Annotated in this window: 77 protein-coding genes and 1 riboswitch; of the genes, 34 read left to right on the top strand and 43 right to left on the bottom strand. The window is 67.4% G+C overall.

Annotated elements, in window-relative coordinates; genetic code table 11:
* Positions 1–169: 169 nt before the first annotated feature.
* Together ACFXKN_RS28125 and ACFXKN_RS28120 are read right to left on the bottom strand one after the other, a co-directional pair.
* Positions 170–1,456, bottom strand: a complete 1,287-nt coding sequence (locus ACFXKN_RS28125; protein ID WP_378971232.1) for a thymidine phosphorylase — start codon at positions 1,454–1,456, stop codon at positions 170–172.
* 27 nt (positions 1,457–1,483) lie between these two features.
* Positions 1,484–1,885, bottom strand: a complete 402-nt coding sequence (locus ACFXKN_RS28120) for a cytidine deaminase (RefSeq protein WP_378971238.1) — start codon at positions 1,883–1,885, stop codon at positions 1,484–1,486.
* 290 nt (positions 1,886–2,175) lie between these two features.
* Between ACFXKN_RS28120 and sdhC the strand changes: the two genes are divergently transcribed.
* The 5 genes from sdhC to ACFXKN_RS28095 all read left to right on the top strand — a co-directional run bounded on the left by sdhC (position 2,176) and on the right by ACFXKN_RS28095 (position 6,224).
* The gene (gene sdhC / locus ACFXKN_RS28115; protein ID WP_378971251.1) at positions 2,176–2,580 is read left to right on the top strand and encodes a succinate dehydrogenase, cytochrome b556 subunit; all 405 of its coding nucleotides are present in this window, start codon (positions 2,176–2,178) and stop codon (positions 2,578–2,580) included.
* 1 nt (position 2,581) lies between these two features.
* Positions 2,582–3,016 carry a succinate dehydrogenase hydrophobic membrane anchor subunit gene (locus ACFXKN_RS28110; RefSeq protein ID WP_378971256.1) on the top strand — a complete coding sequence of 145 codons (435 nt, stop codon included), beginning with the start codon at positions 2,582–2,584 and terminating at the stop codon, positions 3,014–3,016.
* A gap of 34 nt (positions 3,017–3,050) precedes the next feature.
* Positions 3,051–4,802 (top strand): succinate dehydrogenase flavoprotein subunit, encoded by a 1,752-nt coding sequence (gene sdhA, locus ACFXKN_RS28105; RefSeq protein ID WP_378971801.1) that lies wholly within the window; start codon positions 3,051–3,053, stop codon positions 4,800–4,802.
* Positions 4,802–5,572, top strand: coding sequence for a succinate dehydrogenase iron-sulfur subunit (locus tag ACFXKN_RS28100; protein ID WP_378971266.1), 771 nt, complete (start codon positions 4,802–4,804; stop codon positions 5,570–5,572). Before sdhA ends, ACFXKN_RS28100 begins: the two co-directional genes overlap by 1 nt.
* A 142-nt stretch (positions 5,573–5,714) precedes the next feature.
* Positions 5,715–6,224 (top strand): hypothetical protein, encoded by a 510-nt coding sequence (locus ACFXKN_RS28095; RefSeq protein ID WP_379434147.1) that lies wholly within the window; start codon positions 5,715–5,717, stop codon positions 6,222–6,224.
* Between the two features lie 105 nt (positions 6,225–6,329).
* Here the strand turns inward: ACFXKN_RS28095 and ACFXKN_RS28090 are convergent, their stop codons facing one another.
* Entirely contained in the window at positions 6,330–7,220 is an 891-nt protein-coding gene (locus tag ACFXKN_RS28090) for a fructosamine kinase family protein (RefSeq protein ID WP_379434146.1), read from the bottom strand.
* A 191-nt stretch (positions 7,221–7,411) separates the two neighbouring features.
* On the opposite strand from ACFXKN_RS28090, the gene ACFXKN_RS28085 reads away from it, so the two are divergent.
* Together ACFXKN_RS28085 and ACFXKN_RS28080 are read left to right on the top strand one after the other, a co-directional pair.
* Positions 7,412–8,641 carry a cytochrome P450 gene (locus ACFXKN_RS28085; protein ID WP_379434145.1) on the top strand — a complete coding sequence of 410 codons (1,230 nt, stop codon included), beginning with the start codon at positions 7,412–7,414 and terminating at the stop codon, positions 8,639–8,641.
* 29 nt (positions 8,642–8,670) lie between these two features.
* Positions 8,671–9,387 carry a TetR/AcrR family transcriptional regulator gene (locus tag ACFXKN_RS28080; protein ID WP_378971322.1) on the top strand — a complete coding sequence of 239 codons (717 nt, stop codon included), beginning with the start codon at positions 8,671–8,673 and terminating at the stop codon, positions 9,385–9,387.
* Between the two features lie 39 nt (positions 9,388–9,426).
* Here the strand turns inward: ACFXKN_RS28080 and ACFXKN_RS28075 are convergent, their stop codons facing one another.
* Together ACFXKN_RS28075 and ACFXKN_RS28070 are read right to left on the bottom strand one after the other, a co-directional pair.
* A complete protein-coding gene (locus ACFXKN_RS28075) occupies positions 9,427–10,098 on the bottom strand; it encodes a RadC family protein (RefSeq protein WP_379434144.1) in 672 nt (223 codons plus the stop codon).
* A gap of 114 nt (positions 10,099–10,212) precedes the next feature.
* Entirely contained in the window at positions 10,213–10,449 is a 237-nt protein-coding gene (locus tag ACFXKN_RS28070; protein ID WP_379434143.1) for a type II toxin-antitoxin system VapB family antitoxin, read from the bottom strand.
* A gap of 247 nt (positions 10,450–10,696) precedes the next feature.
* Between ACFXKN_RS28070 and ACFXKN_RS28065 the strand changes: the two genes are divergently transcribed.
* Together ACFXKN_RS28065 and ACFXKN_RS28060 are read left to right on the top strand one after the other, a co-directional pair.
* Positions 10,697–11,593, top strand: a complete 897-nt coding sequence (locus tag ACFXKN_RS28065; protein WP_379434142.1) for a phenylalanine 4-monooxygenase — start codon at positions 10,697–10,699, stop codon at positions 11,591–11,593.
* A gap of 153 nt (positions 11,594–11,746) precedes the next feature.
* A complete protein-coding gene (locus tag ACFXKN_RS28060) occupies positions 11,747–12,430 on the top strand; it encodes an ester cyclase (RefSeq protein WP_378971349.1) in 684 nt (227 codons plus the stop codon).
* Here ACFXKN_RS28060 and ACFXKN_RS28055 read toward each other — a convergent pair whose 3' ends face one another.
* Positions 12,431–13,015 carry a TetR family transcriptional regulator gene (locus tag ACFXKN_RS28055; RefSeq protein WP_379434141.1) on the bottom strand — a complete coding sequence of 195 codons (585 nt, stop codon included), beginning with the start codon at positions 13,013–13,015 and terminating at the stop codon, positions 12,431–12,433.
* The gene (locus tag ACFXKN_RS28050; RefSeq protein WP_379434140.1) at positions 13,005–14,516 is read right to left on the bottom strand and encodes a DHA2 family efflux MFS transporter permease subunit; all 1,512 of its coding nucleotides are present in this window, start codon (positions 14,514–14,516) and stop codon (positions 13,005–13,007) included. Before ACFXKN_RS28050 ends, ACFXKN_RS28055 begins: the two co-directional genes overlap by 11 nt.
* Positions 14,517–14,669: 153 nt before the next feature.
* Between ACFXKN_RS28050 and ACFXKN_RS28045 the strand changes: the two genes are divergently transcribed.
* On the top strand, positions 14,670–16,031 hold the full coding sequence (locus tag ACFXKN_RS28045) for a D-alanyl-D-alanine carboxypeptidase family protein (protein ID WP_379434139.1): 1,362 nt from the start codon (positions 14,670–14,672) through the stop codon (positions 16,029–16,031).
* Positions 16,032–16,036: 5 nt separating this feature from the next.
* Here the strand turns inward: ACFXKN_RS28045 and yhjD are convergent, their stop codons facing one another.
* From yhjD to ACFXKN_RS28030, 3 genes are all read right to left on the bottom strand, one after another.
* Positions 16,037–17,059, bottom strand: a complete 1,023-nt coding sequence (yhjD, locus tag ACFXKN_RS28040) for an inner membrane protein YhjD (protein ID WP_379434138.1) — start codon at positions 17,057–17,059, stop codon at positions 16,037–16,039.
* A gap of 41 nt (positions 17,060–17,100) precedes the next feature.
* The gene (gene trpS, locus ACFXKN_RS28035; RefSeq protein ID WP_378971387.1) at positions 17,101–18,132 is read right to left on the bottom strand and encodes a tryptophan--tRNA ligase; all 1,032 of its coding nucleotides are present in this window, start codon (positions 18,130–18,132) and stop codon (positions 17,101–17,103) included.
* 64 nt (positions 18,133–18,196) lie between these two features.
* The gene (locus ACFXKN_RS28030) at positions 18,197–19,174 is read right to left on the bottom strand and encodes an oxygenase MpaB family protein (protein ID WP_378971392.1); all 978 of its coding nucleotides are present in this window, start codon (positions 19,172–19,174) and stop codon (positions 18,197–18,199) included.
* Between the two features lie 103 nt (positions 19,175–19,277).
* On the opposite strand from ACFXKN_RS28030, the gene ACFXKN_RS28025 reads away from it, so the two are divergent.
* Positions 19,278–19,916 carry a TetR/AcrR family transcriptional regulator gene (locus ACFXKN_RS28025; RefSeq protein ID WP_378971403.1) on the top strand — a complete coding sequence of 213 codons (639 nt, stop codon included), beginning with the start codon at positions 19,278–19,280 and terminating at the stop codon, positions 19,914–19,916.
* 82 nt (positions 19,917–19,998) lie between these two features.
* Here the strand turns inward: ACFXKN_RS28025 and ACFXKN_RS28020 are convergent, their stop codons facing one another.
* The 5 genes from ACFXKN_RS28020 to ACFXKN_RS28000 form a co-directional block, all read right to left on the bottom strand.
* Positions 19,999–21,867, bottom strand: a complete 1,869-nt coding sequence (locus ACFXKN_RS28020; protein WP_379434137.1) for a VWA domain-containing protein — start codon at positions 21,865–21,867, stop codon at positions 19,999–20,001.
* 94 nt (positions 21,868–21,961) lie between these two features.
* A complete protein-coding gene (locus ACFXKN_RS28015; protein ID WP_378971412.1) occupies positions 21,962–22,330 on the bottom strand; it encodes a hypothetical protein in 369 nt (122 codons plus the stop codon).
* A 106-nt stretch (positions 22,331–22,436) separates the two neighbouring features.
* Complete coding sequence (locus ACFXKN_RS28010) at positions 22,437–22,916, bottom strand: barstar family protein (RefSeq protein ID WP_378971415.1); 480 nt, start codon at positions 22,914–22,916, stop codon at positions 22,437–22,439.
* The gene (locus ACFXKN_RS28005; RefSeq protein WP_378971424.1) at positions 22,916–23,407 is read right to left on the bottom strand and encodes a ribonuclease domain-containing protein; all 492 of its coding nucleotides are present in this window, start codon (positions 23,405–23,407) and stop codon (positions 22,916–22,918) included. The genes ACFXKN_RS28010 and ACFXKN_RS28005 overlap by 1 nt, the downstream gene beginning before the upstream one ends.
* Positions 23,404–24,183, bottom strand: coding sequence for an exodeoxyribonuclease III (locus ACFXKN_RS28000; RefSeq protein WP_378971430.1), 780 nt, complete (start codon positions 24,181–24,183; stop codon positions 23,404–23,406). Before ACFXKN_RS28000 ends, ACFXKN_RS28005 begins: the two co-directional genes overlap by 4 nt.
* A gap of 67 nt (positions 24,184–24,250) precedes the next feature.
* Between ACFXKN_RS28000 and ACFXKN_RS27995 the strand changes: the two genes are divergently transcribed.
* On the top strand, positions 24,251–25,105 hold the full coding sequence (locus ACFXKN_RS27995) for an alpha/beta fold hydrolase (protein WP_378971441.1): 855 nt from the start codon (positions 24,251–24,253) through the stop codon (positions 25,103–25,105).
* 40 nt (positions 25,106–25,145) lie between these two features.
* On the opposite strand, the gene ACFXKN_RS27990 is transcribed toward ACFXKN_RS27995, so the two are convergent.
* Positions 25,146–26,375 carry an acyl-CoA dehydrogenase family protein gene (locus ACFXKN_RS27990; RefSeq protein WP_378971446.1) on the bottom strand — a complete coding sequence of 410 codons (1,230 nt, stop codon included), beginning with the start codon at positions 26,373–26,375 and terminating at the stop codon, positions 25,146–25,148.
* A gap of 191 nt (positions 26,376–26,566) precedes the next feature.
* On the opposite strand from ACFXKN_RS27990, the gene ACFXKN_RS27985 reads away from it, so the two are divergent.
* Positions 26,567–28,192: a purine-cytosine permease family protein gene (locus ACFXKN_RS27985; RefSeq protein WP_378971455.1), complete on the top strand. Its 1,626-nt coding sequence runs from the start codon at positions 26,567–26,569 to the stop codon at positions 28,190–28,192.
* A gap of 45 nt (positions 28,193–28,237) precedes the next feature.
* Here the strand turns inward: ACFXKN_RS27985 and ACFXKN_RS27980 are convergent, their stop codons facing one another.
* The 5 genes from ACFXKN_RS27980 to glpK (ACFXKN_RS27960) all read right to left on the bottom strand — a co-directional run bounded on the left by ACFXKN_RS27980 (position 28,238) and on the right by glpK (ACFXKN_RS27960) (position 33,177).
* Entirely contained in the window at positions 28,238–28,987 is a 750-nt protein-coding gene (locus ACFXKN_RS27980) for an SDR family oxidoreductase (RefSeq protein ID WP_378971465.1), read from the bottom strand.
* A gap of 106 nt (positions 28,988–29,093) precedes the next feature.
* Positions 29,094–29,525, bottom strand: a complete 432-nt coding sequence (locus tag ACFXKN_RS27975) for a type II toxin-antitoxin system VapC family toxin (protein WP_378971470.1) — start codon at positions 29,523–29,525, stop codon at positions 29,094–29,096.
* A complete protein-coding gene (locus ACFXKN_RS27970) occupies positions 29,522–29,839 on the bottom strand; it encodes a type II toxin-antitoxin system Phd/YefM family antitoxin (protein WP_378971473.1) in 318 nt (105 codons plus the stop codon). The genes ACFXKN_RS27975 and ACFXKN_RS27970 overlap by 4 nt, the downstream gene beginning before the upstream one ends.
* A 123-nt stretch (positions 29,840–29,962) precedes the next feature.
* A complete protein-coding gene (gene glpD / locus ACFXKN_RS27965) occupies positions 29,963–31,642 on the bottom strand; it encodes a glycerol-3-phosphate dehydrogenase (protein WP_378971481.1) in 1,680 nt (559 codons plus the stop codon).
* Between the two features lie 32 nt (positions 31,643–31,674).
* A complete protein-coding gene (gene glpK, locus ACFXKN_RS27960; protein WP_378971512.1) occupies positions 31,675–33,177 on the bottom strand; it encodes a glycerol kinase GlpK in 1,503 nt (500 codons plus the stop codon).
* Between the two features lie 133 nt (positions 33,178–33,310).
* Between glpK (ACFXKN_RS27960) and ACFXKN_RS27955 the strand changes: the two genes are divergently transcribed.
* Together ACFXKN_RS27955 and glpK (ACFXKN_RS27950) are read left to right on the top strand one after the other, a co-directional pair.
* Positions 33,311–34,063, top strand: coding sequence for an IclR family transcriptional regulator (locus ACFXKN_RS27955; protein ID WP_378971526.1), 753 nt, complete (start codon positions 33,311–33,313; stop codon positions 34,061–34,063).
* A gap of 58 nt (positions 34,064–34,121) precedes the next feature.
* Entirely contained in the window at positions 34,122–35,624 is a 1,503-nt protein-coding gene (gene glpK / locus ACFXKN_RS27950) for a glycerol kinase GlpK (protein ID WP_378971532.1), read from the top strand.
* Between the two features lie 36 nt (positions 35,625–35,660).
* Here the strand turns inward: glpK (ACFXKN_RS27950) and ACFXKN_RS27945 are convergent, their stop codons facing one another.
* From ACFXKN_RS27945 to ACFXKN_RS27935, 3 genes are all read right to left on the bottom strand, one after another.
* Entirely contained in the window at positions 35,661–36,563 is a 903-nt protein-coding gene (locus tag ACFXKN_RS27945; RefSeq protein WP_378971537.1) for a hypothetical protein, read from the bottom strand.
* 41 nt (positions 36,564–36,604) lie between these two features.
* Positions 36,605–37,753: an MFS transporter gene (locus tag ACFXKN_RS27940; protein ID WP_378971807.1), complete on the bottom strand. Its 1,149-nt coding sequence runs from the start codon at positions 37,751–37,753 to the stop codon at positions 36,605–36,607.
* 358 nt (positions 37,754–38,111) lie between these two features.
* Positions 38,112–39,329: an NADP-dependent isocitrate dehydrogenase gene (locus tag ACFXKN_RS27935; protein WP_378971544.1), complete on the bottom strand. Its 1,218-nt coding sequence runs from the start codon at positions 39,327–39,329 to the stop codon at positions 38,112–38,114.
* A 558-nt stretch (positions 39,330–39,887) separates the two neighbouring features.
* Positions 39,888–39,998, top strand: a riboswitch (SAM riboswitch).
* An 82-nt stretch (positions 39,999–40,080) separates the two neighbouring features.
* Between ACFXKN_RS27935 and ACFXKN_RS27930 the strand changes: the two genes are divergently transcribed.
* Positions 40,081–41,397 carry a bifunctional o-acetylhomoserine/o-acetylserine sulfhydrylase gene (locus tag ACFXKN_RS27930; protein ID WP_378971553.1) on the top strand — a complete coding sequence of 439 codons (1,317 nt, stop codon included), beginning with the start codon at positions 40,081–40,083 and terminating at the stop codon, positions 41,395–41,397.
* Entirely contained in the window at positions 41,394–42,539 is a 1,146-nt protein-coding gene (locus ACFXKN_RS27925; protein ID WP_378971560.1) for a homoserine O-acetyltransferase, read from the top strand. The genes ACFXKN_RS27930 and ACFXKN_RS27925 overlap by 4 nt, the downstream gene beginning before the upstream one ends.
* Before the next feature lie 3 nt (positions 42,540–42,542).
* Here the strand turns inward: ACFXKN_RS27925 and ACFXKN_RS27920 are convergent, their stop codons facing one another.
* Complete coding sequence (locus ACFXKN_RS27920; protein ID WP_378971566.1) at positions 42,543–43,178, bottom strand: TetR/AcrR family transcriptional regulator; 636 nt, start codon at positions 43,176–43,178, stop codon at positions 42,543–42,545.
* A gap of 145 nt (positions 43,179–43,323) precedes the next feature.
* Between ACFXKN_RS27920 and ACFXKN_RS27915 the strand changes: the two genes are divergently transcribed.
* Complete coding sequence (locus ACFXKN_RS27915) at positions 43,324–44,277, top strand: oxygenase MpaB family protein (RefSeq protein ID WP_379434136.1); 954 nt, start codon at positions 43,324–43,326, stop codon at positions 44,275–44,277.
* A gap of 36 nt (positions 44,278–44,313) precedes the next feature.
* On the opposite strand, the gene ACFXKN_RS27910 is transcribed toward ACFXKN_RS27915, so the two are convergent.
* Positions 44,314–44,640: a DUF3017 domain-containing protein gene (locus tag ACFXKN_RS27910; RefSeq protein WP_235569656.1), complete on the bottom strand. Its 327-nt coding sequence runs from the start codon at positions 44,638–44,640 to the stop codon at positions 44,314–44,316.
* Between the two features lie 60 nt (positions 44,641–44,700).
* Here ACFXKN_RS27910 and ACFXKN_RS27905 point away from each other — a divergent pair, with 60 nt between their 5' ends.
* From ACFXKN_RS27905 to ACFXKN_RS27895, 3 genes are read left to right on the top strand one after another with little or no spacing between them, the layout of a single operon-like run.
* The gene (locus ACFXKN_RS27905) at positions 44,701–45,165 is read left to right on the top strand and encodes a tRNA (cytidine(34)-2'-O)-methyltransferase (protein ID WP_378971581.1); all 465 of its coding nucleotides are present in this window, start codon (positions 44,701–44,703) and stop codon (positions 45,163–45,165) included.
* A gap of 35 nt (positions 45,166–45,200) precedes the next feature.
* Positions 45,201–45,440, top strand: coding sequence for an antitoxin (locus ACFXKN_RS27900; protein ID WP_378971586.1), 240 nt, complete (start codon positions 45,201–45,203; stop codon positions 45,438–45,440).
* Positions 45,430–45,837 carry a type II toxin-antitoxin system VapC family toxin gene (locus ACFXKN_RS27895; RefSeq protein WP_378971589.1) on the top strand — a complete coding sequence of 136 codons (408 nt, stop codon included), beginning with the start codon at positions 45,430–45,432 and terminating at the stop codon, positions 45,835–45,837. Before ACFXKN_RS27900 ends, ACFXKN_RS27895 begins: the two co-directional genes overlap by 11 nt.
* 40 nt (positions 45,838–45,877) lie before the next feature.
* Here the strand turns inward: ACFXKN_RS27895 and ACFXKN_RS27890 are convergent, their stop codons facing one another.
* The 4 genes from ACFXKN_RS27890 to ACFXKN_RS27875 form a co-directional block, all read right to left on the bottom strand.
* Positions 45,878–46,105, bottom strand: coding sequence for a DUF167 domain-containing protein (locus ACFXKN_RS27890; protein WP_378971594.1), 228 nt, complete (start codon positions 46,103–46,105; stop codon positions 45,878–45,880).
* Complete coding sequence (locus ACFXKN_RS27885) at positions 46,065–47,087, bottom strand: DUF4349 domain-containing protein (protein ID WP_378971599.1); 1,023 nt, start codon at positions 47,085–47,087, stop codon at positions 46,065–46,067. The genes ACFXKN_RS27890 and ACFXKN_RS27885 overlap by 41 nt, the downstream gene beginning before the upstream one ends.
* A 221-nt stretch (positions 47,088–47,308) precedes the next feature.
* The gene (locus ACFXKN_RS27880; protein WP_379434135.1) at positions 47,309–50,839 is read right to left on the bottom strand and encodes an error-prone DNA polymerase; all 3,531 of its coding nucleotides are present in this window, start codon (positions 50,837–50,839) and stop codon (positions 47,309–47,311) included.
* A 58-nt stretch (positions 50,840–50,897) separates the two neighbouring features.
* Positions 50,898–51,353, bottom strand: a complete 456-nt coding sequence (locus ACFXKN_RS27875) for a hypothetical protein (RefSeq protein WP_378971606.1) — start codon at positions 51,351–51,353, stop codon at positions 50,898–50,900.
* Between the two features lie 133 nt (positions 51,354–51,486).
* Here ACFXKN_RS27875 and ACFXKN_RS27870 point away from each other — a divergent pair, with 133 nt between their 5' ends.
* The gene (locus tag ACFXKN_RS27870) at positions 51,487–52,437 is read left to right on the top strand and encodes an SDR family NAD(P)-dependent oxidoreductase (protein ID WP_379434134.1); all 951 of its coding nucleotides are present in this window, start codon (positions 51,487–51,489) and stop codon (positions 52,435–52,437) included.
* Between the two features lie 108 nt (positions 52,438–52,545).
* Here the strand turns inward: ACFXKN_RS27870 and ACFXKN_RS27865 are convergent, their stop codons facing one another.
* From ACFXKN_RS27865 to ACFXKN_RS27850, 4 genes are all read right to left on the bottom strand, one after another.
* Positions 52,546–52,995 carry a GNAT family N-acetyltransferase gene (locus ACFXKN_RS27865; RefSeq protein ID WP_379434133.1) on the bottom strand — a complete coding sequence of 150 codons (450 nt, stop codon included), beginning with the start codon at positions 52,993–52,995 and terminating at the stop codon, positions 52,546–52,548.
* Between the two features lie 114 nt (positions 52,996–53,109).
* Positions 53,110–54,036 (bottom strand): sucrase ferredoxin, encoded by a 927-nt coding sequence (locus ACFXKN_RS27860; RefSeq protein WP_379434148.1) that lies wholly within the window; start codon positions 54,034–54,036, stop codon positions 53,110–53,112.
* A 185-nt stretch (positions 54,037–54,221) separates the two neighbouring features.
* Positions 54,222–55,793: a DNA polymerase Y family protein gene (locus ACFXKN_RS27855; RefSeq protein ID WP_379434132.1), complete on the bottom strand. Its 1,572-nt coding sequence runs from the start codon at positions 55,791–55,793 to the stop codon at positions 54,222–54,224.
* 321 nt (positions 55,794–56,114) lie between these two features.
* The gene (locus ACFXKN_RS27850; protein ID WP_378971636.1) at positions 56,115–56,855 is read right to left on the bottom strand and encodes a hypothetical protein; all 741 of its coding nucleotides are present in this window, start codon (positions 56,853–56,855) and stop codon (positions 56,115–56,117) included.
* A gap of 195 nt (positions 56,856–57,050) precedes the next feature.
* Between ACFXKN_RS27850 and ACFXKN_RS27845 the strand changes: the two genes are divergently transcribed.
* Complete coding sequence (locus ACFXKN_RS27845) at positions 57,051–57,668, top strand: TetR/AcrR family transcriptional regulator (protein ID WP_378971642.1); 618 nt, start codon at positions 57,051–57,053, stop codon at positions 57,666–57,668.
* Between the two features lie 37 nt (positions 57,669–57,705).
* On the opposite strand, the gene ACFXKN_RS27840 is transcribed toward ACFXKN_RS27845, so the two are convergent.
* Positions 57,706–59,103 carry a lipase family protein gene (locus tag ACFXKN_RS27840; protein WP_378971648.1) on the bottom strand — a complete coding sequence of 466 codons (1,398 nt, stop codon included), beginning with the start codon at positions 59,101–59,103 and terminating at the stop codon, positions 57,706–57,708.
* 176 nt (positions 59,104–59,279) lie between these two features.
* Between ACFXKN_RS27840 and ACFXKN_RS27835 the strand changes: the two genes are divergently transcribed.
* Positions 59,280–60,410, top strand: coding sequence for a serine/threonine-protein kinase (locus ACFXKN_RS27835; RefSeq protein WP_378971654.1), 1,131 nt, complete (start codon positions 59,280–59,282; stop codon positions 60,408–60,410).
* Positions 60,411–60,430: 20 nt separating this feature from the next.
* Here ACFXKN_RS27835 and ACFXKN_RS27830 read toward each other — a convergent pair whose 3' ends face one another.
* Both ACFXKN_RS27830 and ACFXKN_RS27825 read right to left on the bottom strand, forming a co-directional pair.
* Positions 60,431–61,066: a response regulator gene (locus ACFXKN_RS27830; protein ID WP_378929110.1), complete on the bottom strand. Its 636-nt coding sequence runs from the start codon at positions 61,064–61,066 to the stop codon at positions 60,431–60,433.
* Between the two features lie 102 nt (positions 61,067–61,168).
* Complete coding sequence (locus tag ACFXKN_RS27825) at positions 61,169–62,509, bottom strand: PspC domain-containing protein (protein ID WP_378971817.1); 1,341 nt, start codon at positions 62,507–62,509, stop codon at positions 61,169–61,171.
* Between the two features lie 793 nt (positions 62,510–63,302).
* Here ACFXKN_RS27825 and ACFXKN_RS27820 point away from each other — a divergent pair.
* From ACFXKN_RS27820 to ACFXKN_RS27800, 5 genes are all read left to right on the top strand, one after another.
* Entirely contained in the window at positions 63,303–63,932 is a 630-nt protein-coding gene (locus ACFXKN_RS27820) for an MspA family porin (RefSeq protein WP_378971658.1), read from the top strand.
* Positions 63,933–64,017: 85 nt separating this feature from the next.
* A complete protein-coding gene (locus ACFXKN_RS27815) occupies positions 64,018–67,839 on the top strand; it encodes a hypothetical protein (RefSeq protein ID WP_378971662.1) in 3,822 nt (1,273 codons plus the stop codon).
* A 65-nt stretch (positions 67,840–67,904) separates the two neighbouring features.
* Positions 67,905–69,599, top strand: coding sequence for a PspC domain-containing protein (locus ACFXKN_RS27810; RefSeq protein ID WP_378971669.1), 1,695 nt, complete (start codon positions 67,905–67,907; stop codon positions 69,597–69,599).
* Positions 69,592–69,804: a hypothetical protein gene (locus ACFXKN_RS27805; RefSeq protein WP_378971672.1), complete on the top strand. Its 213-nt coding sequence runs from the start codon at positions 69,592–69,594 to the stop codon at positions 69,802–69,804. The genes ACFXKN_RS27810 and ACFXKN_RS27805 overlap by 8 nt, the downstream gene beginning before the upstream one ends.
* Positions 69,805–69,890: 86 nt before the next feature.
* Positions 69,891–70,028, top strand: a complete 138-nt coding sequence (locus ACFXKN_RS27800; RefSeq protein ID WP_378971675.1) for a hypothetical protein — start codon at positions 69,891–69,893, stop codon at positions 70,026–70,028.
* A gap of 1 nt (position 70,029) precedes the next feature.
* Here ACFXKN_RS27800 and guaA read toward each other — a convergent pair whose 3' ends face one another.
* Complete coding sequence (guaA, locus tag ACFXKN_RS27795) at positions 70,030–71,604, bottom strand: glutamine-hydrolyzing GMP synthase (protein ID WP_378971682.1); 1,575 nt, start codon at positions 71,602–71,604, stop codon at positions 70,030–70,032.
* 132 nt (positions 71,605–71,736) lie between these two features.
* Here guaA and ACFXKN_RS27790 point away from each other — a divergent pair, with 132 nt between their 5' ends.
* A complete protein-coding gene (locus ACFXKN_RS27790; protein ID WP_378971688.1) occupies positions 71,737–72,537 on the top strand; it encodes an alpha/beta fold hydrolase in 801 nt (266 codons plus the stop codon).
* Here ACFXKN_RS27790 and ACFXKN_RS27785 read toward each other — a convergent pair.
* Together ACFXKN_RS27785 and guaB are read right to left on the bottom strand one after the other, a co-directional pair.
* Positions 72,534–73,688 (bottom strand): GuaB3 family IMP dehydrogenase-related protein, encoded by a 1,155-nt coding sequence (locus ACFXKN_RS27785; RefSeq protein WP_378971692.1) that lies wholly within the window; start codon positions 73,686–73,688, stop codon positions 72,534–72,536. The two genes, ACFXKN_RS27790 and ACFXKN_RS27785, sit on opposite strands and share 4 nt — an antisense overlap.
* 111 nt (positions 73,689–73,799) lie before the next feature.
* Complete coding sequence (gene guaB / locus ACFXKN_RS27780; RefSeq protein ID WP_378971700.1) at positions 73,800–75,344, bottom strand: IMP dehydrogenase; 1,545 nt, start codon at positions 75,342–75,344, stop codon at positions 73,800–73,802.
* A 222-nt stretch (positions 75,345–75,566) separates the two neighbouring features.
* Here guaB and ACFXKN_RS27775 point away from each other — a divergent pair, with 222 nt between their 5' ends.
* Positions 75,567–75,980 (top strand): DUF5319 domain-containing protein, encoded by a 414-nt coding sequence (locus ACFXKN_RS27775; RefSeq protein WP_022567296.1) that lies wholly within the window; start codon positions 75,567–75,569, stop codon positions 75,978–75,980.
* 183 nt (positions 75,981–76,163) lie between these two features.
* Here the strand turns inward: ACFXKN_RS27775 and ACFXKN_RS27770 are convergent, their stop codons facing one another.
* From ACFXKN_RS27770 to ACFXKN_RS27760, 3 genes are all read right to left on the bottom strand, one after another.
* Positions 76,164–77,282 carry an anti-sigma-D factor RsdA gene (locus ACFXKN_RS27770; protein ID WP_378971710.1) on the bottom strand — a complete coding sequence of 373 codons (1,119 nt, stop codon included), beginning with the start codon at positions 77,280–77,282 and terminating at the stop codon, positions 76,164–76,166.
* A complete protein-coding gene (locus tag ACFXKN_RS27765) occupies positions 77,275–77,853 on the bottom strand; it encodes a sigma-70 family RNA polymerase sigma factor (protein ID WP_378971718.1) in 579 nt (192 codons plus the stop codon). Before ACFXKN_RS27765 ends, ACFXKN_RS27770 begins: the two co-directional genes overlap by 8 nt.
* A gap of 156 nt (positions 77,854–78,009) precedes the next feature.
* Positions 78,010–78,843, bottom strand: a complete 834-nt coding sequence (locus ACFXKN_RS27760; RefSeq protein ID WP_378971721.1) for a hypothetical protein — start codon at positions 78,841–78,843, stop codon at positions 78,010–78,012.
* 621 nt (positions 78,844–79,464) lie between these two features.
* On the opposite strand from ACFXKN_RS27760, the gene ACFXKN_RS27755 reads away from it, so the two are divergent.
* The 3 genes from ACFXKN_RS27755 to ACFXKN_RS27745 all read left to right on the top strand — a co-directional run bounded on the left by ACFXKN_RS27755 (position 79,465) and on the right by ACFXKN_RS27745 (position 80,777).
* Complete coding sequence (locus ACFXKN_RS27755) at positions 79,465–79,758, top strand: WhiB family transcriptional regulator (protein WP_022567299.1); 294 nt, start codon at positions 79,465–79,467, stop codon at positions 79,756–79,758.
* 148 nt (positions 79,759–79,906) lie between these two features.
* Positions 79,907–80,524: a sigma-70 family RNA polymerase sigma factor gene (locus ACFXKN_RS27750; RefSeq protein WP_378971738.1), complete on the top strand. Its 618-nt coding sequence runs from the start codon at positions 79,907–79,909 to the stop codon at positions 80,522–80,524.
* Position 80,525: 1 nt separating this feature from the next.
* A complete protein-coding gene (locus ACFXKN_RS27745; protein WP_378971741.1) occupies positions 80,526–80,777 on the top strand; it encodes a hypothetical protein in 252 nt (83 codons plus the stop codon).
* Positions 80,778–81,001: the final 224 nt, after the last annotated feature.

Genomic DNA, 81,001 nt, shown 5'->3' with positions numbered 1-81,001 from the left:
CTAGTCTCGAGCGCTAACCGGCGGCCCCTCAGGGCCGCGGACACGCGCGCGCCAGCGCGCCAATAAACACAGCGTCAAACCTGCCTGGGACTACCGAACCCAGGTCATCCCTTGCCCTCCAGACCCACCAAACCCCAGGTCAACCCCTCAGGCCAACCCAAACCCCCACTCACCCAACTCGCCCGAGCACCAACCCCCCCGGCTTCCCTTCAGGTGCCAACTCAACGCTCACAGCACCATCAAGCGCCGCCAATGCCCCAGCAAAAGCGTCGGGCGTATCGGTATGCAACGTCAACAACGGCTGCCCCACCACCACCGAATCACCCGGCTTGGCATGCATTTCGATACCAGCCCCCGCCTGCACCTTCCCCCCCTGACGAGCACGCCCCGCCCCCAACCGCCAAGCAGCGACCCCCACCCCCATCGCATCGAGCCGAGTCAGCACCCCACTAGATTCCGCCCGCACGATCTCGCTATGCCGCGCGACCGGCAGCGGAGCATCCGGATCCCCACCCTGCGCCTGAATCATCGCGCGCCAGTGATCCATCGCCCGACCATCAGCGAGAACATCGGCGGGATCGATATGCAGCCCCGCCTGCGCGACCATCTCCCGCGCCAACGTCAGAGTCAGTTCGACCACATCCGCAGGACCCCCACCGGCGAGAACCTCCACCGACTCGGCGACTTCCATCGCATTACCCGCGGTCCGCCCGAGCGGGGTATCCATCGCCGTGAGCAGCGCGACGGTCTGCACACCCGCATCGCGCCCGAGTTCGACCATCGCGGTGGCGAGTTCGCGAGCACCGTCGAGGGTCTTGAGGAACGCTCCGGACCCGACCTTCACATCGAGTACCAGCGCCGCCGTTCCCTCCGCGATCTTCTTGCTCATGATCGAGCTGGCGATCAACGGGATCGACTCGACGGTGCCGGTCACATCGCGCAGCGCGTAGAGCCGCTTGTCGGCGGGGGCGAGATCGGCACCCGCGGCGCAGATCACCGCTCCGATCGCCGGGTCGGCCAGGATCTCGCGCATCCGGGGGACGGTCACGTCGGCCTGCCAGCCGGGGATCGACTCGAGTTTGTCCAGCGTCCCACCGGTATGCCCGAGCCCACGCCCCGACAACTGCGGCACGGCCGCTCCACACGCGGCCACCAGCGGAGCCAGCGGGAGGGTGATCTTGTCGCCGACCCCACCGGTCGAATGCTTGTCGACGGTCGGTCTCGGCAGGCCGGTGAAGTCCATCCGACTGCCCGACCCGATCATCGCCGCCGTCCACCGCGCCGTCTCGCGCCTGGTCATCCCCCGCCACACGATCGCCATGGCCAGCGCCGACATCTGCTCGTCCGCCACGATCCCCCGGGTGAACGCATCCACCACCCAGTCGATCTGAGCATCGGACAGCTCCCCGCCGTCGCGCTTGGTAGTAATGACCGAAACCGCATCCAGTGCCGTCATGGTGCCAAGTCTGGCACCGTGCTCCGACTACTGCTGTCCGGCGGCCAAATCATCCGGCCCGAAGGCATAGGGCAGGAGCTCCGACAGCGGCTTCGGGCCATCGGCGTGATCCACCAGCAGTTCGCCCCCGCCGTGTTCGAACAGCAGCTGCCGACACCGGCCACACGGCATCAGGATTTCGCCCCGGGAATCGGTCACCGATAGGGCGATGAGGCGCCCGCCACCGGACGCGAATAAGTTACCGACGAGTACACATTCGGCGCACAGGGTTAGCCCATATGAGACATTTTCCACATTGCATCCGCTCACAATTCGGCCATCCGCACTGAGAGCAGCGGCGCCGACCGGGAAACCCGAGTACGGGGCATACGCCGACCCCATAGCTCGAATTGCCATGTCATGCAACGTATTCCAGTCGATTTCGGACATCGGAAACCTCCAGCTGATCCCGCCGAACACCGGGAAACAGGGGCCGGAACACCAGTATCCGGCAATGGGAAAGGTAAACCTAACTCGCCTGTTTTCCGCACAACGCACGGCACGCCGAATTAGTTCCGCGAAACAGAGGGGATTAGAGTTCACCGAAGATCGGTTCAGGTTCCCGGCGGCGGGCCAGCGCTCGAGAATACAGCGCAGCCACCTGGGCATTTGCCTCTCCACGCATGCCGGCGTCGGATCTGTGACCGGGTCCATCAACGACGTTGGAGGCACCGCACTCTATGACCACGATAGAAGCTCCGGCTCCGGCCCAGCCGAAGCGGAAGACGCTGTACCGCGGCGACCCCGGCATGTGGTCCTGGGCGCTGCACCGGATCACCGGTGTCACGCTGTTCTTCTTCCTCTTCGTGCACGTGCTGGACACGGCACTGGTCCGGGTCAACCCGGACACCTACGACCACTCCATCGCGCTCTACAAGAACCCCGTCGTCGCGTTGATGGAGATGGGCCTTGTCGTCGCCGTCTTGTTCCACGCCCTCAACGGCGTCCGGGTCATTCTGGTCGACTTCTGGTCCCAGGGTCCGCGATTCCAGAAGCAGATGCTGTGGATTGTTCTCGCCATCTGGGTTCTGGTCTCCGCCGCCGGCGTCGGCCGCCAGTTCTTCTACCTGCTGACGGAGCACTGATATGTCTGCACCTGTCCTCGGCAAGTCCTACGATCGCCCGGCCAGCCTCGACTCCCCCCGCTCGCCGCGTGGCAAGTCGAACGGCAACTTCGAGAAGTACGCGTGGCTGTTCATGCGCATCTCGGGCCTGTTCCTGATCGTGCTGGTGCTCGGCCACATGTTCATCATGCTGATGATCGACGGTGGCGTGAACCGCCTGAACTTCGCGTTCGTGGCCGGTCGCTGGTCCAGCCCGTTCTGGCAGTTCTGGGACCTGTCCATGCTGTGGCTGGCTCAGCTGCACGGCGGCAACGGTCTGCGCGTCATCATCGACGACTACTCGCGCAAGGACTCCACCCGGTTCTGGCTCAAGGTCATCCTCGTGGTTTCGATGATCGTGATCGTGAGCGTCGGCACGTACGTCATCTTCACCTTCGACCCCAACATCACAGGTTAGGAACAGGCCACCTCGCATGAGTGAATCCCGTCCGATTCAGGAGCATCGCTACGACGTGGTCATCGTCGGCGCCGGTGGCGCGGGCATGCGCGCGGCGATCGAGGCCGGCCCGCGCGCTCGCACCGCGGTCCTGACCAAGCTGTACCCGACCCGCAGCCACACCGGCGCGGCCCAGGGTGGCATGTGCGCCGCGCTGGCCAACGTCGAAGAAGACAACTGGGAATGGCACACCTTCGACACCGTCAAGGGTGGTGACTACCTGGTCGACCAGGACGCCGCGGAGATCATGGCCAAAGAGGCCATCGACGCGGTCATGGACCTGGAGAAGATGGGCCTGCCGTTCAACCGCACGCCCGAGGGCAAGATCGACCAGCGCCGGTTCGGTGGCCACACCCGTGACCACGGCAAGGCGCCCGTGCGTCGCGCGTGTTATGCCGCCGACCGCACCGGTCACATGATCCTGCAGACGCTGTACCAGAACTGCGTCAAGCACGACGTCGAGTTCTACAACGAGTTCTACGTGCTCGACCTGGTGATGACCGAGTCCGATCGTGGCCCCGTCGCCACCGGCGTCGTCGCCTACGAGCTGTCGACCGGCGAGATCCACATCTTCCACGCGAAGTCGATCGTGTTCGCCACCGGCGGCTCGGGCCGGATGTACAAGACCACCTCGAACGCGCACACGCTGACCGGCGACGGCATGGCGATCGTGTTCCGCAAGGGCCTGCCGCTCGAGGACATGGAGTTCCACCAGTTCCACCCGACAGGCCTCGCGGGCCTCGGCATCCTCATCTCCGAGGCGGTCCGTGGTGAGGGTGGCATCCTGCGCAACGCCTCGGGTGAGCGCTTCATGGAGCGCTACGCCCCCACCATCAAGGACCTCGCGCCGCGTGACATCGTCGCCCGCTCGATGGTGCTCGAGGTGGCCGAAGGCCGTGGCGCAGGCCCGAACAAGGATTACGTCTACATCGACGTGACCCACCTCGGCGCCGACGTGCTCGAGGAGAAGCTGCCCGACATCACCGAGTTCGCGCGCACCTACCTCGGTGTGGACCCGGTGACCGAGCTGGTGCCGGTCATGCCGACTTGCCACTACGTCATGGGCGGTATCCCGACCAAGATCCGTGGCGAGGTGCTGCGCAACAACACCGATGTGGTCCCCGGCCTGTACGCCGCCGGTGAGTGCGCGTGCGTCTCGGTGCACGGCGCGAACCGTCTCGGCACCAACTCGCTGCTCGACATCAACGTGTTCGGCCGTCGCGCCGGCATCGCGGCCGCCGAGTACGCCAACCGCACCGAGTTCACCGAGATGCCGGAGAACCCGTCGCAGATGGTGATGGACTGGCTCGAGCTGATCCTGTCCGACCACGGCAACGAGCGCGTGGCCGACATCCGCACCGAGCTGCAGGCCACGATGGATGCCAACGCGGGCGTGTTCCGCACCGAGGAAACCCTCAAGAAGGTCCTCACCGACATCCACACGCTCAAGGAGCGCTACACCCGGATCACGGTGCAGGACAAGGGCAAGCGCTACAACAGCGACCTGCTCGAGGCCGTCGAGCTGGGCTTCCTGCTCGAGCTGGCCGAGGTCACCGTTGTCGGCGCGCTCAACCGCAAGGAATCGCGCGGCGGCCACGCCCGCGAGGACTACCCGGACCGCGACGACACGAACTTCATGCGGCACACGATGGCGTACAAGGAGGGCCCGGAGCTCATCTCCGAGATCCGCCTCGACTTCAAGCCGGTGGTGCAGACCCGCTACGAGCCGATGGAGCGTAAGTACTGATGACTGCTGTAGTCGAAATCGCCGAGCAGAAGCCGGCGCCGGTGCCCGAGGGCTCGGTCATGGTCACCGTCAAGATCGCCCGGTTCAGCACCGAGGACGACAAGGGCGCGCACTGGGATTCGTTCCAGGTGCCGGTCCTGCCGACCGACCGCTTCCTCAATGTGCTGATCTACATCAAGTCCTACCTGGACGGCACCCTCACCTTCCGGCGCTCCTGCGCCCACGGTGTGTGTGGTTCGGATGCCATGCGGATCAACGGTGTGAACCGGCTGGCCTGCAAGGTGCTGATGAAGGACATGCTGCCCAAGGGCGACAAGACCCTCACCATGACCGTCGAGCCGATCCGCGGCCTGCCCGTGGAGAAGGATCTCGTGGTCGACATGGAGCCGTTCTTCGACGCGTTCCGCGCCGTGAAGCCCTACCTGATGACCTCGGGTAACGAGCCGACCCGCGAGCAGATCCAGAGCCAGGCCGACCGCGCCCGCTTCGACGACACCACCAAGTGCATCCTGTGCGCCTGCTGCACCACGTCGTGCCCCGTCTACTGGACCGACGGCAGCTACTTCGGCCCCGCCGCGATCGTGAACGCCCACCGCTTCATCTTCGACAGCCGTGACGAAGGCGCCCGCGAGCGCCTCGACATCCTCAACGACGTCGAAGGTGTCTGGCGCTGCCGCACCACCTTCAACTGCACCGACGCATGCCCCCGCGGCATCGAGGTCACCAAAGCGATCCAGGAAGTCAAGCGAGCCCTGCTCTTCACCCGCTGATCTTTCCCGCTCGGCACAGGCCGTCTACACCGAAAGGTGTGGGCGGCCTTTGTCGTTCGTCGGCACTTGCGGGGAATGACAGAAGAGTGGATAGTGTTACTATCCATAGTAGATAGTGGCAGTATCCATTCTGGGAGGACCAATGATCACCCTTCTCGCCCTCGTCGGCTCGCTCGTCGTCTTCCGCACGCTCGGAGCACTCGGCGTGACCCGGTTCGCCTCGTGGCCCGCCAGTGCCGCCCACGCGCTGGCTGTCATGTTGGTGATGACGGGAACGGCGCATTTCATGCCCGCGAGCGTCACCGTGATGCCCAATTACGCCGACATGGTCGCCATGGTCCCGCCCTTCGTCCCGTTCCCCGGCTTCATGGTCCTTGCCAGCGGCGTCCTGGAACTGCTCGCCGCGATCGGCCTGATCCTCACCCGCACCCGCCGGGTGGCCGGCTGGGCCCTCGTCCCCCTGTTCCTGCTGCTCCTGCCCGCCAACATCTACGCCGCCCTCAACGACATCCCCTTCGCGGGAGCGCCCGCGTCGCCGCTGTGGCAGCGGATCCCGGAGCAGGTGCTGTACATCGGGTTCGCCGTGTGGGCAACCCTTTCGGCTCCCCACACCCTGCCCGCCGTGCGGCGACAGGAACCGGCGACAATCTGAAAGCCGAAGGCCATCACCACCGAATGATGCTGGTGGCCTTTGTCATTCACCAGCGCGCGCGGCTAACTAGTTTCGCTACAACAGGTCCCGTCGCCATCGTGATTACTAGCGGCAGTGTGCTGCCGCGTCCAGGACTGCGGTTCGGTAGGGGCGACCGAAGAGAACGGCGTGGGCCAGCAAGAGGTGAAGTTGATGGAGGGGGATTCGGGTGCGCCAGCCAGGGTCGAGGGGATGGATTTCGTTATAGGCGGCGATGATTCGCGCCGAGAAGGGTGCGCCACCGAAGAGGAAGAGCGTGGCCAGGTCGGTTTCGCGGTGGCCTCCATGGGCGGCAGGGTCGATCAGCCATGGGATGTCGACTGGGCCCCAGAGGATATTGCCGGGCCAGAGGTCGCCGTGGATTCGGGCTGGAGGTTCAGTGGGGGCTTCGATGTGGATTGATTCGATGTAGGTGGCGTCGGCGGGGTCGAGGGCGCCCGCGTCGACGGCGAGTTTCAGGTACGGCAGGATTCGGTGTTCGCGGTACCAGGTCGGCCAGTCGTCGCCGGGAGTGTTGTCCAGGGGCAGTCCTGCGAGGAAACCTTCGGTGGCAGCGCCGAATTCGGGGGCGCCCGCACCGTGAGTGACGGCCAATCCGGCACCGAACCGTTCGGCGGCAACGGCGGTCGGTTCGGCGTGGTCGACCCACTGCATCAACAACAGTTCGCCGGTCTGGGCGTACAACTCCGGCACCGCGACCCCACCGGCCGCCCGCAACCACCGAAGCCCGTTCGCTTCGGCGTCGAACAGCCCTGGCGGAGCGGGCGCGGGCTCGGCGGTCGGGACGGCGGATACCCCGCCCGGCCAGGTCTTCAGGAACAGATGGGTTCCGTCATCGAGCGCGATCCGCTCGGCGACACTGATCGACCCACCCGCCACAGGCGTCGTCCGCAGCCGCTGATGGGCGAGAAACGTCGGCAGCAGGTGCGGGTTCGCACGCAGAAACGGCAAGTCCACGCCGCCATCTTGCCCATGCGTGGCCGGTGACGGTCGGCGAATCGGGAGATCTCAGGCAGCACACGAGTCCGACCCTTTTATAAACGGGTATTACTAAACACTGTTCACAAACGCGCTCGGCATGGTTTCATCATTGTGAACGTGTTCCACGTCACCAACGACGTCGACGTACCGGACCGAAGGAGAAAGCTGTGACCAGCCCGAACATTCCCGCGGGGTTCGATTTCACCGATCCCGACCTGCTCGCCAGCCGCTTGCCGATCGAAGAGTTCGCCGAGTTGCGGCGGACCGCGCCGGTCTGGTGGTGCACGCAGCCCGACCGCGCCAGCGGGTTCGACGACGGCGGGTACTGGGTGGTGTCCAAGCTGGCCGACATCAAGGAGATCTCGAAGAATCCGGAGGACTTCTCCTCCCACGACAACACGGCGATCATCCGGTTCAACGAGGAAACCACGCGCGAGCAGATCGACATGCTCGGCAACATGCTGATGCTGAACCTGGATCCGCCGCAGCACACCAAGATCCGGCGGATCGTGTCGAAGGGCTTCACCCCGCGCGCGGTGGAGAACCTGCGCGCCGCGCTCACCGAGCGAGCCGAGCGGATCGTGTGGGAAGCCAAGAAGTCCGGTCGCGGCGACTTCGTCGAGCAGGTGGCCGTCGAGTTGCCGCTGCAGGCGATCGCCGAACTGCTCGGCGTCCCCCAGGCGGACCGCCGCAAGATCTTCGACTGGACCAATCAGATGATCTCCTACGACGATCCGGAATTCGAGGGCAACCACCACACCGCGACCGCCGAGGTGATGGGCTACGCCTGGAACATGGCCGAACAGCGCCGCGGCTGCCCGGCGGCCGACATCGTCACCCAGCTGGTGAACGCCGACGTCGACGGCGAGCACCTCGGCTCGGACGAATTCGCGTTCTTCGTCATCCTGCTCGCGGTCGCGGGCAACGAGACCACCCGCAATTCGATCACCCACGGCATGAAGGCCTTCGTGGACAACCCGGAACAGTGGGAGCTCTACAAACAGCAGCGCCCGCGCACCGCACCCGACGAGATCGTGCGCTGGGCAACGCCGGTGACCGCCTTCCAGCGCACCGCGACGCGCGACCTGGAACTCGGCGGGCAGCAGATCAAGAAGGGCCAGCGGATCGGATTGTTCTACAGCTCGGCCAATTTCGATGAAACGGCGTTCGCCGATCCGTTCCAGTTCGACATCATGCGCGACCCCAACCCGCATGTCGGCTTCGGCGGCACCGGCACGCACTACTGCGTCGGCGCGAATCTGGCCCGCCTGGAGATCGACCTGATGTTCAATGCCATTGCCGACGCGATGCCGAACCTGCGCCAGGTCGCCGACCCGGTGCGGCTGCGCAGCGGCTGGCTCAACGGCATCAAGCGCTGGGAGGTCGAATACGCTTGAACCGACACGTGATCGAGGGGGGTGGCCGGGTGACGGGCAAGGCGCGTGGCCGTGCGCCGGTGGTGACCGACGCCGATATCCGGCGGGTCACGCGGGCACTGCTGGCCGAGCAGGGCACGGACGCGGTCACCCTGCGCGCGATCGCGCGCGAACTCGGCGTCACCGCGCCCGCGCTGTACCGGCACTATTCGTCGCGCGATGAGTTGATCGAGCGGATGCGGGTGGAATTCTGCGCCGATCTGGCCGAGTTCCTCTCGACCGAGATCGAGCCGCTGCCCGACGACGGCGCGGTGCAGTTCCTGGCCATCTGCCGGGGTTTCCGGCACTGGGCGCTGGCGAACCCCAGGGAATTCACCCTGGTGTTCGCCTCGCCCACCTCGGCACGGTCGATGATGCGCCGCTTCGACGAACCCTTCGGCCGGATCTTCCTCGCCGCCGCGGGCAGGCTGCTGGCGAACTTCGAGATCGCCACCCCACCGGGCGAGTCCATCCCGGCAGCGCTGCGCGATGACCTCATCGGTTTCCAGACCGACCTGCTCGCCATGCTCTCGGAGTCGGGCCAGAAGTTCCCCGCCGAGAAACTGGACCTGGGTGTCACGTACCTGATGGTGCAGATCTGGGCCCGCTTGTTCGGCCATGTCACCCTCGAGGTGTTCGGCAACTATCCGATCCCCCTGGCGGACCCGGAGATCATGTTCGATGCCATGCTCTCGGACCTGGCTCGCACCACCGGTTTCGCCGACTGAGATCGCGATCAGCTGGGTTGGCACCAGCCTGATCGCGACTCAAGCGAAAACGGGGGCGGTGGACCAGGTTTCGCCCGCTATGACGATGTGGTCGAGGTAGCGCAGGCCTACTGTGCGGGCGGCTTGGTGGAGCAGGGTGCTGGCGCGGCGGTCGTCGGGGCTGGGGGTCGGGTCGCCGGAGGGGTGGTTGTGGACGACGGCGAAAGCTCGGCCGTCGTGGCGGAGAACGGTGTTGAGGATTTCCCGGACGGGGACGGCTACGTGGTCGATGGCGCCTTCGGCGACGAAGGCGCGGTGGCGTAAGCGGTTTTGGGCGTCGCAGATGAGGACGAGGAGGCGCTCCACGCGGGCGCCGGCGAACAGCGGAATCGCCACGGCCGCGATGTCTTCGGGAGTGCTGAGCTGGGGTAGCGAGTCGGTGGGGGTGCGGGAACGGGTGCCGAGGTGGAAGGCGGCGACAACAGTGGCGGCCTTGGCTGGGCCGATCCCGACGCGGGCGGCCAGTTCTTCGGGGCGAGCTGAGGCGAGTTCGGCCAAACCGCCGTAGTCGCCGATCAATTGGGCCGCGACTTCGAGTGCGGACCGGCCGCGAGTGCCCTGGCCGAGCAGCAGTGCCAGTAGTTCGCCGTCGCTGAGCGCGTGTGGGCCGAGCATGAGCAATCGCTCGCGCGGACGTTGAGCGAGCGGCAAACTCGCGATCGGAACCGACATCGTTTCCCCCTGCGGATCGGTGACTGACTCCGATAATCGCAGGGGGTACCGACAGACTCGGGCTACCCCTCGGCCACCACCTCGGTGACGCAACCCGAACCTGGACCTACCCCACTAGGTGGGCTCGGGGCTGAATACCGAATCTGGATCAAGGGCACTGCCCCGGTCGGTAGGCGGATCTGGGCTGAATACCGAATCTGCCATCAGCCGTTCCAAATTGCGTAACTGACGTTCGTGCACCACGATGCGGCGCAGCGCCTCGTTGACGGTGGCATTGCTGTCGGCGGTGCCCATGATGTCGGCGGCAGCGGCCAGCAGGCGCTGATCGAGATCTATTCGCAAGGTGCGCACACAACCTCCTCTTCTTACGAACGCAATCTTGCGTGATCCCCGCTCGGCTCGTCCGCTAATTCACCGCGTCGTTACCGAAACCACGCGTTCGCAAGTCCGCACAGCGGCGGGCGGTACCGGTCAGCAAGCACACAGAAAACACAGTTCACCGCCGGAATCCGACGGTGACCAACCCTGCAACTGTGCAGTTTGCGCAGTTGTCAGCGTGGTTGTTGTCGCGGCGGGAATGCGGTGCTTGCCTGGAGTCATGTTCACCGAGGCCCAGCTCTACTCACCGGTGACGCGCGAGCGTGACGGCGACGTGACAGTACATCTGAGCGATGACCACCCCGGCGTGCACGACGAGCACTACCGCGCGCGCCGTAACGCCATCGCCGCACTCGCACTCGACTACTCCCCCGGCGCCCCCGCACCACACATCGACTACACCGACGACGAGCAGCAGGTATGGCGGATCGCCTCGACGGAGCTGGCCCGCAAACACGAGGTCTACGCCTGCCGTGAGGTCAGGGAGGCAGCGCGAAACCTCGCCCTTCCGCACGATCACATCCCGCAACTCGACGAGGTATCGCGGCTGCTCACACCCCTCACCGGTTTCCGGTACGTGCCCGCCGCCGGCCTGGTTCCGCTGCGTGAGTTCTTCGGTTCCTTCGCCGAGCGCACCTTCCACTCCACCCAGTACATCCGCCATCACTCCGCCCCGCTCTACACCCCGGAACCCGATGCGATCCACGAGATCATCGGCCACGCCAACCAGATCGCCAGCCCACGTTTCGCGGCACTGTACGAGACGGTCGGCGCCGCGGTGGCCCGGCTGGAGACCGACAGCGCGCTGAAATTCCTCGCCGATGTCTTCTGGTTCTCGCTGGAGTTCGGCGTGGTCCGCGAGAACGCTGAAATCCGTTGCTACGGCGCTGGATTGCTGTCGTCCTATGGCGAGATCGACGAATTCCGGCACGTGCGGCTGCGTCCGCTCGACGTCGCGGAGATGGGCACCATCGCCTACGACATCACGCACTACCAGCCGGTGCTGTTCTGTGCGGAGTCGGTGGATCAGATCGTCGGCGTGCTCGGCGAATTCTTCGCGACCATGGATGACGAGACGCCGGCCAGGCTCGGCCACCCCGCCCAGCCGGTGCCATAGCTATCTCCGAAAACCTTGTTACAGAACACAGTTCGGCGTTTCGCGTTTCTCACTTGTTGAGACCCGACACGCACAACCGATGCGCGACTGTTACTTTCGACCCGTTCTTCAAGCTTTGTGAAAGGGTCGGGTAGACCGAAAATGACTGTGGACGTGACAGATACGCAGGCCGAGCAGAACCCGGAGCCGGAGGCGCCCTTGTGGCTGCAGGGCCGGGAAGCCGTGATCGCCGCCGCGGCGCCGGAGGAATGGCGCGGCAACGTTCCCGACTATGAACTGAGCCACGAGGTGATCCCGCGCGAGCGCAGCGTCGAGCACGCGCCCGGCTCACTCGAGGCGATCGTCGAGGACCTGGTGAAGGTCTTCGAAATGGAGGTCTCGCACAAGGCCGACCCCGCGACGTGGCTGTCGGTGGTGGCCGATCAGTACCGCGGCCGGGTCAACGGTGGGACATGGCAGGACGCCGAGGAGTTCGCTCGCATCGGCAGCTACAACATTCTGATCGGCGACAACCCGTACTACGACGCCGAGAACGAGACCTTCGATTCCTCGCACCACATCTTCCACACCGCCTTCCCCGGCGGCTTCTTCTGGGAGGTACTGGAAGTGCTGTCGGGTCCGCCGACCGTGAGCGTGCGGTGGCGGCACTGGGGCAAGTTCGAGGGCGAGTACAAGGGCCACCAGCCCACCGGTGAGCAGATCGAGATGTTCGGTGTGACCATCGCGCGGGTGAGCGAGGATCTGCGCATCCTCGAGCTGGAGCACTTCTACGACAACAACAAGCTGCTCGGCCCGCTCGCGCACGGCTGCCCGGTGCAGCACGGCAAGTCGCAGTAATCAGGCCTGATCGTCGAACGGCAGGCCTGCCTGCAGGAATGCCAGGGCGTCACCGACATTGGTGACATTCATCGGGGTGGCGGGCGCGATGGCGAGCATGGAGCCGACCATCGCGCCCGCGGCCACCCGCACATCGAAATCCTCGGCGGACCGGCCGGTGTAGTCGGCCAGCATCTGAGCGGCCAGTTCGATGCTGCGCAGGAATTCCAAACCGATCGCCGAGCGTAGTTCCGGCACGTGGAACAGCAGCGCTTGCCGTTCCTGCTCGAAGGCGAGATCAGCGGGCGACATCCGCGCGAACACCGCCACGTTCGCGGTGCGGATGGCGGCGAGCGGATTCAGGCCGCGCGGGAGCGAAGCCAGCTCCTCGATCATCACCGCGTCCTGGTCGTCGGCGATGACCAGCTGTTCCTTGGTCGGGAAGTAGCGGAAGAAGGTGCTCGGGGACACCTCCGCCGCCGCCGCGATCTGCTCCACCGTCGTCTCGGTATAGCCCTGTTCCCGGAACAACCGAAACGCCTCGACCCTGATGGTTCGGCGGGTCCGCTCCTTCTTCCGCTCGCGCAGCGACATCTCAACCGACATGTATCGATTCTGCCGCATCCGTGCCGGTAACCGGCGCCGTCGGTGGCCGCAGCCACAGCGCGGTCACGAGTCCGGCGACCAGACACAGCGCCGCGCACAGCCCGAGCATGGTGTTCATGCCCGCGACGAAGGCCTGCTGCACCTGTGCCAGCATCGCCGGATCACCGGTCTCGCGGGCGAGGGCGACGCCCGCGTTGACACCGTCGGAGACCGGCGCACGGTCGAGCGCGCCGAGGTCGGCCCGGTACCGGGTGGACAGCACGGTGCCGAGCACTGCGACGCCGATGGTGCCGCCCGCCTGCCGAAGTGCTTGCAGCAGAGCCGAACCCGAGCCCGAACGTTGCGCAGTCAGCTCACCCATCGCCAGGCCGACCGCGGCGGGCATCACCATGCCCATCCCGGCGCCGAGCACCGTCGTCCACAGCGCGGTCAGCCCGTAACCGCTCTCGACCGTGGTGAACGCGCCGAGCCCGAGGCCACCTCCGAGCACGAGCAGTCCGGCGGTGATCACCACCCGCACGCCGAGCCGGGGCAGCAGCACGTCGACCAGTCTGCTGCCGATGACGAGTCCACCGATCAACGGCAGCAGTCGCAGCCCGCTGCCGAGTGCGTCGACGCCGAGCACGGCCTGGAAGTACTGCGGGACGGTGAAGAACATGCCGAACATGGCGAAGCTGACCAGGATCGAGATCGCGGTGCCCCACCGGAAGCCCGGCGTGGCGAACAAGCCGAGGTCGATCAACGGATGCGTGGTGCGGCGTTGCCACCACCCGAACACGGCGAGCGTCGCCACCCCTGCCCCGACGGCGAGCCAGCCGACCGGGTTGTCCCAGCCGTGTTCACCGAGCCGGATGAAGCCGTAGGTCAGCCCGAGCATGCCTGCCGCCGAGAGCAGTGCGCCGAGGAGATCGACGCGAAAGATGGTGTCACTGCGCGATTCCGGCACCAGGGTGGCCACGGCCAGCGCGCCGATGACGACCAGCGGCACATTGATCAGGAACACCGAACCCCACCAGAAGTGCTGCAGCAGCCAGCCGCCGAGGATGGGGCCGAGTGGCAGACCGATGGCGGTCGAGGTGACCCAGATCGTCAGCGCGCGTTGCCGCTCGACGGGGTCGGTGAACAGCACCGGTAGTACCGACATCGACAGCGGCACCAGCGCGGCGGCGGCGATGCCGAGCACCACCCGCGCCACGATCAACTGGCCGGCGGATGCGGCGAACGCGCAGGCCACCGAGGCCGCGCCGAACAGCAGGAGCGCGGCGAGCAAGATCTTCTTGCGCCCGTACCGGTCGCCCAGAACGCCCGCGGGCAGCATCAGCGCGGCCAAGGCCAGCGTGTAGGCGCTGCTGAACCATTGCAGCGCAGCGGTATTCGCATTCAGGTCGACCGCGAGCGTCGGGATGGCGACGGTGAGCACGGTGACGTCGAGTCCGATGGTGAGCATCGCCACGGCGAGCGCGCCGAGCGCGAGCCAGCGGCGAGTGTCTTCCGTCCGCATATCTCCTCCAAAAGAAAGTATCTACCTTTTGATAGTAACTATCATTTACTAGTGACTGTCAATAGTTGCTCGGCTCGGGCAGCGGCCCCGGGCGTGTCGAATCGCGAAAGACCGGGGAACACACCGCGGCAGCGACTACTAGGCTGCGAGGCGATGAGGATTCGTGAAGTCGGCCTGCGCGCCGCATGCTTTCTCGGCGCTGCCGTCACCGTCACCGCTCTCGCAGGCGCTCCCGCTGTCGCCGTACCCGCCACCGACGGGCCGTCGACCAGCGCGCCCGCACCGGGCGCCCCACCCACACCGGGCGACACGACACCACCGGCCGACGGCCCGAGCACCACGACCACGCCCCCGTTCACCACGCCGAACACCGACGACTGCCCACAGAAGACACAGCCGCCCCCACCGATCGACACCTCGGAGGTGCCTGCCCCCGGCGAACCGACACCGAGCCGGCTACCCGTGCCATCCCCCGCTATCGGCGGTCAGCGGATGGGCGGCTGCGGCGTGGTCGTGCCCGACGGTGCGCCCCCGGTTCCGGCCGAGATCTCGGCCACCGGGTGGATGGTCTCCGACCTCGACACCGGTCGCGTGCTCGCCGCCAAGGACCCGCACGGCCGCTACCGCCCCGCCAGCACGATCAAGGTCGCACTCGCTATCGTGGCGCTGCGCAGCCTGGATCTGGACAAGGTCGTCATCGGGACGCAGGCCGACGCCGACGTCGAGGGCACCCGGGTCGGCATCGGCCCCGGCGGGCGCTACACCAACCGCCAGCTCATGCAGGCCCTGATCATGTGCTCGGGCAACGACGCCGCCCACGCCATCGCCACTCAGCTCGGCGGCGACAAGGCCACCGTGACCAAGATGAACGAGGTGGCGAAGTCGTTGCGCGCGTTGGATACTCGCGCGGCGACCCCGTCCGGTCTCGACGGGCCAGGCATGAGCACCTCGGCCTACGACCTGTCGGTGCTGTTCCGCGAGGCGATGAACATCCCGCTGTTCGCCGAACTGATCCACACCGAACAAGCCGACTTCCCCGGTTTCCCCGCCGACCCGAAGATTCCCGGCGACGAGGATCACCCCGGCTTCCCGATCGGCAACGACAACCAGCTGCTCTACAACTACGCGGGCGCGATCGGCGGCAAGACCGGTTTCACCGACGACGCCCGCCAGACCTTCGTCGCCGCCGCCGAACGCGACGGACATCGCCTGGTCGTCACCCTGCTCAAAGCCGACGTCCGCCCGATCCGGCCCTGGGAGCAGGCCGCGCGCCTACTGGACTACGGCTTCGCCCTCGACACCGACGCCAGGATCGGCAAGCTGCCCGAATCAGGCAGCGAGGCAGTACAACCCAGCGTTCCCCTGGCGTCCCCGCCGCCGCGAGCCGACGGTTCCCAACCCGAGCCCGTACGACCGGCACACCAGGGCGCCCGCATCGCCACCCTGATCGGCGGCCCCTTACTGGTCGTCGTACTGCTGCTGTGGGCGCGTAAGGCATTCCGCCGCAGTCGCTGACACCGCTACCGGCGTTTGCCGACGAGCATCAAGGTGAGCGCCGCGACGGCCCCTGCCCCGAAATAGGCGGCGCCTGCCCCGGTCGACATCCCGTGCGCGACCGCCCGCGGCCGGATCACCACCGCGTTCGGCGGCGCGACCGTCACGTCATGCTCGTTGTCCGACGACGTGGCCGCCCACGCCGTCGCGAACAGCAGAATCCGATAGGACATGTAGCTGAACACCATCAGGCCGATGATCGACCCGAACGTCGCACCCACCGGGCTGGACAGCACCGCCCGCAGGTAGATCGCAGCGATGATCTTGAAGATCTCGAAGGCCACCGCGGCCAGCACCGCCGCCCGCGCCGCACTCCGCAACGACACCGGCTCGCGCGGCAGTCGCGCGATCATCCACGCGAACACCGCCCACGACGCGAGCAACCCGAGCGCGATCGAGACCAGCCGCAGCACCAGCGTCGCCCCGGGCAGATGGTCCGCGCCGAGCAGCTCGAGCACCCGCTTACTCAGCCCGCTCGCCGAGATCGCCGACAAACCGAGCGAGACCGCGAAGGCCAGGCCGAGACCGACCAACGCACCGAGATCCGACAGTTTGGCCAGCCACCAAGGCTTTTCAGGACTGTGGCTCGCCCACTGCTCGGTGAGCGCGGCCCGCAGGTTCGCGATCCAGCCGAGCCCGGTGTAGAGGCCGACCAGCAGGCCGATCACCCCGACCGTGCCGCGGGAGTTGATCGCCTGTTCGATGAGGTCGTTGATCTGGGTGCCGAAGGAGCTGGGAACCTTCTCGACGACCTTGTCCTGCAACTCGGTCAGCAGATCCGGCTGCCCGGCCAGAATGAAACCGGCCACCGAGAAGGCCACCATCAGCAGTGGAAACAGTGACAGCACAGTGAAATACGTGATGCCGGCGGCGAAGAAGTCGCCGCGCTGACTCTGGAACCGCCCGCCGGCCCTGACCAGGTGATCCAGCCAAGGCCTGCGCCCGATCTGGGACTCGACGGCGGCCGAGATGTTGTCGATCAACTGCATGACGCGCGCCCCTTCAGCGAAAACCTCAGGTGCGCAACGGGTCAGCGAGCGAGGAAGCCAACCCGGTCGTACACCTGAGCAAGTGTGTTGCCTGCGATCTCCCGCGCCCGCTCGGCACCCGCGGCCAGAATCCGGTCCAGTTCAGCCTGATCGGACAGGTATTCCTGCACTTTTTTCTGCACGGGCGTGACGAATTCGACCAGCGCGTCGGCCACCTCGGCCTTGAGATCACCGTAGCCCTTACCCTCGAAATTCACCTCGAGGTCGACGATCGGGGTTTCGCGCAGCGAGCTCAGGATGACCAGCAGATTGCTCACGCCCGCCTTGTTCTCCGGGTCGTAGCGGATCTCGCGCTCGGTGTCGGTGACCGCCGAACGAATCTTCTTGGCGGTGATCTTCGGGTCGTCGAGCAGGTTGATCAGCCCGGCGTCGCTGGAGGCCGACTTGCTCATCTTCGCGGTGGGATCCTGCAGATCGAAGATCTTCGCGGTGCCCTTGACGATGTGCGGCTCCGGCACGACGAAGGTCTTCTTGTAGCGAGTGTTGAAGCGCTGGGCCAGATTTCGGGTCAGCTCGAGATGTTGACGCTGGTCCTCGCCGACCGGCACCTGGTGCGGGCGGTAGAGCAGGATGTCGGCGGCCATCAGCACCGGGTAGGTGAACAGGCCGACGGTCGCGTTGTCGGCGCCCTGCTTGACCGACTTGTCCTTGAACTGGGTCATCCGGCTGGCCTCGCCGAAACCGGTGATACAGCTGAGGACCCAGGTCAGCTCGGCGTGCTCGGGCACCTGGCTCTGCACGAACAGCGTGGACTTCGCCGGGTCGATACCGAGCGCGAGCAACTGGGCGACAGCGGCCTTGGTGCGGGCCCGCAGCGCCTTGGGATCCTGATTGACGGTGATCGCGTGCATATCCGGGATGAAGTACAGCGCGTCGTACTCGTCCTGCAGGGTCACCCAGTACTGCAGCGCACCCAGGTAGTTGCCGAGGTGGAAGGAGTCGCTGGTGGGCTGGATGCCCGACAGCACCCGCTGCTTACGTTCGGCCGTCGCGGCCGGGGCAGGACTGGACATGCCCCAATCCTTCCATGACGCTCAAGCTGTGTTGTCTGGCGGTACTCCCGAGGGCCCTGCGTGGTTACGCTGCGCTGCCGCCTCCGGGCCCGCCGGTCGCACCGCAATTTCGCTGCACCCAGTTGCGCGGATCGACACCGGGCATGCTCGGGTGGCCCGTCTTCACCATGCGCTGTTCGCGCCGGGCCAGTAGCTGGTAGGACGGTGCGCTCGGTCCGGCGAGGGTGCCCGCGAGTACCCGGGGCGCCAGCGGTGGGGTGAGGTGGGCGGTGCGGATGCTGCGGCACAGCGCACGGTGGGCGAGTTCGTCGGCGATGCCCCACTCGATGCCGTACATCTGCCGGATCCGGGCCGGGAGACTGCCCTGCACCAGCAGATACAGCGCCGTACCGACCTGCTCGACGGGCGGACGCAGCCGGTAGGCCTTGCGATGGCCTGCCAGATAGGAACCGACCAGGGCCGCCTCGTCGGTGAGGAACAGTTCGGTCGAGTTCAGATAGGTGTCGAAGTAGCGGCGGAAGGCCGGGTAGTCGGCGGGCGCGGCGTCACGCGGCATGCCGAACAGCTCGCCCCAGCGGACGTAGTCCTGGTAGAGGTCTTCGCGTTCGGTGGCGGTGAGTTCACGCACCAGGCGGTCGTACATCACCTCGGCCGAATCGAAGGTGAAGGCCATGGTCATGAACATCAGATGCGGATCATGGGCCGCGTAGGCGGTGCCTGCGGGGTGGTGGGCGCCCGCGTCTTCGGGCAGGGTGCCGACCACCGCGTCGTGCTTGCGCCGGGTGAAGGCCAGCGCGCGATCGGCTTCGGCCTTGCTGCCGAGAAACACCGCCTCGAACAGGGCGCCGGTGATAGCCAGCCGGGTGTAGGGGGTTTCCCGATGCGCGGTGTGTTCACTGGTGCCGACGAACAGCAGCGGATGCACCGCGCCGATCACCAACGCCCGCACGCCATAGGTCAGACCGACCGCGCGCTTGCTCATCACCCGCCGGATCATCGAATCGTCGGCGAAATATCCGGGTTCGCCCTGCCGTGTAGCCATGCTGCGCCTCCTCGTCGAGTGCATCTGGCAATAGAATCCCCCAGAATTGATATTCTGGCAAGAGTCTCTACCAGAACCACACGGGAGGACAGCGGCACGCACAATGGACGCCGTGGCAGCACAACGGACATACGGTGGCGTTTCGGCGCAGGAGCGCCGATCCCAGCGGCGCACCGCGCTGCTCGACGCGGCGCTCGACCTCGTCGCCGAGGACGGGCAGGCCAAACTCACCGTCGCCGGGCTGTGCGCCCGCGCCGGTCTCAACGAGCGCTACTACTACGAGAGTTTCGAACGTCGTGACGGCGTGCTGGAAGCCCTGCTCGACCGCATCGCCGAGGAACTCACCGCGGCGATCGCGACGGCACTGGCGACCGCGGCCCCCGACAGCCGCACCCAAGCCCATGCCGCGATCGACGCGGGTATCTCGGTGCTCACCGACGATCCACGCAAGGCACACGCCGCGCTGATCGCGGGCATGGCTACACCGGAATTGCGTGCGCGCACCGCTCGCACGGTGCGCGCGTTCGCCCGGCTCGTCGCCGCGGAAGGCACCGGCTTCTATGGCGGCAACGTCCCGCAGAACCTGGTCGACTTCCGGGCGATCTATCTCGTCGGCGGGTTGACCCAGACCCTCACGACCTGGCTCGCCGGCGATCTGGACCTCACCCGCGAGGAGTTGATCGACCAGATCACCGACGTTTTCGTTCTCCTGGGCGACGACCTAGCCCAGCGCTACCGCTGACTGGAACGGACCGCATAGGCCGGTGCAGAGCGTCGACGACCCATTGTTCAGCCAACTGTGGGAACACCCACCGGAGCGCTCGCTACCGGCGGTTGCGTTTACGCAGCAGGGTGATCAGGACGACGCCACCGATGGTGAGGGCGACCGCGATGAGCGCGATGCTGGTGCCGAGCAGCGCCGTGGAGCTGTCGTCGTCGGAGTCCGCGTTCTGTGCGGTGTCGGGCTTGTCCTCGACAGCGCTACTGGTGGACCCAGGCGCGGTCTGATAGGTGGGGCCCGGCTCCGGTGTGCCGGTCACCGCCAGGTCCAGCTCGATGGGCACGGGACGGACGGCACCGCGGTCCTGAACGGTCGGTGCTGCCTGCACGGCGATGTAGTACCAGCCGGCCAGTGCGTTTTCCGACACCTCTTTTTCCGAGGATTCGCGGTTTCGGTAGCGGACCTCGGGGATGGCCAAGGCTTCCCTGCTGGTGGGCACGGTATCGGGCGAACCGTTGTAGGACGAGAATTCGTGGTCGATCTCTGCGCGGTACGGCGTGTACAGCGTGGTGGTGACGGCCGAGACATTGTCCAGGCCCCGACCCGATGTCTCGAGGAAGCGCACCCGATAGGCCAAGCCCTGACCCCAGTCGAGTTTCACCTTGTAGAACACGAATTCGCCGCGCTGCAAGGTGTCGCTGTAGACACCGGACCCGTCGAGCGCGGTCGCCACGTTGAACGAGCCGCCGCCGGCCACCGGCTCGACCGGACTGCTCGGCACGGTGAACGACACCGGTTCGGGTCGCGCTGCCGGGCCCGCGTCGGTGACGCCCGGTTCGACCGCGACGTTCAGTTCCAGCGGCAACGTCGGCGGTGCGCTGTCGGCGACACCGGCCCATTCCACGGTGAAGTAGTACCGGCCGCCGCCCTTGCATTTGTCGGTGCGCACCGTGCCGTCCTTCGGTTCGGTCGCGCCGGTCCATTTCGAACCGACCGTGAGCGCCACACCATCGGTGGATCGCACGGCGCTCTCGTGTTCGAAGACGTTGCAGTCCTTGCCTTCTGCGCCGAATACCCGCATGTACATGCTGTTGTTCGCACGCACCGCGTCGTCGCCGAGCGGAAAGGACACCGTGCCGCTGAAGTAGGCGGTGGCCCCCTCTGGCACGTCGACGGCGTAGTAGCGCGGCTTTTTGTGGCCGATGGTGTCGAGGTATTGCCCCGGCACTACCACCGGTGCGTCCTGGTAGCCCTCGCCACCTTCGACCGGAGTGCCCGCCGACGCGTAGACGCGCAATGCCGCGGTGCTCACCCGGGGCAGCACCTGCTCGAGCGCTGTGCCGTCGGCGGCGTCGGTGTAGGTGCCACCGGTGGTCTCCGCGATGCAGGTCAGCTGGGCGCGGGAGGCGTCGTCGACACCGAAACCGATGGCGTGCATGACGATTTCGGCGCCGCCCGCGCTGAGTTCGCGCGCGACCTCGCACGGGTCGGGCGGTGCGCAGGTGTCGAGGCCGTCGGAGACCAGCACGATCGAACGCGGTCCCTCGGTCGGCAGCGCACCCGCGGCGGTGCGCAGCGCGGCGCCGATCGGGGTGAAGCCGCTGGGCGTGATGTTGTCGACAGCCGTTGTGAGCGCGGGCTTGTCGATGGTGTCGGCCGCTTCGAGCACCGACACGTCGCGGCAACCCGCCGCCTTCTCGGCATCCGTGGAGCCGGTGCCGGTGCCGTAGACCGACAGCCCGACCTTCGCCTCGGTGGGCGCGCTCGCCACGAAGCCGCGCACCGCCTTCTTCGCCGCGTCCATCTTGGTGCCGCCACTGGGGTCGGCGGCCAGCATCGAGCCGGAGGCGTCGAGCACCAACATGGTCGGTGCGTACGTGGTGTCCGACGGCGCGGCGAACGCGGGAACGGCCAGCGGCAACAGCCCGATCGCTCCTGCCGTCGCCAGAAGGATCAATGTCGCGAAACGCACGGCAGAACTCCGTCCCGATCCGCCGGACCTCGACGCATCAGTCATCGACCCTAGCCGCGCGAACCTCGCATAAGGAACCCTACGGACACGAGCGTCATTCCCACGCGCAGTTCGGTCCGAAGCTGACACACGGATCCGACGAGCCGTTGTACAACCAAGCGAGCGCCTCGTTGATGCTCAGCACGACCTCCGGCGTCATCAGCGCCGATCCGCTGTCGGCCACCGGCACCGCCTGCGGCGCGCTCGCGGCGCCGACGGGGACGCACGTATCGAGCATGATCCCGTCGCACGGCTGGGAAGAACCGAGCCCGATCTGCTGCAACAGAACTTCGATCAGGGCACCGTCGGACGATCCGGCCGCGGGCCCCGCGACCGGCGCCGTCATCGCATCGGCCGAGGCCACCGCGGCACCCGACATCATGATCGCGGCGGCAATGCCCGCACTCGCCAATACTCGCTTCATCGTGTTCAGTTCTCCTCATCGGCGGCCTCCGCAGCCGCGCGGTGAGAATGTTAAGCGGGCTGGCTACGCGGTGGCAGCCGCCAATTCCGGTGGCACCGGAATCAGGTCAGGAGGACAGGGCGACCGCGCCGAAGGTTTCCGGGTCAGCCTGTAGGACAACGCGGAAGGCGACATCGCGGCGGGTCCAGTAGGCGGCGCAGTCGCGCATCGCCGCGTCGAACCAGGCGCGTTCGGTGGGTTGCTCGGCCAGCAAGTCGTCGGCGGTGCGGACGACCGCGACGAAGCCGGGGGCGTCGCCGACGAAATCGTCCAGGTCACGCAGGCATTCGTCGAAGGCGTCCTTGTTGGCGCCGAAGTAGTACGGGAACTGGAAGGCCGCGGCGAACTCGTCGAACAGCTCCGCCATGGTGCGCATCTTGGTGCCGCGCAGTTCGCGCACGCGGTAGTCGGCGGGGGCGTCGTAGCGAACGCCGCTGAACTGGTTGGCATCCACCGGCAACGCACCGAGCACCGGTGTCGTGGCGGCGGTCGGTGCCTCGGCGGTGGGGCGAGCAAGGAACTGCGACAGCGTCATTCGCGAAGTCATCAGCGCATCCTGGTGAAGGTTTCGTAGTGGTCGCCGGTGTACCAGGCGGAGCCGTCGCTGCCGGTGACGATGCGTTCGGCGTCACGACCCCGATTGCGCTGCTTGGGATTGACATCCCACTCCTGGTACTTCACCGGATTGCCCGCCGAATCTTTGGGCGGCAGTTTGGTTCCACGGTTCATGAACTGCTCGCCGCCCTTGGTGCCCTGCGCGTTGGCCGAGCCGGGCCAGCGACCGGCATCGATTTCGACCAGGGTGGTGTAGGCGCGGTCGGGCACACCGGCGGTCTTGGTCACCGGCGAGGCCGACGAATTCCCGGCGGGCGGGCCGGGTTTCGGCGCGCTGACGGTGGTGGTGATCCCGGCTACGGCCCGCGTGGTGGTCGTGGTGGTGGTGTCGGTACCACGACCGCCGAACAACGTCAGGCCGATGGCCGCCAGGACCAGCACAAGTCCGCCGAGCAGGCTGAGAGTCTTGCGTGAGAGTTTCATCGGAACTGGACAGTAACCGGCGCGTGGTCGGACCAGCGCTGGTCGTAGGCGTCAGCGCGCTCGACGACGGCCTGCTTGGCGCGACCGGTCAGCTCGCCGCGGGCCAGCGGGTAGTCGATTCTCCATCCGGAGTCATTATCGAAGGCGCGGCCGCGGTAGGACCACCAGCTGTAGGGGCCCGCTACGTCGGGGTGCAGGGCGCGCACCACGTCGACGTAGCCCGCGGCGAGCAGTTCGGCGATCCAGGCGCGTTCCTCGGGCAGGAAGCCCGCCGACTTCTGGTTGCCCTTCCAGTTCTTCAGGTCGACCTCGGCGGGGGCGATATTCCAGTCGCCACTCACCACGAACTCGCCGGTGCGCGACTTCAGGTACGCGCCCAGCTCGGCCATGAACCGGTACTTCTCGTCCTGCTTGGGGGTGTTCTCCTCCCCTGAGTGCACGTAGACGCTCGCCGCGGTGACGTCGCCGAAATCGGCCTCGATATAGCGGCCCGCCTCGGCGAACTCGGTGCTGCCGAACCCGATACGCACGGCGTCGGGTGCGCGCCGCGACAGAATCCCCACGCCCGCGCGGCCCTTGGATTCCGGCTCGGCGTGGGAGAGCACCCAACCCGCGTCGAGCGCGGGGGCCAGCGCCGCCGCGGTCTGCGCGTCGGTCGCCCTGGTCTCCTGTAGGCAGACGATGTCGGCTTCGGTCGCCGCCAACCAGGCCACCATGCCCTTGGTCGAAGCGGCACGGACCCCGTTGACGTTCACAGTGGAGAGGATTATCGGCACCGTACGACCGTACAATGCAGGCAGGGATACTCCCCCGGACACCGTCGTCCAGGAAGGGGTGATGACGATGACGTCACGCACCGCCAAATCCACCGCCCGCCCCACGCCCGTCGCGGCGCTGCATATCGGGTCCGGCGACCCGGTCTTGTTGCTACACGGGTTCCTGCTGTCGCCGCACTGCTGGGAGCAGGTCGCGCAACGGATGTCGGCCCATTGCGAGGTATACGCGCCCGCGTTCGCCGGGCATTGGGGTGGCCCGAAGGTCGAAGGCTGGGCAATGGATGTGTATGCCCTGGCCGATCAGATCGAAGACCAGCTCGACGAGCTCGGCTGGCGCACCTGCCATATCGCGGGCAATTCGCTGGGCGGTTGGGTCGGCCTCGAACTGGCGCGACGCGGCAGGGCGCGCACGCTCACCACGATCGCCGCCGCGGGCGGCTGGGCATCGCCTTCGCTGAGTCAGGTCAGGATCGGCCTCAAGTTCGCGTCGATGATTCCCTTCATCGAGATCGGCAAGCGACTCGGCGGTGTGGCGATCAACAACGCGCTCGTGCAGCAGGTGGCCGCAATGCTGGTCACCAAGCACACCGGCGCCTTCGCCCGCCGGGACCGGGCGACCTTGCTCACCGCTGTCCTGCACTGCGACGCGATGATCGCGCTGCTGCTCGGCAGCCTGCGCGCGCCGGGCATGGACGACCTCGGCGAGCTGGACACCCCGATTCGGATGCTGCTCGCCGAATACGACCGGATCATCCCCAACAGCGTGTACGCCACCCGCTACCTGCGCGAACTCCCCGAGTCGGCGGATCGGATCCTGGTGCACGGGGTGGGGCATGTGCCGATGCTGGAGGCACCCGACCGGATCGCCACGCTGATCGCCGAGCACATCTACGCCAGCCGCGGGCACCTGCGCGCGGTGTGAAACCCCGGCCGCGACAACACTGTTCGCGGCCGGGTCCGCCTCACTTCCCGAGCAGACCCTTGGCGATGTGGGTCACCTGGATCTCGTTGCTGCCCGCGTAGATCATCAGCGACTTCGCGTCACGGGCCAGCTGCTCGACCCGGTACTCGCTCATATAGCCGTTGCCGCCGAACAACTGCACCGCCTCCATGGCCACCTCGGTCGCGGCCTCCGAGCAGTACAGCTTCATCGCCGAGGCCTCGGCCAGGCTCGGCGGCTTACCCGCACGAGCACGCTCGAGCACGTTGAACACCATGTTCTGCACATTGATTCGCGCGACTTCCATCTTGGCCAGCTTGAGCTGGATCAGCTGGAAGCGACCGATCTCCTGACCCCACAGCGTGCGGTCGCGCGCGTAATCGACACAGAGCCGGTGACATTCGTCGATCACGCCGAGCGCCATGAACCCGACACCGATCCGTTCCGCGGTGAAACTGGCTCTGGCACTTTCTCTTCCGTCGCCACCCTTGTGCTCCTCGGTCTCGCCGAGCAGCCGGTCCTTGCCGAGGCGGACATTGTCGAAGAACAATTCGCCGGTCGGTGAGGAGTGCAGGCCCATCTTCTTGAACGGTTTGCCCTGGGTGAGGCCCTCCATGCCCTTGTCGAGCACGAAGGTGAGTACCTTGCGGTCGCGTTTGCCGGTGCCATCGCGCTCGTCGAGCTTGGCGTAAACGATCATCACGTCGGCGCACGGACCGTTGGTGATGAAGGTCTTCTGACCGTTGAGGATGTAGTCCTCGCCGTCGCGTTCGACGCGAGTCTGCATGCCGCCGAACGCATCCGAGCCGGAGTCGGGTTCGGTGATCGCCCAGGACGCCACCTTGCGCAAGGTGACGATGTCGGCCAGCCAACGCTGCTTCTGGGCCAGGGTGCCCCGCGACATGATGGTGGTGGCACCGAGCCCGATGCTCACCCCGAGTGCCGACACCAAACCCATACAGACGCCGGATAATTCGCTGATCAGCACCGCCATCATCGACTGCTGATCGCCGAACGGACTGCCCGGCTTCTTGCCGCCCTCGCTCGGGCCCGCCGCTTCCTTGGCGAGCATCTTCGTGACGGCGTCCTCGCCCAGCGAATCGATCCCGAACTGGCTGAACAGCTTGCGCAGGATCGGATACGGCAGCATCTCACCGCTGTCGAGGGCATCGAGGTTCGGCCGGACCTCCTTGTCGATGAACGCCCGCACGGCGTCGCGGATCATCAGATCGGTCTCGGACCATTCGAACACTGTCGTCTCCTGACGCTCGCTCCGCCCAAAAACATACACGCGTGCTTGTTTTTGCGCGGCGGTTTCAGTGACCCCGGTCACCATCGAGTCGCGTAACAGCGGCGTAACGAATCGGAAAATTCGTGTCTACATCGATGAACGACCGTCTGTGAGTCGCCGGATCGTGCGGCAGCGATGAGGGAGAGAGAGACATGGCCGGAGCAGATACAGCCGCCAAAGAAACACTCGAGGACTACACGCTGCGTTTCGCCCCGCGGAGCTACCGCAAATGGAGCCCCGCGGTCGTCGGCATCTCCGCGCTCGGCGGCATCGCCTACCTGGCCGATTTCGCGATCGGCGCGAATATCGGCATCGCCCACGGCACCGGAAACGCCCTGATCGGCATCGGTATCTTCGCCGTGGTCGTGATGCTCACCGGATTTCCGCTTGCCTATTACGCGGCGCGCTACAACATCGATCTCGATCTGATCACGCGCGGTAGCGGATTCGGCTACTACGGTTCGGTGATCACCAATATCGTGTTCGCGTCGTTCACCTTCATCTTCTTCGCGCTCGAAGGTTCGATCATGGCCCAGGGCCTGCTATTGGGCCTCGGCATTCCGTTGTGGCTCGGCTATCTCGCCTCCACGATCATCATCTTCCCGCTGGTCATCTACGGAATGAACACGCTGGCCAAACTCCAGGTGTGGACCACTCCCCTGTGGCTGCTGCTGATGGTGGCGCCGTTCGGCTTCCTGCTGGTGCGCCACCCCGATTCGGTGGGCTCGTTCTTCGCCTACGGCGGGGAAAACGGGGCGGGCGTGAGCGTTTCGGGCGCGCTGCTGGCCGCCGGCGTGTGTCTGTCGCTGATCGCCCAGATCGCCGAGCAGATCGACTACCTGCGGTTCATGCCGCCGCGCACCCCGGAGAACCGGGCCAAGTGGTGGGGCTGGATGCTGCTCGCCGGTCCGGGCTGGGTGCTGTTCGGTGCGGCCAAGCAGGTGGTCGGCCTGTTCCTCGCGGTGTACCTGATCGCGAATCTTCCTGCGGCGCAAGGCATCGCGAACCAGCCGGTGCATCAGTTCCTGGAGATCTACAAGGACATGGTGCCGGGTTGGCTGGCCATGACACTGGCCGTGGTGCTGGTGGTTATCAGCCAGGTGAAGATCAACGTGACCAACGCCTACTCGGGCTCGCTGGCCTGGACCAACTCCTACACCCGGGTCACCAAGACCTACCCGGGTCGCCTGGTGTTCCTGGTGGTCAACCTCGGTGTCGCGCTGGTGCTGATGGAGGCGAACATGTTCGACTTCCTCAATAACATCCTGGGCTTCTACGCCAACTGCGGCATCGCCTGGATCGTCACCGTGGCCACCGATATCGCGGTGAACAAGTACCTGCTGAAGATCTCGCCGAAGGTGCCGGAATTCCGGCGCGGCATGCTCTACGACTTCAACCCGGTCGGTCTGGTCGGTTTCGGGCTGTCGGCGGTGCTGTCGATCATGACCTTCTTCGGGCTGTTCGGTGAGCTGCTCAAGCCGTACTCGCCACTGGTCGCGGTGCTGGTCGCCTTTATCGCGACCCCGCTCACCGCGATCGCCACCAAGGGCAAGTACTACCTGCGGCGCGCCGACGACGGCATCGAAGCGCCAATGTTCGACGAACACGGCAATCCGTCGGGCGACCTGCTCACCTGCCATGTCACCGGCATGGACTTCGAGCGCCCGGACATGATCGCCTCGGCGGTGCCCGGTCCCGAAGGCGAGATCCAGTACATCAGCTCGCTGGCACTGTCCACGGACAAGCACGGCAAGCACCTGCTGCCCCCGCAGGACTGAGATCCCACGCGAAGGCCGTGCCCGATGGCACGGCCTTCGTCGTGTTCACATCAGTTTGCGGACCAGCGGCAGCGGCAGGATCCGCAGCGCGAAACCGACCGGCACCCACGGCCAACCGGGAACATAGGCATTGGCGCGACGCTTCTCGATCGCGGCGACCATGGCGCGGACCCCGGTTTCGGTGTCCACCATGAACTTCGGCTGATGCTTGACGCGGTCGTTCATCTCCGAGCGAATGTACCCGGGGTAGACCACCGAGACATCGACGCCCGGAATCGCTTCCGCGCGAACGCCTTCGGCCAGCGCCGCGACGCCTGCTTTGGTGGCCGCGTAGGTGGTGAGCGTCTTGGGCATGCCGCGCAGGCCGGAGATCGAGGAGATCATCACCAGGTGGCCGCGCCCCTGCGCGCGGAAGATCTTCAACGCCGCCTCGCTTTGAGCAAGGGCGGCAAGGAAATTCACCACGGCTGTCTCGCGATTGGCCTTGTGATGGCCGGTGCCCAACGGCGCGCCCTTACCGAGGCCCGCGTTGACGATCACCCGGTCGACGGTGCCGAATTCGTCGGCGAACTCGTCGAAGACAGTGAACACCGCGGCGTCATCGGTGACATCGAGTTGCTTCACCGAGACGACGCGGTCGGGGTGATCGGCGAGGATCTGCGCGCGCAGTTCGTCCAGACGCTCGGTCCGGCGAGCACACAGGCCGAGGTCGTACCCGAGCACGGCGAACTGGCGGGCCATCTCGGCGCCGAGCCCGGAGCTGGCGCCGGTGATCAGGATGGTGCCCCGGCTCACGACAGCGCCGCGGTTCGTCGGAGGGTGATTCGCGATTCCATGTGCACACGCTAACCACCACACGGTCGGCCGAGGTCAGCGGGCCGCGACCAGCCTGGCGTCGTGTTCAGATCAGTGTGCGCTGGTCTGGATGCGTCACGGGCACCACTGTCAGCAGCTCGCTCAAACCAGCGAAGTCTTGGGGGTTCACGGTGAACAACGGGAGCCGATTGGCCGAGGCGATCGAGGCGATGAGCAGGTCGATCCGCCGGGGTCGCGGATTGCGGCCGCTCGCCAGAACGGCGGCCACTACGTGCCCGAAGCGGCGTGCGGCCCTGGCGTCGAACGGGATCGGCTCGAACAACGCCTCAGCGTTCTGCACCCGCTCGATCCGACGAGCCCGTTCACCCGGCTCTGCGGCATAGTGCGGACCGGCGGCGAGTTCTGCCATCGTCACCGCGCTGATCATGAGCTCGTCGGGCAACTCCGCCGGATCGAGTTCATCGATGAGGATCAACACATTCGTATCGACGACGCCTCTGGCCGGAGTCGAGGTCATTCAGTGCCGTCCCCAGCGAATTCACCGCGTCGGTAAGCCCGGTCATACGGGTCGTAGAGAGAATCGTCGACCAGATCATCGGCCACCGGCTGTGCTGTGGCCGGCGCCGACAACCCGGCAAAGGCAGCGATCGCCTCTGCTCGGGGCACTGCCGCTCGACGACGCGCGTGTCGATGCGGAACAAGATCGGCAACAGGCGCCCCATCGACAGTGATCGTGAAGGACAGTCCTGAACGAACATCGCGCAGAACCCGGCTCGCATCGTTACGGAGCTCTCGCTGCGGAATCTCGGGTAGCTCTGCTGGGATGCCCATGGTCGATACGGTACGCCCCGCGCTACGGATGCGCTACGGATTTCCTACACCTTGCGGTGCTTCACGATAGTTGTCCGCGAGGGTGCCGGGCCCCGACGGCAGTCCGGGCTTTCGGCGCGCCGGTCAGCGGGCCGCGACCAGTCTGGCCGCGTTGGCCGCGGCGTCGTCGCCCGCCTCGTTGGCGGCGAGTTCGGCGTGGACCCGGTCGTAGTACCGGTTGATCTCGGCGTTGGTGGTCTCCTCGTTCCAGCCGAGCAGGGGTGCGATCAGGCAGGCGATTTCCGGTGCTGCGGCGAGGCCACGATCGGGGACCTCGATGGAGATGCGGGTGCGGCGGGTGAGGATGTCGTCGAGGTGCAGCGCGCCCTCGTTGGTGACGGCGTAGACGATCTCGGCGGCGATGTAGTCCGCGGCGCCCGGAATCGATTGGCGCAGTGCGGGATCTGTGGCGATGAGGTCGAAGAGGTCGGTGGTCAGCGAGCCGTAGCGGCCGAGCAGGTGTTCGACGACGTCGACGGGCAGTCGCTGGGCCACCGCCAGTGCGGGCGCGTCGGCGAGCATGTCGAAGTAGCCGTCCGCGCCGACGATGGGCAACCGCGCGGTCGACGAGGCGGGGATCTGTCCACCCAGGCGCGCGGCCGCGGCGTCGACGACATCGGCGGCCATCACCCGGTAGGTCGTGTACTTACCGCCCGCGATCACGAACAGGCCCGGCGCGGGTTCGGCGACGGCGTGTTCGCGCGAGAGCTTCGCGGTCTCCTTCGTGGCGCCGGTCATCAGCGGGCGAAGGCCCGCGTAGGTACCGACGATGTCTGCCCTGGTCAAGGGCTCACGCAGCAGCGAATTGACGTGGTCGAGAATGTATCGCACGTCGGCGGCGGTGGCCGTGGGGTGGTTCTTGTCGAGTGCCCATTCGGTGTCGGTGGTGCCGATGATCCAGTGTTCGGCCCACGGGATCACGAACAGAACCGACTTCTCGGTGCGCATGATCATGCCGGTGTGCAGGTTCAGCCGGTCGCGCGGCACGAGGATGTGCACGCCCTTCGACATCTGGACGTGGAACGGGAAGTCCACCCCGGTCATCTTGATCATGTCGTCGGTCCACACACCGGTCGCGCTGATCACCGTGCGAGCCCGAATGGTGTGCGTCAGACCGGTTTCCAGGTCCTCCACACGCGCACCGACGACCTTCTCACCGTCGCGTTCCAGCCCGATCACCTTGGTCCGGGTCAGTACCGTGGCACCGTTCTCGGCGGCGGTCCTGGCGATCATCATCGTGTGGCGGGCGTCGTCGACCTGCGCGTCGTAGTAGCGGATGGCACCGGTCATCGCGTCGTCGCGCAGCGCGGGCGCGAGTTCCAGTGCGCCGGAACGGGTCAGGTGCTTGTGCATCGGAACCGTGCGCGCGCCACCGAGCGTGTCGTAGAGGGCGATACCGGCACCGATGTAGGCGCGCTCCCACACCCGGTGCTGGAGCGGAAACAGGAACGGCACCGGACGCACCAGGTGTGGCGCGAGCGTATTCAGCAGCAGCCCACGCTCTTTGAGCGCCTCGCGCACCAACGCGAAGTCCATCTGCTCCAGGTAGCGCAGGCCGCCGTGGATGAGCTTCGACGATCGGCTCGAGGTACCCGCGGCGAAATCGCGTGCCTCCACCAGGGTTACCGACAGCCCGCGCGCGGCGGCGTCGAGCGCGGCACCGGCGCCGGTTACGCCGCCGCCGATGACAAGGACATCGACCTCGGCGGTGTCGAGCGTGCCGACAGCCTGCTCACGGTAGGTGGGGTCCAGTTGCACAGACACGATGATCTCCTTCTCGAAAGTATTGTGGTGACTCAGATTTCGGCCCAGTCGAGGGTCCGCTCGACGGCTTTGAGCCAGCGGCGGTAGCCGTGTTCGCGTTGCTCCTGCGACCAGGTCGGGTGCCAGCGGATGTCTTCGGACCAGTTGTCGAGCAGTTCGTCGGTGCCGCTCCAGAAGCCAACGGCCAATCCGGCGGCGTAGGCGGCACCGAGCGCGGTGGTCTCGGCGACGACCGGCCGCGAGACCGGGACGCCGAGCAGGTCGGCTTGGATCTGCATGGCCAGCTGGTTCGCGGTGACGCCGCCGTCCACCCGCAGCGTCGCCAGCCGGACACCGGCGTCGCGCTGCATGGCCTCGACCACGTCGCGGGTCTGGTAGGCGATGGATTCCAGGGTGGCCCTGGCCAAGTGGGCGTTGTTGCTGTAGCGCGACAGGCCGACAACCGCGCCGCGGGCATCGGGTCGCCAGTACGGCGCGAACAGACCGGAGAAGGCAGGCACGAAGTACACGCCGCCGGAATCCGGTACCTGACCGGCGAGGTCTTCGATCTGCGCGGCCCCGGCGATGATGCCCATCTGGTCGCGCAACCACTGCACCGCGGACCCGGTGACCGCGATCGAACCCTCCAGCGCGTAGGCGGGCTTGCCGGCGCCGAACTGGTACGCGACGGTGGTGATCAGGCCGTGGTTGGAGCGCACGATCTCCGTGCCGGTGTTGAGCATCAGGAAATTGCCGGTGCCGTAGGTGTTCTTGGCCTCGCCGGGCTGGAAGCACACCTGCCCGACACCCGCGGCCTGCTGGTCGCCGAGCACGCCCGCGATGGGCACCGAACCTTTGAACGGGCCATCGGGCTTCGTCGTCCCGAACAGGTCCGCGTTCGACGAGGGCGCGATGGTCGGCAGCATGGCGCGCGGGATGCCGAAGATCGCGAGGAGTTCGTCGTCCCAATCGAGGGTTTCGAGATCCATCAGCATGGTGCGCGACGCGTTGGTGGGGTCGGTGACGTGCACGCCACCGGTGAGGTTCCAGATCAGCCAGCTGTCCAGAGTGCCGAACAGGGCGTCACCGCGCTCAGCGTCGGCGCGCACGCCCGCGATGTTGTCCAGGATCCACTTCAGCTTGCCGCCGGAGAAATACGGCGCGGGCGGCAGGCCGGTCTTCGCGCGGATGAGCGCGCTTTGCCCGGCGGCATCGAGGTCGGCGATGATGCGGTCGGTGCGGGTGTCCTGCCAGACGATGGCGTTGCCATACGGGCGGCCGGTGCGGCGGTTCCACACGACGGTGGTCTCGCGCTGGTTGGTGACGCCGATGGCGGCGAGGTCGTCTGCCGTGAGGTCGGCGAGCGAGAGGGCGGTCTTGACGACGGTGCGGGTACGTTCCCAGATCTCGTCCGGATTGTGTTCGACCCAGCCGGGGCGCGGCATGAGCTGGGAGTGTTCGAGCTGGTGGCGGGCCACAACGGTGCCTCTGTGGTCGAAAACCATGAATCGCGTCGAGGTCGTGCCCTGGTCGATCGCGCCCACGTACCGGTTCATGTGTCGTCCTTCCCGGATCTCACCTTCGAGTCCGCCGATCGGGCACCTGTGCCCGAAACCCACGCTAGGAACGCGCGGCCGCGTACACCACACACGCCGTTCGACAATGCTGAACGGTGGTAGGTTCGGGGCCATGCCTGGCCCGATCCAGTCGATCGAACGCGCCGCCGCCGTGCTGCGTCTGCTCGCGCGCGGGTCGGGACCGCTGGGCGTCGGCGAGATCGCGACCGCGCTCGACCTGGCCAAACCCACCGCGCACGGCATTCTGCGGACGCTGCTCGGAGTCGGATTCGTCGGCCAGGACGCACGCACCGGCAAGTACCTACTCGGCCAGGCGATCGGCGAACTCGGGACCGATCGGCTCGATGTGAACGAGTTGCGTTCCCGGGCGATCCACCGGGCCGACGCACTCGCCTCGCGTTCCGGGGAATCGGTCCGCATCGCCGTGGCGCGCGATACCGGGATCACGGTGATCCACCACGTCTTTCGGCCCGACAACAGCGAGCAGGCCCTGGCAGTCGGTGAGGTACTGCCCGCCCATGCGACCGCGCTCGGCAAGGTACTGCTGGCCTATGACGCCGCAGCGGAAGTCGTTGCACTCCAAGGGTTCACCCGGCGCACGATCACCGAACGAGACCGGCTCGACCGTGCGATCGCCGAGGTTCGACGGCGTGGTTGGGCGGACGAAGTCGAGGAGCATCGCTCCGGCGAAGCGGGGGTCGCCGCGCCCGTTCGAGCCAGAGGTGGGCTCGTCGTCGCGGCTATCGGCATCACCGGGCCGACGGATCGGCTGTGCGACAACCGGTTACAGGTGCGTCCCGCCGCAATTGAGCAGGTACTGGCCGCCGCTCTCGCCGTGCACCGCGACCTGACGGCAGCGCGATGAGCTCGGACATCGTGCCTTTCGCCATGCAGACACGCACCGCCGACGAGAGCAGCTGCCGATGACTCAACGCTTCGTGCTCGCCATCGACCAGGGGACCACCTCGAGTCGCTGCATCGTCTTCGACCAGCACGCGCGGCTGGCGGGAATGGCGCAGCGGACACATCGCCAGCATTACCCCAGGTCGGGATGGGTGGAACAGGACGCGCTCGAGATCTGGCGGACCGTGGAGCGGATCGTGCCCGCGGCGCTGCGCGACGCCGGGATCACCGTCGACCAGGTGGCCGCGATCGGGATCGCCAATCAGCGCGAGACCACCGTCGTGTGGGATCGGCGCACCGGGCAGCCGGTGCGGCTGGCCATCGTCTGGCAGGACGTGCGCACCGAGGAGCTGGTCGATCGATTGAAGGAACTTCCAGGCGCCCAGCGTATTCCGGAGTTGAGCGGGCTCCCCTTGGCGACCTACTTCGCCGCACCCCGACTGCGCTGGCTGCTCGACAATGTCGAGGGCCTGCGCGCCAGAGCCGAACGCGGCGACGTGCTCTTCGGCACCATGGAATGCTGGCTCATCTGGAAACTGACCGGCGGCACCGAGCACGTCACCGACGTCACCAACGCGGGCCGCACCCTGCTGATGAACCTCGCCACCCGCCAGTGGGACGCGGAACTGTTGCGGTTCTTCGACATTCCGCCCGCCATGCTCCCCCGCATCGAACCATCGACCGGCGATTTCGGCACCGCCCGCACAGTCGTTCCCGGTGTGCGGATCGGCGCCGCCCTCGGCGATCAGCACGCCGCTCTTTTCGGCCAAACCTGCTTCGCCCCAGGCGAAACCGAATGCACCTACGGCACCGGCGGATTCCTCATGATGAACACCGGCACCGAACTGATCCGCTCCGAACACGGCCTGCTCACCACCATCGGCTACCAGGTCGGCCCCGAACCGGTCTACGCGCTGGAAGGCCCGATCGCGGTCACCGGGTCCCTGGTCCAATGGCTGCGCGACATCGTCGGCCTGATCGCCACCGCCCCCGAAATCGAAACTCTCGCAAGCACAGTCGACGACAACGGCGGCTGCTACCTCGTCCCCGCCTTCTCCGGCCTCTACGCCCCCCACTGGCGCAGCGACGCCCGCGGCCTGCTCATCGGCCTGACCTCCTACGTCACCAAAGGCCACCTGGCCCGCGGCGTCCTGGAGGCCACCGCATGGCAAACCCGCGACGTGGTCGAGGCCATGAACGCCGACGCGGGCCTGCAGGCGAAATCCCTCCGCGTAGCAGGCGGTATGGCCGCCAACAACCTGCTCATGCAAATAATCGCCGATGTCCTCGACACCCCGGTGATGCGCCCGTTGGTCACCGAAACCGTCTCCCTCGGCGCCGCCTACGCAGCAGGCCTGGCCGTCGGCTACTGGCCCGATCTCCAAGGCCTACGCCGCAATTGGAAGGTCGCCGCCCAGTGGACCCCTGCCCCGGACCGCCGAATCCGCGACGAAGAATACGAACGCTGGCAGCGAGCCGTCCAGCTCAGCATCGGCTGGGGCAGGCCCGCCACGGCCTACTAGATCCGTTGACGAAGCGGCCAACTCCGACGCTCGGAGTCAGCCGAAGAGTTCGTCGGTACGGGTCGCGGTAACGGCCTGCTTCAACCACACGTCGAGCTGGTCGAGGTCGGTGCATGCGGCCAGCTGCGTCCGTTGCGCCGCGGACAACTCGAGCCCGCGAGCGGTAAGTACGGTGAGCACGGCGTGCGCGGCAGCCTTGGCGACCTTCGCGTCCGCCTCCGCGCGCCCCTCCGCGCGCCCCTCCTCGCGCCCCTTCGCTATGTACTTGGTAGCGATGCGGCCGCGGTATTGAGGCGTGCTCTCCATCAGTTCCTCCAGGCGTCGGCTTGCAGGGACGGTCAACGCGTCGTCGACCAGATCAAGATACATTTTCGCATGTTCGTCGTCGGTTTTCATCAGCCCGGCCAGGAAAGCCGCAAGGACCTCCTCCATGTGGGCGCCTGCGCCGTGGGCGATCGCCGACAGCGTCGCCCGCTCGGGACGCCGCCTGGCCTCATCTGGGTCGGTCACGACGGGGAAGCGGTCGGGGCCTAGCACCAGGGGTTGGATGACCGATCCGACGGTATCGAGCTCGATTGGCTGCTCGGCCCACTTCGCGACCTTCCTGCTCGGCGTCACCACCAACAGAACCACCGGGCAACACAGCCGCGATCGCAGGGTGGTCAGGTAGACCGGCCATTTCCAGCGGCGCACATCCGCCTTGGACAACTGCACCTCCACGCACACACCGAGAACGGGAATGTCCCGATCGTCATGAGTGCTGAGCGCCAGGTCACCGCGAAACTCCTTGGGCCCGACGTCAGTGAAGTCACATGGCTCTGCCCGCATTTGTGACAGGCCCGGCAGCGGGACGCTGAACTCCTCAGCCAGCAATGACGGGGCCAGTAGGAGATCCGTGCGGAAAAGGTCAAGCAAACCTTCGTGCAGGTGGCTCGGCATGTGGGGCACCGTATGTCGAGGTGAGGAAGGGTACCAATCGGTTACGGCGTGTTGTGTGCGGAGCGGCGTTGTAGGAACACCGTCAGGGTGAACAGGAGGACACCGGCTACAGCGAGGACGGCGCCGACCATCGCCGGGGCGGTGTAGCCGAGGCCGGCGGCGATGACGAGGCCGCCGAGCCAGGCGCCGGCGGCGTTGGCCATGTTCAAGGCGGCGTGGTTGAGGGCGGCGGCGAGAGTTTGGGCGTCGGCTGCCACGTCCATGAGGCGGGTTTGGAGGCCGGGGGCCAAGGCCGCGCCGGAGGCGCCGACGAGGAAGGCGCCGATCGAGGCGGTGATGGGGTTGTGGGCAGCCAGGACGAAGCCGGCGAGGATGACCACCATCGCGATCATGGCGATGAAGATCGAGCGGTCGACGCCGCGGTCGGCGAGGATGCCGCCGCCGATATTGCCCACGATCATGCCGAGGCCGAACAGCGCGAGCACGATCGGCACCGCGCCGATGGGCATCCCCGCGACGTCGGTCATGGTGGTGGCGATGTAGGTGTAGACGGCGAACATGCCGCCGAAGCCGATCGCGCCGACGGCCAGGGTGAGCAGCACCTGCGGGCGACGCAGCGCGCCCAATTCGGTCATCGGGTTGGTGATCTTCATGCTGGTCAGGGCGGGCACGTAGCGCCACAGGGCGGCCACTGTCGCCACGCCGATCACGGCGACGACCACGTAGGCGTCACGCCAGCCCAGATGCTGACCGAGCCAGGTCGCGCCAGGCACACCGATCACATTCGCCACGCTGAGCCCGAGCATGACCGCGGCGACCGCCTTGGCCCGCTGGCCGACGGGCGCGAGGGTGGCCGCCGCCAGCGAGGCGACACCGAAGTACGCGCCGTGCGGCAGGCCGGACACGAAGCGGGCCAGCACGAGCGTGCCGAAAGTCGGTGCGAGGACCGTGGCGATATTGCCGATGGCGAACGCGACCATCAACACGATGAGCAATTTCTTGCGCGCCACCCGCGCGCACAACGCGGCGATCAGCGGCGCGCCGACCACGACACCCAGCGCGTACGCCGACACCGCGTGCCCGGCCGACGGCTCGGAGATATCGAAGGCCCGCGCGATGTCGGGCAGCAACCCCATGGTCACGAACTCGGTGGTGCCGATTCCGAATCCACCCAGCGCCAACGCGAGCATCGCCGGGACATGCCAGCTGGTACGTGGCTCGCCGAGGCGATCAGGGGCTGCAATGGAAGAAGTCACGCCTCCATGCAACGGGCGCGGGTACCCATTCGCTACCCGAGCAGAGCGTGAGTTAGCCCACCGTGCACGAAATCGACCCGGCAAACAACCCACTGATCTCGCGAGAACATGGGTAACTCACCGGGTCGAGCAAACCGAACCACCACTGATCCCGCAGGCCGCCGACGCAGGTCTCACGTCACTCGAGTCCGGCCTGAATACGCGGAGAGGCGGAAGAGCGCTCGCATCGGATTCGATGCGAGCGCTTTCTTACAGCCGTGCGGTTTCGCGGTTCAGCGCGAAACGCAGCACATCACTTCAGTGCGCGAGCCAGGTTGGCGTCCAGCGCGCCGAGGAATTCCTCGGTGCTCAGGTAACCCTGGTCCCCGCCGACGAGCGCCGCGAGGTCCTTCGTCATCTGACCGCCCTCGACGGTCTTGATGACCACGTCCTCGAGCGCCTGCGCGAAGCCGATCACCTCGGGGGTGTTGTCCAGCTTGCCGCGGTGTTCGAGGCCACGGGTCCAGGCGAAGATCGACGCGATCGGGTTGGTCGAGGTCGGCTTGCCCTGCTGGTGCTGGCGGTAGTGCCGGGTGACCGTGCCGTGCGCGGCCTCGGCCTCACAGGTCTTGCCGTCCGGGGTGAGCAGCACCGAGGTCATCAGGCCGAGCGAGCCGAAGCCCTGGGCCACGGTGTCGGACTGCACGTCGCCGTCGTAGTTCTTGCAGGCCCAGACGTAGCCGCCCTCCCATTTCATGGAGGAGGCGACCATGTCGTCGATCAGGCGGTGCTCGTAGGTCAGGCCCGCCGCGTCGAACTCGGCCTTGAACTCGGCGTCGAAGACTTCCTGGAAGGTGTCTTTGAACATGCCGTCATAGGCCTTGAGAATGGTGTTCTTCGTGGAGAGGTACACCGGGTAGTTCTGCTGCAGGCCGTAGTTGAACGAGGCCCGCGCGAAGTCCTCGATGGACTTCTTGAAGTTGTACATGCCCATGACGACGCCGCCGTCTTCGGGCATCTTCACGACCTCGTGGATGATCGGCTCGCTGCCGTCTTCCGGCGTGAAGGTCAGCGTGACGGTGCCCGCCTCGTAGACCTTGAAGTCGGTGGCGCGGTACTGGTCGCCGAACGCGTGGCGGCCGATGATGATCGGCTTGGTCCAGCCGGGCACCAGGCGCGGCACGTTCGAGATGATGATCGGCGCGCGGAAGATGGTGCCACCCAGAATGTTTCGGATGGTGCCGTTGGGCGAGCGCCACATCTTCTTGAGACCGAATTCCTTCACCCGATCTTCGTCCGGGGTGATGGTGGCGCACTTGACGCCGACGCCGTGCTTCTTGATGGCGTTGGCCGCGTCGACCGTGACCTGGTCATCGGTTTTGTCGCGGTACTCGATACCGAGGTCGTAGTACTCGAGGTTCACGTCGAGATAGGGATGGACCAGCTTGTCCTTGATGAACTGCCAGATGATCCGGGTCATCTCGTCGCCGTCGAGTTCTACAACGGTGCCTTCAACCTTGATCTTGGACATGGATCTTCGTGTCCTCCTCGGTGGGTGCCCTTATTGCACGGCTAGGCGAACACGCTTGTGAGCGGACCCCAGCAGTTCCAACAGACAACGTATATGCCCCGCGTTGTCTGCGGGACGTGTGGTGCAAACAAGACGAGCGTACTGCTGTCCCCCACCTCACCGCGATGGGAGGCCCCACTGTGCGGGACGGCTGTTCCGCCTCCCCGGGACTTCTGGCCAGACTACGTGCCGCGAGATTTACGCTGGCGGCTGGCGGCAAGGGACGGGCTAATTCAGCCCGTCCCCGGTGAGTTACCCATGTCCTCGCGAAATCAGTGGTTTATCGCGGCTCTGCGTATAGGTCAGGCCGCGATCGGCACTCGGTTATCGTGTTCGTCGCCTTCGATCAGGTTTTCCGGCTTGTCACGGATCATCACCGCGATCACCACGGCGGCGGCGCTACCTTCGCACCGGTCGACGACACGCCCGGCTTCGGCACACCGTCGACCGAGTGATCTTCAGCGTGAAATGCGGGGGAAGTTTCCGCGCGTGGGAGATGTCCGGTTAACATGACGGCAAGGTCATGAGTACCAGCGCCAAGCCCCGGCTCGCTGGTCGGCAACCCTCCAGCTGCGGTGGGGTGCTCCGGGTGATGACCGGGCTCTCGAAAGTCGAGAGCAAGCGCGCATTGCAGGAGGCCCCCATGTGTTGTTGCCCGTCGATCCGACCCAGTTGACGAGATCCCCCCGGCGCACACCCACTGGAGCACGACATGACTGACTCTTCCCTGCCCGAGAACTGGTCCTTCGAGACCAAGCAGGTCCACGCGGGCCAGGCCCCCGACGCGAGCACCAACGCGCGGGCGCTGCCGATCTACCAGACCACCTCCTACACCTTCCGCGACACCGATCACGCCGCCGCGCTGTTCGGCCTCGCCGAGCCGGGCAACATCTACACCCGGATCATGAACCCCACTCAGGACGCGGTGGAGCAGCGGGTTGCCGCGCTCGAAGGTGGCGTCGCGGCGTTGCTGCTGGCCTCCGGACAGGCCGCGGAGACCTACGCGATCCTGAACCTGGCGAGCGCGGGCGACCACATCGTGTCCAGCCCGCATCTCTACGGTGGCACCTACAACCTTTTCCACTACTCGCTGCCCAAGCTGGGGATCACGGTCTCGTTCGTCGAGGATCCCGATGACCTCGCGCAGTGGGAAGCGGCGATCCAGCCCAACACCAAGGCGTTCTACGGCGAGACCATCGCCAATCCGAGCAGTGCGGTGTTCGACATTCCCGGCATCGCCGGTGTCGCGCACGCCAACGGCCTTCCGCTGATCGTCGACAACACCGTCGCCACCCCGTACCTGATCCAGCCGCTGGCCCACGGCGCCGACATCGTCGTGCATTCGGCGACGAAGTACCTGGGTGGGCACGGTACGGCCGTGGCGGGCGTGATCGTCGACGGCGGCACGTTCGATTGGACCGTGCGCGACGCCGACGGCCAAGCACGCTTCCCCGGTTTCACCGAGCCCGACCCCAGCTACCACGGTGCGGTATTCGCCGATCTGGGCGCGCCCGCGTTCGCGCTCAAGGCGCGCGTGCAGTTGCTGCGCGATCTGGGCGCGGCGGTCTCGCCGTTCAACGCGTTCCTCATCGCGCAGGGCATCGAGACGCTGAGCTTGCGCGTCGAACGGCACGTCAGCAATGCCGAGACGGTCGCGAAGTTCGTCGCCGAGCAGCCGGGCGTCGACGCGGTGTTCTATGCGGGGCTCGAGTCCTCGCCCTGGCACGCGCGGGCCAAGGAGCTGGCGCCCAAGGGCGCGGGCGCGATCGTGGCGTTCGAGCTGGCGGGCGGTGTCGATGCGGGCAAGAAGTTCGTGGACGCGCTCAGCCTGCACAGCCATGTAGCTAACATCGGTGATGTGCGTTCCCTCGTGATTCACCCAGCGTCGACGACGCACTCGCAGTTGACGCCCGAAGAGCAGCTGGCGGCCGGCGTTACTCCCGGCCTGGTCCGGCTCGCCGTGGGTATCGAGGGAATCGAAGACATTCTGGCCGATCTGCGGGCCGGGTTCGCGGCGGCGACGACGTGACTGTGAGCACCGAATCGCCGATCGCCCGACCCGGAACCGGGGTGGACCTGCTGCCACCCCCGGACGGGCGTGTCGGTGTGGTCGCCATCGGGGACGTGACGCTGGAGAACGGCGCCGAGGTTCGCGATGTGCGGCTGGCGGTGCAACGCTGGGGCGAGCTCTCGCCCACCCTGGACAATGTGGTGCTCGTCGAACACGCGCTCACCGGCGACTCGCATGTCGTCGGTGGGCCCGACGGGGCACCCGGCTGGTGGGAAGGCATGGTCGGACCCGGCGCGCCGATCGACACCGACGAGTGGTGTGTGATCGCGACCAACGTGCTCGGCGGCTGCAAGGGCAGCACCGGCCCGTCCTCGCTCGCCTCCGACGGCAAGCCTTGGGGCTCACGGTTTCCCGAGCTGACCATTCGCGATCAGGTGAACGCCGAGGCACGGTTGTTCGAGGTGCTCGGGATCGAGCGGCTCGGCGCGGTCGTCGGCGGCTCGATGGGCGGCATGCGGGTGCTCGAGTGGATCATCGGCCTGCCCGAGCGGGTCAGCGCCGCGCTGGTGCTGGCCGTGGGCGCTCGCGCCACCGCCGATCAGATCGGCACCCAGACCACCCAGATGGCCGTCATCACGGCCGATCCCGACTGGCAGGGCGGCGACTATCACGGCACCGGTCGCGCGCCGATGACCGGCATGGGGCTGGCCCGGCGCATCGCGCACCTGACCTACCGCACCGAGGGCGAACTCGATCACCGCTTCGCCAACAAGGCCCAGGGCGAGGAAGACCCGTGGACCGGTGGACGGTACGCGGTGCAGAGCTACCTCGAGCACCAGGCCGACAAGCTGTGTCAGCGCTTCGATCCAGCCACCTATGTGCTGCTCAGCGAGGCCATGAACCGCCACGATGTGGGTCGCGGGCGCGGCGGTATCGCTGCCGCGCTGGCTTCGACGTCGGTGCCGTGCGTGGTCGGCGGGGTCGACTCGGATCGCCTGTACCCCTTGCACACTCAGGCCGAGTTGGCCGAAGGGCTGCCGGGCTGTGCGGGTCTCGAGATCGTGCATTCTCGCGACGGGCACGACGGGTTCCTCACCGAGGCGGCCGCGGTGTCGAAGTTGCTGACCGAGACGATGCGCTTGGCGCGGGAGAACCGCTGACCATCACGGCCCGGTCAGCAGGCTGACGATCGAGCGGACGTAGGCCTGAAGCCGTTCGCGCGGATACGCTTCCGGCTCGCTCACGGCCAGCCGACCGAGCATTTCGGCGACGGTGAGGGTCGAGTTCGCGAGCAGCCCGGCATCCATGCTCGACCAGCGTGGTGACAGCGAAATTCCCATGCGGACAAGCGATTCCGCGCGCTCCAAGATATCGGCACGCGAAGCACGAAGAGCCGCACGGTATTCGTCGGGAGCGCTCGCCGGCGTGGCGAGAATCAGTCGCCAGCGGGCCGGATTCTCCAGTGCCACACCGACAAAGGCTTCGACAGTCGCCGAGGCCGCGGTCAACGGGTCGGTGTCGAGCAAGTCTTTCGGCAGCGTATCGGCGATCTGATCCAGCCCGCGTTCGCGTTCGCGTTCCAGCAGTGCTTCGACGAGTTCGGCACGGGTCTTGAACACGGTGTACAGCACCGGCTTCCCCACCCCGGCCTCCTGCGCGACGGCCTCCATGCTCAACTCGTGCAGCTCCATCCGGCCGAGCACGGTGAACGCGGCGTCGAGCAGTTGCGCGCGGCGTTGCTCCGGTGGCAGACGCGGGGCATAGCGGCGTCGCGGTCGTTGCTCCTGCGTCGCGGTCACACGCCCACCTACCTTTCTCCCCTGGACGATACCCCCGCGTCCGACCTAATCCTACGCAACCGTTGTATTCATCACACGCTATTGCTACGGTGGTGTTGTATTCACCTGTGAGGCTCTGCCTCGGCACTGCAAAGGAGCATGTGCAATGGCTTTCGACCCGTCGACCCTGCGCCGCGACGACTACGGCTTCTTCGGGCCGGACTCCCCCAGCTGGAAGGTGTGGGGGTCGCCGACCGCGCTGATCGGCTTCCAGCGCGCCGTCACCCTCGAGCACTTCGATCCGTTCCTGACCGCGGCGGTCGCCGATTCACAGGGGATCTACGACAACCCCGCGGTCCGGCTCGACCACACGCTGTCCTATTTCGTGCTGGTCGCCCTCGGTGACGGCCGCACCGCCATCCAGGCCGCCGAGCACCTGATGAAGGTGCACGCGCCGATGACGGGCATCGAACCGGTCAGCGGCAAGCGCTACAGCGCCAACAGCCCTGAGGCACAGCTGTGGATTCACGTCACCGGGTGGCATTCGGTGCTCAAGGCCTACGAGATGTACGGGCCGGGGCCGCTGAGCCCCGCCGAGGAGGACCGGTACTGGGCCGAGTGCGTGATCGCCGCCGAGCTACAGACCTGCAAGCCCTCCGATGTTCCGCGCAACCGCGATGAAGTGCATGCCTACTTCGAACGGGTGCGGCCGCAATTGTGCGTCACCGAGCGGGCGGTGCAGGCCATGCATTACCTGCTGTGGACGCCGCCGAGCAAGGGCTTGACGTTCGCGATCGGCGCCAGACTGCTGTCACTGGCGACGATTCCCACCCTGCCGATGTGGATGCGCAAGCTGGGCCGGTTCAATCTGCCGCGCATTGCCGATATGGCGGTCCGGATTCCGGCGAAGGTGATCGCCTGGGTAGCCGCGCGCCGGGACAACTGGGTGCTGATCCACGCGGCGCCCTACATCGCGCCGATGACCGGGCAGATCTTCGCCGCGCACGCCTATTCGGCGCCGCCGGAAAACCTTTCGACGATCACCCCGCGCGATGCCCGCGAGCGCTACGGCAGCCATGGCACCCGCAGCCTGTGGGGCACCGTCACCGAAACCGCCTGAATGACACCGTGATCGAAGGAACAGGACCGGTCCTGTTCAGCTGACGCCCAGGGTGTTGATGGTGGCCGCCAGGAAAACGATGGCGCTGCCGAGCGCGGTCAGCGCGGCCACGTCGAACGGGCGGCTGCGCACGGCGAGCAACCCCACCTGCACGGTCGGCAGGCACAGCCGGAACGCGGCGGCCACCAGGGCCGCACTGCCGAAGATCAGCGCGCCGCGGCGCCACCGATCCCACGCCACGAAGCCGACCGCGATCACGATCAGCGCGGTCACCACGGTCATCGGCAGATGACTGCGCAGGTACTGCTCCCCCGCGCTCAATCGCGCGACCCGGTGCTTGCCGGTCGTCTCCGCCTCGTTCACGGGGCCGATTGTTCCAGACCGACCCGGTCCGCGACGGATTGGCCCAGTACCCTCCTTCGAGTGTTCAACGTGATGTTCCACGAGCCGGTAATCCCTCCGAACACCGGCAACGCGATTCGCTTGGTGGCGGGTACCGGGTGCGCGTTGCACCTCATCGAACCCCTCGGCTTCGACCTGTCCGAATCGAAACTCCGCCGAGCGGGCTTGGACTACCACGATCTGGCGTCGGTGACAGTCCACCCGAACCTCGACACAGCGTGGGAGTCCCTCGGCTCCCAGCGAGTTTTCGCCTTCACCACCTCGGCGACCACCCGCTACACCGACATCGCGTACCGCCCCGGCGACGTCCTGCTTTTCGGTACCGAGCCCACCGGGTTGCCACCCGAGGTTCTGGCCGACCCCCACATCACCGAGCAGGTGCGGGTACCTATGTTGCCGGGGCGGCGATCGATGAACCTGTCGAACACCGCTGCCGTCGCGGTGTACGAGGCGTGGCGGCAGCTCGGGTTCCCTGACGGGGTGTAGCCCAGATGCATGCAGATTAGCGCTACAATAGCGCTATGGCGACCATTCAGATTCGAGACATCCCCGACGAGGACGCCGAGGTCTTCCGTCGCCGGGCCGAGGCGGCGGGGATGTCCCTTCAGGCATATATGCGCCGCGAGTTGATCGCCGCGGCACGACGGCGGACCAAGACGGAAGCGATAGCGGCGATCAGGGAATCGCTGGCGAACTCCGACAGTCCAGGCGCAACGAACGAATCCATTCTCGAAGCGCTGGCAGACGCCCGTGGCGAATGAGGAATTCGTTGTCGATGCCTCCGCCGCCCTCACCGCGCTGATCCGCAAAGACGCTGTCGGCGCGGCGATCAGCCGACTGCTCGAGACGACGGTTTGCCATGCGCCGCATCTCATCGACGCCGAGATCGGCAACGTTCTACGGCGACACGAACGGGGCGGTCTGATCGATGCCAACGAGGCGGCACTCGGGTTGCGACTGGTCACCACCGTGATCGACAGTCGCTACGCACATCACGGTTGGCTGTCTGAACACGCATGGGAGCTACGCCACAGCATGACGTTCTATGACGGCCTTTACGCCGCATTGGCCGCCCGTCTCGGCATCCCATTGTTGACTGCCGACGCGAAGCTCGCCAAGGCGCACGACCTGCCATGCCGAGTCGAACTGATCAGCTGACACGCTGTGGCGACCGATCACGCCGTAGCGCTCGGTGCAGTCACATCTCGACGTCGAAGCGTTTGAATCGTGAGGTCGCGCCCGCCGACAAGCGGACGGCGGACTTGGAGACGCCGAAGTGGTCGGCGAGCAACTCGATGGCGGCCTTGTTGGCTTTGCCTTCGACGGCCGGGGCGCGGACGTAGAGGGTGAAGGTGCCGTCCTCGGCGGTTTCGACGAGCGGGCCTTTACGGCTGTTCGGTTTGATCGTCGCCCGCACTGTGGGCACCGGGGGTCTCCTTCCTGGACGCTGCCGGTTCGGCATCTGATTCGGTGGTTGCCGAGGCCGTGGCTGCTGGCGGAGTGGTGGTGGTTACCGGGCCTGCCGATCGAGTGGTGGTCGTGGGCGCTGCGCTGCGACGTCTGCGCAGGAATCGCACTGCGGCGTACAGCAATCCGCCGATCACGGCGAGGAAGCCCAACCACGGCACGGCCTTGCCGACGAAGACGATCGCGTCCTGCAACCAGTCGATCAGCGAATGCCAGCCCGCGACGATGCCGTCCCAGAAATTGTCCGGGTCGCCGGGTGCGTTCTTGTCGTCGGCGGTGAGCGTGATGGTGAGCGTCGACAACGCGACCTGATCGTCGAGGCTGCGTTTCTGCGCGGTGAGACTGTCGAGCTCGCCCTGCCTGCTCGACAGCGCCTCCTCCGCGTCGATCAGGTCGGCGGTGTTGGTGGCACCGGTGATCAGCGCTTTGAGCCGGTCGACGGAGGCTTGCAGTGCGCGGATGCGGGCGTCGAGATCCTGCCACTGCATGGTGACGTCGTCGCGATTGGTGCTCACCCGGGTGACCGTGCCGACCCCGCCGAGGCCGGTGATGAAGGCGTCGGTCTTGTCGGCGGGCACCCGGACACTGAGCACGGCGCGAGCGGCACGCTTATCGGTGCCTGGCTGTTCGGTGCGGCTGTCGATCCGGCCGTCGACGGCATCGACCTGCTCGGTGACGGTCGCGGCGGCGGCGATCGGATCGGCCGAGGTGACATCTACCGCCCCGGTGATCACCTCTTTCCGGTTCGACTGGTCCGTCGGCGCCGGGCTGTCCTTCTGCGGAGCACCCTCCCGGAACCCGGGCGTCACAACGGGCGCGGGCCCATCTAAGACGGTGGGCGCCGACGCCCGACCTGCCTTGTCCTCGCTGTCGTCATCGCCGCACCCGGCCAGGAACAGGAGTCCGAGCAACGCGATCATCACCACGGCAAGCTTGCGCATGTTCGCAGCGTAGTGCGTCAGCGGACCCCCGGCTTGCGTTCAACTCGGCGGACACATCGCCACATGCGTGCACAGCCTGGGCCGGGAAACCCTGGATGTCCCTACCCAAAGGGGCCCGCCCCGATCTGGACTGACCGGAGGGTGCGACGAAGGAGTACCCGGAGGGAGGGAAGATCGGGGCCCTCCGGGGCCCCGCTCGAGCGCGCCAGCGCTCCAAAAACTCAGCGGAAGTCGCGTGAGCGGGCGACGATAGTCAGGTCCAAGTGTTCGAGATGGTCGGCGACCAGGCTGGCGGCACCCTCGGCGTTTTGGATGCGGCCGCGGATGAGCAGGGCGGTGGCGCTCTGCGCGAGGCGGCGGTAGCGGGTCCACAGGCCGACCGAGCAGACAACGTTGACCATGCCGGTCTCGTCCTCGAGATTGAGGAAGGTGACGCCCGCGGCGGTGGCGGGGCGCTGGCGGTGGGTGACAGCGCCTGCCACCAGGATGCGGGCGCCGTCTTCGACGAGCAGTAGGTCGCAGGCGGGGACGACGCCGAGCGAATTCAGGTGGGCCCGAAGGAATTCGGTGGGGTAGGTATCGGGCGAGATGCCGGTGGCCCAGACGTCGGCGGCGGCGAGTTCGAGAGCGCTCATGCCGGGCAGGGAGGGGGCGACGGTGGCGGGACCTGTGCCGGGTAGGCGATCGGGACGCTCCACGGCCGCCGCACCCGCTGCCCACAACGCCGCCCTGCGCACGCTGCTACCGCGCGTGTCGACCAGGACGTCCAGTGCCCCTGCGGTCGCGAGCGATTCCGATTGAGCGACAGTGAGTTCCACGCGGCCGGTGAGGTCGAGCATCGAGGTGAAGGGGCCGTGTTCGGCGCGGTCGGCGACGATGCGGTCGGCGAGGTCGGTGCCGATGTGGCGCACGCCCGACAGGCCGAGCCGGATCTCGGTGCCCGCGTTCTCGAGGGTGGGTTCGGCGCGGCTGGCGTTGATATCGGGGCCGTGCACGCGGACACCGTGGCGGCGGGCGTCGGCGACCAGCGACTGTGGTGAGTAGAAACCCATCGGCTGCGCGCGCAACAGCCCGGCACAGAACGCCGCCGGATGGTGCAGCTTGAACCACGACGAATAGAACACGATCGAGGCGAAACTCTGCGAATGGCTTTCGGGGAAACCGAAATTGGCGAAGGCGTAGAGCTTCTCGTAGATGCGATCGGCGACCTCGTCGGTGATGCCGTGCAGCTCACGCATTCCCTGGTAGAGCCTGGCCTTCAACATGGCCATCTTCTCCGGCGACCGCTTCGAACCCATCGCACGCCGCAACTGGTCCGCCTCGGCCGCACTGAAACCGGCGACATCGACCGCCATCTGCATCAGCTGTTCCTGGAACAGCGGGATCCCGAGCGTGCGGGCGAGCGAGCGCTCCAGCGAGGGATGGTCGAACACCACCGGTTCCTTGCCATTACGCCTGCGGATATAGGGGTGCACCGAGCCGCCCTGAATCGGCCCCGGCCGGATCAGCGCCACCTCGACGACCAAGTCGTAGAAATTGCGGGGCTTCAGCCGGGGCAGCGTCGCCATCTGCGCACGTGACTCCACCTGGAACACCCCGATCGAGTCCGCGCGCTGCAACATCTCGTAGACGCCCGCTTCGGTGAGGTCGAGCGCGTGTAGTTCCACTGTCTCGCCCTTGTGCTCGCGCACCAGGTCGATCATGTAGTGCAGCGCCGAGAGCATGCCGAGGCCGAGCAGGTCGAACTTCACCAAACCAACTGCGGCGCAATCATCTTTGTCCCACTGCAGCACACTGCGTCCGGCCATCCGCGCCCACTCCACCGGGCACACGTCGGCGATCGGCCGATCGCAGATCACCATGCCGCCGGAGTGGATCCCCAAATGCCGTGGCAGACCGTCGAGTTCGCCCGCGAGTTCGAGAACCGCAGCCGGGATATCGGTGCCCGTCTCGGCAGCCACCCCGGACCAGCGGCTCACCTGCTTGCTCCACGCGTCCTGTTGTCCCGGCGAAAAGCCGAGTGCGCGTGCGGCATCGCGCACCGAGGACTTGCCGCGATAGGTGATCACATTCGCCACCTGCGCGGCGTAGTCGCGGCCGTACTTGGCGTAAACGTGCTGGATGGCCTCCTCGCGACGGTCTGATTCGATATCGACATCGATGTCGGGCGGCCCGTCGCGCTCGGGTGAGAGGAACCGCTCGAACAGCAGTTGGTTGCCTACGGGATCGACATTGGTGATGCCGATGGCGTAGCAGACCGCGGAGTTGGCGGCCGAACCCCGGCCCTGGCACAGGATGTCGCTGTTCTTGCAGAACTCGACGATGTCGTGCACCACCAGGAAGTAGCCGGGAAAGTTCAGGTCCGCGATCACCGCCAGTTCGTGGTCGATCTGCTCATACGCCTTGGGGTTTCGTTCCGCCGACCCGTAGCGCCGCGCCGCGCCCGCATAGGCGAGGTGGCGCAGCCAGGAGTTCTCGTCGTGGCCTGGGGGCACCTCGAACGGGGGCAGATTCGGGGCGATCAATCCCAGGTCGAACGCGCATTCGCGAGCCAGCACCGCCGCGTTCGACACCGCGTGCGGGTAGTCGGCGAACAGGTGCGCCATCTCCGCGCCCGAACGCAGGTGCGCACCGCCGGTGGGAGCGAGCCAGCCCGCTATCTCGTCGAGACTGCTCCTGGCCCGGATCGCGGCCAGCGCCATCGCGCGGCGGCGCTGCGCCGGGGACGCGAAATGCGCACCGGTGGTGGCGAGTACAGGAACGTCGAGCCGATCAGCCAGCGCGATCAGCAGGGCGTTGCGCTCGTCGTCGGTGGCGATACCGTGATGAGTGAGCTCCACACTCACCCGGTCGACACCGAACCGTTCGATCAGCTCTCGCAGCGCCACTTCAGCTTTCGGCAACCTCGTGTCGCCGGCACTCAGGTCGTGCTCGAGCGCGGTACGCAGGTGCCCTTTTCTGCAACCGGTGAGCACATGCCAGTGCCCACCCGCCGCCGCGGCGAGCGTGTCCAGGTCGTACCGCAGCACCCCCTTCTCCCCCGCGGCCATATGCGCCGCCGCCATCTCCCGCGACAGCCGCCGATACCCTTCCTGCCCCCTGGCGAGGATCAGCAGATGCGGGCCCCTGGGGTCGGGAGATCCCGTGCGCGGCAGGGAGTCCGGCGCGGATGCGTGCCCGCTTCCCGGCTCGGCCGATCCACTGGCATCGCGCATATCGCCGTCCGCCGTGTCGCCCATCGACCCCTCAGCACCTGCTTCGCGCGCCTGCGCTCGACCGGCGCCCGGCGTGAAACGCACTCCGCCCCGAGGGACAGAACGGCGCCGGACCGCATCCCCTCGGCCCGGCGCCGCCTCCGCATCGGTTCCCAGTGACAGTTCGGCACCGAAAACCGTTGGCATTCCCCATTCCCTGGCCGCCTCGGCGAACCGGACGGTCCCGTAGAACCCGTTGTGGTCGGTGAGCGCGAGCGCTTCCAGACCGAGCCGCACCGCCTCCTCCACCAGCTCCTCCGGCTGACTCGCGCCGTCGAGGAAGCTGTAGGCGGAGTGCGTGTGCAACTCCGCGTAGGGCACCGTCGGGCCGGTCGGCCGGTCGAGCCCGGCGGCGTGATACTCGCCCCGCTTGCGCGACCAGGCCGGACTGTCGCCGCCGTCGCCTGGGTGCAAGTCCTGCGCGGGTCTGCCGCTCGGCTTGCCCGAGAGTACCCGTTCCAGCTCCGACCAGGTCGGCGGACCGTTGCTCCAGCCCATGCACCCGCTCCTCTCACGACCCCCGCATCACCGAACCCCTTTCCTGTTGCCGGACAACTCAATTCGCGGGCAAGCGCTCCATCGACCGCGATTCCAGCGCGGCCTCCACATGGCCGAGACCCGTGCGGATCACCGCGCCGTAGGCATCGTTGGCGAGCACGTCCAGGTGCCCGCGCGCGATAGCCAATTGCATCCGCGCCATCTCGAAGTCACCGACGCGGCGATGACTGTCGGCCAGGTTCAGATACAGCGAGGGCAGGAACCCGCGCAGCCCCTCGTCGAGCGGGATGCCCGGCCCGAACACCGCGGCGAGCGCCCGCTGATCCCACAGCAACGCACCCTCCGGCAACTCCTGCACATCCGCCAGGTGATGTGCCACCACGCAGCGATGCAACGGGTCGCCGCCTTCCCCTATTTCTCTCCACAGCCTGGTCAGCGCCGCGCGCGCCGCATCCGGGTCGCCACCGCCGAGCCGCACCGCGGCATAGATGTCCGCCATCCGATCGTCCGCCATGCGCACCAGTATCGCACATACGTTCGAATATTAGCGAGAGACATTCGAACATATTTTCGAGTTTCTCGAAGAGCCTGGCCCTGGAACTTACTTCGGAGTAAGTTCGGAGGTAACGAGCTGCAAAGGAGCAGTGATGTCTCAGGTTTCTCCAGGTGAACAGGGCCGCAAGCGGCGCGATCTCACCGGCAGGCACATCGTGATCACCGGCGCGTCCTCCGGGATCGGGCGGGCCGCCGCGCTCTCGGTCGCCGACAAGGGCGGTGTCGTGTTCCTCCTCGCCCGCCGCGCCGACGAACTGGCCGCGGTGGTCACCGAGATCGTCGACGCGGGCGGACGGGCCTACGGCTACCCGTGCGATGTCACCGATTCCGAATCCGTCGATTCGGTCGTCAAGGCCATTCTCGAGCAGCACGGCCACGTCGACATGCTGGTCAACAACGCGGGCCGTTCCATCCGCCGCGCCATCCACCGCTCCACCGACCGCCTGCACGACTTCGAACGCACCATGGCGGTCAACTACTTCGGCGCGCTGCGGATGACCCTCGCACTGCTGCCACAGATGCGCGAACGCGGCTTCGGCCACATCGTCAATATCTCCAGCGCCGGCGTGCAGGTGGCCACCCCCCGCTTCGCCGCCTACCTCGCCAGCAAGGCCGCCCTGGACAAGTTCACCGAGGTGGCTGCGGTCGAAACCCTCGCTGACGGAGTTACTTTCACCACCATCCACATGCCGTTGGTGCGCACGCCGATGATCGCCCCCAGCGGCGAACAGGGCCCCTCCGAATCCCCCGAGTGGGCCGCCGGCACGATCGTCCGTGCCCTCGCCGAACGCCCCAAACGCATCGACGTCCCCATCGGCACCTTCGCCGAATACGGCGGCATCCTCACCCCCAAACTCCGCGACCGCATCCTGCACCGCTACTACCGCGCGCTCCCGGATTCCCCTGCGGCCAAGGGCGAGTCGGCCGAAGACACCGCCGTCCCGACCCCCCGATCAGATCCGAAACCCCGTTCCGCCGCCCGGAAAGTCACCGGCACCGCCCTGCGCCGCGCGGCCCGCTGGGTACCCGGCACGCACTGGTAGCCGGCGTAATCGCGCCGTGGGCCGATTACGCCGGCTCTCGGCCCCGTCGTAGCGTGCCGCCACCAGACGATCCCACGACCGGCGACAAGGGCGTTGTGCTCGGCAGCGCTAGTTCTCGGGACCGAGATCGAGGGTGAAGTGGTGGGCGGTGATGGTCAGGTGGTGGCGCATATAGAGGCGGTGGGCGGCGGCTCGGGTGGGGCCGACGCCGGAGTCCAGATGGATCGCCGCGCAGTTCAGGCGCCTGGCCTCGGCGGTGAGCCAGTCCAGCAGATGGTCGGCGTGGCCTCGACCGCGCACCGCGGGGAGGGTGGACACATCGTCGATGTAGAGATGGTGACCCCAGGCGGTGGAGTGGGATTCGCGGAAGCCCGCCACCGAAAGCGCTGTCGGAGAACCTGGTTCGAAGCTACCGACCAACCGGTAGCCCGCGGGGCGCAGTTCGGTGTCGATGAACTCGGCCAGCCGGGTTGCCGTCTCCCACTGTGGGCGAAGCTCCAGTAGAGCCTGGCCCGCCAGCTCGGTGTCGTCCTTGCCGATTTCCCGGATGTCGATCATGGAGTCGACGTTAGGGCCGCCGGGTGATCGCACGGGAGAGCCAATCCGCCGCAGTTCCGATAGTCCACCGACGTTGCCGGTCCGGCGCGCACTGGTTGATCGTCCCCGCGACCGTCAGCGGTCGGCGGACGGTGCGGGCTGGGTGGCGAATGGCCCGGAGAGTTGTTCTACGGCAGCGGGTTCCAGGTAGGTGGCTGGTTTGGGGGCTGCGCCGCAGCTGGCTTGGCGGGGGGCGGCGGGGACGGTGCGGGCGGTGACGCGCCAGCGGCGGCCGTCGCGGTGGGTGACGATGGCGGCGCCCGCCATGGTCGGGTCATGGGTGGGAGCCTGATCGGGGTGGACGGTGAGGTCGGTGGCATTGGCCGGGATCTGTTCGCGCACAGCTACTTCGGCGAGCTGGGAGATCGGCGGGTAGCAGCCGCGGCCGCGGAGACCGGTCAGGGAGACCTCGCCGATGTCGGCCGCTTCGAGCATCGCCTTGGCGGCAGTGGCGTCGACGCGGCCGTAGGTGAGGCCGGAGGGAAGCAGGACGACCGCGGGGGCGAAGCGGTGACCGCCGGTGTGCGAGGCCTCCCAGACCCGGCCCGGGTAATCGGCGGCCATGGCGGCGGCGATCGGGCGGCCCAGCAGGGCACAGCACTGGTCGCGTTTGCCGTGGGCGCAGACCAAGACCACCGAATCATCCACACGCACACCGATTCCCGGGGGCGGTCCGTCGACGAGATGCAGGTCTATGTCGAAGAGCTGGCGCAAGTCGGTGATCTCGAACCGCTCACACCAGGAACCCTCCGGCCGCGAACTGACCAGCAGCACAGTGCGGGTACCGGTGAACTCGTTGCGGCCGGGGCGGCGGATCAGCGTCGGCCGAACCTGCGCCGCTGACGTACGCGCCGCCAGTTCAGCGGTGATCTCCGGACCGAGCACCTCATCACCGATCACATCACCGCCCCACGCACCGGGATGCTCGATACACAGCCATCCGGTGAAGTGCCCCGCGGTACCGAGAAGCGGAATGTCGGCAGCGGCCGCCGTACACAACATGCCCTCGAATGGGTTCACAGCGCGCCTCCCGCGACCGAGCCTTCCGGGGCTATCCCGGACAAGCGTCGTTTCACTCTAGAACCGAGCGCGCGGACCGAGTCGACGCCCACCCCACACCCGCACCACACTGAGCGAGGACCGCCGCGCCACGAACCCGAGCTACGGGAGATGAGCGGTTCGGTGGCCTACTCGTAGACGCCCTCGGCGTGCCATTGCGCCGCGTCGAAGACGAGGAGGACGGCGCGAATTTCGGTCGGGTCGGCGTCGAGCTGGACTTGGACGCGCACGGCCAGCGAGGTGGGTTCGGCGGTGGACCACCAGCGTTCGGTGATCGGCCATGGGCCCGCCCAGCCCAGCAGCGCCCACTGCTTGCTGCCCCAGCGCAGGCTGGTGGGGGTGGCGGTGAACAGGCCGCGATCGGTGACCAGGACGGGGGTGCCGTCGCCGGCGGTCAGGTGCACGATCGGGCGGTGCAGCAGGAGCAAGGTGGGGGCGGGTTCGGGAAGTCGACCGGGCCAGGGCTGGGTGGGGTCGGCGGCGGGGGTCAGTTCGTCGCCGAGGGCGATCATGGTGATGCGTTCGGCGGGGCCGCGCCCGCCGCTGAGCACACCGATGCGGACCGCTTCGCCGCCGAGCAGTCCCTGCACGCGGACCAGGGCGCGGCGGGCACGCTCGGTTTCCTCGCCCTCGCCACCCCACAGACCCAGTTGCAGGGCACCGGCGGCGACCACCTCCACCGGCTCCAGCGTGAGCGTGACGATCGGGCCGGTGGGGCGGGCGCGGTGGGTGAGCCAGCCGTCGAGTTGCCAGCGGACGCGGTCGGCGGTATCGGCGGGGGTGAGCGGGCGGGCGCAGCGCCAGATCCTGGTCAGCTCCTCGCCCGCCTCGGTGCGCGCGGTCACGGCGAGCCTGGTGCAGGCCACGCCCGCCGCCGACAGCACCGTGTGCAGCCGGGTGGACAGTTGCCTGCCCGCGAACGCGGCCGCATCGACCCGATCGATGGGCGGATCGCAAGCCAGCTCGACGGTCAGTTCCGGGGCGGGGCGCCGCGCCGACGGCGGGCGTTCCGGCAGCGCCCGGGCGGTGCGATGGGCGAGCACGGCGTCGGCGCCGAATCGGGAGGCCACTTCGGCGGGAGCCAGGCGCGCGAAATCTCCGATGCGGCGCAATCCCAAGCGGCGCAACAGATCTACCAAATCCTTGCGCTCCGGCGCGGCCAAGCTCGGTTCCACGGCGAGCTCCGAGACCGGGAGCGGAGCGAGGTACTGCGCGCCCTCCCCCGGCACCACGATCGCCCCGCGCCGCGCCGCGATCACCGCCGTCGAGATGACATCGGCGATCCCGATCTGCGCCTCGGCCCCCGCTACGGCGACCGCGTCGATCAACCGCACCACCGCGGCCTCCTCGGAGCCGAAATACCGTGCGGCACCACGTGCCCCGAGCACAATGAGCCCCGGCCGCAACACCTCGACCCCCGGCACCGTCGCATCGACAGCACCGACCACCGGCTCGAACAATCGTGCGTCCCGATCCGGATCGTCCTGCACAACAACAAGTCCCGGACAACACCCCTGCGCATCCCGACGCCGCATCCCGCGCCGTACTCCCTCGGCCCGCGCGATCGCCGAACACGCCACCACCGAATTTCCCCGCAGCACAGCGACCGGCCGCTCCGCCGACACACCCTCCACCGCGGCCGCCGCCACCGCGGGCCAGTCCAGGCACCACACCGCCAGCACCCGATCGACGCGCGTCACGACGACACCACCGATCCACCCGCCACACCACGCGCGAACGAGCCACCAGCCGACTCGGGCACCACACCGTCAACGCGCGTCACCGCCGATCCGCATGCCACACCGAGACCGAACGAGCCACCACCAGAATGCGGTAGGCAATCGCAACGGTGACGATGGTGGGTGTCGGCTCGGCGACCGGCTGACCGTCCGCACCGGCTGGGCGATAGACGTGTGCCGAGAGCGACTCGGGAATGCACGGGAGACCCGCGGCGACCGGCCGCCGGGTAGCCGGTGGATCCCCTTACACGCATCGGTCAGAACCTGACAATGGACCGGCGGTCATGAGACGGCCTCGTGTAGCGCGGTGACTTCTGTTGCACCGCTGATGGTTTCGCGAGGCAGCCATTCGGTGCGCCCGGCCTGGGCGCACAGGTCCATGCGGCCGTGGCGGGTCTGGCCCGCCTTGGCACTGACGCGCACGTCGAGGCAGACCGAGCGCAGGCGGCCGCGACCGGGGCCGAGGCCGCGGTAGCCGGTGACGCGGGAGTCGAGGCGCAGGGTCGGGTTGACCCATTCGCCCGCGACGACCAGGGTGGCACCGCGATTGCGGGCGCGGGCGGCGAGGACGCGACAGCGGGCGGGCGGGACGGCGAGGCCACCGAGACCGAGGACCACCAGGTCGAGGCCGTCGAGCAGGACCGCCGCCACCTCGGCGGGGTCGGGGCCGGGGTCGGCGATCACCGCCAAGTGGGACAACTGTGCGCCCATCTCCGCGGCGGCCAGCAAACCGAGCCGGGGCAGGCCGACCACCGCCGCGTGACCGCCGTTTCCGGTGACCGCGGCGAGCAGCCCGGTCAGCAGGGAGTGCGCGCCGGTGTAGGCGACCACCGCACCTTTGGGCAGTCCACCCTCGGGCAGCAGATCGGCCAGCGGGGGCGGAACCGGCAACAGATCACGACGCAATGGCTGGTCACGCGGTATATGCCCGGTCGCGGACTCACCACGTCCCGGCACTGCGGCTATGCGCCTGCGCAGCTCATCGAGCATGCCCAGATCGGGCGACAACGCTTCCGAACCCATCAACACCACCTACTTCCACGATGGACCCGCGAGCGGAAAACCGCCCCGCGCCGAAACAGCAGCACCGTTTCAGCTATCGATCGTATTCGAATATACGTTCGATAGCGACCAGCGTGACATCCACCCCCTCCCCGTGTCCACCGCGGATCCCGATACAGTATTTTTCGACTGACTGGTCGATATCAAGGGAGTGTGGTGGCCGAAATCCGGCGGACACAGGCGCAGCGGCGCGCCGAGACCAGCCGTGCGCTCATCGACGCGACCATCGACACCATTGTCGAGAAGGGCTACGCGCAGGTCAGCGTCAAGGAGATCTGCCTGCGGGCCGGGGTTTCGCACGGAGGCCTGTTCGGCCGGTTCAGTACGTTGTTCGATCTGGTTGCCGCGGCGGCGGCGGAAGTCGGTGTGCGCCAACGTGAACAGTTCGTCGCGAAGATGGTCGAGCTGCCCGATCGTTCCGATGTCCGGGCGTTGCTCACCGTCTGGCGTGACGTGGCTCGCGATCCGATCAACGCGGTGTGGCGCGAACTGATCGTCGCCGCACGCACCGACGCGGCGCTGCGGGAGAAACTCGCGGTCGTCCGCTACGACTACGGTGCCGCCATGCTGGCCGATGGCGTGAAAAACCCGGTTCTGGAAGGACTTTCGCAGGAGCAGGCGTTCGCGCTCGGCTCGATGGTGCTGTTCTGTCTCGACGGCGACGCGATCAACGCCGGCCCGTTCCCCGAGCCACAGTTCGAACAATCGCGGCTCGACGCGTTGACCACCATGGTCAACGGCTATCTCGCATCACATCGCGAAACACGCCCGTAGGCGGGACGCCCCCTGCACGTCCCGCCCACGGTCGCACTCAGCGCTGGGCGCCCACCGCCTGCCCGACCAGCGTCGCCAGCACGGCCCCGGCGAATTCCGGCAAAGCGGTGGCGTTGGCCGGGTCGATCGCGGTCGTGGCAATGGTGGATGTCGTGCAGCCGGGGCCCTGAACCGGGCCTTCACCATCCAATGCCTCGGCGACCCAGGACATCACGCCGCCCGCCGCGGTGAGCGCGACAACGCCGTGTGTGCCGATGATGCTGTCGGGTGTCGCATCGCGCAGGTACGTGATCGACGCGCCGTCGGCGCAGTAGCGGGCGACCAGGTCGTCGGTGCCGCCGATCCAGCTCACCTCGTCATTGACGCCGTTCACCACATACAGTGGCGCGCTCGGTGTTTCCGCGCCCCGCTTGCGCGCGTCGACCTCCCCGCCGAGGACCGGGTCGGCCAGCATCACCTCGATCGGCGCGTTCAGCCATTCGCTCACCCGCTTGAAACGGTTCGCCGACACGGTGGTCGCGGTGCACTCCACGCCGGCCGCGGCGACCGCGGTGCGGCCCGCCGGGGTCAGGAAGGAGTCGAGTCGCGCGGCGAACTCCGGGGAATCCTTGCTGATCGAGGCAAGGCCGAGCGGCACGAGACCGACGGTTTCGCGACCGTCGGCGGTACGCATGGCCGCACCGAGATCCTGCACGGGCGCGCCGATCGCGAAGCCGACCATATTCAATTCCGGCGCGTAGCGCGGCTGCACCTGCGCGGCCCAACTGGTGGCGACCCCACCACCGGAGTAGCCCCATGCCGCGACCCTGGTGTCCTCGGCCAGGCCGAGCGGTGCGAAGTTCCGCGCGGCGCGGATGCCGTCGAGAGTGGCGTACCCCATCAGGTTCGGGGTGAGGAAGCGGTCGTCGATCCCGCCCGGATCAGGAACCGCCACCGCCCAGCCCTTCGCCAATCCGGCCGCGACCAGTGCCATCTCACCGGGAACTGTCGACCAACCCGATTTCTGCCCGTTGAGCATGCCGGCGAGATCGCCGTGCGTCAGGGTGTGCGAGGGCATGCACTCGCGCTGGATCGCGTCATAGGCCATCTGGAACGACAGCAACGGTCGTGGTTGCGCGGGTCCTCGCGGAATCAGCACCGTGGTGACCGCGGCGTGGGGCAGTCCTTCCCCATCGGTGGTGCGGTACAGCAACTGCCAGGCCTGCGCGTTGACGGGGAATTGCAGCAACATCTTCGTGGTGACAGGTCGGCTCGCCAGGATCGCACCCGGCGCGCTGGACTCGAAACCCGCTGGTGGCGTGTAGAAGTCGTCGACGACCTCGGCAGCGCCATGTCCCGCCGCCGTGATCGAACCGACGGCGATCAGCGCGCTGACCAGTAGTGCCGACCAGCGAGTTCGCCGTCCGACGCGGCCTGTCCGTCTGGGAAATCTCATCAATCCAACTCTCGATCCGACAGCGTTGTCATCAGGCGGGCCCGCACCACTTTTCGGACGCTACGTGACCGGACTCACGGAATCAAGATTTCGACCGATCGAAATATTAATTCCACTGAACGGGCCACACTCGGGATCCCGGCCAGTCAGCGCCGGTTTCGGCTACCCTCGCACCCGTGACCGAACGTGCTCGTCCCCATATCGGCCCCGACTACCTGGTCGCGGGCCGCTACCGCCTGCAGTCCAAGCTGGGCGGGGGTGGCATGGGCGCGGTCTGGCTCGCGACCGATCGATTGCTGAACCGGGAAGTCGCGATCAAACAGGTGCTGTCCACCGCGGGACTGAGCGCGGCCGAGGCCGAGGCGATCCGCAGCAGCATCGTGCACGAGGGCAGGGTGGCCGCCAAGCTGTCCCACATCCACGCCGTCGCCGTGCACGACGTGGTGATCGAGGCGGGCGAGCCGTGGCTCGTCATGGAGTACTTACCCTCGCGCAGCGTGGCCAAGGCGCTCGCACTGGTCGAGACGCTGCCCGCGGTCGAGGTGGCCCAGATCGGCGCGCAGGTGGCCGACGCGCTCGCCGCCGCGCATGCCGCCGGCATCGTGCACCGCGATATCAAGCCGGGCAACATCCTCGTCGCCGACCGCGGCAACAGTGTGGGCCTGGCCAAACTCAGCGACTTCGGCATCTCGCGCGGCGCGGGCGACACCCAGGGTGACGAACCCGACGGGATGATCACCGGCACCCCCGCCTACCTCCCGCCCGAGGTCGCGCGCGGCGCCCGGCCCACCGAGGCCAGCGACGTGTTCTCCCTCGGCGCCACCCTCTACACCGCGCTGGAAGGCCAGCCGCCGTTCGGTTTCGACTCCGACGAGCACGACGTCGTCGCCGCGGCCGCGATGGGCCGGATCATCCCGCCCACCCGCAGCGGCATCCTCACCCAGCCGGTGCTGCACATGCTCGAGCCCGCGCCCCAGCGTCGCCCGACCATGGCCGAGGCCCGCGACGAAATCCTCACCGCCGCCTTCGGCCCCGGCACCGGCGCCTACATCCTCGGTGTGCCGCTGCGCACCGAAGACGGCACCATTCCCGCCTGGTCCACCCGCAACTCCGCCAGCGGCCTGCGCAGCCCCAACTCCTCCCCCCTCCCGCGCCCGCAGCGCGCCCCGCTCGCCGCCACCGCCGCACCACAGCAGCGCGGCGGCAGCTTCATCGACAACCTCCCCAACGGCGCCCCCCTCGCCATCGGCGCGGGCGTGCTGATCGGCCTGATCATCCTGATCGCGATCATCATCGCCGTGATGTAGAGCCGCAGCCCTACCGGGTTTCACTCGATGCGGCGCCGATGCGCCCATCGAGTCAGCGCGTTCCGGTTCGACTGTTGTGTCTTACGCAGCACATTCGACGCGTGCGTCTCGACGGTCTTCACCGAGATGAACAAGGATTCGGCGATCTCGCGATAGGTGTAACCGCGCGCCAGCAAGCGCAGCACCTCCAGCTCGCGCGGGGTGAGTGAGTCCAATTCGGGATCGAGTGGCGGCTCGGGAACCGGTGAGCGCCCGGTGAACGAGTCGAGCACGAACCCGGCCAACCGCGGACTGAACACCGCGTCCCCACCCGCGACCCGGCGGATTCCGTCGGCCAGCTCGGCACCGGAGATCGTCTTGGTGACATATCCGCGCGCCCCCGCCCGAATCACCGCGATCACGTCCTCGGCCGCGTCGGACACGCTCAACGCCAAACACACCGGTCCCGCGGCGATCCCGCTCAGCACCGCCACCCCTCCGCCATCGGGCATGTGCACATCCAGCAACACCACGTCCGGCTTCGCGGCATCGATCCCGGCGACCGCCTCGGCCACCGCCCCGGCCTCACCGACGACCTCCATATCGGTCTCCCGGCTCAGCTCGGCCCGCACCCCCGATCGGAAGACCGCGTGATCGTCGACCAGGAACACCCGCACACTCACTACAAGACTCCTCAGTAGAACCGTCTCGATCGACCTGCTGTCATCGGTACCACACCGCGGTGTCCCGGCGTCGAAATCGACTCGGGTTCGGTGCGATCAGCGATCGGTGGGATGGTCGGGCGCCGACTCGCGGTCATCTGGGCGCGGTGGAGTGGTCGGCGCGTCGTCGGCCGCGACCTCGTCCGGCTCGGAGGTCCCGGAGTCGGTGCGCAGCATGACAATCCGCACCTCGGTGCCACGCCCGAGGTGCGAGTCGATCTCGGCGGTGCCGCCGCGGCGCTCGATTCTGGCGCAGATCGACTTGGCCACCCCGCGGCGGTCGGCGGGCACCGCCGACACGTCGAAACCGGCGCCGCGGTCGCGCACGAAGATGCTCACCTGGTGGGGTTCGGTTTCGGCGAACAGGTCGATCTCGGGGACATCCGCGTGTTTGGCGGCGTTGACCAGTGCCTCGCGGGTGGCACCGAGCAGGGCGGTGAAATGTTCCTTGGGCAGGCCCGCGCCGGTGTCGCCGGGATCCATCGCCACATCGCCGACGGTGACCGGGGTGACCTTCACGCCGTGCTGGTCCTCCACCTCGCCCGCGATGGTGCGCAGCGCGGTGGCCAGGCTGGACTGGGCGGGCGCGGTGTCGTCGAAGAGCCACTTGCGCAGCTCGCGCTCCTGGCTGCGGGCCAGGCGAAGCACCTCCTGGGGATCCTCGGCCTGACGCTGGATCAGCGCGAGCGTCTGCAGCACCGAATCGTGTAGGTGGGAGGCGATTTCCTCGCGTTCCTCATTGCGGATGCGGGCGCCGCGCTCGGCATTGAGCGCGCGGACCATGCGCAACCACAGCGGCACCGTGAGCAGACCCGCGCCGACCAGGGTGACCGCCACCGCGATCAGCGCCGACCCGAGCGAACTGAGATCGATCCTGGCCAGCACCACCACCCCGAGCCCGACCACGATCAGCGTCGCCCCGGCCACGATGCGCGACCAGGTGACCACCGAGGGTCGCGCGGGCAGCCCGAACAGTGCCCGTGGTCCCGGTGCGGCGACGTCGTATTCGCGCCAGACCAGCGCGGCGCCGACCGCGACCACCACGATCGGCGCGATCACATGCGCCGCGGTCCCCTGGAACAGCCACCCCACCGTCACCGCGAGCCCGAGCCCGAGCAGGGCCAGCCCGATCGCCTGCCTGCGCTCGTCACCGGTCGGTTTCGCGGCGTCCTCGCCACCAGGGGTGAAGATCCACAGCAGCCCGTAGGCCACCAGCCCCGCACCGACCAGCGCGGACAGCAGCACGAACGCCAGCCGCACCTTGATCACGTCGACACCGAGATGGTCGGCCAGACCACCCGCGACTCCCCCGACCACCCGCCCACCGCTGCGACGGACCATGCGCGGGGTCTCCGGCACCGGCGCGCCCATCGGCTCAGGACCGGGGACGGGCAGCATGGGCCGATAGCCGCGAGGCACGCCATAGCCCTGTGGATACTGGGCGTAGCCCGGCGCGGTCCGGTACTGCTGGGGCGGGATGTGTTGCTGCGGCGGCCCATAAACCACCGGCGCACCCCCGAACGCGCGCTCTACGAAACGGTGCGGACCGCGCAGTCGATGCCCGCCGAACCGCGGATTCGCCGCGGCACCCGGCCCCTCGGAAGGCCCTGCCGAATCACCCGGTCGGAAACCGTTCGCGGGCATCGGCGCACGACCGACAGCGGGCGTGCTGATCCCCGGCTGATGACCGGGCGCGGAGCTCGCTCCGCTGCCGCCCCAGCCCGCGGCACCATTACCGGGCACAGAGCTGTTGCCGGTGCCGCCCGCGGGCGGGCCGACCGGGTAGTGGGTGGCGTTGTTCCCGGCGGCGGCGCCGGGCCCGGGTGGGGCGGCGGACCCCTGGGCGGCAGTGCGGGCGGGAACAGACGGATCCATGCTCTCGATAGTGGCACGCGGGAGGGGGTGCCGACATCAGGAAAGTCCCTGATCTCGTCCCCGATGTCGGCGATCCGGCGCTGACCTGGGCGGCAGCCTGTCCGGTCCGGACAGAAATAGGGCTCTACCTGGGGGTATGTCGGATCCGGTAACGGGCCGATCCGGCGGCGCCGGACGCCGGACCGGAAACCCGGCCACAGGGTCCTCAACAGGCCCTTTAAGCCGATGCGCAGACGCTCCGAAAGCCCGGCCGCCGAGGCTTTCCTACGTTGATGGCAGGCCGGAATGACGGCCTCCGCTTCAGGGGAGGAACGACGTGAACATCATCACCACCGTGCTGGGTGCCGCCGCTATCGGACTGAGCACCATCGGGATGACACCGATCGCTTCGGCGACGCCGATGGCACCACACGAGACGACCTATCACGGGCCGGCCGGCTTCGAACTCACCCTCGGCCATACCGAGGAGTCCTACCGGCTGGTCCCCCCGCTCAACGCGATGCCGACCAATCGCGAGGTGTTCCTCGACAACACCGCCTACGTCACCGCACCGCTCGGTGCGACCGGCGACATCACCTCCGGCTATCTCGTCGCCTGCGCGGTGGACCTGACCCTGTCGGTCGGGTTCAACGGCGGCATCTCGGCGAGCGCGGGGGCGAGCATCGGGTTCGGCTCCTCCGGTCCCGACGCGTCCGTCGATATCGGTCCGTCGATCACGGCCGGCATGGATCTGAGCCTGTCGCTCGCGCCGGGCGAGATCAAGAAGATCGATGTGGGATCGATGTCCCTCGGTGCGGGCACCACCTATCTGGTGAACCGTGACTTCCATCTGATGGTGGGCAACTGCGGTGGGCCGCTCAATGTCTATTCGTGGGCGACAGTCACCGCGAGCACCGGACAGGTGAGCGCCACGAACTCGGTCTTCGGCGACACCATGTTCCTGTGAGCCGACCCGGGACCCGGCAACTCGCCGGGTCCCGGTCCAGCCGAATATCATGACCCTCGGTCGTTTTCATCGAACGGGGGGTTCATTGACCATCAGTGATACGCAGAGTTCTTCGCCGCGAGCGCATTTCGCCAAGCGATTCGCCGAACTCTATGCCGCAGCGGGCAATCCGACATTGCGCCGGGTCGCCACGGCCACCGAACGACGAATGCGCGGCGCGCAGGCGGGCACCCCGTCACCGCAGCGGATCAGCGATTGGAAGGCCGGGCGCAATGTGCCCGCTCGCTTCGAATCGCTGCTGCCGGTGGTCCTCACGCTCGTCGAGATGACCGAGAAGGCCCAGCGCGATCTTCCACGCACACTGGCCGACCCGCACGAATGGCGACGGCTGTGGCAGGAGTCGGTCACCTGGACAGCGGCCGCGGGCGACGGCGAGACCTGCCCCTACCCCGGCCTGCGCGCCTACCTACCCGAGGAGCACACCATGTTCTTCGGACGCGAGCAGGCCACCACCGAATTCGTCGAACTGGTCCGCGCCACCACCGGCATCGTCGTACTGATCGGCGCCTCGGGCGCGGGCAAGTCCTCGCTGCTGGCGGCGGGCCTGCGACCGGCGATCGACCTGCCCGCCGCCACCATGACGCCGGGTGCGACGCCGACCGCCGGACTCGCCGCGACGCTGACCGATGAACCGCGGGTCCTGATCGTCGACCAGTTCGAGGAACTGTTCACCCTGTGTCAGGACGAGGCCGAACGGGTGGCGTTCCTGGCGGCGCTCGCAGGCCTACCCGATTCGCTGACGGTCGTGCTGGCGCTGCGCGCCGACTTCTACGAACAATGCCTGCACTACCCGATATTGCGGAACAGCTTGCAGCGCACCAATTACCTACTCGGCGCGATGTCCATGGACGAGGTGTCGCACGCGATCACCGGCCCAGCGGCCGCCGCCGGACTCACCCTCGAACCAGGCCTGGAAGAGCTGGTACTCACCGAACTGCGCGGGCTCGGCGGGCACCTCAGCACCGACGGCTACGACCCCGGCGCGCTGCCACTGCTGTCCCACGTGATGTCCGCGACCTGGCAGCAACGCGAAGGCCGCAAACTCACGGTCGCCGGTTACCGCAAGACCGGCGGAGTCGCTGGGTCGGTCGCCGAGACCGCCGAACTGGCCTGGAGCGAGCTCACCGCGGCGCAGCAGGGCGCCGCGCAGGAGTTGCTCGGCTCGCTCGTCACGGTCGGACAGGATGGACGCGATACGAGACGGACCGTCGACCGCGCCGAATTACTCGCCCGCAGCGGCGACCCCGACGCCACAGCGGAAGCGCTGGAAGTGCTCGCGGCCAGCAGATTGATCGCTCTCGACGCGGGCTCGGTGCAGTTCTCCCACGAGATCGTGCTGACCGCATGGCCCCGGTTGCGCGGCTGGATCGACACCGACCGAGTCGGACACCAGGTCCGACAGCGGCTCGAGCACGATGCGGCCGAATGGGAAGCAGCGGGCCATGATTCGGCACTGCTGTATCGCGGCACCCGGCTCGACAGTGCGAGCGAGCACACCGGAGGTGCCCCGATCGGTCCGCGTGTGCGTGCCTTCCTCAAGGCCTCACGGCGAGCCGTCCGGATCGGTGGGCGATGGCGGATCGGGGCGATCGTGGTGGTGCTCGCGCTGCTTGCCACCGGCGTGATCGCCATCGACCGCACCCGGCTCGCCGATCAGCGCGCACTGGACCGCGACTACGCCGAACTCGTGGCCGCCGCCAGCCGGACCCGGAGCAGCGACCCATCGATCTCGGCCCAGTTCCTGTTGGCCGCGTACCGAATCCGGCCCGACGACGCGACGCGCACCCAGCTGCTGAACAGCCAGGACGCACCACTGGCCGTCACCGTGCCCGCCCACGAGCGGGGCATCTCCGTGCTGGCATATCGCCCGGCCGACGCACTACTGGTCTCGATCGACTACGTAGGCGACACCGCCTTCTGGGATCTGCGCGATCCCGCGCGACCGCGCCGACTCACCACCTCGCTCGGCACGAGAACCCACCAGCTCGATTTCATCCCGGGCAGCACCGACGCGGTCACCCTCGGCGATGCCGGCACCCAGCTGTGGGATCTCGCCGACCCCGAGTCGCCGCGCCTGATCCACACTCTCGATACCCTCCGTGCCGACACGATCGCCATCGATTCGAGCGGAACCCGACTCGCCGAGGTCGAGGCATCGACGCTCACTCTCTGGGACATCCGCGATCGGTCACGGCCGTCGCGCACCGTCTCCCGTCCACTCGCCGGTGATCACCACTCCGTCGAATTCGGCCCCGGCGGCACGGTGCTCGCGGTCGGCTCCGTCACCTTCGACACCGGCGTCCCCGATACCGTGCAGCTGTGGGACACCGCCACAGCGCGTCCCCTCGGACCGCCGATCTCGACGATGGCCGGCGACTTCCTCCAAGAGGTCACCCTCAGTCCCGACGGCACCCGCCTGGCGATCGGCACACACGGCGCGAAGGGCACCAGCAGCGCACCGTCGAGTCAGTTCGAACTCTGGGACATCACCGATCCGCGCCGCCCCCGCACCTTCGGTGCCTCGACTCGCGTCGACAACGACGTGCTGGCCTCGATCACTTTTCACCAGGACGGAAACCTTCTCGCCACCGGCTCCGACGAGGCCGCACGACTGTGGAACATCAGCGACCCGGCCCAACCCGTGCAAGCGGGCCCCGCCCTGTCGGTCAGCCCGGCCGCCTGCCCACAGGCTCGCGCCTCCCTGTGCAGCGGCGGACCGACGTCGATGCTCTTCCTCCCCGGCGAACCGGTACTCATCAGCGCGGGGCACGACGGCCTGCTACGCACCTGGACGCTGCCCCGGTCGACGATCGACGTGATTCCCAGGATGCCGTCGGGTCCGGTGTTCGATCGAGCGGGAGATCGGATGGCCATGGTGACCAGGACCGGCGACGTGGGGGTCTGGGACACTACCGATCCGCGTCGCCCGACCCGGCTGACCACGATCCCGAACGTACTGGCGCTGTCGAACCCTGTCCTGAGTCCGGACGGACGCACACTGAGCCTGCACGATATGGGCGGCAAGCGGCGGATCGTCTTCGACCTCGACGATCCACGTCATCCACGACCACTGCCCAGCTGGCCGACCGGCGAGGCCGAGAGCTCGACTGTCAAAGGCAACCGGATGCTGCTGACCTTCCCGGACTCGGTCCAGATGTGGGACGTCGCCGACCGCGTCGCGCCGAAGCCCCTCGGGTCGCCGATCACCGCGACTTCCGGAAAGGTCGTCGGTGGCAGCTTCAGCTTCGACGGTAGCCTGGTCGAAGTGATGCTCGTCGACCACCGTGGCGACTGGGAGCAGCATTACACCCGCCAGATCTGGAATCTGGACGACCCGGCGCACCCACGATTGATCGCCGAAACCGACGTAGAACTCAACACCGTCTTACAGCCGTCTCAGTTCCTGCCCGACAACCGGACCCTCGCCGTCACCAAGGCCGATCGCTTCGGCCTGTGGGATGCCGACGCACCCGAGACGTTCACCCCGCTCATCGACGCTGTCCGCACCGAAATCGGGCCGATCAGCTGGGTATCCGCGTCGGCGGACGGCACCGAGCTGGCCGTGTCGAGCGACGACGGCACGACCGGGGTGTGGAATCTCGACGACCCGCACGCACCGCGCAAGTACAGCGGTCCGCTCGGCCCCGCCGACGGTCGCGACCGACAGGTGACCATGCACCCCCGTGGCGAACAGCTCATGATCGTCACCGACAACGGCCAGCTCGGCGTGTGGGACCTCGACGCCGAGACTGTCGCCACCCGGATCTGCGCGTCCACCGGCCCACTCACCGAAGCCATCTGGCGCGGTCACATCGCGAACGTCCCCTACCACTCCCCCTGCCCCTGAACCCGGGAAATTCTCAGGGTTACCCCCGATGTGCGAAAGGGGTGGCTCGGCACACCATGGATGGCATGAGCAGAACGAGCTTCGCCGACCAGGTTCACCAGATGTGGCAGACGCGGCCCGTCCGGCTGCCTCGGCAGGGGCCGATCGCCGGTGTGGCGGCGGGGTTCGGGTTGCGGTATGGGGTGGATCCGGTGCTCGTTCGGGTGGCCTTCGTGGTGTCGACGATCTTCGGCGGGGCCGGGATCATGCTGTACCTGCTGGGCTGGCTGGTGCTGGGGTCGGCGGGGAACGAGGTGTCGGCGGCGCAGGCCTTGTCGGCGCACGATCGGGGGTCGCATTCGCAGACCAAGACGATCGTGTTGATCGTCGCGCTGGCTATCGCCGTGTCGGCCATGGGGCCGATCGGTCTGGGGATGGGCGGGGGCGGGGTCGTGAGCCTGGGGCTGATGCTCGCAGGCTGGTGGATGCTGTACCTGCGTCATCCCGAGCTGCCGGCGGGGTTCGATGCCTACCGCGCGCCGCTCGGCACGACGGGCTATCCGGGTGCGGGTTACCCGACCGGTGGACCGGTGCGCGGCTATCCGTTCAACCCGGAGATGCCGACGACGGGGATGTACACGCCCTACACCAAACTCCCCGACGCCTACGTACCCGATCCGGCGCCCGCCCGTGCGGAAAACCACACGGCCACAGCCGAATCCACCCCACTGCTGCGTGTCGACACGGCCGAGACGGTCGTCCTGCACAAGGACATCGACGAAACAGGTGACACCACTTCGGATACGGTCGACACCGCTCGGATCACAGTGACACCGGCAGAATCCAGCAAGCCTGATTCGGCACTCACCGACGGGGCGGACACGTCGGCTTCGGACACACCGCAAGCCGCCACGGTCCCGAGTGAGCCGACCGCGGATCCGGTTCGTCCGGTTGATGATGAGGTCGCGCCCATCGATCTCGGCAAACGTACGGACAGCCCGCTGTCTGAGGCCGAGGAGACCGGCACCAGTGCGGTTCTGCACAAGAGCCTCCCCGGAACTATCTCTACCGCACCGGAACCCCCTCGAATCAACGCGCAGGTGCCCAACGGCTGGGACCCGCTCGCCGTCGCACCGCTGGCCTGGGAACTCCCGGAAGCGGCACCCCACTACGCGCCCGTTGCGCCACCACAGCCCGCACCGAAACGTCCACGCTCCCGGCTGACTCCGGTCACCATCGGCCTGGCGATCCTCGCCGCGGCGCTGGCAGGCGCCGCAGCGGCATCGGGCGTCGAATGGATGACCCCCGCGCGAATCGCCGCCTTCGCACTCGCCGTGGTCGGCCTCGGCCTCGTCGCTGGCGCGTTCCTGCGGCGCGGATACGGACTGCTGGTACTCACCGCCCCGCTGGCCGGATTCGTGGTGCTGGCCTCGCTGATCGGGCCGATCGACTTCGAGAACACCGGCGCCGTCGGCGACCGCGTCTGGGCACCGACCTCGGTGACCGAACTGCAGCCGCGCTACGCCCTCGACATCGGTTCGGGCACGCTGGATCTGCGTGGCCTGACCCTCACCGAGTCCCGCAGCGTCGAGGTCGCGGTGAATATCGGTGACGCGAAAGTGCAACTGCCCGAAGGGATGACAGTGAATACGACATGTGACATCCGAGTAGCCGATTCGACCTGCACGGAAGGACTGAGCGGACCGGACACCCCCGGTGCACCGGTGCTCGACCTGAAGATCAAGATGCACGTCGGCGACGTGGAGGTGACCCGTGGCTGAGCAGAACAACGTCGAGACCAGGCGCCGACCGGCCTTCTCCCTGCTGACCATCGGCCTGATCGCGCTCGCGGTGAGCGTCTGGGCACTGCTCGGCGCACCGACCCCCGACGGCGGCGGGATCCTGCCCATCGGCTGGGGCGTGGTGATCGCGGCCATCGTCATCGGCCTGTTGCTCACTTTGACCCCCAGCCGTAAACACCACTGACCGAAGGACAACCCCCAGAAACCAGCAATGGCCCGTCACCGTGACGGGCCATTGCTGTATACGGGACCAGTTGAGAGACAAGGGCAATGGACAAATCCGATCAGCAACCGGAAACCCCACTGGCGAAGGTCCTGTCGCCGGCCACCCACCGACCGCACACCGGCGGCTTCCTCCTGGGCAGGCTCCTGCTCACCCAGGTGGCGCAACCGCCACGGCCGGCTTAATTCACTCCCACTCGATGGTGCCCGGCGGCTTGCTCGTCACGTCGAGGACCACGCGGTTGACGTCGGCCACCTCATTGGTGATGCGCGTCGAGATCCGTTCCAGCACGTCGTAGGGCAGCCGGGTCCAGTCCGCGGTCATCGCGTCCTCGCTCGACACCGGACGCAGCACGATCGGGTGACCGTAGGTGCGGCCGTCACCCTGCACACCGACCGAGCGCACGTCGGCCAGCAGCACGACCGGGCACTGCCAGATCTGCTTGTCCAGACCGGCCGCGGTGAGCTCTTCGCGAGCGATGGCGTCGGCCTGGCGGAGCAGTTCGAGCCGGTCGGCGGTCACCTCGCCGACGATGCGGATGGCGAGGCCGGGGCCGGGGAAGGGCTGGCGGGCAACGATTTCCTCGGGCAGGCCCAGTTCGCGGCCGACCGCGCGGACCTCGTCCTTGAACAGCAGGCGCAGTGGCTCGACCAGGTCGAACTCGAGGTCGTCGGGCAGGCCACCGACATTGTGGTGGCTCTTGATGTTCGCGGTGCCGGTGCCGCCGCCGGATTCGACGACGTCCGGGTACAGGGTGCCCTGGACCAGGAATTCGACCTTCGGGGCACTGCCTTCGGCCGCACCCTCTTCGGTGACGATGCCCGCCACCGCGTCCTCGAAGGAGCGGATGAATTCGCGGCCGATGATCTTGCGCTTCTCCTCGGGATCGGAGACGCCCTTCAGCTCACCGAGGAACTTGTCCACCGCGTCGACGGTTACCAGCTTGGCCCCGGTCGCGGCGACGAAGTCCTGCTGGACCTGCTCGCGTTCACCGGCCCGCAGCAGACCGTGGTCGACGAACACACAGGTGAGCCGGTCACCGATCGCGCGCTGCACCAGCGCGGCGGCCACGGCGGAGTCGACACCACCGGACAGCCCACAGATGGCGTGGCCGTCACCGATCTGCTCGCGCACACTCTCGATCAGCGACCCGGCGATATTGGCCGGGGTCCACTGCGCGGGGATGCCCGCCAGCTCGTGCAGGAAGCGGCTGAGCACCTGCTGGCCGTGCGGGGAGTGCAGCACCTCGGGGTGGTACTGCACACCGGCCAGCCGACGCGCGCGATCCTCGAACGCGGCGACGGGGGCGCCCGCGGTGGTACCGGTGACCTCGAAGCCCGCAGGGGCGTCGGTCACCGCGTCACCGTGCGACATCCACACCGGCTGAATGGTCGGCAGGCCGCCGTGCAGCACACCGCCGTCGATGTTCAGTTCGGTGCGGCCGTATTCGCGGGTGCCGGTGTGCGACACCGTGCCGCCGAGCGCCTGCGCCATCGCCTGGAAGCCGTAGCAGATGCCGAACACGGGCACACCGAGATCGAACAGCCGCGCGTCGAGTTGCGGTGCGCCCTCGGCATACACGCTCGACGGACCACCGGACAGGATCACGGCCAGCGGCTGCTTGTCGGCGATCTCTTCCACTGTCATCGTGTGGGGGATCACCTCGGAGAACACCCGCGCCTCACGCACCCGTCGGGCGATCAGCTGGGCGTACTGCGCGCCGAAGTCGACGACGAGGACCGGTCTCTGAGTATCTGCCACCGCCACAGTTTAGTGACGGGGTGAGACGAGCAAGCAGCGGGCATCGCCGGAGCCCGGACTCGCCGTAGTGACTGTGCACGACGCGCCCCCATTGTTGGGCGTGGCGCGGTGGCTCTGGCTATCCTCGTGCTCGTGCCATTCGCCCGCGCGATCGATGCCGACATCTACTACGAGGACAGCGGTGGCACGGGTCCGGTGGTGTTGCTGGCCCACGAATTCTTCATGGATCGCACGATGTTCGCCTCGCAGCAGGCCGCACTCTCCCCCGAATTCCGGATCGTCGCCTGGGACGCGCGCGGTCACGGCCGCACCAAAGACCAGCGATTGCCCTTCACCTACTGGACAGCGGCGCGCGACGCGCTGACCGTGCTCGACTCGATCGGCGCCGAACGCGCCATCGTCGGCGGGACGGCGCAAGGGGGCTTCACCGCATTGCGGACCGCGCTGGTCGCGCCGGAACGGGTCGCCGCGCTGATCTTGATCAGTACCGAGGCGCACGGGCCGACCCTTGACCAGTCCACCGCCACCCAGCGGTTCCTCGACGAGTGGCACGACCGCAGCTCTCGTGAGGAAGCCGCGGGCCGCCTGGCCGACTGGCTCATCGGCGACGACACCTGGTACCGAGACATCTGGACCCGGCGCTGGGTCGGCGACGCCCACAGCGGGCTCGACGCTGCCGTCGGCTGCCTGCTCGGGCGCGATTCGGTACTCGACCGACTACGCGAGATCACCTGCCCGGCACTGATCATCCACGCCACGCGCAGCGGTATCGCGGGCGATCGGGCCCGCACGCTGGCCGACGGGCTCACCGCCTCCACCTTCGTGGAGATCGATGGCGCCCGCCTGGCCGTCACGATGACCCACCCGGAACCGGTCAATACCGCGATCTCCCGGTTCCTGAGGGATCGGGTCTCACTGACCCACGTGCGTTAGCGGACGCTCAGCCCGACCTTCTGGAATTCCTTGAGGTCGGAGTAGCCGGCCTTGGCCATCGACCGACGCAGGCCACCGACCAGGTTCAGCGAGCCGAACGGGTCGTCGGAGGGGCCGTAGAGCACGCGCTCGAGGCTCGGGCGGGTCACCGCGCCGTCGGGGCCGTCGAGCCAGGCCTCGTCGACCGGCAGGAACGAACCGCGCGGCACCGAGGGGTGCGCGGTGGCCGAGGGCCAGTACCAGCCGCGACCGGGCGCCTCGGCCGACGCCGACAGCGGCACACCGAGCATCACGGCGTCGGCGCCACAGGCGATGGCTTTGGCCAGCTGACCCGAGGTGGCCACGTCACCATCGGCGATGACGTGCACGTAGCGGCCGCCGGTCTCGTCGAGGTAATCGCGACGGGCCGCGGCGGCATCGGCGATCGCGGTCGCCATCGGGACACCGATGCCGAGCACCTCGCCGGTGGTGGTGGCGCCGGGGAACGAGCCGTAGCCCACGATGACGCCCGCCGCACCGGTGCGCATCAGGTGCAGGGCGGTGCGGTGATCGCTCACGCCACCGGCCACGACCGGCACATCCAGCTCGGCGATGAAGGTCTTGAGGTTGAGCGGCTCGTCGCCACCGACGTGCTCGGCGGAGATAATGGTGCCGTGCACGACCAGCAGGTCGACGCCTGCCTGGACCAGCGCGGGGGTCAGCGCACGGGCGTTCTGCGGGCTCACGCGCACCGAGGTGGTCACCCCGGCCGCACGGACCTGCGCGACGGCGGCGGCCAGCAGATCGGGCTGCATCGGCGCGGCGTGCAGTTCCTGCAGCAGCGAGATGGCCTTTTCGTAACCCCCCTTGTCGACCAGATCCAGCAGCTGGTCGATCTTGGCCTGCACGTCGGCGTGGCGCGCCCAGAGGCCCTCGCCGTTGATCACACCGAGGCCACCCTGGCGACCCAGCTCGATCGCGAACTCGGGCGAGACCAGCGCGTCGGTGGGGTGCGCGAGCACCGGGATCTCGAAACGGTAGGCGTCGAGCTGCCAAGCCAACGAGACCAGCTTCGACGAACGCGTCCGCCGCGAGGGCACGATATCGACGTCGTCGAGCTCATAGGTCCGACGGGCGACCCGCCCCATACCGATTTCGACCATGTCACGCACAGTTGCTCCCTGTGTTCGGGCGCGCGTGTGCGCGCGTTTTCGCAGACCTGACGGTCTGCATGGCTGTGCGCCGGGAGCGTACCTCCCGGCGCACAAACGCATCTATTGTACTCAGCCGCGCCCGGTGTAGTTCGGGGCCTCGACGGTCATCGTGATGTCGTGCGGGTGACTCTCCTTGAGACCCGCCGCGGTGATCTGCACGAACTGCGCGCCCTGGAGGTGCTCGATGTTCTGCGAACCGGTGTAGCCCATCGCGGCGCGCAGGCCGCCCACGAGCTGGTGGATCACCTGGTTGACCGGGCCACGGAACGGGACACGGCCTTCGATGCCCTCGGGGACGAGCTTGTCCTCGGCGAGCACGTCGTCCTGGAAGTAGCGGTCCTTGGAGTACGACTTGGCCTGGCCGCGGCCCTGCATGGCACCGAGGGAGCCCATGCCGCGGTAGCTCTTGAACTGCTTGCCGTTGACCAGGATCAGCTCACCGGGCGACTCGGCCGTACCCGCGAGCAGCGAGCCGAGCATCACGGTGGACGCGCCTGCGGCGATGGCCTTGGCGACGTCGCCGGAGTACTGCACGCCACCGTCGGCGATCACCGGCACACCGGCGGCCTTGCAGGCGGCGACGGCTTCGAGGATCGCGGTGATCTGCGGCGCGCCGACACCGGCGACCACGCGGGTGGTGCAGATGGAGCCGGGGCCGACACCCACCTTCACCGCGTCGACGCCCGCCTCGATGAGCGCAGCGGCACCAGCACGCGTGGCGACGTTGCCGCCGACGATCTGGATCCGGTCACCGACCTCGGCCTTGACCTTGGCGACCATCTGCAGCACCTGCGCCTGGTGGCCGTGCGCGGTGTCGACAACCAGCACATCGACCCCGGCGTCGGCCAGCGTCATGGCACGCGACCAGGAATCCTCGCCGACACCGATCGCGGCACCGAGCAGCAGGCGGCCGTCGCGGTCCTTGGTGGCGTTGGGGTACTGATCGGTCTTGACGAAGTCCTTGACCGTGATCAGCCCGCGCAGGCGGCCGTTGCCGTCGACGATCGGCAGCTTCTCGATCTTGTGGCGGCGCAGCAGACCCAGCGCGGCCTCGGCGGTGACACCCTCACGCGCGGTGATCAGCGGCGCCTTGGTCATCACCTCGTCCACGCGGCGATCCTGATCGACCTCGAAGCGCATGTCGCGGTTGGTGATGATGCCGACCAGCGCACCGGTCTCGTCCACCACCGGCAGACCCGAGATGCGGAAGCGCGCGCACATGGCGTCGACCTCGGCGAGAGTGTCGGTGGGACGACAGGTGACCGGATCGGTCACCATGCCCGCCTCGGAGCGCTTCACCGTCTCCACCTGGGCGGCCTGATCGGCGGCCGATAGGTTGCGGTGCAGCACGCCCATACCGCCGGCACGCGCCATGGCGATGGCCATGCGCGCCTCGGTGACGGTGTCCATGGCCGAGCTCACCAGCGGCGTGCGCAGGGTGATTTCCCTGGTCAGCCGACTGGATGTCTCGACCGAGCTGGGGATGAGATCCGAGGCCGCAGGCAGCAACAGCACGTCGTCGAACGTGAGGCCGAGCATGGCGATCTTGGTCGGATCGTCGCCCCCCGTAGGAGGGCGCACCGCGATTCGTTCGCCCGACACGGGATTACTCATTCGGATCGACCCCTCCTGGTCGTCATAGCAACCGACGCGACTGGACACAGTGCGACGGTGCTCGAGCGGAAAAAGCTTTCGGATGGTCGACAAGAACAAAGTCGCCGACGCCTGCATTCCATGGTATCCGGCGCCCGGACACGCCTGTGAAGTGAGCCCTTCCGCAAAACTTGCCCGGTGCATCGCTGGCGCGATGCACCAAGTACTGCGTACCGTGGGGATGTGCGTGACCATCTACCACCTGGCCTGCCGCCGGATCCCTTCGCCGGAGACCCCTCCGACCCGTCTGCCGCGCTCGATGCGATCGAGCCCGGTGAGCCGTTGGATCCTCATGAGCGCCTAGCGGTCGAGGAAGATCTCGCAGACCTCGCCGTATACGAAGCCCTGCTGGCCCACCGCGGCATTCGCGGCCTGGTCGTCAGCTGTGAGGATTGTCGGCAAGATCACTACCACGACTGGGACATGCTGCGGGCAAACCTGCTGCAGCTACTCGTCGACGGCACCGTCCGTCCACATGAACCCGCCTACGATCCCACCCCCGAGGCTTACGTCACGTGGGACTACTGCCGCGGTTACGCGGACGCGTCGATGAACGAGGCGTTCCACGGCGACGGGTTCGACGGGTTCGACAACTGAGCTCTGGCGGCGACTCAGCACAGCTGAGCCTGTCGCGAGGCCCGCTCCCCCCGCTCCGGTCACGCGTGCGCGGGGGATGACGCGGGCCCGCACCGGAAAACGCCCCCGAACAACGACGAAGGCCCCGAACCTGTTCGGGGCCTTCGTCGTTGGTTCAATTCATCGTTGCGCAGAAATGCTTACTCAGGAAGACGGCACGATCGGCGGCGCGGGCAGGATCGTCACCGCGGGCGGCAACTGCAAGGTGGGGGGCACCGTCGGGGGCAGCGTCGCCGACGTGGGGACAACCGTCGGGACCACCGTCGGCACGGTCACCACCGGCGGTGGTTCGACGATGGTTGTCGGCGGTGTGGTCGGATCGACAGTGACCGGCGGCGGGGTCACCGGCGGCGGGGTGGTCACCGGCGGTTGCGTCGGCTCGACCGGCGGAACCACCGGCTTGGTCTCCGGACCTGGCGTCTGCATGATGACCGGCGGCTGGGTGGACGGATCGGTGGTGCTCTGGCCGGGAGCTGTCGGTGCCACCGGAGCGGTGGTGCCCGGGTTCGTCGTCGGGGGGACCTGCACCGCGGAAGTCGGCTTGCCCGGCTCGGACGTGGCCGGCGGCAACTGCGCGCCGATCTCCGGCGCGACCTTCAGCAGCTGATCACGAAGCAGGTTCCAGCGCGCGATCAGATCCTCGCGCTTGCCCTTGTCGTCGACTTGGCCCGCGTTGGCCGAAGCCTGTTCCAGCCTGGCCTTCGCCTGTTCCGGATTGCCCGAGGTGAGCAGGTTCTGGGCGGCCAGCAGATCTTCGTCGGCGTACTGTACGACGGTGGACTGCGCCTGCTCGCTGAACACGACCTCCTTGACCCGCCACAGCGGATCGCCGGGAGCCGCGCTGTACGCGAAGGCCGTAATACCGCCGAACACCAGCGACAGTGCCGCTGCTGCCCCGAAAATCGGGCGGACCAGCCGTAGACGTCCGCGCGAGGAAGCTCCGACTCGAACCTGCCGCGCGCCGATCTCCTGATTGACCGCCGCGAACACGGTGTCCAGATCAGGGCCCGCGGGCATCGGCTCGGCCAGTAGGTCGGCCCGCCAATCCGCGAGTAACGACGCCAGCTGGAACTCTTCGGGACTGTCGGTACGCACCGGACCATCGCTGGAGATCGCGTCGATCAGCGCGTCATCGCTGCGCACCGCCGCGATGTCGACCGGTCCGGAGTCACCGGCGTCCTCGGCGGCGTAGGGACCGCTGTCGTGCGATCCGCGCTGCCAAACTTTCCGGTCGCCTAGACCGCGCTCGCCATCCCTAGCCATACATTTCACCTGCCCTCGCCACTTGTGACTTCAGTTTCGCGAGCGCCCTGTGCTGGGCAACCCGTATCGCCCCCGCCGTGCTGCCCACGGCGACTGCGGTTTCCTCTGCTGACAGACCCATGACCAAGCGCAGGATCAGGATTTCTCGATGCTTCTCGGGGAGCGTTGCCAGCAGAGTGTTCATCTGCCTGCTCGTCTCCGAGTCGAGAGCCCGCTGTTCCGGTCCGTGGTCGGTGGATATGACATCTGGTACTTCGGCCATCGCCTCCGCCTTGTTACGGGCGGCGTTGCGATGGGCGTCGGCGACCTTGTGCGAAGCGATTCCATACACGAAGGCCATGAAGGGCCGACCCTGGTCCTGATAGCGGGGCAGGGCGGTCATCACAGCCATACAGACCTCTTGCGCAACATCGTCCGCGGAGAGCTGTCCGCGCTCCGCGGCTCCGATCCGTGCCCTGCAGTAGCGAACCACCAAGGGACGGACCAGTTCCAATACCCGAGCTAAAGCGGTCCTGTCGCCCTGCGCAGCCGCAGCGACGGCGAGGTCCAACTCTTCGCCCATATGCGTCATCGTCAGAGATTTTCCTGGCGTTACGAGTGGCGCGGTCGAATGTGACCGAGCTTCCACCGAAAAGGCGGAACGGACTAACAATAGCGACCCCCGGATCGGCCGCCAGCGGGCGTGGTCGCTTCTAACCGAGCTCTCAGGAAGATCATCCGCAGCGAATCACGCACCGAGCGGGGCGATGTCGCCACCCCAGGCCCGTAGACGGGCGCCATGATCTGCGGCTTCGTCCGCCGCGGCGCGCGCTTGCGCCGGTTCGGCGACTCCCGAGCGCAGCATCGCGGTGGCCCAGCGCAGTGGGAGAAGGCCGTTTTCGCGGCAGCGCGCGTCGACCCGGCCGGCCAGTTCCGCGGACTCGGCGAGGTCGCCGGTCGCGGCGGTCGCGGCCGCGACGAGCAGTGCCGATTTCACCTGGTGGCGTACCGACGGCAGCGCCGCGGCGAGGTCGACAGCCGCGACCGCGTCGCGCAGCGCTCGGCCTGCTTCCCCGCCGGCGAGCGCGGTCTCGGCGCGCACCCAATGCCAGCGCACCTCCGCTCGCGGGGGCGCCTCGGCGAGCAGTGGTCGCACGCGGCCGAGCAGCTTGTGCGCCAGGCCGAGTCGGCCGACGCCGAGCGCGTCGGCGGCTAGACCCGTATACGCGTCGGCGAGCGCCTCGGCGCGGGCCGCACCCGTGGCGCCGAATCCGATCGTCGCGGCGCGGCCGTCGAACGCTGCCGCCGCCGCGTGGCCGCCGAGCTGGCGTAGCAGTGATCCCCGGGTGCTCTCGACGAGGGATCGCAGGCCGGGATCTGTCGTAGTCCGGGCTGATATCAGCAGGTCAGCACGGGCGGCGGCGTAGCGGCCCTGCCCGCCGAGCGCGACCGCGCGGTACCACCGCGACAAGGGGTCCGCAGGCTCCGGCAACTCCGTAGCGGCCAAGCCCGGAGTGGTGCCGAAGGCAGTCGAAACGAGTATTTCGGAACCGATATCCGCGGGTGAGGCCTTTGTCTGCACGCCGAGACTCTAGCCGCGACCAGCCCTGGACGGTTCGCGTGTTATGACCAAGGAACGCCTATTCAGCAAACAATCAGCATTTCTCTCGAGCGCCGATGTTGCCATCAGGTAAATCTCCGCTCCCCGATGCCGCTACCGCAAAGTCTCGAATTCACATGCGTTGCGCGCAATTAACCTTCGCGCCCCGTTTACGCCATCTTTACGGAGTCAGCCCGCGAGGCCCCTTGTGATCCATCACACCCGCTCACCAGGAGCGTCGCCGGCACGAACCGGGCCCCTACCGGCGCGACCTGGGACAACCGAGGCAGCCCGAGAGACGGAGAGACGCCCGATCCATAGCCAACCAAACAGTATGGAGGGATCGGGTGTGGAATGTAAATAGTGAGGAGGTTAAATTTCAGCGCCGCAGATTTACTGAACTCATGCGCCGAACTATTGACGGAATTTCCCGCCTGCACCTAACGTAGCTCATCGCCACGGTTGGCGCCGCGCGAAATCGCAGCGACCTCCGAGCGGCACCGTCAGGCACCGTCGAGCCGGCCACCCATCATCGGGTGCCGCGTTGACCTGCCGCACCACTCGCTCGACAACGCTGACGAGCTCGCGCCACAAGGAGTTCACATGCCCATGCCCACCCACCTCCCCGGACCGAACGCCGATGTCTGGGACTGGCAGATGCGCGGCTCGTGCCGCGGTCAGGACTCCGCGGTCTTCTTCCACCCCGACGGCGAACGCGGCCGCGCCCGCACGGCACGCGAGATGCGCGCCAAGGAGATCTGCCGGGCCTGCCCCGTCCTCATGCAGTGCCGCACCCACGCCCTCAAAGTCAGCGAGCCCTACGGCATCTGGGGCGGCATGTCCGAGACCGAACGCGAGATGCACGCCCGCCGCAACCGGCGGCGGATGGCCGTCTGAGAACCCCACGGACCTCGTCTGGCGGGGTTGGCAAATCTGTTCCAATCCGCTGACCCCGGCGCGCCGAATCCCTAGCAAACAGCTGGCACCCGAATAAAGACACCCCCGGCCGCGAGGGGGTCATAGCCTCGGGCTACATTCGTGACCGATGACACAGAATGGGTTCCGAAGCGAAGCCTTTCCACCGAGCGTGGATTCTGCGGTTACCGCACGCGCGGCCGAAGGAGTCGAGCTAGCTGCACTGCTGCAACGATGTGGTCTGTCCGACCAGCAGGCATTTTCCGAACTGTACGACCGAACATCGGCGCGCGTTTTCGGCCTGGTACTGCGGGTACTCCATGATCCCGGGTACGCGGAGGAGACCACTCAGGAGGTCTACCTCCAGATATGGCGAACCGCCACGAGTTTCGACCCCGCCAAGGGGTCGGCGGTGACCTGGCTGATGACGCTGGCACACCGGCGCGCGGTCGACCGGGTTCGCGCCGAGCAAGCCCACACCCAGCGCGAGGTCGCGTACGGGATCCGGGTGCTCGGCCACGAATTCGACGAGGTCACCGAGGAGGTGGAACGCAGACTAGAACAACAGGCCGTCCAGCGCGGGCTCTCGACCCTCACCGAGACCCAACGCGAGGCGATCTCGCTCGCCTACTACGGCGGGCGGACCTACGCGGAGGTAGCTCAATACCTCGGCATCGGGTTACCGACCGTTAAGTCCCGAATTCGGGACGGATTGACACGACTGAAGAAAAGTTTGGGGGTGACGTGAGATGAACGAAGCCCAGATCGATCTCGCGCACACCGTCGCGCTCGGATTGATCGACGACGAAGACCATCACGCGATCCAGACCATCATCGATACCGAAGACCCAACCCTGTGTACCGAGTTCCTGCGAGAGCTTCGCTGTACCCGCGAAGTGCTCGCCGAACTCGCGTCCGCAACCCCCACCGCACCGCCTCCGTCGCTGCGTGACCGTTTACTGGCCGCGCTCGATGCCGAAGACCCGCCGGTAGCCAGCTGACCCAGCACTTCGACAACACACCGCACACCCCAAGCCCGCCATGACCGCACTACCAGCCCCGCACCGGCGGCCCCTCAGGCCCGCGGACACGCGCGCGCCCTTAATCCGCCATGACCGCACTACCAACCACCGCACTCCCGACCCCTGGGGAGGGACGGCCACGAAGTGGCCGGTCCGCGGCCGGGTCGCCGGTTAGCGCTCGAAAGCGCTGAGCCGAAGGCTCT

The sequence above is a fragment of the Nocardia sp. NPDC059195 genome (assembly GCF_042754695.1).
Lineage (GTDB): Bacteria > Actinomycetota > Actinomycetes > Mycobacteriales > Mycobacteriaceae > Nocardia.
This window is presented reverse-complemented; position numbering and strand designations above follow the sequence as displayed.

What these genes read in the sequence shown, in the direction of transcription:
- ACFXKN_RS28125 (WP_378971232.1), bottom strand. Translation starts at nt 1,456, where the DNA reads ATGACGGCACTGGATGCGGTTTCGGTCATTACTACCAAGCGCGACGGC.
- ACFXKN_RS28120 (WP_378971238.1), bottom strand. Translation starts at nt 1,885, where the DNA reads ATGTCCGAAATCGACTGGAATACGTTGCATGACATGGCAATTCGAGCT.
- sdhC (WP_378971251.1), top strand. Translation starts at nt 2,176, where the DNA reads ATGACCACGATAGAAGCTCCGGCTCCGGCCCAGCCGAAGCGGAAGACG.
- ACFXKN_RS28110 (WP_378971256.1), top strand. Translation starts at nt 2,582, where the DNA reads ATGTCTGCACCTGTCCTCGGCAAGTCCTACGATCGCCCGGCCAGCCTC.
- ACFXKN_RS28100 (WP_378971266.1), top strand. Translation starts at nt 4,802, where the DNA reads ATGACTGCTGTAGTCGAAATCGCCGAGCAGAAGCCGGCGCCGGTGCCC.
- ACFXKN_RS28095 (WP_379434147.1), top strand. Translation starts at nt 5,715, where the DNA reads ATGATCACCCTTCTCGCCCTCGTCGGCTCGCTCGTCGTCTTCCGCACG.
- ACFXKN_RS28075 (WP_379434144.1), bottom strand. Translation starts at nt 10,098, where the DNA reads ATGTCGGTTCCGATCGCGAGTTTGCCGCTCGCTCAACGTCCGCGCGAG.
- ACFXKN_RS28065 (WP_379434142.1), top strand. Translation starts at nt 10,697, where the DNA reads ATGTTCACCGAGGCCCAGCTCTACTCACCGGTGACGCGCGAGCGTGAC.
- ACFXKN_RS28055 (WP_379434141.1), bottom strand. Translation starts at nt 13,015, where the DNA reads ATGTCGGTTGAGATGTCGCTGCGCGAGCGGAAGAAGGAGCGGACCCGC.
- ACFXKN_RS28050 (WP_379434140.1), bottom strand. Translation starts at nt 14,516, where the DNA reads ATGCGGACGGAAGACACTCGCCGCTGGCTCGCGCTCGGCGCGCTCGCC.
- ACFXKN_RS28045 (WP_379434139.1), top strand. Translation starts at nt 14,670, where the DNA reads ATGAGGATTCGTGAAGTCGGCCTGCGCGCCGCATGCTTTCTCGGCGCT.
- yhjD (WP_379434138.1), bottom strand. Translation starts at nt 17,059, where the DNA reads ATGCAGTTGATCGACAACATCTCGGCCGCCGTCGAGTCCCAGATCGGG.
- trpS (WP_378971387.1), bottom strand. Translation starts at nt 18,132, where the DNA reads ATGTCCAGTCCTGCCCCGGCCGCGACGGCCGAACGTAAGCAGCGGGTG.
- ACFXKN_RS28030 (WP_378971392.1), bottom strand. Translation starts at nt 19,174, where the DNA reads ATGGCTACACGGCAGGGCGAACCCGGATATTTCGCCGACGATTCGATG.
- ACFXKN_RS28025 (WP_378971403.1), top strand. Translation starts at nt 19,278, where the DNA reads ATGGACGCCGTGGCAGCACAACGGACATACGGTGGCGTTTCGGCGCAG.
- ACFXKN_RS28015 (WP_378971412.1), bottom strand. Translation starts at nt 22,330, where the DNA reads ATGAAGCGAGTATTGGCGAGTGCGGGCATTGCCGCCGCGATCATGATG.
- ACFXKN_RS28010 (WP_378971415.1), bottom strand. Translation starts at nt 22,916, where the DNA reads ATGACTTCGCGAATGACGCTGTCGCAGTTCCTTGCTCGCCCCACCGCC.
- ACFXKN_RS28005 (WP_378971424.1), bottom strand. Translation starts at nt 23,407, where the DNA reads ATGAAACTCTCACGCAAGACTCTCAGCCTGCTCGGCGGACTTGTGCTG.
- ACFXKN_RS27995 (WP_378971441.1), top strand. Translation starts at nt 24,251, where the DNA reads ATGACGTCACGCACCGCCAAATCCACCGCCCGCCCCACGCCCGTCGCG.
- ACFXKN_RS27985 (WP_378971455.1), top strand. Translation starts at nt 26,567, where the DNA reads ATGGCCGGAGCAGATACAGCCGCCAAAGAAACACTCGAGGACTACACG.
- ACFXKN_RS27975 (WP_378971470.1), bottom strand. Translation starts at nt 29,525, where the DNA reads ATGACCTCGACTCCGGCCAGAGGCGTCGTCGATACGAATGTGTTGATC.
- ACFXKN_RS27970 (WP_378971473.1), bottom strand. Translation starts at nt 29,839, where the DNA reads ATGGGCATCCCAGCAGAGCTACCCGAGATTCCGCAGCGAGAGCTCCGT.
- glpK (WP_378971512.1), bottom strand. Translation starts at nt 33,177, where the DNA reads ATGAACCGGTACGTGGGCGCGATCGACCAGGGCACGACCTCGACGCGA.
- ACFXKN_RS27955 (WP_378971526.1), top strand. Translation starts at nt 33,311, where the DNA reads ATGCCTGGCCCGATCCAGTCGATCGAACGCGCCGCCGCCGTGCTGCGT.
- glpK (WP_378971532.1), top strand. Translation starts at nt 34,122, where the DNA reads ATGACTCAACGCTTCGTGCTCGCCATCGACCAGGGGACCACCTCGAGT.
- ACFXKN_RS27945 (WP_378971537.1), bottom strand. Translation starts at nt 36,563, where the DNA reads ATGCCGAGCCACCTGCACGAAGGTTTGCTTGACCTTTTCCGCACGGAT.
- ACFXKN_RS27940 (WP_378971807.1), bottom strand. Translation starts at nt 37,753, where the DNA reads ATGCTCGCGTTGGCGCTGGGTGGATTCGGAATCGGCACCACCGAGTTC.
- ACFXKN_RS27935 (WP_378971544.1), bottom strand. Translation starts at nt 39,329, where the DNA reads ATGTCCAAGATCAAGGTTGAAGGCACCGTTGTAGAACTCGACGGCGAC.
- ACFXKN_RS27930 (WP_378971553.1), top strand. Translation starts at nt 40,081, where the DNA reads ATGACTGACTCTTCCCTGCCCGAGAACTGGTCCTTCGAGACCAAGCAG.
- ACFXKN_RS27915 (WP_379434136.1), top strand. Translation starts at nt 43,324, where the DNA reads ATGGCTTTCGACCCGTCGACCCTGCGCCGCGACGACTACGGCTTCTTC.
- ACFXKN_RS27900 (WP_378971586.1), top strand. Translation starts at nt 45,201, where the DNA reads ATGGCGACCATTCAGATTCGAGACATCCCCGACGAGGACGCCGAGGTC.
- ACFXKN_RS27885 (WP_378971599.1), bottom strand. Translation starts at nt 47,087, where the DNA reads ATGCGCAAGCTTGCCGTGGTGATGATCGCGTTGCTCGGACTCCTGTTC.
- ACFXKN_RS27880 (WP_379434135.1), bottom strand. Translation starts at nt 50,839, where the DNA reads ATGGGCTGGAGCAACGGTCCGCCGACCTGGTCGGAGCTGGAACGGGTA.
- ACFXKN_RS27875 (WP_378971606.1), bottom strand. Translation starts at nt 51,353, where the DNA reads ATGGCGGACGATCGGATGGCGGACATCTATGCCGCGGTGCGGCTCGGC.
- ACFXKN_RS27870 (WP_379434134.1), top strand. Translation starts at nt 51,487, where the DNA reads ATGTCTCAGGTTTCTCCAGGTGAACAGGGCCGCAAGCGGCGCGATCTC.
- ACFXKN_RS27865 (WP_379434133.1), bottom strand. Translation starts at nt 52,995, where the DNA reads ATGATCGACATCCGGGAAATCGGCAAGGACGACACCGAGCTGGCGGGC.
- ACFXKN_RS27860 (WP_379434148.1), bottom strand. Translation starts at nt 54,036, where the DNA reads ATGTTGTGTACGGCGGCCGCTGCCGACATTCCGCTTCTCGGTACCGCG.
- ACFXKN_RS27850 (WP_378971636.1), bottom strand. Translation starts at nt 56,855, where the DNA reads ATGGGTTCGGAAGCGTTGTCGCCCGATCTGGGCATGCTCGATGAGCTG.
- ACFXKN_RS27840 (WP_378971648.1), bottom strand. Translation starts at nt 59,103, where the DNA reads ATGAGATTTCCCAGACGGACAGGCCGCGTCGGACGGCGAACTCGCTGG.
- ACFXKN_RS27825 (WP_378971817.1), bottom strand. Translation starts at nt 62,509, where the DNA reads ATGCTGCCCGTCCCCGGTCCTGAGCCGATGGGCGCGCCGGTGCCGGAG.
- ACFXKN_RS27810 (WP_378971669.1), top strand. Translation starts at nt 67,905, where the DNA reads ATGAGCAGAACGAGCTTCGCCGACCAGGTTCACCAGATGTGGCAGACG.
- ACFXKN_RS27800 (WP_378971675.1), top strand. Translation starts at nt 69,891, where the DNA reads ATGGACAAATCCGATCAGCAACCGGAAACCCCACTGGCGAAGGTCCTG.
- guaB (WP_378971700.1), bottom strand. Translation starts at nt 75,344, where the DNA reads ATGAGTAATCCCGTGTCGGGCGAACGAATCGCGGTGCGCCCTCCTACG.
- ACFXKN_RS27770 (WP_378971710.1), bottom strand. Translation starts at nt 77,282, where the DNA reads ATGGCTAGGGATGGCGAGCGCGGTCTAGGCGACCGGAAAGTTTGGCAG.
- ACFXKN_RS27765 (WP_378971718.1), bottom strand. Translation starts at nt 77,853, where the DNA reads ATGACGCATATGGGCGAAGAGTTGGACCTCGCCGTCGCTGCGGCTGCG.
- ACFXKN_RS27755 (WP_022567299.1), top strand. Translation starts at nt 79,465, where the DNA reads ATGCCCATGCCCACCCACCTCCCCGGACCGAACGCCGATGTCTGGGAC.
- ACFXKN_RS27750 (WP_378971738.1), top strand. Translation starts at nt 79,907, where the DNA reads ATGACACAGAATGGGTTCCGAAGCGAAGCCTTTCCACCGAGCGTGGAT.
- ACFXKN_RS27745 (WP_378971741.1), top strand. Translation starts at nt 80,526, where the DNA reads ATGAACGAAGCCCAGATCGATCTCGCGCACACCGTCGCGCTCGGATTG.